Source organism: Chryseobacterium ginsenosidimutans (genome assembly GCF_024807225.1).
GTDB classification, from domain to species: domain Bacteria; phylum Bacteroidota; class Bacteroidia; order Flavobacteriales; family Weeksellaceae; genus Chryseobacterium; species Chryseobacterium ginsenosidimutans.
Window position 1 is genome coordinate 2,941,250 of record NZ_JANUCO010000001.1, and the last position, 115,343, is coordinate 3,056,592.

106 protein-coding genes, 1 other RNA gene and 7 pseudogenes (2 of these 114 running past the window's edge) are annotated in these 115,343 nt (G+C 34.4%); 30 read left to right on the forward strand and 84 right to left on the reverse strand.

Annotation, left to right across the window (positions count from 1 at the left end; translation table 11 throughout):
• From J3D55_RS13850 to J3D55_RS13870, 5 genes are all read right to left on the reverse strand, one after another.
• Nucleotides 1-722: the start of a TonB-dependent receptor plug domain-containing protein gene (locus J3D55_RS13850; RefSeq protein ID WP_259131980.1), read on the reverse strand. 1,525 nt of this gene lie to the left of the window's left edge; only the first 722 of its 2,247 coding nucleotides appear in the window; its start codon is at nucleotides 720-722; its stop codon lies beyond the left edge, outside the window.
• Between the two features lie 213 nt (nucleotides 723-935).
• Entirely contained in the window at nucleotides 936-1,745 is an 810-nt protein-coding gene (kdsA, locus tag J3D55_RS13855) for a 3-deoxy-8-phosphooctulonate synthase (RefSeq protein ID WP_259131982.1), read from the reverse strand.
• 274 nt (nucleotides 1,746-2,019) lie between these two features.
• Entirely contained in the window at nucleotides 2,020-2,544 is a 525-nt protein-coding gene (locus J3D55_RS13860) for a DUF1697 domain-containing protein (protein WP_259131984.1), read from the reverse strand.
• Between the two features lie 105 nt (nucleotides 2,545-2,649).
• Complete coding sequence (locus J3D55_RS13865) at nucleotides 2,650-4,137, reverse strand: DUF8728 domain-containing protein (RefSeq protein WP_259131986.1); 1,488 nt, start codon at nucleotides 4,135-4,137, stop codon at nucleotides 2,650-2,652.
• 94 nt (nucleotides 4,138-4,231) lie between these two features.
• Entirely contained in the window at nucleotides 4,232-7,717 is a 3,486-nt protein-coding gene (locus J3D55_RS13870) for a glycosyltransferase family 117 protein (RefSeq protein ID WP_259131988.1), read from the reverse strand.
• A gap of 222 nt (nucleotides 7,718-7,939) precedes the next feature.
• On the opposite strand from J3D55_RS13870, the gene J3D55_RS13875 reads away from it, so the two are divergent.
• The 4 genes and pseudogenes from J3D55_RS13875 (at nucleotide 7,940) to J3D55_RS13890 (ending at nucleotide 13,345) form a co-directional block, all read left to right on the forward strand.
• Nucleotides 7,940-8,977, forward strand: coding sequence for a PLP-dependent cysteine synthase family protein (locus J3D55_RS13875; RefSeq protein ID WP_259131990.1), 1,038 nt, complete (start codon nucleotides 7,940-7,942; stop codon nucleotides 8,975-8,977).
• Nucleotides 8,978-9,043: 66 nt separating this feature from the next.
• On the forward strand, nucleotides 9,044-10,306 hold the full coding sequence (locus tag J3D55_RS13880; protein WP_259131992.1) for an aminotransferase class I/II-fold pyridoxal phosphate-dependent enzyme: 1,263 nt from the start codon (nucleotides 9,044-9,046) through the stop codon (nucleotides 10,304-10,306).
• Between the two features lie 327 nt (nucleotides 10,307-10,633).
• A pseudogene (locus J3D55_RS13885) lies at nucleotides 10,634-12,824 on the forward strand (B12-binding domain-containing radical SAM protein).
• Between the two features lie 26 nt (nucleotides 12,825-12,850).
• The gene (locus J3D55_RS13890; protein WP_259131993.1) at nucleotides 12,851-13,345 is read left to right on the forward strand and encodes a hypothetical protein; all 495 of its coding nucleotides are present in this window, start codon (nucleotides 12,851-12,853) and stop codon (nucleotides 13,343-13,345) included.
• Nucleotides 13,346-13,401: 56 nt separating this feature from the next.
• Here the strand turns inward: J3D55_RS13890 and J3D55_RS13895 are convergent, their stop codons facing one another.
• From J3D55_RS13895 to atpD, 3 genes are all read right to left on the reverse strand, one after another.
• The gene (locus J3D55_RS13895; RefSeq protein ID WP_259131995.1) at nucleotides 13,402-14,223 is read right to left on the reverse strand and encodes a hypothetical protein; all 822 of its coding nucleotides are present in this window, start codon (nucleotides 14,221-14,223) and stop codon (nucleotides 13,402-13,404) included.
• Nucleotides 14,224-14,302: 79 nt separating this feature from the next.
• Nucleotides 14,303-14,584, reverse strand: a complete 282-nt coding sequence (locus J3D55_RS13900; RefSeq protein ID WP_259131997.1) for a FoF1 ATP synthase subunit delta/epsilon — start codon at nucleotides 14,582-14,584, stop codon at nucleotides 14,303-14,305.
• A gap of 89 nt (nucleotides 14,585-14,673) precedes the next feature.
• Nucleotides 14,674-16,182 (reverse strand): F0F1 ATP synthase subunit beta, encoded by a 1,509-nt coding sequence (gene atpD, locus J3D55_RS13905; protein ID WP_259131998.1) that lies wholly within the window; start codon nucleotides 16,180-16,182, stop codon nucleotides 14,674-14,676.
• Nucleotides 16,183-16,387: 205 nt separating this feature from the next.
• Here atpD and J3D55_RS13910 point away from each other — a divergent pair, with 205 nt between their 5' ends.
• Nucleotides 16,388-17,308, forward strand: a complete 921-nt coding sequence (locus tag J3D55_RS13910; RefSeq protein ID WP_259131999.1) for a bifunctional riboflavin kinase/FAD synthetase — start codon at nucleotides 16,388-16,390, stop codon at nucleotides 17,306-17,308.
• A 107-nt stretch (nucleotides 17,309-17,415) separates the two neighbouring features.
• Here the strand turns inward: J3D55_RS13910 and J3D55_RS13915 are convergent, their stop codons facing one another.
• The 3 genes from J3D55_RS13915 to J3D55_RS13925 all read right to left on the reverse strand — a co-directional run bounded on the left by J3D55_RS13915 (nucleotide 17,416) and on the right by J3D55_RS13925 (nucleotide 19,309).
• A complete protein-coding gene (locus J3D55_RS13915; protein ID WP_259132000.1) occupies nucleotides 17,416-18,240 on the reverse strand; it encodes a GLPGLI family protein in 825 nt (274 codons plus the stop codon).
• A gap of 195 nt (nucleotides 18,241-18,435) precedes the next feature.
• Complete coding sequence (locus J3D55_RS13920; RefSeq protein ID WP_259132002.1) at nucleotides 18,436-18,732, reverse strand: hypothetical protein; 297 nt, start codon at nucleotides 18,730-18,732, stop codon at nucleotides 18,436-18,438.
• A gap of 223 nt (nucleotides 18,733-18,955) precedes the next feature.
• Nucleotides 18,956-19,309, reverse strand: a complete 354-nt coding sequence (locus tag J3D55_RS13925; protein ID WP_259132003.1) for an MmcQ/YjbR family DNA-binding protein — start codon at nucleotides 19,307-19,309, stop codon at nucleotides 18,956-18,958.
• A 101-nt stretch (nucleotides 19,310-19,410) separates the two neighbouring features.
• On the opposite strand from J3D55_RS13925, the gene J3D55_RS13930 reads away from it, so the two are divergent.
• Entirely contained in the window at nucleotides 19,411-20,067 is a 657-nt protein-coding gene (locus J3D55_RS13930; protein ID WP_259132004.1) for an NAD(P)H-binding protein, read from the forward strand.
• A gap of 87 nt (nucleotides 20,068-20,154) precedes the next feature.
• On the opposite strand, the gene J3D55_RS13935 is transcribed toward J3D55_RS13930, so the two are convergent.
• From J3D55_RS13935 to J3D55_RS13990, 12 genes are all read right to left on the reverse strand, one after another.
• The gene (locus J3D55_RS13935) at nucleotides 20,155-20,733 is read right to left on the reverse strand and encodes a glutathione peroxidase (protein ID WP_259132006.1); all 579 of its coding nucleotides are present in this window, start codon (nucleotides 20,731-20,733) and stop codon (nucleotides 20,155-20,157) included.
• Between the two features lie 21 nt (nucleotides 20,734-20,754).
• A complete protein-coding gene (locus J3D55_RS13940) occupies nucleotides 20,755-21,417 on the reverse strand; it encodes a LolA-like protein (RefSeq protein ID WP_259132008.1) in 663 nt (220 codons plus the stop codon).
• A gap of 71 nt (nucleotides 21,418-21,488) precedes the next feature.
• Nucleotides 21,489-22,217 (reverse strand): 3-deoxy-manno-octulosonate cytidylyltransferase, encoded by a 729-nt coding sequence (gene kdsB, locus J3D55_RS13945; RefSeq protein WP_259132009.1) that lies wholly within the window; start codon nucleotides 22,215-22,217, stop codon nucleotides 21,489-21,491.
• Nucleotides 22,218-22,302: 85 nt separating this feature from the next.
• A complete protein-coding gene (locus J3D55_RS13950; protein ID WP_259132012.1) occupies nucleotides 22,303-23,556 on the reverse strand; it encodes a pyridoxal phosphate-dependent aminotransferase in 1,254 nt (417 codons plus the stop codon).
• Between the two features lie 23 nt (nucleotides 23,557-23,579).
• Complete coding sequence (locus J3D55_RS13955) at nucleotides 23,580-24,395, reverse strand: hypothetical protein (protein ID WP_259132013.1); 816 nt, start codon at nucleotides 24,393-24,395, stop codon at nucleotides 23,580-23,582.
• Complete coding sequence (locus tag J3D55_RS13960; RefSeq protein ID WP_259132015.1) at nucleotides 24,343-24,489, reverse strand: hypothetical protein; 147 nt, start codon at nucleotides 24,487-24,489, stop codon at nucleotides 24,343-24,345. Before J3D55_RS13960 ends, J3D55_RS13955 begins: the two co-directional genes overlap by 53 nt.
• Before the next feature lie 9 nt (nucleotides 24,490-24,498).
• A complete protein-coding gene (locus J3D55_RS13965; RefSeq protein ID WP_259132017.1) occupies nucleotides 24,499-26,214 on the reverse strand; it encodes a phospho-sugar mutase in 1,716 nt (571 codons plus the stop codon).
• Nucleotides 26,215-26,302: 88 nt separating this feature from the next.
• Nucleotides 26,303-26,662, reverse strand: coding sequence for a four helix bundle protein (locus J3D55_RS13970; RefSeq protein ID WP_259132018.1), 360 nt, complete (start codon nucleotides 26,660-26,662; stop codon nucleotides 26,303-26,305).
• A 79-nt stretch (nucleotides 26,663-26,741) separates the two neighbouring features.
• A complete protein-coding gene (locus tag J3D55_RS13975; protein WP_259132020.1) occupies nucleotides 26,742-27,443 on the reverse strand; it encodes a GIN domain-containing protein in 702 nt (233 codons plus the stop codon).
• Between the two features lie 8 nt (nucleotides 27,444-27,451).
• Entirely contained in the window at nucleotides 27,452-28,180 is a 729-nt protein-coding gene (locus J3D55_RS13980) for a DUF3667 domain-containing protein (protein WP_259132021.1), read from the reverse strand.
• A 5-nt stretch (nucleotides 28,181-28,185) separates the two neighbouring features.
• A complete protein-coding gene (locus tag J3D55_RS13985) occupies nucleotides 28,186-29,136 on the reverse strand; it encodes a glycosyltransferase family 2 protein (protein WP_259132023.1) in 951 nt (316 codons plus the stop codon).
• Nucleotides 29,137-29,152: 16 nt separating this feature from the next.
• Nucleotides 29,153-29,752, reverse strand: a complete 600-nt coding sequence (locus J3D55_RS13990; protein ID WP_259132025.1) for a DUF4199 domain-containing protein — start codon at nucleotides 29,750-29,752, stop codon at nucleotides 29,153-29,155.
• A gap of 131 nt (nucleotides 29,753-29,883) precedes the next feature.
• Here J3D55_RS13990 and ffs point away from each other — a divergent pair.
• An RNA gene (gene ffs / locus J3D55_RS13995) (signal recognition particle sRNA small type) lies at nucleotides 29,884-29,980 on the forward strand.
• A gap of 105 nt (nucleotides 29,981-30,085) precedes the next feature.
• Here ffs and J3D55_RS14000 read toward each other — a convergent pair.
• From J3D55_RS14000 to gyrA, 5 genes and pseudogenes are all read right to left on the reverse strand, one after another.
• Entirely contained in the window at nucleotides 30,086-30,772 is a 687-nt protein-coding gene (locus J3D55_RS14000; RefSeq protein WP_259132027.1) for a metal-dependent hydrolase, read from the reverse strand.
• A gap of 287 nt (nucleotides 30,773-31,059) precedes the next feature.
• Entirely contained in the window at nucleotides 31,060-31,989 is a 930-nt protein-coding gene (gene menA, locus J3D55_RS14005) for a 1,4-dihydroxy-2-naphthoate octaprenyltransferase (RefSeq protein ID WP_259132029.1), read from the reverse strand.
• Nucleotides 31,990-32,067: 78 nt separating this feature from the next.
• Nucleotides 32,068-32,905, reverse strand: a pseudogene (locus J3D55_RS14010) (1,4-dihydroxy-2-naphthoyl-CoA synthase).
• A gap of 490 nt (nucleotides 32,906-33,395) precedes the next feature.
• A complete protein-coding gene (locus J3D55_RS14015; protein ID WP_259132031.1) occupies nucleotides 33,396-34,421 on the reverse strand; it encodes a tetratricopeptide repeat protein in 1,026 nt (341 codons plus the stop codon).
• Nucleotides 34,422-34,450: 29 nt separating this feature from the next.
• On the reverse strand, nucleotides 34,451-37,045 hold the full coding sequence (gene gyrA, locus J3D55_RS14020) for a DNA gyrase subunit A (RefSeq protein ID WP_259132032.1): 2,595 nt from the start codon (nucleotides 37,043-37,045) through the stop codon (nucleotides 34,451-34,453).
• A 148-nt stretch (nucleotides 37,046-37,193) separates the two neighbouring features.
• Here gyrA and J3D55_RS14025 point away from each other — a divergent pair, with 148 nt between their 5' ends.
• The gene (locus J3D55_RS14025; RefSeq protein ID WP_259132034.1) at nucleotides 37,194-37,508 is read left to right on the forward strand and encodes a DUF4286 family protein; all 315 of its coding nucleotides are present in this window, start codon (nucleotides 37,194-37,196) and stop codon (nucleotides 37,506-37,508) included.
• Between the two features lie 173 nt (nucleotides 37,509-37,681).
• On the opposite strand, the gene J3D55_RS14030 is transcribed toward J3D55_RS14025, so the two are convergent.
• The 6 genes from J3D55_RS14030 to uvrA all read right to left on the reverse strand — a co-directional run bounded on the left by J3D55_RS14030 (nucleotide 37,682) and on the right by uvrA (nucleotide 43,415).
• Nucleotides 37,682-37,966: a hypothetical protein gene (locus J3D55_RS14030; RefSeq protein ID WP_259132035.1), complete on the reverse strand. Its 285-nt coding sequence runs from the start codon at nucleotides 37,964-37,966 to the stop codon at nucleotides 37,682-37,684.
• Nucleotides 37,967-38,066: 100 nt separating this feature from the next.
• The gene (locus J3D55_RS14035; protein ID WP_259132037.1) at nucleotides 38,067-38,561 is read right to left on the reverse strand and encodes a GNAT family N-acetyltransferase; all 495 of its coding nucleotides are present in this window, start codon (nucleotides 38,559-38,561) and stop codon (nucleotides 38,067-38,069) included.
• 1 nt (nucleotide 38,562) lies between these two features.
• Nucleotides 38,563-39,078: a DUF421 domain-containing protein gene (locus tag J3D55_RS14040; protein ID WP_259132039.1), complete on the reverse strand. Its 516-nt coding sequence runs from the start codon at nucleotides 39,076-39,078 to the stop codon at nucleotides 38,563-38,565.
• A gap of 329 nt (nucleotides 39,079-39,407) precedes the next feature.
• The gene (locus J3D55_RS14045) at nucleotides 39,408-39,542 is read right to left on the reverse strand and encodes a bacteriocin-like protein (RefSeq protein ID WP_081986875.1); all 135 of its coding nucleotides are present in this window, start codon (nucleotides 39,540-39,542) and stop codon (nucleotides 39,408-39,410) included.
• Nucleotides 39,543-39,687: 145 nt separating this feature from the next.
• On the reverse strand, nucleotides 39,688-40,089 hold the full coding sequence (locus J3D55_RS14050; RefSeq protein WP_259132042.1) for a hypothetical protein: 402 nt from the start codon (nucleotides 40,087-40,089) through the stop codon (nucleotides 39,688-39,690).
• A gap of 497 nt (nucleotides 40,090-40,586) precedes the next feature.
• The gene (gene uvrA, locus J3D55_RS14055) at nucleotides 40,587-43,415 is read right to left on the reverse strand and encodes an excinuclease ABC subunit UvrA (RefSeq protein ID WP_259132044.1); all 2,829 of its coding nucleotides are present in this window, start codon (nucleotides 43,413-43,415) and stop codon (nucleotides 40,587-40,589) included.
• 246 nt (nucleotides 43,416-43,661) lie between these two features.
• Between uvrA and J3D55_RS14060 the strand changes: the two genes are divergently transcribed.
• From J3D55_RS14060 to J3D55_RS14070, 3 genes are all read left to right on the forward strand, one after another.
• Nucleotides 43,662-44,231, forward strand: coding sequence for a Crp/Fnr family transcriptional regulator (locus J3D55_RS14060; protein ID WP_259132047.1), 570 nt, complete (start codon nucleotides 43,662-43,664; stop codon nucleotides 44,229-44,231).
• 364 nt (nucleotides 44,232-44,595) lie between these two features.
• Entirely contained in the window at nucleotides 44,596-45,276 is a 681-nt protein-coding gene (locus J3D55_RS14065; protein WP_259132050.1) for a type 1 glutamine amidotransferase domain-containing protein, read from the forward strand.
• A 21-nt stretch (nucleotides 45,277-45,297) separates the two neighbouring features.
• Complete coding sequence (locus J3D55_RS14070; protein ID WP_259132052.1) at nucleotides 45,298-45,597, forward strand: putative quinol monooxygenase; 300 nt, start codon at nucleotides 45,298-45,300, stop codon at nucleotides 45,595-45,597.
• Nucleotides 45,598-45,733: 136 nt separating this feature from the next.
• Here J3D55_RS14070 and J3D55_RS14075 read toward each other — a convergent pair whose 3' ends face one another.
• The 3 genes and pseudogenes from J3D55_RS14075 to J3D55_RS14085 all read right to left on the reverse strand — a co-directional run bounded on the left by J3D55_RS14075 (nucleotide 45,734) and on the right by J3D55_RS14085 (nucleotide 50,007).
• Nucleotides 45,734-47,617, reverse strand: a complete 1,884-nt coding sequence (locus J3D55_RS14075) for a type VI secretion system baseplate subunit TssF (protein ID WP_259132054.1) — start codon at nucleotides 47,615-47,617, stop codon at nucleotides 45,734-45,736.
• A 25-nt stretch (nucleotides 47,618-47,642) separates the two neighbouring features.
• The gene (locus J3D55_RS14080) at nucleotides 47,643-48,083 is read right to left on the reverse strand and encodes a GPW/gp25 family protein (protein WP_259132056.1); all 441 of its coding nucleotides are present in this window, start codon (nucleotides 48,081-48,083) and stop codon (nucleotides 47,643-47,645) included.
• Nucleotides 48,084-48,590: 507 nt separating this feature from the next.
• Nucleotides 48,591-50,007 (reverse strand): annotated as a pseudogene (locus tag J3D55_RS14085) (APC family permease).
• Nucleotides 50,008-50,388: 381 nt separating this feature from the next.
• On the opposite strand from J3D55_RS14085, the gene J3D55_RS14090 reads away from it, so the two are divergent.
• Nucleotides 50,389-50,898: a DUF4920 domain-containing protein gene (locus J3D55_RS14090; protein ID WP_259132058.1), complete on the forward strand. Its 510-nt coding sequence runs from the start codon at nucleotides 50,389-50,391 to the stop codon at nucleotides 50,896-50,898.
• Between the two features lie 113 nt (nucleotides 50,899-51,011).
• Here J3D55_RS14090 and J3D55_RS14095 read toward each other — a convergent pair whose 3' ends face one another.
• Nucleotides 51,012-52,121 carry a M14 family zinc carboxypeptidase gene (locus tag J3D55_RS14095; RefSeq protein ID WP_259132060.1) on the reverse strand — a complete coding sequence of 370 codons (1,110 nt, stop codon included), beginning with the start codon at nucleotides 52,119-52,121 and terminating at the stop codon, nucleotides 51,012-51,014.
• Nucleotides 52,122-52,956: 835 nt separating this feature from the next.
• Here J3D55_RS14095 and J3D55_RS14100 point away from each other — a divergent pair.
• Nucleotides 52,957-53,505, forward strand: coding sequence for a helix-turn-helix transcriptional regulator (locus J3D55_RS14100; protein WP_259132061.1), 549 nt, complete (start codon nucleotides 52,957-52,959; stop codon nucleotides 53,503-53,505).
• Nucleotides 53,506-53,565: 60 nt separating this feature from the next.
• Here the strand turns inward: J3D55_RS14100 and J3D55_RS14105 are convergent, their stop codons facing one another.
• The 35 genes and pseudogenes from J3D55_RS14105 to J3D55_RS14275 all read right to left on the reverse strand — a co-directional run bounded on the left by J3D55_RS14105 (nucleotide 53,566) and on the right by J3D55_RS14275 (nucleotide 88,160).
• Nucleotides 53,566-54,585, reverse strand: a complete 1,020-nt coding sequence (locus J3D55_RS14105) for a T9SS type A sorting domain-containing protein (protein ID WP_259132063.1) — start codon at nucleotides 54,583-54,585, stop codon at nucleotides 53,566-53,568.
• Nucleotides 54,586-54,774: 189 nt separating this feature from the next.
• The gene (locus tag J3D55_RS14110) at nucleotides 54,775-55,947 is read right to left on the reverse strand and encodes a proline dehydrogenase family protein (RefSeq protein WP_259132064.1); all 1,173 of its coding nucleotides are present in this window, start codon (nucleotides 55,945-55,947) and stop codon (nucleotides 54,775-54,777) included.
• Nucleotides 55,948-56,012: 65 nt separating this feature from the next.
• Nucleotides 56,013-56,942 carry a UbiA family prenyltransferase gene (locus J3D55_RS14115; protein ID WP_259132066.1) on the reverse strand — a complete coding sequence of 310 codons (930 nt, stop codon included), beginning with the start codon at nucleotides 56,940-56,942 and terminating at the stop codon, nucleotides 56,013-56,015.
• Between the two features lie 12 nt (nucleotides 56,943-56,954).
• Nucleotides 56,955-57,882: pseudogene (locus J3D55_RS14120) on the reverse strand (mevalonate kinase family protein).
• Between the two features lie 191 nt (nucleotides 57,883-58,073).
• A complete protein-coding gene (locus J3D55_RS14125; RefSeq protein ID WP_259132068.1) occupies nucleotides 58,074-60,245 on the reverse strand; it encodes a T9SS type A sorting domain-containing protein in 2,172 nt (723 codons plus the stop codon).
• A 190-nt stretch (nucleotides 60,246-60,435) separates the two neighbouring features.
• On the reverse strand, nucleotides 60,436-61,908 hold the full coding sequence (locus J3D55_RS14130) for an MFS transporter (protein ID WP_259132070.1): 1,473 nt from the start codon (nucleotides 61,906-61,908) through the stop codon (nucleotides 60,436-60,438).
• A 527-nt stretch (nucleotides 61,909-62,435) separates the two neighbouring features.
• A pseudogene (locus tag J3D55_RS14135) lies at nucleotides 62,436-63,615 on the reverse strand (acetyl-CoA C-acyltransferase).
• Between the two features lie 17 nt (nucleotides 63,616-63,632).
• On the reverse strand, nucleotides 63,633-64,097 hold the full coding sequence (locus J3D55_RS14140; protein WP_259132072.1) for a hypothetical protein: 465 nt from the start codon (nucleotides 64,095-64,097) through the stop codon (nucleotides 63,633-63,635).
• Nucleotides 64,098-64,111: 14 nt separating this feature from the next.
• Nucleotides 64,112-64,495, reverse strand: coding sequence for a hypothetical protein (locus tag J3D55_RS14145; RefSeq protein WP_259132074.1), 384 nt, complete (start codon nucleotides 64,493-64,495; stop codon nucleotides 64,112-64,114).
• A gap of 149 nt (nucleotides 64,496-64,644) precedes the next feature.
• The gene (locus J3D55_RS14150; protein WP_259132076.1) at nucleotides 64,645-65,739 is read right to left on the reverse strand and encodes a hypothetical protein; all 1,095 of its coding nucleotides are present in this window, start codon (nucleotides 65,737-65,739) and stop codon (nucleotides 64,645-64,647) included.
• Nucleotides 65,740-65,821: 82 nt separating this feature from the next.
• Complete coding sequence (locus J3D55_RS14155) at nucleotides 65,822-66,511, reverse strand: hypothetical protein (protein WP_259132078.1); 690 nt, start codon at nucleotides 66,509-66,511, stop codon at nucleotides 65,822-65,824.
• Complete coding sequence (locus J3D55_RS14160; protein ID WP_259132080.1) at nucleotides 66,492-67,049, reverse strand: RNA polymerase sigma factor; 558 nt, start codon at nucleotides 67,047-67,049, stop codon at nucleotides 66,492-66,494. The genes J3D55_RS14155 and J3D55_RS14160 overlap by 20 nt, the downstream gene beginning before the upstream one ends.
• A 116-nt stretch (nucleotides 67,050-67,165) precedes the next feature.
• On the reverse strand, nucleotides 67,166-68,548 hold the full coding sequence (locus J3D55_RS14165) for a nucleoside permease (protein ID WP_259132082.1): 1,383 nt from the start codon (nucleotides 68,546-68,548) through the stop codon (nucleotides 67,166-67,168).
• 24 nt (nucleotides 68,549-68,572) lie between these two features.
• A complete protein-coding gene (locus tag J3D55_RS14170; protein ID WP_259132084.1) occupies nucleotides 68,573-69,172 on the reverse strand; it encodes a bifunctional nuclease family protein in 600 nt (199 codons plus the stop codon).
• Between the two features lie 176 nt (nucleotides 69,173-69,348).
• Complete coding sequence (locus J3D55_RS14175; protein WP_259132086.1) at nucleotides 69,349-70,302, reverse strand: electron transfer flavoprotein subunit alpha/FixB family protein; 954 nt, start codon at nucleotides 70,300-70,302, stop codon at nucleotides 69,349-69,351.
• Nucleotides 70,303-70,439: 137 nt separating this feature from the next.
• Nucleotides 70,440-71,186 carry an electron transfer flavoprotein subunit beta/FixA family protein gene (locus J3D55_RS14180; RefSeq protein ID WP_047401879.1) on the reverse strand — a complete coding sequence of 249 codons (747 nt, stop codon included), beginning with the start codon at nucleotides 71,184-71,186 and terminating at the stop codon, nucleotides 70,440-70,442.
• A gap of 150 nt (nucleotides 71,187-71,336) precedes the next feature.
• Nucleotides 71,337-72,044 (reverse strand): SDR family oxidoreductase, encoded by a 708-nt coding sequence (locus J3D55_RS14185; protein WP_259132089.1) that lies wholly within the window; start codon nucleotides 72,042-72,044, stop codon nucleotides 71,337-71,339.
• Between the two features lie 155 nt (nucleotides 72,045-72,199).
• Nucleotides 72,200-73,579 carry a dipeptidase gene (locus J3D55_RS14190; RefSeq protein WP_259132091.1) on the reverse strand — a complete coding sequence of 460 codons (1,380 nt, stop codon included), beginning with the start codon at nucleotides 73,577-73,579 and terminating at the stop codon, nucleotides 72,200-72,202.
• A gap of 408 nt (nucleotides 73,580-73,987) precedes the next feature.
• Nucleotides 73,988-74,266: a hypothetical protein gene (locus J3D55_RS14195; RefSeq protein WP_259132092.1), complete on the reverse strand. Its 279-nt coding sequence runs from the start codon at nucleotides 74,264-74,266 to the stop codon at nucleotides 73,988-73,990.
• A 123-nt stretch (nucleotides 74,267-74,389) separates the two neighbouring features.
• Nucleotides 74,390-75,598 carry a class I SAM-dependent methyltransferase gene (locus tag J3D55_RS14200; protein ID WP_259132094.1) on the reverse strand — a complete coding sequence of 403 codons (1,209 nt, stop codon included), beginning with the start codon at nucleotides 75,596-75,598 and terminating at the stop codon, nucleotides 74,390-74,392.
• Between the two features lie 162 nt (nucleotides 75,599-75,760).
• On the reverse strand, nucleotides 75,761-76,201 hold the full coding sequence (locus tag J3D55_RS14205; RefSeq protein WP_259132096.1) for a DinB family protein: 441 nt from the start codon (nucleotides 76,199-76,201) through the stop codon (nucleotides 75,761-75,763).
• Complete coding sequence (locus tag J3D55_RS14210) at nucleotides 76,201-77,352, reverse strand: methylmalonyl-CoA mutase family protein (RefSeq protein WP_259132098.1); 1,152 nt, start codon at nucleotides 77,350-77,352, stop codon at nucleotides 76,201-76,203. The genes J3D55_RS14205 and J3D55_RS14210 overlap by 1 nt, the downstream gene beginning before the upstream one ends.
• A gap of 100 nt (nucleotides 77,353-77,452) precedes the next feature.
• On the reverse strand, nucleotides 77,453-77,809 hold the full coding sequence (locus tag J3D55_RS14215) for an FtsB family cell division protein (protein WP_259132100.1): 357 nt from the start codon (nucleotides 77,807-77,809) through the stop codon (nucleotides 77,453-77,455).
• Nucleotides 77,810-77,814: 5 nt separating this feature from the next.
• On the reverse strand, nucleotides 77,815-78,426 hold the full coding sequence (udk, locus tag J3D55_RS14220; RefSeq protein ID WP_259132102.1) for a uridine kinase: 612 nt from the start codon (nucleotides 78,424-78,426) through the stop codon (nucleotides 77,815-77,817).
• 131 nt (nucleotides 78,427-78,557) lie between these two features.
• A complete protein-coding gene (locus tag J3D55_RS14225) occupies nucleotides 78,558-80,405 on the reverse strand; it encodes a T9SS type A sorting domain-containing protein (RefSeq protein WP_259132104.1) in 1,848 nt (615 codons plus the stop codon).
• 136 nt (nucleotides 80,406-80,541) lie between these two features.
• Nucleotides 80,542-80,847 (reverse strand): ATP-dependent Clp protease adaptor ClpS, encoded by a 306-nt coding sequence (locus J3D55_RS14230; RefSeq protein WP_259132106.1) that lies wholly within the window; start codon nucleotides 80,845-80,847, stop codon nucleotides 80,542-80,544.
• Between the two features lie 22 nt (nucleotides 80,848-80,869).
• A pseudogene (locus tag J3D55_RS14235) lies at nucleotides 80,870-82,229 on the reverse strand (hemolysin family protein).
• 101 nt (nucleotides 82,230-82,330) lie between these two features.
• Nucleotides 82,331-83,200 (reverse strand): ATP synthase F1 subunit gamma, encoded by an 870-nt coding sequence (atpG, locus tag J3D55_RS14240; RefSeq protein WP_259132108.1) that lies wholly within the window; start codon nucleotides 83,198-83,200, stop codon nucleotides 82,331-82,333.
• Between the two features lie 85 nt (nucleotides 83,201-83,285).
• A complete protein-coding gene (gene atpA / locus J3D55_RS14245) occupies nucleotides 83,286-84,863 on the reverse strand; it encodes a F0F1 ATP synthase subunit alpha (RefSeq protein WP_259132110.1) in 1,578 nt (525 codons plus the stop codon).
• Between the two features lie 49 nt (nucleotides 84,864-84,912).
• Nucleotides 84,913-85,350 carry a hypothetical protein gene (locus J3D55_RS14250; protein WP_259132112.1) on the reverse strand — a complete coding sequence of 146 codons (438 nt, stop codon included), beginning with the start codon at nucleotides 85,348-85,350 and terminating at the stop codon, nucleotides 84,913-84,915.
• Nucleotides 85,351-85,363: 13 nt separating this feature from the next.
• A complete protein-coding gene (atpH, locus tag J3D55_RS14255) occupies nucleotides 85,364-85,903 on the reverse strand; it encodes an ATP synthase F1 subunit delta (protein WP_259132114.1) in 540 nt (179 codons plus the stop codon).
• A 1-nt stretch (nucleotide 85,904) separates the two neighbouring features.
• Nucleotides 85,905-86,402: a F0F1 ATP synthase subunit B gene (gene atpF, locus J3D55_RS14260; RefSeq protein WP_259132116.1), complete on the reverse strand. Its 498-nt coding sequence runs from the start codon at nucleotides 86,400-86,402 to the stop codon at nucleotides 85,905-85,907.
• Between the two features lie 87 nt (nucleotides 86,403-86,489).
• Entirely contained in the window at nucleotides 86,490-86,684 is a 195-nt protein-coding gene (atpE, locus tag J3D55_RS14265; RefSeq protein ID WP_259132118.1) for an ATP synthase F0 subunit C, read from the reverse strand.
• 46 nt (nucleotides 86,685-86,730) lie between these two features.
• Nucleotides 86,731-87,834, reverse strand: a complete 1,104-nt coding sequence (atpB, locus tag J3D55_RS14270; RefSeq protein WP_259132120.1) for a F0F1 ATP synthase subunit A — start codon at nucleotides 87,832-87,834, stop codon at nucleotides 86,731-86,733.
• Between the two features lie 53 nt (nucleotides 87,835-87,887).
• Nucleotides 87,888-88,160 carry a hypothetical protein gene (locus J3D55_RS14275; RefSeq protein WP_259132122.1) on the reverse strand — a complete coding sequence of 91 codons (273 nt, stop codon included), beginning with the start codon at nucleotides 88,158-88,160 and terminating at the stop codon, nucleotides 87,888-87,890.
• Nucleotides 88,161-88,462: 302 nt separating this feature from the next.
• Between J3D55_RS14275 and ffh the strand changes: the two genes are divergently transcribed.
• Both ffh and J3D55_RS14285 read left to right on the forward strand, forming a co-directional pair.
• Complete coding sequence (ffh, locus tag J3D55_RS14280) at nucleotides 88,463-89,824, forward strand: signal recognition particle protein (RefSeq protein ID WP_259132124.1); 1,362 nt, start codon at nucleotides 88,463-88,465, stop codon at nucleotides 89,822-89,824.
• A gap of 38 nt (nucleotides 89,825-89,862) precedes the next feature.
• On the forward strand, nucleotides 89,863-90,135 hold the full coding sequence (locus J3D55_RS14285) for a TM2 domain-containing protein (RefSeq protein ID WP_259132126.1): 273 nt from the start codon (nucleotides 89,863-89,865) through the stop codon (nucleotides 90,133-90,135).
• Between the two features lie 83 nt (nucleotides 90,136-90,218).
• Here the strand turns inward: J3D55_RS14285 and J3D55_RS14290 are convergent, their stop codons facing one another.
• The 5 genes from J3D55_RS14290 to J3D55_RS14310 form a co-directional block, all read right to left on the reverse strand.
• Nucleotides 90,219-90,863 carry an OmpW family outer membrane protein gene (locus tag J3D55_RS14290; RefSeq protein WP_259132128.1) on the reverse strand — a complete coding sequence of 215 codons (645 nt, stop codon included), beginning with the start codon at nucleotides 90,861-90,863 and terminating at the stop codon, nucleotides 90,219-90,221.
• 92 nt (nucleotides 90,864-90,955) lie between these two features.
• A complete protein-coding gene (locus J3D55_RS14295; protein WP_259132130.1) occupies nucleotides 90,956-91,612 on the reverse strand; it encodes an outer membrane beta-barrel protein in 657 nt (218 codons plus the stop codon).
• Nucleotides 91,613-91,824: 212 nt separating this feature from the next.
• The gene (locus J3D55_RS14300) at nucleotides 91,825-92,340 is read right to left on the reverse strand and encodes a hypothetical protein (RefSeq protein WP_259132132.1); all 516 of its coding nucleotides are present in this window, start codon (nucleotides 92,338-92,340) and stop codon (nucleotides 91,825-91,827) included.
• 117 nt (nucleotides 92,341-92,457) lie between these two features.
• On the reverse strand, nucleotides 92,458-93,120 hold the full coding sequence (locus tag J3D55_RS14305; protein ID WP_259132133.1) for a porin family protein: 663 nt from the start codon (nucleotides 93,118-93,120) through the stop codon (nucleotides 92,458-92,460).
• Nucleotides 93,121-93,268: 148 nt separating this feature from the next.
• Nucleotides 93,269-94,228 (reverse strand): PhoH family protein, encoded by a 960-nt coding sequence (locus J3D55_RS14310; RefSeq protein ID WP_259132134.1) that lies wholly within the window; start codon nucleotides 94,226-94,228, stop codon nucleotides 93,269-93,271.
• Nucleotides 94,229-94,363: 135 nt separating this feature from the next.
• On the opposite strand from J3D55_RS14310, the gene J3D55_RS14315 reads away from it, so the two are divergent.
• The 6 genes from J3D55_RS14315 to rplI all read left to right on the forward strand — a co-directional run bounded on the left by J3D55_RS14315 (nucleotide 94,364) and on the right by rplI (nucleotide 99,902).
• On the forward strand, nucleotides 94,364-95,191 hold the full coding sequence (locus J3D55_RS14315) for an SAM hydrolase/SAM-dependent halogenase family protein (RefSeq protein WP_259132136.1): 828 nt from the start codon (nucleotides 94,364-94,366) through the stop codon (nucleotides 95,189-95,191).
• A 63-nt stretch (nucleotides 95,192-95,254) separates the two neighbouring features.
• Nucleotides 95,255-96,571, forward strand: a complete 1,317-nt coding sequence (locus tag J3D55_RS14320) for a dihydrolipoamide acetyltransferase family protein (RefSeq protein WP_259132139.1) — start codon at nucleotides 95,255-95,257, stop codon at nucleotides 96,569-96,571.
• A 380-nt stretch (nucleotides 96,572-96,951) separates the two neighbouring features.
• Nucleotides 96,952-98,382: a serine hydrolase domain-containing protein gene (locus J3D55_RS14325; RefSeq protein WP_259132141.1), complete on the forward strand. Its 1,431-nt coding sequence runs from the start codon at nucleotides 96,952-96,954 to the stop codon at nucleotides 98,380-98,382.
• Between the two features lie 217 nt (nucleotides 98,383-98,599).
• Nucleotides 98,600-98,941: a 30S ribosomal protein S6 gene (rpsF, locus tag J3D55_RS14330; protein ID WP_259132143.1), complete on the forward strand. Its 342-nt coding sequence runs from the start codon at nucleotides 98,600-98,602 to the stop codon at nucleotides 98,939-98,941.
• A 29-nt stretch (nucleotides 98,942-98,970) separates the two neighbouring features.
• Nucleotides 98,971-99,273: a 30S ribosomal protein S18 gene (gene rpsR, locus J3D55_RS14335; RefSeq protein ID WP_259132145.1), complete on the forward strand. Its 303-nt coding sequence runs from the start codon at nucleotides 98,971-98,973 to the stop codon at nucleotides 99,271-99,273.
• 110 nt (nucleotides 99,274-99,383) lie between these two features.
• Nucleotides 99,384-99,902 carry a 50S ribosomal protein L9 gene (rplI, locus tag J3D55_RS14340; RefSeq protein ID WP_259132146.1) on the forward strand — a complete coding sequence of 173 codons (519 nt, stop codon included), beginning with the start codon at nucleotides 99,384-99,386 and terminating at the stop codon, nucleotides 99,900-99,902.
• Nucleotides 99,903-100,451: 549 nt separating this feature from the next.
• Here the strand turns inward: rplI and J3D55_RS14345 are convergent.
• A complete protein-coding gene (locus J3D55_RS14345; protein WP_259132148.1) occupies nucleotides 100,452-101,318 on the reverse strand; it encodes a helix-turn-helix domain-containing protein in 867 nt (288 codons plus the stop codon).
• Between the two features lie 80 nt (nucleotides 101,319-101,398).
• Here J3D55_RS14345 and J3D55_RS14350 point away from each other — a divergent pair, with 80 nt between their 5' ends.
• From J3D55_RS14350 to J3D55_RS14370, 5 genes are all read left to right on the forward strand, one after another.
• The gene (locus tag J3D55_RS14350) at nucleotides 101,399-102,043 is read left to right on the forward strand and encodes a TolC family protein (RefSeq protein ID WP_259132149.1); all 645 of its coding nucleotides are present in this window, start codon (nucleotides 101,399-101,401) and stop codon (nucleotides 102,041-102,043) included.
• Nucleotides 102,044-102,104: 61 nt separating this feature from the next.
• Nucleotides 102,105-102,731, forward strand: coding sequence for a TolC family protein (locus tag J3D55_RS14355; protein WP_259132151.1), 627 nt, complete (start codon nucleotides 102,105-102,107; stop codon nucleotides 102,729-102,731).
• Between the two features lie 5 nt (nucleotides 102,732-102,736).
• Complete coding sequence (locus J3D55_RS14360) at nucleotides 102,737-103,783, forward strand: HlyD family secretion protein (RefSeq protein WP_259132152.1); 1,047 nt, start codon at nucleotides 102,737-102,739, stop codon at nucleotides 103,781-103,783.
• Nucleotides 103,784-103,977: 194 nt separating this feature from the next.
• A complete protein-coding gene (locus J3D55_RS14365) occupies nucleotides 103,978-105,540 on the forward strand; it encodes an MFS transporter (RefSeq protein ID WP_259132153.1) in 1,563 nt (520 codons plus the stop codon).
• 42 nt (nucleotides 105,541-105,582) lie between these two features.
• On the forward strand, nucleotides 105,583-106,944 hold the full coding sequence (locus J3D55_RS14370; protein WP_259132155.1) for an aldehyde dehydrogenase: 1,362 nt from the start codon (nucleotides 105,583-105,585) through the stop codon (nucleotides 106,942-106,944).
• A gap of 32 nt (nucleotides 106,945-106,976) precedes the next feature.
• On the opposite strand, the gene J3D55_RS14375 is transcribed toward J3D55_RS14370, so the two are convergent.
• Nucleotides 106,977-107,549 carry a thioredoxin family protein gene (locus tag J3D55_RS14375; protein ID WP_259132157.1) on the reverse strand — a complete coding sequence of 191 codons (573 nt, stop codon included), beginning with the start codon at nucleotides 107,547-107,549 and terminating at the stop codon, nucleotides 106,977-106,979.
• A 79-nt stretch (nucleotides 107,550-107,628) separates the two neighbouring features.
• On the opposite strand from J3D55_RS14375, the gene J3D55_RS14380 reads away from it, so the two are divergent.
• The 4 genes from J3D55_RS14380 to J3D55_RS14390 are packed head-to-tail and all read left to right on the forward strand — an operon-like array spanning nucleotide 107,629 to nucleotide 110,112.
• Entirely contained in the window at nucleotides 107,629-108,264 is a 636-nt protein-coding gene (locus tag J3D55_RS14380) for a lysophospholipid acyltransferase family protein (RefSeq protein WP_445432967.1), read from the forward strand.
• A 43-nt stretch (nucleotides 108,265-108,307) separates the two neighbouring features.
• On the forward strand, nucleotides 108,308-108,511 hold the full coding sequence (locus J3D55_RS22685; protein ID WP_445432968.1) for an LpxL/LpxP family acyltransferase: 204 nt from the start codon (nucleotides 108,308-108,310) through the stop codon (nucleotides 108,509-108,511).
• Nucleotides 108,512-109,498, forward strand: a complete 987-nt coding sequence (locus J3D55_RS14385; RefSeq protein WP_259132158.1) for a glycosyltransferase family 2 protein — start codon at nucleotides 108,512-108,514, stop codon at nucleotides 109,496-109,498. It abuts the gene before it with no gap.
• A 59-nt stretch (nucleotides 109,499-109,557) separates the two neighbouring features.
• Nucleotides 109,558-110,112 (forward strand): 3'-5' exonuclease, encoded by a 555-nt coding sequence (locus J3D55_RS14390; RefSeq protein ID WP_259132159.1) that lies wholly within the window; start codon nucleotides 109,558-109,560, stop codon nucleotides 110,110-110,112.
• Between the two features lie 189 nt (nucleotides 110,113-110,301).
• On the opposite strand, the gene apaG is transcribed toward J3D55_RS14390, so the two are convergent.
• From apaG to J3D55_RS14410, 4 genes and pseudogenes are all read right to left on the reverse strand, one after another.
• Entirely contained in the window at nucleotides 110,302-110,691 is a 390-nt protein-coding gene (apaG, locus tag J3D55_RS14395) for a Co2+/Mg2+ efflux facilitator ApaG/CorD (RefSeq protein WP_259132160.1), read from the reverse strand.
• Between the two features lie 81 nt (nucleotides 110,692-110,772).
• Nucleotides 110,773-112,033 (reverse strand): annotated as a pseudogene (gene odhB, locus J3D55_RS14400) (2-oxoglutarate dehydrogenase complex dihydrolipoyllysine-residue succinyltransferase).
• Between the two features lie 37 nt (nucleotides 112,034-112,070).
• The gene (locus J3D55_RS14405) at nucleotides 112,071-114,884 is read right to left on the reverse strand and encodes a 2-oxoglutarate dehydrogenase E1 component (protein ID WP_259132161.1); all 2,814 of its coding nucleotides are present in this window, start codon (nucleotides 114,882-114,884) and stop codon (nucleotides 112,071-112,073) included.
• A 124-nt stretch (nucleotides 114,885-115,008) separates the two neighbouring features.
• Nucleotides 115,009-115,343, reverse strand: partial view of an SRPBCC family protein gene (locus J3D55_RS14410; RefSeq protein ID WP_259132163.1) — the end only. It continues 706 nt past the right edge of the window; the window shows 335 of its 1,041 coding nt (coding positions 707-1,041); the start codon falls outside the window, past its right edge; the stop codon is at nucleotides 115,009-115,011.

A 115,343-nucleotide genomic window follows, 5' to 3' on the forward strand; every position in this document is an offset into this window, starting at 1 on the left:
TAATATCCGATGAAAGAAACCGTAAACTTCGGACTGAAATGATAATTCAGATACGTCTGGAAATCCATATATTTAGGATTAAAGTCCGTATCTTCTTTTAACGTATTAAGAACAAGGTTTGTATTTCTGTATCTTCCTGAAAATAAAGCGGTAAACTTTTTATTACCATCCTTATCTTTTCCTGCAGCAAAACCGGTCGTTAATCTTCCTCCAATTAAACTACCTTCTCCTGAAACTTCAAATTTTTCAGGTTCACGATAATAAATATTTAAAGCGGAAGACATTTTATCACCGTATCTCGGTTCAAAACCTCCTGCAGAAAAATTCACTGTTGAAACCATGTCCGGATTAATGATACTCAACCCTTCCTGTTGAGAATTTCTAATCAAGAAAGGTCTGTAAATCTCAATATCATTAATGTAGATAAGGTTTTCGTCATAGTTTCCACCACGAACCATATATTGTGAAGACAGCTCGGTATTTGAGTTTACATAAGGCAAAGTTTTAAGAATCCCTTCAATTCCCCCGGAAATACTCGCCACATTCTGAGCATCTTTTGCTGAAATTTTCACAGCAGTCATGTCATTCGTTTTTCCGGTTACTTTTTTCTGGAAAACGACTTCCTCAATATTGGTGGTTTTCAGAGTATCCTTTTTCTTCCTAACCTGAGAGAATACTAATACGGGAACCATAAGGCTCAATGGTAAAACTAGTTTTTTCAAAAGAAATGCTTTAAAATTTCAAACGTGAATATATAAATTTTATTTTAACTTATTTAAACTTTATTTAACAGTACAAAAACTGAAAACTAAATAATCAATATACTCTACTTCAGACTTTCGTCTCTTATCAGAGGAGTATGGAAAACAATTTCGAATTTTCTAAAAAGTGTTTTTAGTGTTAATTTTTAATTTAAATAAATTAACTGAAGAGAATTATAAAATCGCTTCTCTTACTCTTGTCAATTTCTGTAACAAATCTTCTAAAAGGTCTAATCTTAGCATGTTTGCACCATCAGATAAAGCGGTTTCGGGAGTCGGATGAGTTTCGATGAAAATTCCATCCGCACCTACTGCGATTCCTGCTTTGGCAACTGTTTCAATAAGATCCGGTCTTCCTCCAGTTACTCCGGAACTTTGGTTTGGCTGTTGTAAAGAATGCGTAACATCCAGAATTACAGGCGCATAATTTCTCATTGTAGGAATTCCTCTGTAATCAACAATTAAATCGGTGTAACCAAAAGAATTTCCTCTTTCTATAATCGCAACTCTCGGATTATCAGAATCTGTAACCTTCTGAACAGCGAATTTCATGGATTCAGGAGAAAGAAATTGTCCTTTTTTTAATGAAACACATTTTCCTGTTTTTGCAGCGGCAATCAAAAGATCTGTCTGACGCACCAAAAATGCCGGAATCTGCAGAACATCAACATATTGAGCAGCCAAAGCAGCATGGTCATTTTCGTGAATATCTGTCGTGGTCGGAATATTGAAAGTTTCACCAACTTTTTTAAGGATTTCCAAAGATTTTTCTTCACCAATCGTCGTAAAAGAATCTACTCTGCTTCTGTTGGCTTTTTTGAAACTTCCTTTGAAAATATAGGGAATATTATATTTATTGGTTAATTCTACCACTTTTTCAGCGATTCTTAGCGCCATATCTTCGCCTTCAATAATACACGGTCCGGCAATTAAGAAAAAGTTTTTTGAATCTTTGTGATGAATATTATCTAAATATTGAATCATTTTTATTTTAATTATAAAGTTCAGTAAAAATACTGAGAAAGTTCGGAAATCCGAAATTATTTGAAAGCTTTAACAGACTATGGTTGCAATAGTTTTATTCTTTTGGATTTTTATTTTAGGGATGCTTCGACTGCTTCGTGCTCCTTTAGATTTGTCTAAGCATCTTTTTTATTCTCGCAGATTTGGCAGATGACGCAGATTTTTTTTAATTTTTTGTCGTTAAGTTTAACGCAAACTTCTGCGTAATCTCCTAAATCTGCGAGAGAATATCAAATCAAAACTTCTTTAAAATCTTCTCAAAAGTATTAATATTTCTGCTTGTAAATTGATCTTTCAAGCTTTTCTTGCCTAAAATTTTACCAAAAGTAGAATCCAGTGTATTTCCCTTTGGAATTTGCCAATAGAAAATAGTATTGACAATTTTTGCGCCTTCATTTTCTGTTTTTGAGGCGCTTTCGAATTCTCTCATTAAAATATTCTCAATTCCGTCAGTTCCGACGAAGGTATAGGAATGAAGATCTTCATTTTTTTCAAAAGGATTCCCGTTCCAGAAATTTTCTATTTCTTCCTGAGATTTTACGAATAAAAATGCTTCATAAGAAAAATGATCAGACATTGCTTTTTCAAGGATTTTTTTTAATTCATCGGCTTTTTTATCCGACGAAAAAACAATATTTCCGGAAGCTAAAATCGAAATCACCTCTTCCATTCCCGCATCTTTGAAAACCTGACAGACTTCCGCCATTTTCATGTTGGTTCCTTTTACGTTGACGCCGCGGAGAAAAGCACAGTATTTCATAGTTGTTGGAGAATTTTAGAGTATTAGAGTTTGAGTGTTTTGGAGTTGGTGAGTCTTGAAAATAAAGTAAACTTCAAACATCCAACTTCTGTCTTCCAGCCCAATTTAATCAACTCTTTCGTACAAATTATAATCTGTTCCGGAAGGTTTTAAAATATAAATTTTTTCTAAGATTTTATTATCACTTTTCAGATGATCTTTTACCCGGAATTCTTTTAATAATTTATAATGAATTTTAAAATATTCCGCATCTTTTTTTGAATATAAATCGTCGTAAGAAAGCAGATATTTCGGTTTCCTTTTTTTGACAGTATTGATCCAGAAATTGGGTTTATCTTTTTTAATTTCTTCCTGAACTCCTTTATCGACCAAACCAACTTCATCAATCGTTTTTAAGCCCGAAAAATAAGGAACATAACCTGCAGGCTCTAATAAAATCCATTGTTTTTTATCTTTTTCATATTGATTTAAAAATACTCCGATGGTTCTTCGGTAATTCCATTCTCCGTTTCCGGTTGCGATAGAATGTATTGTTTGAAAAGCCAACATTGGAATAATGTAAACCACGATTAATAAAGATAACCATAAGTTTTTTTTAACCTTTTGCTCTAAAACAAAAATTAAAATCGGGACAAAAAGTAAGATCTGCGGAACCCAATAATACCAATCGAAAAGGCTTTTCTGAGAAAGGAAAATCAACTGTTTTACCCATCCGAAAATGAAGATCATCCAAAGGAAGTAGTTTCTTTTTTCTCTTTGTCTTACCAAATAAATGAAACATAATATTTCGAAAATCAATAATAAAATGGTCAGTGGATTGAAGTCTCCCGGAAGTTTCAGCATTCCCCAAAAGTTTCCGAAATTTAATCTGAAATACTCTACATTTTGTTCCAATGTAAAATGTTTATCATAAGCCAGTTTTTTAGCAACAATCGTATTATTAACGATCTCGCCAAAATAAAACCAGTTGAAAGCCAAAGCCGTCGAAACTCCTAAAATTCCACCTAAAATATAGCTCCATTTTATTTTTTTAGTCCAGAATACATCAACCAAAAAGATAATTCCTAAGAAAATAACGGTATCAATTCTCGTGAATAGAATTAAGATCGGCAAGATGATAAAAGCCCATTTTTTACCTTTATTAAAGCCATAATACAACAAAGCCATTTCTAAAAAGAAAAGAATTCCGTATTCCATTCCGAGGATTGAAATTTTTATGGCGGGAGGTAAAATTCCAACTAAAAATATAAAGATTGCTTTATGCCAGACATTTTTTAAAACCAAATGCGAAAGCAGCAAAGTACCTATTGTAAAAAGTATCGAATTAAAGATAAGAATCGGCTCAATAAAGTTCTCTTTTCCGAAAATTACATTAAAAAACCAGGAAACAAAAACGTATAAATGAGTGGTAGATGCAGAGATTTTCGTCGCCCCGTTGAACCCGATTACTCCGTAATCCAAAAGGTTTTGGGCGACTCTCCATGTGATGAAGGCATCTTCCTGAATGTAGTGTGTTAATAAAAATAATAGTTTAAAAACGACTGTAACAGCTACAGCATAAATTGGGATTTTGGTGTTTTTTTTCTCTGCCATTGTGCTTCTTTGATTAGGCAAATATAATCTTAAAATTTTTGAATCCAAATACATAAAAAAAAACGGAACCGAAGTCCCGTTTTAAATTTTGTTATTATTGCGTTGCTTTAATAATCGAATTGGTGATTTGATTTTCCTTTTCTTTCGAATAAGTAGAATCAAAAGGTTCCATTATATCAAATAAATATTGGTAGAATGGCGTTATCTTTTGCACCTGTTCAGACTCGGTCATTGCTTTTTCCTTGCCCATTTCTTTAAGATTTTCAATGAATGTATTGAATTTCTTATCGATCGGTTCTATTGATTTTACAAGGTAATCGTACGCTTTATCTTTCTGTCCGATTCTTGTGTATCCGTCGGTAACAGCAGAGATTACTAATGAATATTCCATTGGTTTTGTTCTGATCTGTTTTCTCAGATAACTTTGATCAGACTTGCTTAAACTCATGTAATAATCATATTCTTCAAAGATTCCTTTCTTAAGAACTTCTGCCAATTGCAATCCTTTTTTCTCCTGTCCTGAAACGATATATCCGTAAACCATTGAGCTTAAAGAACGTGGATCGTTGTATTTCTGTGCAGGAATTTCTTTGGAAGCTAGATCCAATAATTCCAGTGCCTTTCCTTTTTGTCCCATTGTTGCTAAAGCTGCTGCTGCTCTGCTTGCAGATGCTCTGTAGCTCATAATGTTTGATGTTGCAGTTTCATCGAAGTGAGCATTCAGATCTTTGAAATTACCCCATCTGTAATTTTTAACAATATTATATAAAGAATTAGCGTCTACTCTTCCCATTTCACCATCCGGAGTTTGCGGTGTATGAATCGGGATCAATCTGTAACTGAATCCGTCAAACTGAAGATATTCGTCTAGATAGAAAATATTTTCGCTGTCGTAGATACCTCCTGAAGAGAAGTTGATTGGTCTTTTCCAGTCGAAATTTGCCAATACATCAAGCAAGATCAGGTTATTCTTGTAAAGCGTATTTCCTTTATACGTAATCATGATTTGATTCACTGTATTTGGAAGATCTGCCTGATTGATGATTCCTGCCTGTAGAGCATTTACTTTATTTACTGGTAAAATGAATTTATTTACGGGTAAAATATTGTATTTCTCATACTTTTCTTCTCCGAAATACATTTTTAGCAATTCATTTTTCGCAGGAGACGAATGTTTAAGGAAATTAATCGCTTCCTTCATGGTCATAGAATCCTGAGTAAGATATTTTTTGAATTCTGCAAATTCTGTTTCCGGAGCTCCCTGTTGTTTCAACATAGAGAAAACTCCTTGCCAGTCGTCTTTTTTCATCATGTAGATCTGGTCGTTAACACCATCTCTGTAGTCATCATGAGTCAATACGCCTGGAACTGCAGCTGCATTATACGTTCTTCTTTTGATCTGATCGATATTCCAAGGCGTTGAAGCTAATGTGAAGTTCACCACTTTTACATCGTCTCTCAATTGTTGAGTTTCCTGAATTGCCCAAACCGGATACGTATCATTATCACCGTAAACAAACATAATATCGTTTTTCGGTAAAGATTTTAATACAGAATATCCGTAGTCGTAAGAAGTATATCTGTTGTGTCTGTTGTGTACATTATAATTCTGGAAGCCCATCATAAAAGGAACTCCTAATAAAATTACCCCTGCAGCGACGTTTGCTACATTAGATTTTACTTTTGATTGAAGTAACCAGAGAAGTCCTCCCGCTCCAAGTCCGATCCAGATGGAAAAGGCGTAGAACGAACCCACCATTGCGTAATCTCTCTCTCTCGGCTCAAAAGGTTTTACCCCTGTATAGAAAACAATTCCGACACTCGTTATCACAAATAATGATAAGATAGCGTAGAATCTGCCAAAGTCTTTATTTAATTGGAAGAAGAATCCAATTAATCCTAATAATAAAGGTAAAAAGAAGAATTTTACTGTACTTTCATTTTTAAATTTCGCAGGCATTTTCTCCTGATTTCCCCACAAAGCATCATCAATAAAAGAAATCCCTGAAACCCAGTTTCCTCTTGTGCTTTCCATGTTTCCTTCAAGGTCATTCTGGCGTCCTACGAAGTTCCACATGAGATATCTCACAAAATAATATCCGTTTTGGAATGTAATGAAATAATCTAAATTCTGAGCCAGAGAAGGCTTTTGAACATTAATTAAGTTATATTGCTTTACCTTTAAATAATCAGCAGCCGTAATCGACTTATCTTCATATTTTTGTCTTAGTTCCTCAAAGATCTGTTTAGCTTCAGGACTGTCGGCAACATCTTCATTTGAATAATTAAATGTAAAATCCGGCGCTCCGTACATAGAAATGTAATTTGCCATTACATCTTTATCTTCATTAAACATTCTCGGCATGAAGCCTACATGAGCTTTATTGAAAACATAATTAAATCTGTCTCCTGTTTTTCTATAAGTTCCTGATTTCTCATCTTTTTCGTAGATTTCTCCCGTTTTCTGAGTTTTGAAACTTCCGTCTTCATTTTTATCAATTCCGTTTGCATCAAGGAAAGCGGTGTAATTTTGACCGTAAATTGTAGGCCAGTCACCGTATTGCTCTCTGTTATAATAATCCAACATACCGATCGCGTTATCCGGATCATTAAGGTTCATCGGAGGATTTGCATTGGCTCTGATGGGAATTACCATCCAGCAAGAGAAACCAATCATCATAAAAACTACGGATAAAGCAATCGTCTGATAAAGATTTTTCTTCATCTTTTTTGAATATGTAATCAGGAAATAACAGATCGCAATCATTAAAATAAACGCTACAATCGTTCCTGAATGGAAAGGTAATCCTAATCCGTTGACAAAGAAAATTTCAAGTTTCCCGAACAAGGTCATAATCAAAGGGAAAATTCCTTTAAATACAATCGCTAAAATAAGCAATGTAATAAGATTCGCCCAGATGAAATTTTTCCAGGTGAATTTGTATTTTCTGGCATAATACACAAAACAAACCGCAGGAATCGCCAACATACACATCATGTGAACCCCTACAGAAAGTCCTAAAATGAAGAAAATAAGAATAATCCATCGTTCATTGTCTGAAGACAGATATTCGTTTTCCCATTTTGTAATCAACCAGACTAAAAGTGCGATGAACATAGACGCCATCGAATACACTTCCCCTTCTACCGCAGAAAACCAGAACGTATCTGAAAAGGTGAAGCACAAAGCTCCCACCATACCTGCAAAAAGAATAGAAATCTCCTGATGTTTGGTGATCTCTTCAAAGTCTTTGTTGAGAAGTCTTCTCACGAAATGTGTAATTGTCCAGAACAAAAACAAAATCGTAAATGCACTAAACAATGCAGACATCGCGTTGATCACGATAGAATAATTTTCGCCGTTCCCTAAAGCAAAAATGGCTGCCACAGCACCCACAATCTGGAATAATGCAGCTCCAGGAGCGTGCGTTACTTCAAGCTTTACAGCCGAGGAAATGTACTCGCCACAATCCCAAAAACTGAAATTCGGTTCTATGGTGGACAAGTACGTGAAAAATGCAATGACGAAAACAGCCCATCCGAGGACGGTGTTCCATTGCCTAAAAGCCCAATTTTTCATAGTAATAAATCAATTATGCGAAAATAACGCTTTTATATGATTTTAGGCGGTTTTTAACAAAATTTAAAGATTTTGGCTCGCTTTTTGAAAACTTTCGGGTTGACATAGTAATAGAAAATAAAATTTTATCTATTTTAGAGGTTAGAAATCAAACAAAAGTTTAGAAATAAATTTATTTTTTTGTATTTTTGCCGACAGATTTTTATTGAAAAATAACAAATAATGAGTAATGTTTACGATAATATACTTGGCCTTATAGGAAATACTCCTATGGTGAAGCTTAACACTGTGACGAAAGATATTCCTGCAACCGTGTATGCCAAGTTAGAATCATATAATCCTGGACATTCCACTAAAGACAGAATCGCACTTCATATTATAGACAACGCTGAGAAAAAAGGTTTATTAAAAGAGGATTCCGTAGTTGTAGAAACTACATCAGGAAACACAGGATTTTCAATTGCAATGGTTTGCATCATTAAAGGATACAAATGTATCCTTGCGGTAAGTGATAAAACCAAACCTGAGAAAATTGCCTATCTTAAAGCACTTGGAGCTATCGTTTATATTTGTCCTGCAAATGTACCTGCCGATGATCCAAGATCTTATTATGAGGTGGCTAAGAGAATTGCTGCAGAAACCCCAAATTCAGTTTATATCAATCAGTATTTCAACGAATTGAATATTGATGCGCATTATCAAACTACAGGTCCTGAAATTTGGGAACAGACACAAGGTAAAATCACACACCTTTTTGCATGTACAGGAACAGGGGGAACTTTATCCGGTTCAGCAAAGTTCTTAAAAGAAAAAAATCCTGACATCAAGATTATCGGTGTTGATGCAGATGGTTCTATTTTAAAAAGTTACCACGAGACAGGAGAAATTCACAAAGAAGATGTTCATCCTTATCAAATTGAAGGAATGGGGAAAAATTTAATCCCTTCTGCCCTTCTTTTCGACAAAGTAGACGAATTTATAAGGGTAAATGATGAAATGTCGGCTTACAGAACCCGCGAAATCGCTTTAAAAGAAGCTATTATGGGAGGTTACACAACTGGAGCTGTTACACAGGCTTTAATTCAGTACGCACAATCTCACGAATTGTCTGAAAATGATCTGATTGTTTTAATTTATCCGGATCATGGATCTAGATACATCACAAAAGTATACAGTGACAAATGGATGGCTGAACAAGGTTTCGTTAATAACTGTGTACACAACTATGATGAAGTTTTCAAAACAGAATTCATCAAATAAAAATAAATTTATACAAATCAAGCCTTTGCTAGATCACAAAAGGCTGTTTACTCAAATATTAATAAAATGTTAGATATTTTTGATCGTATTAAACAAAATCCTGGTCCATTAGGACAATTTGCAGATTATGCCGAAGGATATTTTGTTTTCCCAAAACTGGAAGGTCCGATTGGTCCAAGAATGAAATTTCAGGGTAAGGATGTAATTTTCTGGAGTGCCAATGACTATTTAGGTCTTTGCAACCACCCGGAAGTGTTGGAAGCTGATGCAAAAGCTGCTGCAGAATTCGGAATGTTTTATCCGATGGGCGCAAGAGCAATGTCGGGTGAAACCCAACAACACCAACAATTGGAAAAAGAATTGGCAGAATTTACTCAAAAAGAGTCTGCTTATCTTTTAAATTTCGGTTATCAGGGAATGGTTTCGGCTATTGATGCATTGGTTACAAGACACGATGTAATCGTTTATGATGCAGATTCTCACGCTTGTATCGTAGACGGAGTTCGTCTTCATATGGGGAAAAGTTTTACGTTCAAACATAACGATATTGCAAGTTTAGAAAAAAACTTAGCTAGAGCAACTAAAGTAGCAGAAGAAAACGGAGGCGGAATTTTGGTGATTACTGAAGGAGTTTTCGGAATGAGAGGAATGCAAGGGAAATTGAAAGAGATTTGTGATTTAAAATCAAAATTTAATTTCAGATTGTTGGTAGATGATGCGCATGGTTTCGGAACTTTGGGTAAAACCGGAGCTGGAGCGGGTGAAGAGCAAGGTTGCCAAGATCAGATTGATGTTTATTTCTCTACTTTTGCTAAATCTATGGCAGGTTTCGGAGCATTTCTTTCGGGAGATGAAACGATCATCAGATTTTTAAAATACAATCTTCGTTCTCAGATTTTTGCTAAATCTTTAACAATGCCAATGGTAATCGGAGGGTTGAAAAGATTAGAACTTCTAAGAACGCGCCCGGAAATTAAAGATAAATTGTGGGAAAACGTAAATAAACTTCAAAACGGATTAAAGGAAAGAGGTTTCAACCTTGGAAACACAAACACTTGTGTAACTCCTGTTTTCATTGAAGGAACTACGATTGAAGCTACTCTTTTGGCTAAAGATTTAAGAGAAAACTATGGAGTTTTCACATCAGTTGTGGTATATCCCGTAATTCCAAAAGGAATGATCTTGTTAAGATTAATCCCTACAGCTTCACATACAGATTCTGAAATTAATGAAACTTTGGCTGCTTTTGAAGGCATCAAAGAAAAATTAGTTTCAGGTGCATATGCTGAAATGGAAAAACAAATGAATATCGAGTACAAACAAATGTAATTGATTTTCAATTTAAAATAAATGAAAACCGTTAGATTCTTCTAACGGTTTTTTTAAAAACAAATCATTAGAGAAATCTAAGAGCCTGTTTAAATTTTCTTCCAAACAATTTTAACATTAAGAAGTTAAGATTTTAAGGGTTTAATACTTAAAAAACTTAACAAAAATCAATGTATTGATTTCTCAATTCTTAGTAAGAATCAGATTTCTTAAATTCTTAATGTTCAAATAAAGAATAAACTTTGTTTATTTAAGATTAAGAAAATTAGAGTGTAAAATTTAAACAGGTTCTAAAAGATTTAAAATAACTTTGCAAAAAATTTACTGTTGAAAGATCTGCTTCTTATCACTCCGCCTTTTACCCAACTTAATACTCCTTATCCTGCAACTGCCTATATTAAAGGTTTTTTGAATACCAAAAATATTTCAAGCTATCAGATGGATTTGGGTATTGAAGTTATTTTGGCGTTATTTTCCAAAGACGGAATTCAGAAGATTTTCAGCACAGAAATTGATCTTCACAATATTTCAGAAAACTCTCAAAGAATTTTTACCTTGAGAGACGAATATATAAAGACCATCGATCAGGTTATTTGCTTTCTGCAAGGTAAAACTCCCACGTTGGCAAGACAAATCTGCTCCATGAATTTTCTTCCGGAAGCTTCCCGATTCAACCAATTGGATGATATGGAATTTGCTTTCGGAAATATGGGTCTGCAGGATAAGGCTAAACATTTGGCTACCTTATATTTAGAAGATTTATCCGATTATATTGTAGAAAATGTTGATGCCGATTTCGGTTTCAGCAGATATGCCGAAAGATTAGGAAAAAGTGCCAATTCTTTTGATGAATTATATTTAAAACTATCAGGAGATCAAACATTTATCGATCATTTTACCTTGAAGCTTATTCAGGAAAAATTAGATATTGTACAGCCAAAATTGGTCTGTTTTTCTATTCCTTTTCCCGGAAATTTATATTCGGCTTTTCGATGTGCAAAGTTTATTAAAGAAAATTATCCTCACATCAAAATTGCAATGGGTGGCGGTTTTCCTAATACAGAATTAAGGGAAATAAAAGATCAGCGGGTTTTTGAATTTTTCGATTTCATTACTTTAGATGATGGCGAAACTCCCGATTGAATTACTTTGCGAAAATTTAAATAAAAATCAAGAAGACTCTGAGTTTAAAAGAACCTTTTTACTTGAAAATCAGAAAGTTGTTTATAAAAATAATTCTAAACGACACGATTATAAACAAGTTGACATCGGAACTCCCGATTATCTTGATTTACAATTAGATAAATATATTTCTGTCATTGAAATTGCCAATCCGATGCACAGTTTATGGAGCGACGGAAGATGGAATAAATTAACAATGGCACACGGTTGCTATTGGGGAAAATGTACTTTTTGCGATATTTCTTTAGATTACATTAAAATTTACGAACCCATTTCTGCTAAAATTCTGGTCGACAGAATGGAAGAATTGATTCAAACAACCGGAGAAACAGGATTTCATTTTGTGGATGAAGCTGCTCCACCCGCTTTGATGCGTGAAGTTGCGCTGGAGATTTTACGAAGAAATCTTGTCGTAACTTGGTGGACAAACATTAGATTTGAAAAAAGTTTTACCAGAGATTTATGTTTCTTACTAAAGCTTTCCGGTTGCGTTGCCGTTTCCGGAGGATTGGAAGTAGCGAGTGACCGATTATTGAAATTAATAGACAAAGGAATCTCTGTAGAACAGGTTGCAAAAGTTACACGCAATTTCACAGAAGCCGGAATCATGATCCATGCGTATTTAATGTACGGTTATCCTACTCAGACGATTCAGGAAACGATTGATTCTTTGGAAATGGTTCGTCAGTTGTTTGAAATGGGAATTCTACAGAGCGGATTTTGGCATCAGTTTGCGATGACCGCTCATTCACCTGTCGGTTTGAATCCTGAAGAATTTGGAGTCACTCCAATAAAACAGGAAATTCTGTTTGCTAATAATGATATTGATTTTACCGACAAAACAGGAATCGATCATGGTAAATTTAGTGTAGGATTGAAGAAATCTCTTTTCAATTATATGCACGGAATTAATTTTGAACTTTCGCTTCAGGAATGGTTTGATTTTAAAATTCCACGAACTACAATTGATCCGGATTACATTCATGACTGTTTGCTCGAAGAAGAAGATTTTAAGTTTAAAGGAAATTCAAAAGTGATTTTTTTAACTAAAAACGTAATCGCTGAGAATCGTATAAAAACAAAAAAGAAACATAATTATCCGTATACAAAAATTACGATTCACCTAAAAACGAACGTTATAAACATAGATTTGGAGCAGGAACAGGCAGAATGGCTGATGAAAATGTTTGAAGAAAATTCTACAGATCAATCGAAAAAGATTACGCTTCAACAGCTAAAAATAAATTTCGAAGAAAATTTTGAAGATTTTGAGTTGTTTTGGTTCTCAAAATCCATACAGCAATTGAAAGAAAACGGGGTGATTTTGAGTCTGTAATTTTCATATATTTTAATTTTATATCAATGTTACAACTCAAGAAAAGTATTGAATCTCATTATATTACATCTTACGGAGCAGAAATAAGTGAAGTCATTTGCTATATTTTTGAACGAAACTTAAAAGGTGATCCTCTTCAGGATTTTATTTTTTCTGCCAGAGATTATAGTTATTTTTTTAAATCAGAAAAGCTACAAAAAGATATTTTTACATCATTATCAATATCTGATGCCGAAAATATAATAATTTCTGCTATAATTAAAGAAGTAAAATATAATGAACATTTTATGTCTTGGGAAAAAGGAAAAGAATACCTTGATCTTTTTTTTAAAGAGCTTCCCGGATCCAAAGAAATATATACAAATTCATATTGGGAAAAATCTGTATTTAATAATATAGACAAAAAGGAATTTGAACTTAATGCATGGTCCGGAATAAGCCATAATTATTGGTACGATTACGGTTTCATTATTGTTACAACAGAAAAGATTGGAGTTTTATGGTTTGGTGATGATAGTTAAAAAAATCAATAATAATAAAATCCCAAAACTAATTTTTCGGGATTTTTATTATTTTTTTACTTCTCAACTCCGTCTTTCGTAACCTGACCAACAATTACTTTTTCCTGAATTTTAATAAAATTAGGATCCATAATCGCCATTCTTTCGGCAATAGCTTTATAGGTTGGGAATTTTAAAATCGATGCACGACCCGACATTTCCCTATAAATAGTAAAGCTTTTTCCGCCTGCAGATTTCAATTGCTTGGTTGTCGTGATGTATTTTCCTATAAATTTGCTGTTGGCATCATAAATTTCGATATCAACGAATGTTTTATCGGTAATCGTATCTTCCGAGCCAAAACTTACGGGTAAATTGGTGAAATATCCTACAGGTTTTCCGTTACTAAGGATTTCTCCAACGTTATTTACGGTGATATTTAATTTATCAATTTTAGTTCTTATGGTATAAGCTTCCTTAGTTTTGGTATCTAATTTTCTTTTAGGATTATTCTTAAAAAGTTCATCCAGATTCTTAATATTAATACCTCTTTCATCAATGATTTTAAAGCCTTTTATACAAGTATAGACCGCAGATTTCTCTTCACCGGAGAATGCAGACGGAGAAATATAATCAAGATCAAGAACTTTTTCCTGATTATAAATTCTTTTTAACTTGATATAACTATCTCTTACAGAATCGACTACGCTTTTGTCAACAAATTCGATGGTATAAATTGGAGTCTCTTTTAGATCCATAAAAGTGTAAATATTCGACTTATCCGAAATTTTTGCCACATGAATTCCGTCAAGACTTACAATACCTCTTTTGGTTTTGATATCCTGAGCATTGAATAGAACTCCTAAAATAGTAAATAAAATGATTAAACTTCTGTTCATGAAATCAGATTCTTACATAAAATAAAAAAGTGTAACCAAAGTTACACTTTCTTGAAAATATATTTAGCTTTTCATTTAATTATTCACAAAGGATAATTCCTTTATTATGATTAAATTCTACAACACCGCTTTTGATAGGATAAGAAAAAACAGCGTCTTTCTCATTTTCCTGAGTTAAGTTTTTAGCATAAGCTTCATCAATAGATTTAGCAAAAAGCTTCACTTTACCACCGATCAAAGAAGAAACGATTCCTGCGTGGTTTGTCATGATGTGAAATTCACCATTTTTTCCAGGCAACAATACTGAGTCTACTTCACCTTCAAAAACTACGTATTCTGGTGTTAAAATTTTTATATTCATTTTAATTTAGATTTAAAGATTTCAGAATTCAGATTTCAGACATAAAAGTCTCATGTCTAGAATCTGACATCTTGTGTCTAATTAATTTATTAAGCGTTATCAGCTAACATTTTTTGTCCAGCCGCGATAGCTTCCTCGATTGTTCCTTTCAAGTTGAAAGCAGCTTCTGGTAAGTGATCTAATTCACCGTCCATAATCATAGTAAATCCTTTGATCGTATCTTTGATATCTACCAATGAACCTTTAAGACCTGTAAACTGTTCAGCAACGTGGAAAGGCTGAGAAAGGAATCTCTGAACTTTTCTAGCTCTGTAAACAACAGATTTATCTTCTTCAGAAAGTTCTTCCATACCTAAGATTGCGATAATATCTTGCAATGCTTTGTATCTCTGAAGAATTTCTTTTACTCTCTGAGCACAGTTATAATGCTCTTCACCGATAATTTCCGGAGCCAAGATTCTTGACGTAGAAGCCAATGGATCTACCGCTGGATAAATACCCAATGAAGCGATTTTTCTATCTAGTACCGTAGTTGCATCCAAGTGAGCAAATGTTGTTGCAGGAGCCGGGTCAGTTAAGTCATCCGCAGGTACGTAAACCGCCTGTACTGAAGTAATTGAACCATTTTTAGTAGAAGTAATTCTTTCCTGCATCGCACCCATTTCAGATGCCAAAGTTGGTTGGTAACCTACCGCAGAAGGCATACGACCAAGAAGTGCAGATACCTCAGAACCAGCCTGTGTAAAACGGAAGATGTTGTCTACGAAGAAAAGTACGTCTCTACCTTGTCCGCTTTCACCACCGTCTCTGTAGTACTCAGCTAATGTAAGACCAGAAAGTGCTACTCTAGCTCTTGCTCCTGGTGGCTCGTTCATTTGTCCGAAAACGAATGCCGCTTTAGATTCTTTCATAACCTCAAGGTCAACTTTAGAAAGATCCCAACCACCGTGTTCCATAGACTCCATGAATTCGTCACCATACTTGATGATTCCAGATTCTAGCATCTCTCTCAAAAGGTCATTTCCTTCTCTCGTTCTTTCACCTACTCCGGCAAAAACAGAAAGACCACCGTGTCCTTTTGCAATATTGTTAATCAACTCCTGGATCAATACAGTTTTACCTACACCTGCACCACCGAACAAACCAATTTTACCCCCTTTTGCGTAAGGCTCAACTAGGTCGATTACTTTAATACCTGTGAATAAAACTTCTGCAGAAGTTGAAAGTTGATCAAATTTCGGAGCTGGTCTGTGAATAGGAAGACCACCTTCCTTAGAAATATTTTGAAGTCCGTCGATAGCATCCCCAACAACGTTGAAAAGTCTTCCGTTTACAGCTTCACCGATTGGCATCATAATAGGATTTCCGTATCCGATTACTTCCTGCCCTCTTTGAAGACCATCTGTAGCATCCATTGCGATACATCTTACTGTATCTTCACCAATATGTTGTTCTACTTCTAAGACTACTTTTTCACCGTTTCCTTTTGTAATTTCCAACGCATCATAAATACTTGGAATTGCTTCCACATTTGAGAAGACTACGTCGATTACAGGACCAATAATTTGAGAAATTTTTCCTTTAATTTGGTTTGCCATTGCTAAATTTTTTCTTGGTGCAAATATAATGATTCTTGATAAACCTGCAATTGTTAAAAAACAGATTTTTATCATGCTTTTTTACTCATGCCAGAATGTATCAATTTCGGAATGTACCAATAATTATTGCTTACAATATTGGTAAACTGTTATATTGATACATTGCTACATTATGTCTATATTTGCAGTCAAATTTTTTTCCGTTTTGAAAGTTTTCAAGAATTTTAAAGATTATACCTCTCAAAAGCCTTTAGCATTGTCTTTAGGAATGTTTGACGGGGTACATCTTGGTCATAAAAGTATTATTAATGAATTAAATAAAATTGGTTCAGAAAGCAATTTAGAAACTGCTGTGCTTACTTTTTGGCCGCATCCAAGGTTTGTTTTTAATCCAAATGAAAATTTAAAACTCTTGAATACCCTCGATGAGAAGAAATTTTTGATGGAAAAATACAGCATCGAAAATTTATTCCTTAAAGAATTCGATGAAGAGTTTAGAAATTTAACGGGAGAAGAATTTGTTCGTCAGATTTTGATTGATAAGCTTAATGTAAAATATTTAATCATAGGTTACGACCATTCATTCGGAAAAAATAAAAGCGGAAACTTCGAATTACTTCAAAAATTATCAAAAGAACTTGATTTTGAGGTCGAACAAATGGAAGCCATCAACATTCACGAAAATAATATCAGCTCTACCAAAGTCCGCAACGCTCTTTTAGCAGGAAATATTAAGGAAGCCAATGAAATGTTGGGTTACTCCTACTCTGTTTCCGGTACGGTGGTTCATGGGAAGAAAATAGGAAGAACAATCGGTTATCCTACAGCCAATATCGATACCGAATCTATTAAGTTGCTTCCCAAAAAAGGCGCCTATATTGTTGAAGTTCTAATCCATGGAAAACAATATAAAGGAATGTTGAGCGTCGGTACAAACCCTACTGTAAACGGAGAAAAATTAACCGTAGAAGTTTATATTCTTGATTTTGAAGGAGATATCTACGACGAAAAAATCACTGTAAAATTCAGAGATTTTCTTCATGATGAGATTAAGTTTGAAGGACTGGAGAAACTAATTGAAAGATTGGATGAGGATAAGAGATTGACGGAAGAGTTTCATTTTTAAAAAATAAAAAACCGCAAGAAACTATGCGGTTAATTTTTAAAGAAAAATTGAATTTCTTTTTGTTTATTCAATCTTGCATTTTGCTGTTACTTTATTGCATGATGTTTTTAATCTTCTAATTCAATGGGATTATGTCCTTTTTTTTCTGTTTCACTTATTTTCTGCTTTTCTTTTTGGTCTTGAAAAAATACTGTACCCATGCTTTCCAATTGGTATTTGGCATTGTCTCTAAAATTTGTCCTTGCTTGAGACAAGTCTTTTTTTGTAACCAGTTTTGCATTCTGATAATACCTTTCACTTACTGTTGTCATCTTTCCTTTTAACTTGGAGCTCGATATTGATTTTACCAATTCAAAATCATAATCTCCTGTTTTATCCGTTATTTTCACAATTAAACCTGGAAGACCGCTAAATTTGTATGGACCATAAGAAAAAGGAATTTTAGTTGCGTACCAAGCAGTCCAACCTCTTCCTTTATACTGTAGCTCTGCTTTCTTACAAGCAATAGAATTAATCATCTTAGTTTCATCAATGAGCTTCCAATTATCAATTACAGGACTATTATAAGATAGCAAAGTCATTCCTATTGATTCGTAAAATTGTGAATTATCATTTGTTTGGATAATTAGAAAGTTAGATCTTGACACTGGTATATTACTCAAATCAATCTGATTCTTATTCTTATTATATTTCACCATAAAAAGAGAATCAAATTTCAATCTATTTTCACTAATAAAAAAAGAACGGCTATCACTTATTTGTAATGAATATAATTCTTTAATAATATAGTCCCGATTTAAAGTATTGGGTTTGTATTGAAGTAAATAAGTAAATTCTCCCCGTAACGAATCCTTTTTAGCTGTTTGAGAAAACGATACAGAGAAAACTAATAGAAATATAATTGTTAAAATTTGTTTTTTTGTAAAATTCATACTCCTTTATTTATGAAGAACCGCCCAAAAAATCTTATGTTTACTTTAGTATTGGCCATTTGGTAAATGAACAGAGAATCTTTTGTTTAAAAATTCAAAAAGTAGCCAAAAGTAATTCTTTGAACGGTTTGTATTATTACTTTAGATTAATACAATTAATCAAGGTTTGTTCCTTCGTTGGGTTGCAAGCAATCGCTAAGGAGTAAATGGACTGTTATACATACAATAATTATTTTGAATTTGCTGTGCCCAATCTATCCATTGATTAGCAGTCCAATCTTGACAAGTATATGCAGAAGTACAAGTTACTGTTACAGTTGCACATTCCCGTTTTTTTGCAGCTTTAGTTTTTAAAGTCGTTTTGTATTTATTCTTTGAGACAACTTCTTTTTTCTCTTCTGATTTCTTACCATTCTCATATTTTGGAATGATCGTATTTGCACTTATGGTTCCTATTACCAAAATTCCTGCTAATAAAATTATTTTTTTCATGTAATCATTTTTAACTGTTAATAATAATTAATTTGTATTTAACCTTTTTTGTGCACTTGGTTTTAACACTTCAAATAAAAAAATAAAAAGTGATATTTACAATAGTAATTATCACTTTTTATTGACAATTTATTATGTTAATCAACTAATTATATGATAGTTATATTTAAATACACATCATAACTAAATAAAAATAATTGAATTATTTTAACTAAAATGATTATTAAGAATTTTCTATCTCTTCTTTCGCTTTTTTCGTCATCGAATTAAACACCAATTCATAAGACTGGTTGATAAGCTGTAAGATAAGATCTCTTTTCAATCCATCTACCATTACAGAATTCCAATGGGTTTTATTCATATGAAATGCTCCTGTAATTTGTGGATGTTGCTCACGAAGTTCTGCGCTCCATTCCGGATCGGTTTTTACGTTAATGCTTAAAGGTTGCTTTTCCAAAGACATCAATAAAAACATTTTTGTTCCTACTTTCAGAACAAGGGTTACATTATCAAAAGGAAAAGTTTCGGTAACCCCTTTTTTAGCAAGACAGTAATCTAAAATTTCGTTGGCATCCATATTTTTATGAGTAATAAATAATTGGTAATGAGTAATATTTTTTACTTTGCTTCAAATTTAGTAAATTTAAGAAAGAAACATCACCACAGCAAACTACAATTATGAAAGCTTTAATAATCGGTGCAACGGGCGCTACAGGAAAAGATTTGGTTAATCAGTTACTCAATGATAAAGATTTTGAAGAAGTCGATATTTTTGTAAGAAAACCTATTGATATTCAAAATGATAAGCTAAAAACTCATGTTGTAAATTTTGAAAATCCTGAAGAATGGAAAAATCTGGTGAAAGGTGACGTTGTTTTTTCCTGTCTTGGTACGACTTTAAAAACTGCAGGAAGTAAGGAAGCTCAAAGGAAAGTCGATTATGATTATCAATACCAGTTTGCAAAAGCTGCCAAAGAAAATAATGTTGACGATTATATTTTGGTTTCCGCTTACGGAGCCGATCCAAAATCGAGAATTTTTTATTCTAAAATGAAAGGTGAACTGGAAGAAGCTGTAAAACAGTTACATTTCAATAAAATAACCATTTTCAACCCCGGAATGCTGGAGAGAAAAGATTCTGACAGAACCGGAGAAGTTTTAGGAAGCAGAATTATAAAATTTGCTAATAAAATCGGGTTATTGGAAAGCCAAAAACCCTTACCAACAGATATTTTAGCCAAAGCAATGATTAATTCTTCGAAGATCAAAAGCAATGGGTATTCTAATATAAAACTGGGAAATATTTTTTGTTTTGCGAAGAAAACGAATGAATAACTCAATGTAACAATCTAATAATGTATCAGTTTAACAATAACCAAATTCAACATTGGTACATTGCTAAACTGATATATTGGTAAACTATTACTTCAAATACTTTGTAATCGCTTCATCCGTAGGTTTTGTAGTACTTACGAAAGAGTCAACTAATTTTCCGTTTTCGTCGATTAAGAATTTTGTGAAATTCCAAAGGATGGTTGTATTTTTTACTCCGTTTAAGTCTTTTTCGGTTAAATATTTAAAGATAGGAGCGGTATCATCCCCTTTTACAGAAACTTTAGAAGCTAAAGGAAATGTTACGCCATAATTTTTCTGACAAAAAGCACCAATTTCGTGGTTTGTTCCTGGTTCTTGTCCTCCAAAATTGTTTGCAGGAAAACCTACAATTACCAATTTATCTTTATATTCCTCATAAACTTTCTCAAGATCAGCATATTGCGGAGTAAATCCACATTCTGAAGCTGTATTTACGATAAGGATTTTCTTTCCTTTAAAATCTGCAAAGTTGATTTGTTTTCCCTCTTCAAGAGCATCAACTTTGAAATCGTATATTGATTTTCCCATAAGTTCTTTGGTTTTGGCTTTAGACGCATCGCTCTTTTTCTGAGCGCAACTATTGAAAAATGCCACAAAAGAAAGCAGCACTAAAAACAATTTTTTCATAACTAAATTTTATTTTATTAATTAAAATTTAAACGTATTGGCAGGAAATACTTTATTCACATCAATCCTGTTGAGCAGCATGACGTAATCTCCGTCTTTCTTTGCGCTTGAAGATTCAATTCTGAAGGGCATTGAAAAATTTCCTATTTTTTTGTAATCAGAGTATATTAAAGCTTCATCTTTTTTCACTTCTTTTAAAAGCATATAGCTTTTTGTATCGAAATAATAGATGTTTTTATTTACGTTTTTCGTTAATTCAACTTTATGACAATAAATCTCTCCTATTTTTTCTTTACCTAAATATTTTGCTTCAAAACCTTTATTTTCCCAATCTATAAAGTCATTGTCGAAGCTTTCCGGCACGTATTCTGCGTATTCCTGAACTTTATTGGTTGCATAGTTCATTGCATAGCCTTTCGTTCCGTCGTAGCCTTCAATGGCTGTATCTTTTCCGTTAATGGTAATAACGGTTTTTGTAAGATTCGGGCGTTGTTGGTATATTTTAATAGGATATTCATCTTTGATTCCCAAGATTACTTTCCCCTGAAGCAATACTGAATTCAATAATTTCCAATTGGTTAATCCTCCGGATAATTCAATATTTTTATCTATAATTTCCTTTGCAGTCTGAGCAAAAGACAATTGCGAAAATATCAGGACGAATACTAAAAGTAATTTCTTCATTAATTCAATTTTATCAATTCAAATATAGCGTTTTAAAGCTTTACCAATGTATCAATCTGGCAATTTACCGATTATTCTGAGATTATTTTTCTGGCTTTCTCAAGATCTTCCGGCGTATCGATTCCCACTCCGATGAAATTGGTTTCTATCAGCTTGATTTTCATGCCATATTCAAGATAACGGATGCATTCTATTTTTTCTGAAATTTCCAAAGGTTTCATTTCTAATTTTGAAAACTGAATCAAAGCGTGTTTTCTGAAAGCATAAACACCGATGTGTTTAAAATAATTGACGTCATAAGAAACTTCCCTGTGAAAAGGAATCACAGAACGGCTGAAATACAATGCAAAACCATTATTATCGGTAATTACTTTTACATTATTTGGGTTTTCAATTTCCTCTTTTTCAGTCAGTTGTATTTTTAATGAAGCTAAAGAAATTTCCTGATTTTCATCATTATGGAAAACTTCAATTAACTGTTGTAAAGGTTCTAATTTAAGAAAAGGCTCATCACCCTGAACGTTGATAACAATATCACAATCAATATTTTGTACAGCTTCTGCGATTCGGTCGCTTCCCGTTTCGTGTTGACCGGTCATGACTGCTTTTCCGCCGTTTTTTACAATTTCATCAAAAATAATTTCCGAATCTGTCGCTACAAAAACTTCATCAAATAAACCTGTTTCCACAACATTCTGATAGGTTGTTGTGATAACCGTTTTTTCGCCCAACATCTGCATGAGTTTTGCCGGAAAACGGCTTGCTTCGTAACGCGCGGGAATGACTGCGATGATTTTCATGATTCTAATGTAACAATTTAAAAATCTAACCGTGTAACAATTTACCAATTAATTGTTACACGGTTAGATTGGTATATTATATTTTTTATTTTAAAGCGTTTAAAGCTGTTTCCAATTTCGGCATCATTGCAGAAATCTCTTCAGTAGCCAAACCTCCAACAGAAGCTCTGAACCAAGGCTCAGACTTTGCTTCTCCGAAAGCAGAGAAAGGAACCAAAGCAACTCCTGCTTCATTGATTAAATAGAATACCAAATCAGAAGAATTTCCGATAACGGTACCGTCCGGTTTTGTTTTCCCGATATAATCTAATTTAATTGTCAAGTAAAGAGCGCCCATCGGTTCAATACTGTCAACAGCAAGACCTTTTCCTTTTAAATCCTGAATTCCACCGTGAAGAACTTTTAAGCTAGCTTCTAGTTTCCCTTTGAAATCTTCAACGAAAGCATTTACATCGTCCGGATTTTCAAAATATTTTGCAGTAGCTTCTTGTTCCGGTTTTGGCGCCCAAGCTCCAACGTGCGTTAAAAGCGCTTTCATTTTATCTAAAATATGAGCCGGACCGAATCCCCAACCAACACGAACTCCCGTTGCAGCAAGGCATTTTGAGATCCCATCGATATAAATTGTATATTCTCTCATTTCAGGGAAAAGAGACACAGGATCCACGTGTTCTGCACCAAAAGTAAGGTTAGAATAAATCTGGTCATACATTAAATACAACGGTTTTTCGTCTTCCCCTCTTTTTTTGTTTTCCGCTAAAATCAATTCGCAGATTTCTGAAAGCTGATCTTTTGTAAACATCGTTCCAGTCGGGTTTAAAGGCGAACAAAGCGCTACCAGAACTGCTCCCTCCAAATGAGGTCTTAAATCATCCGCAGTCGGAAGGAAATTATTTTCCTGAGTGGTTTTCACTTCTACTGCATCCGCTGAAGTAAGATAAGCATAATGATTGTTGTTCCAAGATGGTGTAGGATAAACTACTTTATCTCCTTCGTCTACAATCGTTTTGTAAACCGCATAGATCAAAGGTCTTGAACCAGCCGTGATCAAGATGTCATTTGGAGAATAATCTAAATTCCATCTTGTTTTCAGGTCTTTAGAAACTTCTTTTCTTAAAGATAAAAGTCCATTTGCAGGCGGATAATTTGTCAGATTATTCTGATAAGCTTTCTGAATTTCCTCCTTCAATTTTGCCGGAATCGGATAAATATTAGAATTTAAATCACCAATCGTAAGATTAGCAATCTCCGCTCCTTTCGCCTTTAAATCATTTACTTCATTACCAATTTTTACAATTTCAGAACCGATCAGGTTCGCCGCTAATTTTGAAACTTTCACTTTATTATTATTTATAAATTTATTTAATATTGTCTTTCAATATCGATCTTTTTATGAATTTCTTCATCAGAAAGATGTGCATCATAAAGGTTCATTAATTCTTTTGCTTTTTTAGCAGCATTAGAATTGGGATATTTTTTAATTATTCTGTTAAATTCCTGTCTGTTTTCATCATACAAAGTTCCGTCAGAATGTTCGTGAGTCGGTGTATTATCCATTCCGAATAAATAATCGTACAAATAACTGTTGTACATTTCTTTTACTCTGGAAATTAAATGACTTTTAGGATATCTTTTCATGAAATTCTCCCAAAATATCGTTCTGTCTCCCAATTCTTTCCAGGAAATCACCAATCCTGCATCCGCAGAATAAAGACCTTCACTTTCTTTTGATAACTGCTGAATATAATCATTATAATCGGGAGTCACTTTATCCTTAAATACAGAAAAATAATGATCGGGCAACGACCAGATTTCGGTGTACCCTTCTCCTATTTCCATAAATTCAAGACCTCCTTTCTTAAGTTCTGCGCTTAGTTTCTTTATATTTTCCGGAAACTTGTAGCCCTTACTTTCAGCATCATAATAATTGATATATTCATCTAAAATATTTCCCAAAGTTCCACTTAAACAAGCTGTATATTTATCACGAATTTTTACATAATCTTCGTATAATTTATCATTCTGTTCAGGCGTATTCTGAGCAATTTCTTTTTCGGTTTTACTTTTATACCATTGAAGAGCTGTAATATAATCTTCTGTTTTATTTTTAGAAGAACATGCAGTATCAATAGGTTTTAGCAGATCTTCCGTAGGTTTCTGCCTTTGAAACCGTATCATTCACAGTTTTCTTTTCAATAGTTTTTGCTTCTTCTTTTTTACAGGAAAAAACAAAAACCAACAGAATAAAAGCTGCAAAAATATTCTTAATCATTTTTTGAAATTAATCTAATTTCAAATCTTTTTTTACGTCTTCAATCTTAGCTTCCAACGATTTTAATTTATCTTTAAAATCTGATTCAGAAGCAATCGAATCTTTTACGGAGATATAAAATTTAATCTTCGGTTCTGTTCCTGAAGGTCTTACGCAAACTTTTGTTCCGTCCTGAGTATAATAAATCAATACATTCGATTTTGGAATGTCGTTCATTACTTTTTTCTGATTTTCTGAAACCACAAAATTAGTCTGCTCCTTAAAATCCTTCACTTCTTCTACCAACGAACCCGCCAATTCTTTCGGCGGATTTTCACGGAAATTCTTCATCATATTCTGAATTTCTTCCGCTCCGTCTCTTCCTTTTCTCACCAAATTCACCAAACCTTCGTAGTACATTCCGGTTTCCTCGTAAATTTCGATAAGATATTGATACATCGTTCTTCCGTTTGCTTTACACCAAGCTGCAATTTCGCAAGCCAGAACGATACTTCCGCAAGAATCTTTATCACGAACGAAATCTCCCGTCATAAATCCGAAACTTTCTTCGCCACCGCAAATAAATTTCTCTCTTCCTTCAACATCGCGAATCATTTTTCCGATCCATTTGAACCCTGTTAATCCAGCTTTACATTGAACACCGAATTTCTGAGCAATATCAAAGAAAATATCAGAAGTCACGATTGTAGAACCGATAAATTCTTTTCCTGTGATTTTTCCCTGCTTTCTCCATTCATTCAAAATATAATACGTTAAGATCGTATTACATTGATTTCCATTTAGTAACTGAATTTCACCCTCCAAATTTCTAACAGCAATTCCCAATCTGTCGCCATCCGGATCTGTTCCGATAACGATGTCTGCATTGGTTATTTTTGCAAGATCCATCGCCATTTCCAACGCTGCAGGTTCTTCAGGGTTGGGAGAATCTACCGTCGGGAAATTTCCACTAGGAATCATTTGCTCTTTAACCAAATCGATTTTCTTGAAACCTGCTTTTCTCAACGCTTGAGGAACTGTCGTATACGTCGTACCGTGGATTGATGTGAAAACAATATTTAAATTTTCTTTCCCAACATTCTGATACGTAGAGTTTTCGATACAAGCATCGATATAAACTTCATCCTGCTCTTCTCCGATCCATTCGATCAGATCATCGTTTCCGTCAAATTTAATCTCATCAAATTTCACCGAATATACTTCATTAATGATCGCTTCATCATGTGGCGGAACGATTTGCGCGCCGTCATTCCAATATACTTTATACCCGTTGTATTCAGGCGGATTGTGAGAAGCCGTCAATACAATTCCTCCGTTACATTTTTTATCACGAACCGTGAAAGACAATTCCGGAGTCGGTCTGTGATCCTTGAAAAGCAATACTTTAATTCCGTTTGCCGTTAAAACATCAGCCACCAATTTTCCGAATTCTCTCGAATTATGTCTTACGTCATAAGCAATCGCCACACTGATTTCTTCTCCTCTAAATTGCTTTAACATGTAATTCGCAAGTCCCTGTGTAGCTTGACCTAACGTATATTTATTTAAACGATTAGTTCCGACACCCATAATTCCACGCATTCCTCCTGTTCCGAACTCAAGTTCTCTGTAAAAAGAGTCTTCCAAATCAGGCGAATTGCTGTCAATTAATAATTGAACAGCATCTCTCGTTTCTTTATCGAATGTATCACTTAACCAAAGTTTTGCTTTTTCTAATGTTGACATATTATATTTTGTGTATTTTTTGGCTGGAAGTTGGGAGATTGAGGATGGAAGTTTTCCAACTTCAAACTTCAAACTTCCAGCTAATATTTTATAATTCTTTTATTTGGTTTCTAAATGCTATAATCTGATTCATAAGACTATAACTGTCATTATATAATTTATTAAAATCTTCTTCTGAGATGTATTTTCTGTTTTTTGCTTTGTACAGACATGTTACAACTTCAGCCAAAGAACGGATTGAGTATCCTAAAAACTTTCTAAACTCTAATCTTGACTGTAAAATACTTCCTTCAGAAATATTAAGTGCTATAGAATCAGAGGCTCTTCTAATTTGTGAGGTTAAATTAAAGGATTCATCTTTTGGAAAATTTTGAGATAATTTAAAAATATGCTCTCCAAAATCCATAGATTTTTGCCAAATAATCAGTTTCTCAAATTTGAAACTCATCAGTTACTATTTTTTTCATCATAATGTTTGTGTGTTTTAGTTTCTTCCATCCTCCAACTCCCCTCTTCCAGCCTTTTATTTAATCTAATTTCTTGTTTTCTACTCTTGTTGTTTTATCAATCTTAAATGCACGAATCGGATCGTTATAATAAATAAATTTCGCTGTATTCTGTACATTTCCTTTCAATGAATCTTTTACATTTACTTCTGCGTAATTTCCATTTTTAGAATCAATATTCAGGTTTTCTATTTTCCAGTAAGGAGCGATCAAACTTGCTGTGTCAGAGATCTTTATCACTGCATTTTTTGTTTGTCCTAAAAAGTTGGCTCTGCTTCGATTCAGCATTTCAACTTCTGCTCTTCTTGTGTTTACCGAACCCATAAAAGTAGCGTAATTTTTTAAATTAAGCTTAAAATTATCGGTCTTAATTTCACTCGAAATATTCATTTCCACAGAATCGGAAATTGAAACTTTCTCCAAATTATATTTAGAATAAATCGTTACGTTGTAGAAATCTACACCTTTTGTTCCTCTTTTTTCTTTGATAGAAAGCGTTTTATCGTTTACGTCAACATCAAGATTATCAGCAACATTCGGATATGTTTCTATTTCTACAAAGTTTTTTGTTCCTCTTGCATAAAACACTCGAAATTTCCCATCCAGATCAAGATTCACAAATTCTGAAACATCCACGTCCTTTCTTTCAATCGTTCCTTTTGGAGAAACTTTTCCACAGGAAACCACGGCTACCAAAATGAATGTGTAAAATATATTTTTCATTATTTAATTTAAAATATTCTATATAAAGCTATAATTATGGCAAGACTTTCCACTCCCATCAAAACATAAAGAATCAATACTCTCCAGAGTAAACCTGGTTTTGAGTACGAATTTTTAAAAGCATTCCAATAAGTGACTGCGGGGAAGAGAATAGAAAGACCGAAGATAATTTTGTCAAAAATATTGAAAATCTTTGAAACAGGCTTCCATAAACCTATTAAACTTGCAATATCACTGAGCAAAAATATGATTAAAATTCCTAAAAGACTCACTGTTCCGATGATAAAATGCTCGGCGATATTCAATTTTATTCTTTTAAAAAGAAAATAAGCGTTACCCGCCAACATCGGAATAATGACAAACAATATCATTTTGGAATATTTTGAGAAAAAATCTCTGATTTCAGAATCATTCGCCAATGTTTCCGGACCTGCAAATTTTTCGTAAAAATGCAATCCCAACACATTAAAACCAAAAAGAATCAGTAACAACGATATAAAATTGTTGTATCTGATTCTTTTTCCTGAAATATAATCCGTCGCCGTTGTTCCGGGTCTGAACAAAATATCTTTTAATGTCTGAAAAAATCTGGTTTCAACATGCCAAATCGATCCCAGAATATCGTTTTTAATAAGTGAATGTGGAGTTATTCTTGCTGTGTCCGCTTTCTGTCCGCAATGAGGACAAAACTCATCGGAGATTGAATGACCGCAGTTCAAACAACTTTTTTTATTCATTTTTATTAAATCACTTCGTCAATATTATAATTCTTATGTTCTCGGTTTGTTCTGATAATCATTTCTCCCAAAAACCCTGCTACGAAAAGCAAAGTTCCCATAATCATCATCGTTAAAGCAATGAAAAACCAAGGATTATTGGTAATTAAATGACCGTAGATTCCTCTCGCAACATCAATTAATTTTGAAATTCCCAGCCAAAGTGCAGAAAGGAAACCTAAAATAAACATGATTGTTCCTACAGCTCCGAAAAAGTGCATTGGTCTTCCTCCGAAACGACTTACAAACCAAAGCGTTACCAAATCCAGAAAACCTCTGATGAATCTTTCGGTTCCGAATTTTGAAGTTCCGTAAGGTCTCGCCTGATGTTTCACTTCTTTTTCGGTAATTCTTCTGAAACCTGCATTAGCAGCCAAAACCGGAATATAACGGTGCATATCTCCATATACATCGATCGTTTTTACTACCTGTTTTTTGTAAGCTTTCAAGCCACAGTTGAAATCGTGAAGCTCCACTCCCGAAACTTTTCTTGCCGCCGCATTGAATAATTTTGACGGAACATTTTTCGTCATTACATTATCAAAACGTTTCTTTTTCCAGCCTGAAACAATGTCGTAATTATCATTGATTACCATATTGTACAGTTCAGGAATTTCTTCCGGAAAATCCTGTAAATCAGCATCCATGGTGATAATCACCTCTCCGTTTGTTCTTTCAAAAGCAGCGTGAAGCGCCTGAGATTTTCCGTAATTTTTGGAAAATTTAATACCGTGAATCTGAGGATTCTGAACTTTCAAATTCTCAATAATACTCCACGACAAATCTGTACTTCCGTCATCCACAAACCAGATTTCGTATGATAAACTGCTTGATTTACAAACATTATCAATCCTTGAAAAAAGTTCTTCCAAAGAGTCTTCTTCGTTTAATAACGGAATAACTATAGATAAATTCATTTAATTTTAATAAAAATTATTCTTGATTTTCTGTTTCATGATACATCGTTTTCGTTCTGAAAAACGCTCCGAAAAACACCGACAAAATTACGTAAAATATAAGAATTGCCGCAAAATATCCTGAAAAATGACTTACGGTAAGCATATCTTTTCCTTTCACAGCCTCCGGAGAAAAGCTTGGAAGCCTTTCATTGTATTTTTTATCGAGCTCGTCAATATCTTTTTGGTGCTTTAAAATCTTTCTTGCAGAGACATATTCTTTATCCATTTCTGCTTTTTGTCTCGTTACATATTGGTAATTCAACAGTTTTTTTGCATCTGTATCACCAAAGTTTAAAAATGCGTAAATACTCAAGACCGAAAGGATTCCTCCGATAAACATCGGAACGAAAGCTCTGTTGAACGCCTGCTTGAAACTTACCTCTTTATGGTGGTTCCAAAATGTTTTTACCGACCAGAATGCTGCTCCGGCGTAGAGTAACGGAAGCACAAAAGCATTGGCTTTCAGCGAAATATCAAAATAATTGATCCCCGAAAAAAATGTGTACACTACAAAGAAAATGATCATTGTAGCGATAAAAAGTATAATTCCTAGTGTTGATGGACTTTTAGTCATATTTAAATTTTTTGAAAAAAGTTGAAAAATTATTCCGTTACATTTCAGCTATTTAGCTTTATCATTGGATTTTTTCTTCTAATTTTCTTTAATAATATTTTGAAGTTTATAAATTATTCCTACCTTTGCAACGGCAAGTCCTAAACAACCAGCTCCTGAGAATCCTCCAGGGTGGGAACGCAGCAAAGGTAATTGGTTGAGCGGTGTGATTTAGGTAGCTTGCCATTTTTTTTGGTTTAAGTTGAAGTAAGGTAATTTGAAGATTATCTTTTTTTATGTCTAAACTTTCCAACATTTCTATTTAAATTTTCAAATTACCTTTCCAAATTTTATTTAAAATTCGAACTCCTCTCCCAATTTCGGTAAAACAAGTTCTACATTTTTATCAGCAAAATGCTTTAATGCACTTTCATGATTAATTTCAATTGCAGGGAAAGTATCAAAATGACATCCGATAACTTTCGGCGTTTTCAATAATTCTGCTGCTGCAAAAGCCGCTTTTCTAGGACACATCGTATAATGACTACCAATCGGAAGGATGGAAAGGTCTAAATTCCCGTATAATCTTGGAAATAGCTCCATATCTGCCATTACGCCTGTATCACCTGCCAAATAAACGTTTTTACCTTCAGGAAGTCTGAAAATATATCCTACGGGAACGCCACCATAGCTTCCGTCTGGAAAAGAACTGGTGTGGTTAGCCGGAACCATGGAAATTTTAAGATCGTCGATTTTTGCAGACCCGCCTAAGTTCACATCGTCTTTATTTTTTGCCGTTTTGAAGTAGGCACAAATTTCAGGAACGGCTATAATGGTAGCTTCCGGATGAAATTGCAACACTTCTTCTACATCTGCAATGTGGTCTCCGTGAGCGTGAGTCAATAAAATATAATCTATTTTCTGAGCCGAAATATCAAATCCTGATTCTGCTTTTTTGTAGTTGTAGAAAGGATCACATAAAATCGTTTTGTCTTTATACGTGAACAAAAAACAATTTTGTCCTAAGTATTGTATTTTCATTTTTAATTTATTTTTGAATATTTTTTAACACTAATAACACGAATTTTTTCACGAATGGCACGATTGAAATTCAATAAAAAATTGTGAACAGATGCTTCGACTTTGATCAGCATGACATCGCTAATACTATCTGTTTATACATTAAGCTTTAACAGTGTCATATTGAGCGTAATCGAAGCATATTTTATTCTTATTTTTAAACACTAACAACACTAATTTTTCACGAATGGCACTATCAAAATAGTAGTGAAAATTTGTGTAAAAATTCGTGTTATTAGTGTTTTATTTTAATGAAAAAAGTTAAGTCCAAAAGCGGTAAGAACTGCCATTATGAAAGTCATGATTCCCACTTGTTTTAAAAACGGATCAAGTTCTTTCGGGTTTTTTACAGCCATGATCTGTCTTCTCAATTTCATTAATGGCAATAATAAAATCATTACGATAAAAACATAATAATTTTGAGTCTGGAAGAATCCGTTTACTCCTAAAAACACTAAGATCAAGATTAACGGAAGCTGTAATAAAACCATTTCGTAGATCATCGCATTTTTGAAGCCTATTCTCAATGCAAAGCTATTTTTACCTGATAATTTGTCGCTTTCGATATCTCTCATGTTATTAAGATTCAAAACCGCCATACTCATCATTCCGATTGCTGTTCCGGGCAAAAGCATGTCCCAGCTGAAAGATTTAGTAAATAAAAAATAACTTCCGCAAACCGAAACCAAACCGAAAAAGATAAATACGAAAAGGTCTCCCAATCCCATATATCCATAAGGTTTTTTACCAACCGTATAGCCAATTGCCGCTAAAATACAAGCTACTCCCAAACCTATGAAAATGTAAAATTCATTCATATATTTCGGGATGAAAGCAATATAAAGAAGTGCAATCGTCGCAACAAAAGATAAAACAGAGAAAAGAATCACGGCATTTCTCATTTGCTTTGCCGTAATTTTTCCGGATGCAACTGCCCTTGTTTCGGCTTCTGAAGCTCTTTTTGCGTCTGTTCCTTTTACACCATCTCCATAATCATTCGCGTAATTTGAAAGAACCTGATACAACAACGTAACGACCAATGCCAATGCAAAGATCTTCCAGTCCCAAATTCCGCCTTCACCATAAAGCCTCCATTTTGCAATGAAAGCTCCCATTATAATTCCGCTTAAAGAAAGCGGCAATGTTCGTAGCCTTGCGGCTTGTATCCAATCCTTCATAAATATTTAGTTGATTGTTGATTGTTTATAGTTGTTAGTGAAAAATCCATCAACTAACAACCATAAACCGACAACATTTTATGATATCCATTTATCTTTTCCGAAATCGGGTTTTCTTTTTTCTAAGAAAGCATTTCTTCCTTCCTGAGCTTCTTCCGTCATATACGCCAAACGTGTTGCTTCACCCGCAAAAACCTGCTGACCAACCATTCCGTCGTCGGTTAAGTTCATTGCGAATTTCAACATTCTGATAGACATCGGAGATTTTGCTAAAATTTCCTGCGCCCATTCGTAAGCGGTATCTTCCAACTCAGCGTGAGGAATAACGGCATTTACCATTCCCATATCCAACGCTTCCTGAGCAGAATAATTTCTACCTAAAAAGAAAATTTCACGAGCTTTTTTCTGTCCGACCATTTTTGCCAGATACGCAGAAACCATAACCACCGTCGAAACTTGTAACATCGGCATCGGTTTGCTTGAAAATTGCATGCTCTTTACTTGCCAACGTAAGGTCGCAAACCACATGAAGAGAGTGACCTCCACCAACTGCCCAACCCGGAACAACCGCTATCACTACTTTCGGCATAAAACGGATCAAACGCTGAACTTCTAAAATATTCAAACGATGTCTTCCATCTTCCCCTACATATCCTTGATGTCCTCTTGCTTTTTGGTCACCTCCACTGCAGAAAGCCCAACCTCCATCTTTAGGACTCGGTCCTTCACCTGAAAGCAAAACAACACCTATCGAAGGATCTTCTGAGGCATCATAAAAAGCATCGTATAATTCGGAAGTAGTTTTAGGTCTGAAAGCGTTACGAATTTCGGGTCTGTTGAAAGCAATTCTCGCTACACCATTACATTTTTTGTATGTAATATCTTCGTATTCTTTGGCGGTTTTCCACTCAATCATTTTTGTAAAAATTTTTCCCAAAGATACGGAATTACAAAGAATTTTAACATTGATTTTTGATGATAATGATGGGAAATCTTGTTGAATTTTTTAGGTTAAAATTTGTTTTATTTGATATTTTTTGATTATTCTTTTTAATGCCTGAAATTAATTTAAACGCAAGGTTCGTAAATATTTTTTACTACTAACTATTTTTAAGGTATACAAAGGCATTCTACTTTAAAAAGATAACAAAGGTGTTTAAATTATTGAGGATATTTTTGTTCGCAATGTTTATTATACTGATGAATGTTTTTTCTCCCACAGATTTCTCGGATTTACACAGATGATTGGGGATGTTCTTTTATGTTTTAACTAAAGCTAAATTGTATACTTAAATTTTGAAAACGGATTTCCTTCGACAAGCTTAGGATCATATATCGCTTTTATTGAATAAAAAAACCGGAACAGAAATGTTCCGGTTTTATATAGTAGCTTTTTAAATGAAATATTATTTAGCTTTAAGCTCAGCTTCTTTAGCTTTCATTTCATTATATTTTGCTGTATTTTTAGTTGTATTGTAGATGTCTTTCAACGTCTGAATAGCATTGATATCTGTTGGCATTGCCTGATACCATTTTTCTGCATAAGGTGTAGATTTGTTGAATCTTTCCTTTCTTGCTTCAATTAATTTTGTAGCATCGTCCGGCTTAGTTTTTCTTAATGCGTTGATATCAGCAACAGCTTTTTCATCATCTCCGATTACTACGTAAACCAAGTTTTGATAAGCATTTGCGAAATCAGGCTTTAATTCTATCGCTTTCTGAAGTGAAACAATTGCATCAGCTTCCGTTGCAGGATTTTTAGACTGAAGAACTCCTAAATTATACCAGTTTGTAGCATCTGTAGGGTTTTTAGCCAATTGTTCTTTCAAATTCGCCATGAACTTGTCCGTATTTCCTGTTGCGTATAATGCGCTTCCCTGATACTCTTTTAATTTAGTACTATTAGGGAATTTTGCCAATCCTTTTTCGATAATTGCTAACGCTTCGTCATTTTTCTTAGCATTCAACAATAAAGTCGATAAAGTTTCATACAAATCTGACTCTACACTTGGAGACTGCTCAGTTTTGAAATCTGAATAATCTTTTGATGAAGATTTTTTCAATAATTCCCAAGTTGCTTTATCATAACTTACAACCTGACCAGATTTGCTCTCTTTCGCAGTATAGGTTGTTTCAACACCAGTATAACCAGCATTGATTAAATCTGTATATATTTTTGTAGCCTGAGGAATGTCATTTGCCAAAGCATAATTAAGACCAGAGTAATACATATATACTTTATTGTCCTGTCCGCTTGTTTTCAGTAAGTTGTAAACTTCCATAAACTTAGGAGCTGCAGCTGCATAATTTTTCGCATTATATGCATCCATTGCAACTTTGTTAGCTTCTTGTAGCTTAGCGTTTGCATCTTCTTTCTGTCCGAAAACAAAAGCCGAAGCAACGATAGCTATACCCAAAATTAGCTTTTTCATAATCACTATTTTATATTAATTGTACAATATTATTCTTCCGAATCAGCATTCTCATTTTCCTCTGCAGGATCTTGGTTTTCTGTCTGAGGTGTTGCTTCTGTATTGTTTTCCTGGTTATCGGCTACACTTTCTCCTTCTTCCAAATTCTCTTCAGCGTCTTCGTCTACCACATCCTTATCCATTTCTACTTTTGCAATGGCTGCAATTTCGTCATTTTTCTTAAGGTTGATCATTCTTACCCCTTGCGTATTTCTACCCATTACTCTCATCTCATCCATATTCATACGGATTGCAACACCTGATTTATTGATGATCATCAATCCATCTTCGTCTGTAACGTTTTGAATAGCAATTAGATTTCCTGTTTTTTCGGTAATATTCAGGGTGATAACTCCTTTTCCTCCTCTGTTGGTTTCTCTGTAGTCTAAAACGGCAGTTCTCTTACCATATCCTTTTTCAGATACCACAAGAACTGTATCATTTTCCAGATCATTGACAACAATCATACCAATTGCTTCGTCATTATCTTCCATACTGATCCCACGAACCCCGATCGAACCTCTACCAACTTCTCTTACCTTTTCTTCAGGGAAACGGATACATTTACCATTTTTAGTAGCGATCATGATCTGAGAAGTTCCGTTTGTTAAATAAGCACCTAACAATTGGTCATTATCTCTGATTTCGATAGCATTTACCCCATTTACTCTTGGTCTTGAATATGCTTCCAATGATGTTTTCTTGATCGTACCGTTTTTTGTAACCATCACAACGCTCATTTGATTTACATATTCAGAATCTTTTAAGTTATTGGTTCTGATGTATGCTTTAATTTTATCATCCGGTTCGATGTTGATTAAGTTTTGTACCGCTCTTCCTTTTGCCGTTTTAGAACCTTCAGGAATTTCGAATACTCTTAACCAGTAACATCTACCTTTTTCTGTGAAGAATAACATGTATTGATGATTGGTTGCAGAAACGATATACTCCAAGAAATCTGAATCTCTTGTTGTTGCCGCTTTGTTTCCTACACCACCTCTACTTTGAATTTTATATTCTGAAAGTAACGTTCTTTTTACATATCCTGCGTGAGAAATCGTAAGAACTACCGATTCATTTGGAATGATGTCTTCAATAGACATTTCTCCTCCTGAATAATCGATTTCCGTTCTTCTTTCGTCACCGTATTTTTCTCTTACTTCAATTAATTCATCCTTAATGATCTGGAATCTTCTTGGTTCGTTTGCCAAGATGTCTTCTAAATCTGCAATTTCTTTCATGATTGCATCATATTCATCACGGATTTTATCAAGCTCCATTCCTGTCAAACGAGCAAGACGAAGATCCAGAATTGCCTGAGCCTGAATATCAGACAAATCAAATTCTTGAATAATTCCTTCTTTTGCAGCTTGTGGATTGGCACTGTGACGAATAATCGCAATAGCTTTATCTAAAGAATCCTGCGTACCGATCACCTTCATGAAACCTTCTAAGATATGAGCTCTTTCCTTCGCTTTTTTAAGCTCGTATTGAGTTCTTCTTACAATGACTTCATGTCTGTGTTCTACGAAATGGTGAATGATATCTTTTAAGTTCAACTGTTCTGGTCTACCATGTACCAAAGCAATATTATTAACACTAAAAGATGTCTGAAGTGAAGTATATTTATATAATAAATTTAAAACAACATTAGGAATCGCATCATTTTTTAATTCATAAACAATACGAAGACCTCTTCTGTCTGACTCGTCTCTGATCTCGTAAATTCCCGGAATTTTTTCATCCTTTACAAGCTCAGCTGTTCTTGCAATCATCTCGGCTTTATTAACCTGATAAGGAATTTCGTTGACGATAATTGCATTTCGGTTTCCGATCTCTTCAAAGGCAACTTTAGCTCTCAGAACTACTCTACCTCTTCCTGTATGGAAAGCGTCTCTTACGCCGTCATACCCATAGATAATCCCACCTGTAGGGAAATCCGGAGCAATGATGTGCTGCATTAATTCATCAATCGTGATCTCTCTGTTGTCAATATAAGCACAAATAGCGTTGATAGCTTCCGTAAGATTGTGAGGAGCCATGTTTGTTGCCATCCCTACTGCAATCCCTGAAGTTCCGTTTACCAAAAGGTTTGGAATCTTTGAAGGCATTACTGTAGGTTCAGTCATACTATCATCGAAGTTATTCTGGAAATCTACCGTTTCTTTGTCTAAGTCTGAAAGAATCTCATCCGAGATTTTCTTCAATCTTGCTTCGGTATAACGCATTGCTGCAGGCGGATCACCGTCCATAGAACCGAAGTTTCCTTGTCCGTCTACCTGTGGATAACGTAAGCTCCAATCCTGAGCCATTCTCACCATCGCATCATATACGGAGGAGTCTCCATGTGGGTGATATTTACCCAAAACATCCCCAACGATTCTCGCAGATTTTAAATATTTTCTATTAGAAAAAACCCCTAATCCATACATACCGTAAAGCACTCTTCTATGAACGGGTTTCAAGCCATCTCTTACATCCGGTAATGCTCTAGAAACAATAACGGACATCGAATAATCGATATAAGATGATTTCATTTCATCAACAATGTTGATAGGAATCAATCTTTCTCCTTCTTTTTGCATAAACAAATTTTATTATAATGATTGTCAGACCCTTAGCTGTATGTCTGAAAATTATGTATTTCGTTTTTTTATTAACGTGCTAATTTACGAAAAATTTGTCGATTTTTGTGGTAGAATTTATCCAAAAAATCTTAAAAATTCATAAAATATGAGCGTATTAAGTATAACTTTCCACTGTACGAAAGATAATCTAGAAGAATGGGAAAATTATATGGACGAAACATTGGTTTTAATGACCGAAAACCTAATGGACGTAGATAAATATATTCTTTCTGAGGTTCACAGTGATTATATCGAAGACGGGAAAAACTACAATCTTCTTTTAATTTTTGATAATGAAGAGGTTCGTGAAGACTTCATTAAAAGCGAAATGTTAAACATTGCCGAAATAGTCGAGAAAAAATTTGGTCAGGAAGTGATGATTTTTAATACTTTCCTGAATCCTAAGAAAACGAGGTTGTAGATTAAGGTTAAAATTTAAGCTTTGGCTAAAGCCAATTTTGATTTAATTTTTTATTAAACGGGCTAAACTCCGCTTCTATTGATGTGATTTATGAAAATATTTGTGTCAATATTATTTAAAAACAAAACTTCTACATAAAAGCAAAAGCACTGAAATGATCAGTGCTTTTTTGTTTATAATCTTACGACAACTACCGGTCTACTGTGATAAACGCGGTGAGGTCTGTGAGAATAATATCTGTGTCTTACAGGTCTGTAATAGTCCCTTCTATAGTAATGTCTTGGAGGTCTGTGATAAACAACCTTTCTGTAGTGCGGTCTGCGCGGACCACCATAATAATGTTTCGACGGACCATGACCGCGACCGTGACCATGCCCTCTCTGTAGCGGTGCCGCATCGTAATACGCAAAGGATAAAACGATTAAGAAAAATCCTATTATTTTCGTTACAATCTTCATAAGTAAATTATTTTCAAATTACATTACGAAAACTTACAAGTCCAGTGCCAATAATGTTTTATTATTAGATTATATAGAATTTTTAAGAAAATTTTATGATTTAAATAACGATCTCACTTCTTTTTTCGAACATGATAAGATCTTTCCATTCTCCGTTCAGCCTTCCGATTTTCTTTCTTGTGCCGACTATTCGGAAACCGTTTTTCTGGTGAAATTTTATGGAAGCTTCATTTTCGGGGAAGATGTTCGCCTGTAAAGTCCAGAATCCGTGGCTTTCGCTATCCAAAATCATCTTTTTAAGCAAAACTGAACCCAACCCTTTCCCCTGATAATTATTCTCAAAATAAATGCTGACTTCTGCAACGCCTTTGAAACATTCTTTCTTGCTTACCGATCTCAAAGCACACCAACCGACCACTTCATTGGTTTCGTTTTCCAAAACCCATCGGCAATCGTTCAAAAATTCCATATTCCAGGCTTCGGCTGTAGGAATTAATGTTTCAAAAGTTGCCGTTCCTCCGTCAACGCCCTGTTTGAATATTTCTAACACCTTAGCTTCGTCACGGGGAAGCATTTCTCTAAGCTCGTAGTTCATTTTATCTGAGATATTTTCGTTTATTTTTTCTTTTGATTCTGGAATAATTAGTCTGTTTGCTGTTTTCGTCCTCAGAAATTACACTTATATTTCCGTCAACTTCGAGAATCGATAATTTTACATTTTTAATTCCGTCTACACCGTGTTCTCTGATGGCTTCCTGAAGTTCGTCTTTAGTGATTTTAACCTCATCTAAAGACTTCTCATCGATTACTCCGTCTCTGATTAAAATGACGGGATCATCCTCCAAAAAACTTTCGAATTTTCGATTGGAAAACATTAATCTTTTAACGATAAAATTTGCAACAAAAAGAACCAAAGCCGCGATCAATCCACCCTGAAGAGACGTATCTTGCCCTACCATTGCGTTCTGAACCGCATTTGAAATCAATAACAACAAAACCACATCTCCCGCATTGAGCTGAGAAAGCTGATTTTTACCAAACAAACGGATGGCAACGACCATAAAAAGGTAGACGCAAAGCGAGCGTACAACGACATCAAGAATGGGATTCACAATAGTTTTATTATACTATCAAATGTATTAATTTTTGTGATGATTCCGGAAATTAGATGGTAGAAATTGGAATTTAGTTTTATTAACTGTTTTAAGTCTAGAGGAATTGATGCTATTGCTTTTAATGCAATGTCTGCAAGTTTTATTGATGTTGAATTTTTCTCCCACAGATTTCTCAGATCTGCACAGATGATTGTTGTTTTGGTTGAGTGAAAAATCTTTTATTTTTTAAGCTTAAATTAAAAAGAATTGAAATCATACATTTTCTGATTCCGAACTGAGATTAATTATAAATAAAAAACCGCCTTATAAAAAAGCGGTTTGAATCATTAAGGACATTGTGCAATCGGAACGGTGCTGCAAACTGTTTTGTTTAGCCTTTCGCAGTAAACGCAGTATTGTTTTGGTTGTCCGCCGTACACTGATTTTAACTCTGTTTTGTTTAGTTTCTTTAAATTTTTCATATCGTTTTAATTTTTGTGACTTAAATTTAAAACGAAAATTATTCTCAATTATTACAAATTTATCTTTAAAATTTTCACGATTTACACCTAAAAAAAGAAAACCACACAGAATCTGCATGGCTTTATATAAAAGATTTTATGAATATTATCTGTTGTTAATTTCCACCGTTACAGGCATTACATAGGTATAAGCAACCATATTATCATTTACTTTTTTGCGGTCTACTCTATAATCGAGCTCGCTTAAAACAGTTTCAATTTCTTTGCTTACGCTTTTGCAGTCTCCGTTGGAATGAACATTTACAATTTTTCCGTTTTTTGCAATATCAAATTTCACTACCGAATTCACCGTTCCTTGTTTATAATCAACGTTGGTAAGGTCGAAATTCTCCATCAGTCGGCTTCTTATATCATTAAAGGTATCATTTTTAGTCAACTGAATTTCCTCAATCGTATTATTTGTAGTTTGCGCTTTCGCAGTATTCATTACAGAAGCAAATCCAAAAACGAAAAGTGAAGCAACTAATATTTGAATTTTATTTTTCATAACTCTTTGGTTTTAAATGTTATATTAAACTTATTTTGTATCTCTTAACCAAAGATATATAAAATTATTTACATTAATTTCATATACAGTTAACATTGGGTTAACATTGAATATTAAAACATTGATTATCAACGAAGTAAAATTTTAAAGTTTTTGAAAATTTAATATTGGGATTTATATTTGAGCAAAAAAAAGGCTAAACTTTGTCGGTTTAGCCATATATTCTAAAATTATAATCCTTCTATAATTCTTTTACTTTCTATTTCTTCAATAATAAAAATTATTTGTTTTGTCCTGGAGCAAAAGGTCTGGCAGATTTTGTACCATAAATCTTTTTAGCTTGTCCTGGTGGAATCGATTTCGAATTCGAACTTCTTACACTAGTTGCTGATCTCACTTCGCAAGAAATAAAATTAAGTGAAAAAATAACAATTGCTAAATAAATCTTAAGTGATTTCATATAATTTTTTATTAAAGCATCACAAATATGGTACCAATTACAATTCCCTCTTCAAAAACTTCCCAGTCAAACTCTTCTTAGACTTCACAATTTCCTCAGGCGTTCCCTGCGCAATAATTTGTCCGCCGTGTTTTCCGCCTTCCGGACCAACATCGATAACATGATCTGCAAGTTTAATCACATCCATATTATGTTCAATGATGATGAATGAATTTCCTAATTCCACCAATTTATTAATCGCTTCCATCAGGATTTTTACGTCTTCAAAATGAAGTCCCGTTGTTGGTTCATCAAGAATGTATAATGTGTTTCCGGTTTGTCTTTTTGCTAATTCTGTTGCTAACTTGATACGTTGCGCTTCCCCACCGGAAAGCGTTGTCGACTGTTGTCCCATCGTAATATATCCCAAACCGACATCCTGCAAAGTTTTCACTCTAGCAAAAATCTTAGGAATCGGCTGGAAGAAATCTACCGCTTCATCAATCGTCATCTCCAATACATCGGAAATCGATTTTCCTTTGTAGCGAACTTCCAGTGTTTCTCTGTTGAAACGTTTTCCGTTACAAGTCTCACAATGAACGTAAACATCCGGTAAAAAGTTCATTTCAATAACTTTCAAACCGCCTCCCTGACAAGTTTCGCATCTTCCGCCTTTTACATTGAAAGAGAATCTTCCGGGTTTGTAACCACGGATTTTACTTTCCGGCAATTCTGCAAAAAGGTTTCTGATATCTGTAAACATTCCTGTGTATGTTGCAGGATTCGAACGAGGTGTTCTCCCGATCGGCGTTTGATCTACGTCTACAATTTTATCAATATTATCAAGACCTTCGATTTTTTTGTAAGGTAAAGGCTCCTGAACCGCTCTGTAAAAATGTTTATTAAGAATCGGATACAACGTTCCGTTAATCAGAGAAGATTTTCCGCTTCCTGAAATTCCTGAAACGACCACCAATTTTCCAAGTGGAATATCTAATGTTACATTCTTAAGATTGTTTCCTGTAGCGCCTTTTAACAATATATTTTTACCATTTCCGGCTCTTCTTACTTCCGGAATGGCGATTTTTCTTTTTCCATTAATGTATTGAGCGGTAATTGTATCAGCTTTCAACAAGTCTTTCGGTTTTCCCTGCCAAAGAATTTCTCCACCGAATTTCCCGGCTCTCGGACCAATATCCAACACCTCATCGGCTTCAAGAATCATGTCTTTGTCGTGTTCTACAACGATAACAGAGTTTCCGATGTCACGAAGATTTTTTAATGATTTGATTAATCTTTCATTATCTCTTTGGTGAAGTCCGATACTTGGTTCATCCAAAATATACAATACATTTACCAGTTGAGAACCGATCTGTGTCGCCAGACGAATTCTTTGAGACTCCCCTCCTGAAAGCGTTCTCGAACTTCTGCTCAAACTTAAATAATCCAACCCTACATCCAGTAAAAACTGAAGACGGGTTTCGATTTCCTTTAAAATTTCGTGAGCGATGATTTTATTTTTCTCAGAGAATTTATCTTTAATATCGGCTAACCATTCTTTTAAATCTGATAAACTCAAACCATTAACCTCAGCAATATTTTTACCGTCTATTTTAAAACTTAAACTTGAAGGCTGCAAACGCGTTCCTTTACATTCCGGACAAGTTTCTTCTGTCGTGAAATGTCTTTCCAGCAAAATCGCTTCATAAGATTCTCTTTCCTCGATCAATTCTTCCATAAAAGGAATCAAACCATCAAAACTGATTTTAATTTTTTTGGTAATTCCTGCGTATTTCAGATCTTTATTAAATTCTTTGTTACAGCCGTTGTACATGTAATCCAACGCTTCTTCCGGAATATCTTTAAATGGAGTTGCCAATCCTAATCCGAAAATTTCAAGAATATTTTTAATCTGAGCTAAAATCCATTTGTTAGATTTAAGATCTTCCAAAGGCAACAAACCTCCCTGATTGATCGACAATTTCGGATTTTCAACAAAATAATCAGTATTGATTTTCTTTATTGTTCCTAAACCTTTACAGCTCGGGCAGCTTCCTTTCGGAGAGTTAAACGAAAAAGTATTCGGTTCAGGTAACGCCAATGAATGACCAGTTTCTGCATCCATCAAATTTTTAGAAAAATATTCAATCTCCTTACTTCCCAGTTTTTGAATTCCGATCAGTCCTTCTCCCATGTCCGTTGCTGTACGCAACGATTTTTCCATTCTGCCTTCAGAGGCACTTTCCCCGATGATCCAACGGTCGATTACGATATCGATGTCGTGGGTTTTGTAACGGTCAAGCTTTAAATCATATTCAATATCCTGCAATTCACCATCAATTCTTGCCTGTCCATACCCTTTCTTCGCCATTTGCACAAAAAGCTCGTGGTAATGCCCTTTTCTGGAACGTACAACAGGCGCCATCAACATGATCTTTTCGCCTTTATAATTTTCTTTGATCGTATTAAGGATCTGATCTTCCGTGTAGCTTACCAATTTCTGCCCTGTCGTCTGAGAATACGCATCTGAAACTCTGGCAAACAAAAGACGCAGATAATCGTACAGTTCCGTCACCGTTCCTACGGTTGAACGAGGGTTTTTATTGGTTGTTTTCTGTTCGATGGCAATTACAGGAGACAATCCTTCAATTTTATCGACATCAGGACGTTCCAGACCACCCAAAAACTGCCTTGCATACGCAGAAAACGTTTCGATATAACGACGCTGTCCTTCCGCAAAAATAGTATCAAAAGCCAATGACGATTTCCCGCTTCCCGAAAGACCGGTAATTACGACCAATTCGTTGCGCGGAATTTTGACATTAATGTTTTTAAGATTATGTTCTCTCGCTCCGTAAACTTCTATATATTCTGTTGACTTACTCATAATTTGGTGTGATTCTACCTGAAAATCACGATGTGCAAAATTACGGAATTTTATGGAATTTTTCGTGTTAAAAAGTGATAGACATTTTGGATCTATTTAATCATGAAAGACATAAAGTTTTTATTTTAAATTGAATTTTTAAACTTAATAAATCTTTACATGGTTTTATTTAATCAGATCCTTCGACATCTCCTATTTACGTTTAATCAAAATTTAATTAAATTTACACTTCATAAAACCACAACCATGAACAGACTGCGGGAACATATCGAGGCAATAACTCCAATTACGGATGAAGAATTTGAGTACATTCAAACGTTCTTTACTCTTAAAAAAGTTCGTAAAAATCAGTTTCTGATTCATGAAGGAGATGAAGTGAAACACGAATTCCTAGCTTTGGACGGAATTTATAAGGTTTTTTATATCGATGAAAGCGGTAAAGAGCACATCTTGCAGTTCGCAAAAAAGAATTGGTGGATGTCCGATTATATAGGATTTTTTAAACAAACCAATTCTAAAATGTTTGTAGAATGCCTGAAAGACGGTGAAGTAGTAAGTCTTACATTACAGGGAAGAGAAAAACTGGCTTCGGAGTTTCATAAGATGGATCATTTCTTTAGAGTGAAACTTACTAATGGTTATATTGCCTTACAACAAAGAATAATCCTTTTATTATCGAGTACTCCTCAACAACGATATGAAGAGTTTTCAAAATTATATCCTGACCTCATCTCACAAATTCCTAAAAAATACGTCGCAGAATATCTTGGAGTAAGCAGAGAAACGCTAAGCAGACTATACTCAAATAATAAATAATCTAAATTCAGACTGAAAATATTTTTGTCAATATATATTATTTTAAACGCAATGCCCGCAAGGTTTTATTAATCATTAATTTTTATTTTTCCGCTCGCAAAGGCTGATTGCGATTATAGCTGAGTGAAACGCCCTTGCGAACGAAAATATTTTCAAGTTTAATTAAAAAAACTTTTGCGATCATAGCGTTTAAGATTTTCTTATCCTAAATTGAAGTTAAATAGAATGTGTGATTCAGATCACACTTTTTTTGTGACTTCACTCCTTCTGTTGAGACATGGATTCGACATACATTTGCTATAGAAATTAAAAACAATTTCAAAAGATCAAACAAAATATTTAATTAACTAAAAAATTTAATGTCATGAATCCAAAAGTATTAATCATTGTATCCAATGCCAATTCAATCGGACCAAACCACAGAAGAACAGGAACTTTTTTATCTGAAGTAGCGCATCCTTACGCAGAATTTGAAAAAGCAGGTTATGATGTAACATTTACAAGTTTAACAGGTGAATCGCCATTTTTAGATGCTTTAAACTTAGCCGATGATCCGGATAATTTGAAATTCTTAACAGGAAAAGGTTGGGAAGGAATGCATAATGCAGGAAAGCTATCTGATGTAAATATTGATGATTACGACGCGGTTTTCGTTCCCGGAGGAATTGCTCCGATGGCGGATATGCCGGAAGCTCCCGAACTTAAAAAAGTTCTTGCAAGATTTTATGACACGGGTCGCGTTGTCGGTGCGGTTTGTCACGGTCCTGTTTCTCTTTTAAATGTAAAACTGAGCGACGGAACTTATATCGTGAATGGTAAAAATATTACGTCTTTCACGACTGAAGAAGAAGATAACTACGCAAGACCGGATGTTCCTTTCGATTTGCAGACGGCTTTGACTGAGCAAGGCGCTATTTTTCATGCAGCGGAACCTTGGTCTGCAAACAGCATTGCGGACGGAAATCTTGTAACAGGTCAGAATCCGGCTTCTGCAAAAGGTGTGGGTGAAAAAATCGTAGCTCTTTTGGAAGCTAAAAAGGCTTAATTTAATTTTAAAATTTAAAAAATGGATCAAAACGCTGTATTTGTTCACGCCAAATGGCAGGTGAAAGAAGGAAAACTGGATGCTGTTCTTCAATTAATGAAAGAAGCCGGAGAAAAAAGCACTCAGGAAGAGGGAAATTTGTTTTATAAGCTGCATCAAAGTCAACAAGACCAGAACACTATTGTTTTATATGAAGGCTATGTAAATGCAGATGCCGTGGAAACGCACCGGAATTCTGAACATTTCAAAAGTATCGTTTTGGAACAGGTTGTTCCGTTACTGGAAGATAGAGAAGTGATTCTTATGAATCGGTTATTTTAATAGATGTTTTTAATGAATTTCGGGCAAACCTTTGGTTTGCCCGAAATTTTTATATTTGTCTAAACTGAAATATGCAAGAGCTTTTCACAGTGTCATCTTGAGCAAAGTCGAAGGATTTTTAAAATTTAAAATCATTTTAATTATCCGGGAAATCCGAATCTTCATTCGTGATTTTCACAAGATATTCGATTCCGTCGATGGCTTTTAAAATAATCTGATTTCTGAGAATATTTGCCATATTTTCCCAATAAACCCTTCCGTAGAAAGAATAATTCTGCGGAATAATCTCCACCTCAACGGTTCTGATGAAACCTTCTTTCGGTTTATTGCTAATCATCGTTCCTCGCGTGACTCTTACGTCTTTCAATTCGTCTTTCAATACCATTCTGCAATAGTTTTTCACATCTTCCAGAGAAATAATTTTATCTCTCGTCGTCAAAGCGTATTTGTAAGCCTGAATGCTGTCGGTTCCTTTTTGTTCTTCCGCGCCGCCAATTGTTTCTGTCAAAAGAATCAGCATCTGTGATTTTAATTGGTTTGAAAGTTCTGTTCCGGGGCGCATATGATTTGCCAGCGTAGAATGCGTGATCCAAAATGAAGCGTAGGTATGATCTGTTTTCTCGACAGGTTCCATGATGACGTAGTTCAGCTCTTGTTTAATGCTTCTTTTCGCATTATTCACTTTCTGAACCATCGATTTCATTTTATCGGACATTTCGCTTAGAACGCCTTTCACATTATCTCGGTTTAATAAAGAAAATGCAGCAATTTCATCTCTCGTTAATTCCAGAACATTCGCGATCATATCGACTGCATTTCTGTTGGTGAAACGCTCCATTCCGCCTTTTCTTACGGTGTACAATCCTTTTCGTAAATCATCATTTGGCGTAAAAGGAATTTCGGTGTATCGTCTTCCGTCTCCGTCCTGAACCTCATCAACGTATAAAAAATGTTCGCCTTCATCGGTTACGAGAGGAATATTATTTCCCATAATGTCTAAACTGTATTCCGTTTTCTTCCAACCTCGGTTATAAATCGGAAAAGCATTTAATACAAAAGAAAAATTATCTAAAATCTCAGCCGAAAACTGTGGTGGAAACTCGAAAGTCAGCCATAAATAACGCTTTCCGTCGATATATTTTGTAATTTCTTCTTTATAATCAACAAAATCCAGATTTTCGGGAAGCTTTCCGTGTTCTGAAAATAAGGAATTTGAAATCCCGCTTACTTCGATAAATTTATGATTATAAATACTTTTTACATCTTCAATCAGTTTATTTTGAATGGATTGTTCACGGAACATCTGTTCGTATCCATCGGCTTGTGTATTTTTATAATAGGTTAAACCTTCTTTTATAAATAACGGATTTCCATTGCTTGAAACCGTGATGTAAGGCAACAATTTATAGGTAAAATCCAAATGTTCAAACGCCGGATTTGAGCAATAAATACTTAAATTTTTAGGAAAAGTTTCATTTGAATATTTTGTAACATCAATTCCGATCGTTACTTTTCTGTAATCTTCCGGTTTTCCCTGAAATCTTGCAATAGGAATTTTATTAAGCCTGTCATCAACGCTGTAGCAAGTATTTCCTACAAACATAATGGAAGTCTGAACTTTATTAATTCTGACATTCCCAATCGGCGTAAAAGGAATATTGATTTGTTTATCCGACTCCGATTTTATCGTGGAAGTCATCTGTTTTCTGAAAAAGAATTCTGTGTGCTCCAGTAAAATTTCAGATGATTCGTAAGGCTGCGTAAATGCGATTGCGTGAGACGGAATCGGGTGTGTATAAATGGAAGGCGTCAATAATTTTGCCAGCTTTTCTAAAATTCTGGCGTTGACGGTTTGTATTTCGTTATTCGCTTTGAAAACTTCTGTGCTGAATGCATCGATCAATAATTTAACGAAAGGATCAAGCGATTGCGGACTTTTCAATCCCCAAACTTTGGTCGCATTCTGAAGCATTCTTGCTTTTACGGATTCTTTGGAATATATATTTTGGTCTAAGTTCATAAGTTTTGGTTACAGTTTAAAGGAATTAATCGATCGACATCGGGCTCAGAAACAGCTCTGTAGAAAAGCTGAAACGTTCTCCCGAATCTTCCATTTTGGCATTGATTCCGATTCTTACTTTCTTTTTGATTTCGGTATGTTCTTTTGTGTCGTAGTTGTGCTCTACAATCTGGATGTATGCTTCAATCTGCGGCTGAACAATTCGGGGTTCGTATTCCTGTATCTGTCTTTTTAAACTTTTTATGAAAACATTTTCCCAAACGGCGCTTGTAACTCCGTTATCGAATTCGAGATTCCAAACGTCGTTTCCGTAATTTTCATCATATCTGTTTTCGCCTTTTTTTGTTGTGATCAGCAACATAATGTTGTGGGCAATACTTTCACCCATGTCGCAGGTGTCTATACTTCCACCCTCCGTCATTAATGTTGATGGTACAAAAGGCATTCTGTAATTTGGTGTGTCCATGATTCAGCTTCTTTATTTTTACTTCATAGTATGGTTTGTGTAAACGAAATACCAAATTAAGCATTTTCAAATAATAAAATGTTATATGAAATTAAATTATGCGAAAGTATTGTGTAAATGTTTTGAGAACTTACATTTCTAATACTATTTATTTTTTATTGACGTTTAATTTTTAGCGATGTCCTGCTAAGGCTCTCGAAGCATCTTTAAGTTTCCATAAAGTTTGTCGTTCCGTAGCAATTCAGGCGCGAATCTTTTCTTATTACTTTCTAAATACTGTGCTTAGATTCCTATGGGAATGACAAACTCTGTGTTATTTCCCAGTGTTGAAATGAATGACAACTTTCTAGCCCCGATTGTAGCGACATCCTTTTTTTGCGCTGGATAAAAGCGTTGGCAAAAAAGATACAGTGGAAAGCGGGAAACAGCTCCAAAAAAAATGAATAATAAATAATTGGTAATGAGTAATAAAAAAGCTGCCCGACTCAGTCAGACAGCTTTTGAAATTTATTCTTCTATTTTCTTGTTTCGATTGATAAAATAATAGACCGGAAGTCCGAGCAGAAACCATTACGAATCCTGGCCAAGTGTACTGTTGTTTGTAAATTAAAAGTAAAATACAGAAACCTGTTCCGATTAATAAATAAATGATGGGTGTAACCGGATATAACCAGGTTTTGTAAGGTCTTTCTAAATTCGGTTGTTTTATCCTTAAATAAATAACTCCGAAAACCGTAATCATGTAAAATAATACGATTACGAATGAGATCATATCTAAAAGATTGCCGTATTGACCGCTTAAACATAGGATAGAAGCCCAAAGTCCCTGCATCCATAGTGCATTGGCGGGAACTTCGTTTTTGTTGTTTTTTTCGGCTTGTTTGAAGAACATTCCGTCTTTTGCCATGGTTTGGAAAACCCTTGCTCCTGCTAAAATTAATCCGTTGTTACATCCGAAAGTAGAAACCATTACCAAAACAGCGATAATCACCGTTCCTGCGCTTCCGAAAATAAAGTGCGAAGCTGCAACCGCTACCCGATCATTTTCTGCAAAGGCGATCGAGTCTCTGTCTAAAGCATTTAAATACACATAATTCACGGCGATATATAAAATCATTACGGCTGTAGTTCCGTAGATCATTGATTTTACAACGTTTTTCTTTGGGTTTTCAATTTCACCCGACACGAAAGTTACACTTTCCCAAGCTACAGAACTGAAAACAGAACCAACCATTGCTGCAGCAATTCCACCAAGCAAAGTCATTCCACCGATGGGTTCCCAACCTTCTTTCAGGAAATTCCCAAGATCATCTTTTTTAAGGTTATTAAAAGAATCATATCCTAAACTGAAATTTTCAGCCAAATGAGAAAAATCAACCAAAATAAATCCGGCAGCAATTAAGCCTATTATGGCGATGATTTTAGAACCCGTAAAAACATTCTGTAATATTTTACCGCTTTCTACTCCTCTTGTGTTAAGTTGCGTCAATAAAATGATAGTACCGATCGCTAAAATCTGAATCCATGTAATTTTAAATTCTCCACTCTGGAAAATGGGAGCTGCATCATTTAAAGCAGGAACCAAATAGGCTGTAAATTTTCCGAAAGCCATGGCAACTGCTGCAATTGTTCCTGTCTGGATCACCGTAAACAATCCCCATCCGTAAAGGAAGCCCATCTTTTTACCGAAGATTTCTTTAAGATAAGTGTATTGTCCGCCCGCTTTTGGAAACAATGCTGAAAGCTCGCCATAACTGATTGCCGCAGCAACGGTCATAATTCCTGTGATTATCCAAACGACGATCAACCAGTATCCTGAACCGAGATTTCGCATCATATCGGCGCTTACAATGAAAATTCCACTACCGATCATTGACCCCATTACGAGCATAATGGCGTCCCAAAGTTTTAATTTTTTTTGCATAGTTGAGTATAGGCCTCAAATATAAATAAATATAAGATTGATTTTTTATTTTGTTGAAATTAAGGAAGAGAATTCTTTGTTGGAAATCGCAAAGATGCAAAGGTTTTTAATATTCAGATTGTTTTTAAGGCGCAAGAAAATCAAGATTTTCAGCAAATATTTACTACAAAAAAGCTTTACAAATTTTATCACCGAAAAATCTTTGCGCATTTAAAACAGTTTATTTTATGATAATTTGCGCCTTTGCGATTTACCAAGAAGAAAAAATTCAATATTTATTTAAAATGAATGTAAGCACGATAAAACCTCACCTGTTTTTTATCAAGTTTTTACCTATTTCTGATTCAATAATTATTAGTAATTTTGGAAAAAATAGTAATAATGAAATTCAAGGCGATATTATTTGCAGTAGCGGTAAGTGCATCCACTTTAGCTTTTGCCCAGGAAACTAAAAAATTCGGACCTCCTGCAGGAAATGCATTGGTAGGTGATACATACGGAAGTGCTGTAGCTTCAGGAACAGAATCTAAAGCGATCTCAGTAGATAAATTAAGCAAAAAGCTTAAAAAAGACAATAAAAAAGTAGAAAACGTAGCGGTAAAAGGAAAAGTAACAGACGTTTGCGATAAAAAAGGATGTTGGTTGACGATCCAAACTGAAGACAATTCTCAGTTTTTCGTGAAAATGAAAGATTATGCTTTCTTCGTTCCGACGGCTTTGAAAGGTAAAACTGTTGTTTTAGACGGAACCGCTGAAAGAAAAGTAACTTCTATCGACGAGCAAAAACATTATGCTGAAGATGCTAAAAAACCTCAAGCTGAAATCGATGCGATCACGACTCCGAAAGAAGAAATCAGATTTGTAGCGAACGGAATTAAAGTAGTGAACTAATTTTTTTGTCATTATGAATAAAGGGAAGAATCTTTTTAAATTTCTCCTTTCTTCGCAATAACATTTATACAAAACAAAAGCGGAACATTTCAATTGGTTCCGCTTTTTTATTTTTAGTCTTCTATTTTGAAATTTACTTCTGCATCAAGTTTCGGATATTTATTTGCCGAAACAAATTTCTTTCCGGTACAGTCGATTTCCAGCCAGCCTTTCTTTTGCTTTACATCTCCTACTTCCATTACAAAAGGAACAAAAGATATTTCGTCTTTTCCTTCTTCCCTCATTTCTCTGTATTGAACGGCGACATCCAAAATACATTCGTGATCGGTATTTAATTTTACATTTCTATAAACGATATCGTAATGCGTTTCTCTGTTTTCAGGAATATCGAGATATGTTTCCCAACCTTCAATATCAGAATTTAATTTGCGGATTGCTTTCAATGCATAATACAATGCGATCGTATAATATTTTCTCGTTCCTTTTCTCGTATAGTCGTCTACAAAATGTCCGCCTTCAAAAAGAATCGTCGGCATTCCGGCTTTGATGAAATTATCGCCAGTAGAAGTCGGATAAAATTCATCAGAATATCTCCCGATCTGATTGGGGATTAATTCCTTCAAATGATTATACACTTCCGCAATTACCGCCATACATTTTTTGCGGTTATCCGTAACTGTTCTTTCGTAATCTTCGGACGGCGCCAAAAAAGAAAGTGTCGCCGGATGAATTCCGTCTGTTGTAAAAATTGTTCTCTGCTCGTGAAGATTTAGAGCATAATCATATTTTTTTGAAGCGGCCGCACTTTTCAGGAATTTTATCTCCTTACTCGATTCGTTGTGGAAGTCTCTGTTCAAATCGATATCGACTGCGTTCAGTCTTGTCCATCTTTCCGAACCGTCGGGATTTAACATAAAAATAAAATCGAGCTTTATCTTAGTCAATAATTCTTCCTTCAATTCCGGAGCTTTATCTAGAGTCATCAGCAAATCGAGCATCGCATGCGTTGCGTTCGATTCGTTTCCGTGCATTTGCGACCACGCAAGAATATTTATGTCTCCGGTTCCGACTGTCAATTTAAAAATAGGTTTTTCTAAATACGATTTTCCGATCTCCTGAATATGATCGCTGAGATTTGTCTGTAAGTAAGAAAATAATTTTTCAGGAGAAATATAACGATTTGGGAAATCGAGGTTCTGCTGATAAAGCTGTTCAAAGTTCATTGTTTGCTAGTTTACAAGAGTCAAATTTAATGATTTTTTGAGGAAAAATAAAATTTACATTTGTAATTGTATTAAACATTGTCAACTGCCAAAATGTCTGTGGATAAAATTGTGGATTGATAATAATTAAATGCAATGTATTTAAATATATAATAGTCAATAACTTATAAAATTTATCTAAACACATATTGTAACATTACTTTAAGTGGAAAACTACCTGTTTATTGGTATTTAGGAGTAATTTTATTAAACATTCCGAATGTGGAAAACTATGCAGATAATTACCGTATACAAATGTAAATTAGTCTAATTTTTAATTCTATTTGTAAAATTATTTACATTTTCAAGCTGAATTTAATAATGTAAACTGCTATAATTAGTACTTTATCTAAAACAACTGAAGTATACAAAATAGCACCAAAAAGTAGCTTAGAAGTCGTTTTATTATTGTTTTTTACAATCTTAAACGCCCTATTTATGCGTATTTAAGAGGCTTATCAGACATTTAAGTGATCTTCTACTCCATATTGTACTATCAGTAAGATAAACCTCTGCAAAAATAACTTTATTAGACAAATCTGGACATTTATTCAGAATAACTTATCCATAAGTTATCGACGTTATGATCTATTCAATACAGAATTTTAATGGTTGATTGTGGATAAACTTTTGTAAAATATTAGTCATTTATTTAGTTTAATATATAAATACTTGTATTTTAGCTGTTTATATAGTTTACATTTGTATTACACTTCTATTTACATTTGTTTATTAATGTAATTTGCATTTGTAAATTAATTTATTTACATTTGTAACATCATTAAGAACTACTTTTATGAGTTTAAACGAGAGAATTTCCAAAGTTATAGAGTATTCCCATCTTACCTCTTCTGAATTTGCAGACGAGATAGATGTTCAAAGGTCTTCTATTTCCCACATCACTTCGGGAAGGAATAAACCGTCTCTTGAATTTATCATAAAAATAAAATCGCGTTTCCCGGAGATTCTTTGGGATTGGTTGGTAACCGGTGAAGGTGAAATGCTGAAGTCTGCTCTTCCGGAAACGAAAATATCCGAAGAGAAAACGGAGGAGATTTTCGAAGACGAAAAATCGAAGACGACTTCTCTACCCGATCTTTTTACGATGATAAATAACGATGAAGATTTTGGAACGGAAGAAACTGAAATTGAACCGCCAAAAACGCCTTCTCCAGAATCATTTATATCCAATCAAAGTACAGCGCAGCCAAAAATATCCGATTCTCAGCGATTAGAAAATTCTAATGAACAAATCGTAAGCCAAGCTATTGGAAATCAACAAAGTAAAATAAAACGTATCGTCATTTTCTACGAAAACGGGAAATTCGAAAGTTTTGAGCCATAAAAAAACCTGATCAAAGAAAAATGATCAGGTTAAAAATATTTGAAGAAAAAAACTAAAAGCTTATTGCTTTATAAGTTTTGCAATTTTTGTAAGCTCGCTGCTTTTTATTTTTAAAATATAATTTCCTTTTACTAAATCTGAAACATTATATTCTTCGGAACCTTTTAAAGTTTTTACAATTTTACCGGACATATCCAGAATTTCAACTTCAGTAATTTTAATTTTTTCAGGATTATTAATCTTGAAAACATCTTTTACAGGATTAGGATATACCTGCATCCTGTTATCATACTGCATCACTTCTTTTGTACCCAAACCTGTATTGGTAAACGTAATAATGAAAGGCATATCCATCGGATAATCTTGTGCAGTTGCCGGGTTTCCATCATCAATTAACGGGATCCAAGTTCCTCCAATAGCATCATTTTGTTTAGCATTCCATCCCGCTAATCCTCTTGTTCCTGGGATTGTTACAGCTGGAAGGAAACCTGCATTTGCTGCCGTTACATTTTGTAATTGATATTTAACCCAATATGTTCCGCCTGTTAAAGTAACTGGTGTAGACGCTGTAGTTTTCCAAATTCTTCGTGTTGTTCCGGGAAGTGAAGAGGCTGTTGGTACCTGACTGTTAAAAATTCTATACATATTAGCATCTACACTTGCACTGAATCTGTTGGTAGTATCATTTCCAAAGACGCTCACAGCTCCTGTTACCGAAGGATCTGAGCTAAAAATATTGACTCTTACCGTATTAAACGGAGAAGTAAGTCCTGTATATCCCGTTTGATAAGCAAAAAAATCAATCGCTGTTATATTCCAGATCTGACCTGTCGGAATGGTGAAGTCATCGGCAATAAAAAAACTTGCCGCTGCAGAGCTGAAAGTTCCTCCATATCCTGCGCTTGTGTTTGATTCTGTGGTATTTCCTGTATTATTCTGAACTTCAGACCATGTATATCCAGCTGGTGCGGCTGTACCACTTTTAGCAGTGGCTCCTGTACTTAAACCTCCATTGTTAAAGGTTTGTGCAAATGTAGAGTTTGCTATTAATAGTATAGCAATGAATAAAGTTTTTCTCATATCTAAATTTTTCTTGGTTTTAATCAAAAGTAATAAATTAACATGAAATTAACAATATAAAATGTATTTATTTAAACATTAATTAATATAATAGATATAAAATAATTATTATCAATATATGATATAGAGATTTATTACAAAAAAAGCCTCACAAAAAATTTGTAAGGCTGTTCTATTTAAATAAAAAAATTACTTATTATTTTTTCTTCTTTTCAGTTCTTTACCAATGAGACCAAGCTCTCTTCCGGTCTGTCCCGCAACAGAAGTATTTTCCTGAGCTCTTCTTGTAAGATACGGAACCACATCTTTTACAGGTCCGTATGGAAGATATTTTGCTGCGTTATAGCCTTTATCAGACAAATAGAATGTGATATTATCGCTCATTCCGTACAATTGCCCAAAATAGACATGAGGATTGCCGTTTTCAAGACCTGCAGATTTCATTTTATCCATTACCAATTCCGAAGAAATCTCGTTGTGAGTCCCGAAAAATGCCGAAACTTTATCCAGATGATTCATTACAAAATCAATTCCTGCATCGTAGTTTTTGTCTGAAGATTCTTTGTTCGGCTGAATCGGATCTGCATAACCTTTTTCCGCTGCTCTGGCTCTTTCTTTTTCCATATAAGCGCCACGAACGATTTTATAACCGATAAAATATCCTTTCTCTCTGGCTCTTTGAAGATGCCCTTCCATATATTCCAATCTTCCGGTTCTGTACATTTGAATGGTATTCCAAACGATAGGTTTTTCACGATTGTATTTCTCCATCATTTCTTCGCAAAGGTGATCTGCTGCATCCTGCATCCAGGTTTCTTCTGCATCTACCATTACTTTTTTGTCATTTTCATGGCATAATTTACACACTTCATCAAACCTTTTTACCACTCTTTCCCATTCTTCTTTCTGGCTTGAAGTAAGTTCTGTGTTTTTTCCGACCGCTTCATACAGATCAATTCTACCAAAAGCAGTAGGTTTAAAAACGATAAAAGGAATCGCAGGATTTCCCACAGAAAATCTCACAATATCTTTGATCTCTTTGCAAACGGCGTCAAAAGTTGCTTCATCTTCCTTACCTTCAATAGAATAGTCGAAAATACTTCCAACTCCTCTTTTGAAAAGCTGCTTCACTACTTTCATACTTTCTTCACGCGTTTCACCACCGCAAAACTGCGCAAACAAAGTGTTCTTTACAATTCCGGTAACGAATGGGAAATTATTATGAATAGAAAAATTAAGAACAGAAGTTCCTACTTTTGTAAGTGAAGGCTGCTCGATCATCTTGAACATCCAATACGCTTTTCTTAACTGTGCATCAGATTTGTCTGCAAATGCGACTTTAGTATCGTTAAAAATGGGCATTACTATTATATAAATTTAAGGTTTGGCAAAGGTAAGAAAATGTAAGGTTTTTTTGAGAAATTTTTCTACAATTTACCTTCCAATCCGTTTAAAAGCATGGCAATAATTCCTACGAAAACCCAAAATCTTAAAATATTAAGGGTCATAAATTTACTTCTCCTCGAATGATTTAGAAGAAGATAAATGCAAAGAATAAAAACAAATAATCCGCCTGCAAAGTAATAAGCCATGAATCCTGAAATCCCTGTTTTAAGGATCAGTTTCATGGAAACAGCCATTGTGATTATTAATAAAGAAATGATAATTCCTTTGGTTGTTTTATTTTTAAAATAATTCGGAATTGTAATATATCCGAAAGCTTTATCAACACTTTTCGTCAATGTATCTTTCACAATATCAATACATAAAAGAATTAAAAAAAGGAAAATTGCCATCAATAAAACCTTTTTGGAAAAAGTTTCGTAATAGACCATCATTCCGAAAAACGGGTATAAAGTAAGGCTGACAAAAGTGAGATTATTTAAAATTAAAATCCGGCTTAATTTATGGCTGTAAAACCACATAAAGAATTGATAAACAACAAAGAAAGCAAATACATTATGTGAAATCATCCATGCAACTCCTAAAGAAATCACACTTAAAATCAAATAAACGTATAAAAAATATTTTTGCTTAATGAAGCTTTGAAGTCTCGTTCTGAAAGGTTTTACAACATGATCTTTCTCAAAATCATAAAACTGATTGATAATTCCTCCTGCCAAAATCGTCAAAACGGTACAGAAAATAATGCCGTGAACTTTAAAATCGAAGACAAATTTCCTGAAATTTTCATCCTGATTGAACAGGAAAAATGTGGAAACATACAACGCAAAAGTAAGCAGAACGGCAATAAAAAAGCGAGCTCCCAAAAGAAAGCCCACAAATTGTGAAAATCTATAAAAAAAAGATTTTTGTATATAATTTTTCTGTTGGAAGGTTTCTTTTTCAGAATTCATTCACAACAACTTTTAGAATCTGTAAATCACTTCTTTATGGAAACCGTCAAGCATTTTTTCTGCTTTTTCGTAATCTTTGGTGAAACCTAAAATATAACCGCCACCGCCGCTTCCGCAGAGTTTTAAGTAATACGCATTAGAATCCAGTCCTTTTTTCCAGATATTGAAAATACTTTCCGGAATCATCGGACGGAAATGTTCGTACGCCCAGTGTGAAAGTTTTTTAAGATTTCTGAAGAAAGGATTCATATCTTTTTTCAGGAAAGACTCAATACAAGCATTATTATAGCGAATAAACTCTTCTTTCAGCGTTTTTCTGAAACCTTCGGTCTTCATTTTTTCAAAGAAAATCTGAATCATTGGTCCTGTTTCGCCTGTAATTCCTGAATCGATCAAGAAAATAGCGCCTTTTCCTTCTTCACCATCCGGAATAGAAACTCTGTCTAAATTCTCTTTATTTTCAATTAAAATAGGAAGATTCATGTAGCAGATCAACGGATCCATTCCTGAGCTTTTTCCGTGGAAATAGCTTTCCATTTCTCCAAAAACAGCCTTCAGATTTTTTAAATTATCTTTAGAAATATTTTCAGGATCATGTTTTTTTAAAGAATATTTTTCGAAAATTGCAGCTACCAAAGCTCCAGAAACTTCCCACTCCATATCCTTGCGGAATATTAGAATCAAAGAAAAGTCCGTTTGAAATATCTTGTTTGAATTTTTTTACGTCTAGCCTAAAATCATCGGAAAGATTGAGATCTGCAAGATAATCAGAATATTTCTGCAGGTGTCCGTTTGATTTTTTTTCGAATTCGGACTCCGACTCAGAGAACTTTAAAGTTCCTTTGTAAAAGCTGTATGGAACTACAAGACCTTGTGAGTCTTCGATCATTCCATATTCTCCGAAAAGAATTATTTTAGCATAAAATAGAGGGTTCGTCATGTTGACAATAAATTTTTTGCAAATTTAAAAATTATTCCGCTCAATATAAGCAAAATTCGCGCCGAATTCTACCTATTTTAATAATTGAATAGTTTTTAAATTTTAATTACATCTTAAAAATTGTGTTTCTTGTATTAAAGATAACAAAAAAGCCTGACATAATCAGGCTTTTTATTAAATATTTTTTAAAACTATTGTTTTATTAATTTCTTGGTTACTTTTTGTTTTTCTGTTTCTACCGTTACGACATAGTTTCCGGTTTGCATTGAGGAAATATTAACCTCAAATTTAGTTCCTTTTAAAGAAGAATCTGACTTGATTAATCTTCCTGCTTCATCATAAATTTTAAATGATTTTAAAGCATCTTTTGAAGAAATGGTAATCATATTTTTAGCCGGATTCGGATAAATATTTACTGAATTATCTTTTGTATTTACATCTTCTACCGCTAAAACTGCACAAGAGAAATTCGCTTTCCAACCGATACCCGTTTCGGCAGGATCAGAAACAAATTTTACCGTAATCGCTCCGGAAGAATGCGTAGAAGTAAATGATCCCGGAACTGTAGTTCCCGTTAAAGCATTTCCTGTAGCAAACATCGGTGAGCTTGTAGACGGACCGTTATAAATATACATATAATCATAATCCTGCTCCAGACCAAATTCTGTGAATGACATCGTTAAAGCTCCTGAACTTGGATAGAAAGTTTTTGTGATCGTTTGATTATCACCATAATTTCCTGTTGTTCCTCCGGTATCTGTAAACTGAAATCCACCACACCAGTCTGCATCTGTCAAGAACAATTGGGTTCTTTGGTACGCTGCAGAACATTCCGTACCTACAGATAAAAGATAATACGTTGCAGGCTGAAGATTAGAAAAACTGAATGACTGCGTCGTGGTTGTTCCGTTTGTAACTGGAGTTCCATCAAATTTTGTTAGTTTATATTTCCATGAAGTTGAAGTGGCATCTGTAAAGGTTGCACTTGCAGAAGTTTGGGTAATATTTGAAACAGACATTGCTGTAACTGTTGTTGTACAAGCTGTTGTACAATTTGTTCCAAGACAAGCTTTAGAATCAACCGTACTTCTGATTAAAGCTCCGGGTTGAAGACCAAAACCGTTTGCAAAATTAATTCCAACTCCTGAAACCAAGTGACAGTAACTCATGATGGTTCCTTTTACCGTAGATGAAGGAATCGGTCCTGTTGGACAAGACCCTTCCGGATAACCAGCTACAGCACCACAACCGTCGATTGCTGTAGAATTTCCGTTCCATGCACAAGCGTGAGTGTGAGGAGAACCTAAACTGTGTCCCATTTCGTGCGTCATCGCTTCGATCGTCCAAGAATAAACAGGAACGTTGTTATACGTCTGAGAAGCTCCTGAATAAGCGTGTCTGCTTGTTGTACAAAGAGAATTTACATACGCCACACTCGTCGTAGAAGGCTGGTTTACCAAATGCGCCAAATCTCCGTTAAAAGTCTGTCTGTTCGCTCTGAAGCTCGCCAAATTCGCGTTTGGAGTTCCTGTATAAGGATCTGCGGTTGTCCAGATATAAATCTCATTTAAAGCAACTCTGATATCATCATTATTATAAAGGGTTGAGATATTATTGTGAATTGCCGTTAACCAATTTGATGTAGTCGTTGTGTTTGAACCGTTATTTACATACGGTGCGTAGCAAATTTCGTAATAGATTCTTACACAGTTTTGTGTTAATACTTTTCCTGTATTTTTCTGAGCATTCGGATCGAAAGATACTTTTTGCTTCTGATTTTCTGCTAATTCATCAACACCGCAAATGAAAGGATTTAAACCCGTTAGTTTTGAATCTGAATAACTTACAAAATCTGTAGAGTTTTTAACTTTTCCTAAAACAACATTTCCCAATTCCATTGTAGAAGCAACTCCTACGACATCATTATCGAAGAAACTGAATGCTACAATAGATTGATTATCCCCTTTTACAATTCCCTGATAATAAGCTCCGGGAGTATAATTTACGATTTCGCCTTTGTTGGTAGTAACCTTAAAATCATTCGTAAAAATCTGATTTTTATATAATTCCAAAGTAATTTGTTTTCCATCGAAAGGAAAAGAAATTTCAAGAAATTCCGGTTTTTCGTAAACCAGTTTTTTTAATTGTTTAGCATCAACATTGATGACCGAAATGTCTGTTGCCGCTCTTTTGTATTCGGCTAATTTTTCTGAATTTTTGTTGACTGTGAATACATCATACTTTTCAAAGTTTTTCTTTTGAGCATGATATTCTGAGACTTTTTGAGCCACAGGTTTCATGTTCTGAGAAAAACCAAAGACTGCACACTGTAAAATGCAGAGAGTTAGGAGTTTTTTTATCATTATTACTATTTATTACAATTTGCAAATAAACAAAAAAAATCCAAAAACAATGGGAACATTTTAAAATTTTCACATAATTTAAAATTTAATAACAAATTAAATCTAAAAAATAGCTCAATTTATTTAAAAGAAAAAGGCATTAAATTAACTAATGCCTTTTTGCTTAAAATTTAAGATAAATCTTTTATGATTATTTTTTTACGAATCTGATAAGGATTGCGCCCACTGCAAAAAACGCAGACATTGATATGAATGCATACTGCATATTATGAAACTTTTGGATGAATACACTGAAAATAAGCATTCCGCAGATAATTGCTATTTTTTCAAGCACATCATAGAAACTGAAGTAGGTTGTATTTTCCATAGAATTTTCCGGTAATAACTTCGAGTATGTCGATCTGGACATCGCCTGAAGCCCCCCCATCACCAAACCTATAAGACCTGCCAAACCATAAAACTGTAGTTGAAGATTAGGATTTTCTTTATTCAAAGAATACGCAGATAAACAGCAGATAATCCAAATAATAACAGCAATGGTGATCACGTTTTTGTTTCCGATCTTTTTAGATAATTTTGAGAACAGGAAAGCTCCGAAAATCGCGATGATCTGAATTACTAAAATTGTAATAATAAGTTTATATTTATCTACTTCTTTCGGGAAGATAACGGTGCTTCCAAAAGGAACAGCCATCAAAAATATAGTCTGCATCCCTACACTGTAAAAGAAGAAACTTGATAAGAAAAATTTCAGCTTTTTATCTGAAAAAAGCTTGCTTCCAACACGGAATAATTCTCGAAAGCTTTCTTTCGCAATATCTTTATAGAAACTGATGTTATCTTTTAATACTTCAAAGAAACCACCTTGTTCTTCGTGCTTTTTAAAAATGTTTTTATAATTTAAAAGAACCAAATCTTTAGGAAGTTTCTCCTTCACATCTCCGAACTGCGGCAAATGTTTAAAAGTATATTGCGAGAATCCAAACCACCAAGCTCCCGTCAGTAAGAAGCTTATTCTGATATAAATCTTAGCCTGTTCCGGACCTTTCGCTACTACCTGGATTAATACCAAACATATAATCAATAAAATTACGGATCCTATATAACCGTAGATATATCCTTTTGCAGAAAGCGAATCCTGCTTTTCGGGAGTGGCAATATCGGGTAAGAACGAATTATAAAACACCAAACTTCCCCAAAACCCTACACTCGCCGTAATACTGAACAGCAAACCTAAAAAGAAATTAGACATCCCCGTAAACATCGCCAATCCCATACATGATGTTGCTCCCAGATAACAGAAAAACTGTAAAAAAGATTTCTTGTTCCCAATAGTATCTGCTAAAGATGACAAAAACGGTGATAAAAGTACAACGAGGAAAAATGACAATGCGTAAGAAAAGCTGAGAACAGCATCCGGCTCATAACTTTCTCCAAACACTCTTATCATGTGTCTCACAGGAACTTCCTGAATTTCTTTGGCAGCACTCACAAACTCTTTCTTGTTGTAAGCTGTCGTAAGAATCGTGTAATAGATAGGAAATATGGCAGACGTAATAACCAGTGAATAAACAGAATTTGCCCAGTCATAAACTGCCCAAGCTTTCATAATCTTCGGATTATTCTTTATATTCTGAGGTTGTTGATTCTCAATTTCAGACATTATAATTAAATATTAAGTAGCACAAAAATATAAAAACCATTGAACATTCGGTGCTTTTTTTTATTAATTACAACTTAACAGAAGATATAATTTCTTTTTTATGAAAATCTCAATATTCTTATCAATAAAAAAGTGATCCATTTCTGCATCACTTCTTGTTTTTATAAATGTTTACTCAAATGGAATCCTTTATTTTTAACGCAAAGATTATATTTACATTCCGCATTATTTTTAGAAGGCAAAGACAAATAAAATTTGCTTTCGCGAAGCGTGAAAACAACACTTCATTAAATCAACTTGTTGATTCATCTTTACTCACTTCAACTAAATTACTATTGAATTAAATCTTTGCGTTAAAAAATTAGTATTGCTTTTTATTAAATTTAAACAGACTCTAAATAAATGAATTTTTAATATCAATAATAGCTTTTGTATTTTTTGCGGTTAATTTTAAAATCAACCTCTATAAAAACAAAAAATTGGAGCCGAATGACTCCAATTTTTATATTTACATCTTAAAAATTTAATTACAAATTCTCAATAACAATAGCCGAAGCTCCACCGCCACCATTACAGATCGCTGCAGCACCGTATTTTGCATTGTTTTGCTTTAAAACATTGATCAAAGTAACGATAATTCTAGAACCTGAACTTCCAAGTGGGTGACCGATAGCAACCGCTCCACCGTTTACGTTTACTTTAGAAGCATCTAATCCTAAGATCTTGTTATTTGCTAAACCAACTACAGAAAACGCTTCGTTGAATTCGAAGAAATCGATGTCTGTAAGCTCTAAACCTGCTTTTTTAAGAGCGATAGGCAAAGCTTTTGAAGGTGAAGTTGTAAAATCTTCAGGCGCTTGAGCAGCATCAGCGTAAGAAACGATTCTTGCTAATGGCTTAAGTCCCAATTCTTCCATTTTCTCTTTAGAAACAAGAATCAACGCAGAAGCTCCGTCATTAAGAGTAGAAGCATTTGCAGCTGTTACCGTACCTTCTTCTTTTTTGAAAACTGTAGGAAGTGTAGGAATTCTGTCGAAATTTACCGCTTTATATTCTTCATCTTCAGCGAAAACGATAGGATCTCCTTTTCTCTGAGGAATCGATACAGGAACAACTTCTTCAGCAAATTTCCCTTCGCTCCAAGCTTTTGCAGCTCTTTTGTAAGATTCAATCGCAAAATTATCCTGCTCTTCTCTTGAAATACTATAATCTGTAGCACATTTCTCTGCACAAACTCCCATGTGAACCTTATTGTAAACGTCTGTAAGACCGTCTAAAACCATTCCGTCCTGCATTTTAACGTCACCTAATTTCGTAGCGTTTCTTGCATTATAATAGTGAGGAACTGAAGACATGTTTTCCATACCTCCTGCAACGATTACCTCTGCATCACCCGCTTTAATTGCCTGTGCAGCCATCGTAACAGCCTTCATTCCTGAAGCACAAACTTTATTGATTGTCGTAGCAATAGTCTCGTTTGAAAGTCCCGCTCCTAAAGCAACCTGACGAGCCGGAGCCTGTCCTTCTCCAGCCTGTAAAACGTTCCCCATGTAAATTTCCTGAACCGATTTCGGATCAAGACCGATTTTGTCTAATGCTCCTTTTACCGCAACAGATCCTAACTTAGTAGCCGGAAACCGTTGATAAACTTCCCAAAAAACTTCCCATCGGAGTTCTTACTGCGGAAACGATGAATACTTCTTTCATGTGTATATACTTTATTTCTATTTTTTATTTTCTATTACTTTTTCTAAAGGCAAATCATATTTATCACCATTCAATACGCTTTCAATTCTTAAAAAATTATCCTGGCTTGCAAATATTTTATTAGAATAAACATCTCCTATTTTTACAGGATTGTCCTTCTCTGATTTTTCCAGCACAATCGCCTTATAATTGCAGTCATCAATAAAAACCATGGTGGATTTTATAAAATCTTTTCCGTCGTTATAATATTCTGTCTGCACATTATCTTTCACCGTCATATACCAAAGGTTTTTGGGATAATTGATACGTAAAAAAGTTCCTTCTTTGATATTGCTGCATTTTACAGGGTTATCTAAAGGCTTTTGTTTTACAGTTTCAGTTTTTGGCTTTGGCTTTGACTTTGCTGTTTCTTTTTTCTGTGCGTCGATTTGGGAAACACATAAAAATAATGCCGCGACTGAAAGTACTTTAAAAAAATTCATATCTGTGTTTGTTTTTATTTATTCTTATTTTTTGCTAAAAGGATGATAAAAGCTCCTACAAATTCTACGATCCAACCCCATCTTAATTTTACGATACCCGCCAGTTTTTCCTGCCAAGATTTGAAAGGCATAAAGCTAAAGTATTCTAAAGACTGCATCTTTACAGCAAACAAAGTGAAGGTGAATAAAAGGATTAAAAGAATCGCAAAAATTCTTGCCATTTTCCCACTATTGTTCACAATCCCAAAAAGTGCTCCTGCGGAGAAAATCCAGCATGCTATTGCCAAATAATGATCTACCTTCCAATAGTTCCAGTTTCCTACAATAGGCACATGAACTAATGGCAGAAAGCTTCCTGCGACAACTAATAACAATCCTAATAATTGAATATTTTTCATATCTATTAAAGTGCCAAAATACAAAAAAAAACACACTTAGAATAAGTGTATTTTAAATATAGTAATTTACAATTAACTATTTATTAATAATAAAAATTTCAAAATAATATTTAATAATTCGTAAAAAAATAATACACATTATTGATAATTTAAAAATTAACACTCATTATTTCTATTCCGATCTGAAGTCCATATTTGTGTGTCAGATTAGCATTATTATTAAATGTCGGTGTAAAATCCTTCTGAACGTATATATTGAATCCCGCATATCCTATTCCCAATTTTCCTCCCACCACAAAATCATTCACGCCATGTGTCAGTCTTTCTCTTTCTACTATCCTGTTACTGAATTCATTAGAATATTTATTGTAAATATTGCTTGTAATTCTTGCTCCTCCGTAAACTCCTGCAATAATATTAAACTGGCTTTTTCTGTTGTCCAGATATTTTACGCCGTCATACTCGATATATTTAGGATTTAAAACAAATCTGAAATCCACCGGAACAAAAATATAATGATTATCAAGATGCGTTTCCTTCAAATCCCCTTTAGCAAAATCTTTAATTCCTAGCATATTATTGTCCTGAGAAAATACTCTGCCGTATTTCGGTTTCGACTGATCCCATCGATAACCAACTCCAATTCGATAAAACAAAGGACTTCTGAATCCTCCAAGCTGATTTTCATATCTCACCACAAAACTTGTAGAATTAAAAACCGTATTTTTCACATCAGAATCTTTATCAAAAAATTTGAAAGGCTTATCTTTTGAAGTATATCCGGTTCCAACAAGCGCAATTGCATATTCAAAGGATTGAAGATAGTCTTTTGGCGTTTTCTTATCTCCATCCATACGCATTTTTACGCCACCCAATCCGAGCATCATTTGGTTTTTCCCGCTTCTTAAAGAATCATTCGGTCTCAAAACAGCATCTTTTACCATTTCTCTCGTTGCTTCTTCGAGTTCAGATTTTCGGGCATCTACTTTTTCATTAATGCTCTGTTCGTATTTTGAAGCAATTTCGGCTCTTTGTTTTTGCTTCTCATCGGTATTGATTTTATTATTCTTGAAATTGTTGTCGACGCCATCAAGCTCTTTATTCATTTTTACTTTTTCTGAAACTACGATGCTGTCGATCTTTCTCGAATAGCTTTTTAATTGTGAATTTGTGTGCGGATTTTCTTGTGCAAAACTGTAAGAAAATGCCATGACAGCAGTCATTAAAGCAATTTTTGTTTTCATGTATTTTTATATTATTTTAGACACTACTATAGCGCTGTTCGTTTTTAATGAACAGGAATTTCTATTTAAAAAGTTTAAAAATTTACTTGGAATCGATATAAACCGTCACGCCTAGAACCGTCACATTATCTACTTTCGGAACGGCTTTATCAAGATTAAAAACACCTAATTTCACTTCGTTTTTATACGGATTTTCACGGGTTTTATCAAATTCTCTTCCTAAAAGAAGCTCATTTGCATTGATGTAACTTGATTTTGTTTTTTTCACTTCTGCAATTACAGGAAGGTTTGGATTTTTATTTTCAATTTTCACTAGCTTAATCTCAATATTTTCAGGCTGTTTGATTGCAATTTGAGATGTTTTAAATTCTGAGATTTCAGGTTGAATAAATTGCTGTTCTTTTTTTGGAATAAAATTTTCTTCAGCATTGATCTTTTTATTTTCAGCAACAATTTTCACTTCATTTTCCTTAATTGCTTCATCATTTGAAATAACAGGTTGAGTCTTGAATTCCGGATTTATCGTGTTTTTCAATCCTTTTTTAACAAGATAATCTGTTTTCTTAGAATCAAAATTATTTTTATCGGTAGTAAAATAAATAACAGTTCCTACCGAAATCAACAACAAAACAACGGCTGCATATTTCCACCAATGGAATGATGTTTTTGAAACCATTTCAGGCGTTTCCTCCAGCTTTTGATCCAGTTTATCCCAAAGATCTGCAGAAGGCTTTATTTCAAGCTTTTCGTAATCAGATCTTAACTGTTTCATTATTTTTCTTTCCATTTTCTTTTGCTTTTAAATAATCGGCGATCCATTTCTTCGATTTGCTCAACTGGCTTTTGCTTGTGCCTTCAGAAATATTGAGGATTTCTGCAATTTCTTGATGCTTTTTCTCTTCAAAAACATAAAGATTAAAAACAAGTCTGTATCCATCGGGCATTTTAGAAAAAATTTCATCCATATTAATTTCTTCTATTTCATCTTCCCAGTTGTCTTCTAAATCTCCGATTTCATTTACCTCAACATCTTTATAAAGAATATTTTTACTTTTCCTGATGAAATTAATCGAATTATTGACCACAATTTTCCTCAGCCAAAACGGGAAACTTTTCCATTCTTTGCATTCGTCAATTTTCGAAAAACAGGTGAAAAAAGAATTCATCAAAATATCTTCTGCATCATGGAGATTATTAACGTAAGAATTTGCAATGGCAAGCATTTTCGCCGAAAACATGTCGTACAGAGCTTTCTGCCCTCTCCGGTCCTGTTTTTTTGCCAGTTTAAAATTCTCTTCTAAGTTCTTCATTTATCAGTTTCTATTTATAAGACGGAATATTGCTGAAAAGGTTGCCTTAAAAACAAAAAAAATTGCACTTTTTTTGAAAATGCAATTTAATATATTAAAAATCAATGAGATAAAAATTAATGTTTTATCTCTGAAATTTCTGCGGGATTGTGTTTATGTCTGAATAAAACTGCAAATAAGACAGCTAAAATTAAGGCATAAGCTGCAAAAGCCAACCAGATATTTTGCCAGTCTCTTAGCATTACGGCAGATGATAAAGTACCATCTGTATTTATTGCTGAATTGAACGTATTTTTAAGAATCTCAATAAAAGTAGGATTATTAGGTGTTGTTTCCAAATAAGATGATAATTCTGTAGCATTTGTGAATTTGTGCGTGAAGAATTTATCAATTGCCCAACCTGCAATATTGCTTCCGAAAAAAGCTCCGAAACCATTCGTCATCATCATGAATAATCCTTGTGCAGAAGAGCGAATCTTTTTATCTGTAGTAGTTTCCACGAAAAGTGATCCCGAAATATTGAAGAAATCGAAAGCCATCCCGTAAACAACACAAGATAAAATAATTAATGATACTCCATATCCTTCCGGAGTTCCGTAAGCAAAGAAGGCAAATCTCAGTACCCAAGCAAACATTGAAATCAACATTACTTTTTTAATTCCGTATCGTTTTAAAAAGAAAGGAATCGCCAAAATAAATAATGTTTCAGAAACCTGAGAAATAGACATCACAATCGTTGATCTCTGAACTACAAAAGAATCTGCATATTTAGGAAAATGAGAAAATTCACTTAAAAAAACGTCTCCATAAGCGTTTGTTAACTGTAATGCAGCTCCCAAAAGCATAGAAAAACCAAAGAACAAAGCAATTTTATAATTAGCGAATAGCTTAAACGCATTCAGACCCAATTGTTCAAATAAAGGGGCCTCTTTATCTATAAGTTTTTGTGGCGGACATTTAGGTAAAGTCAACGCATAAATTCCCAAAATAATTGCAGCTACTCCTCCAATATAAAACTGTCCTTCTGTCGCTTTATTACCTGTAAGATTGGTAACCCACATTGCCACAATAAAACCAATTGTTCCCCAAACACGAATCGGAGGAAAATCTTTAACAACATCCAAATTACTATTCTTTAAAACAGTATAAGAAATAGAGTTTGCCAATGCGATTGTCGGCATGTAAAAGCACATCGCAACCAGCATTACATAATAAAAAGAATCAGGATTTTCTGTATGCGGTAAAAAGAAAAGAACCAAACCATACAGGATTTGCAAGACCGAAAAAATCTTTTCTGCGTTTACCCAACGGTCGGCAATAATTCCGGTAATGGTCGGCATAAAAATGGATGCAATCCCCATTGTTCCGAAAACAGCTCCAAACTGCGCTCCATCCCAATGTTTTGTACCAAACCAAAAATTAGCCATCGTAATCAGCCAAGCTCCCCAAACGAAGAACTGCAGAAAACTTAGGATGGTAAGTCGTAATTTTAAATTCATAATTATTAATGTAGAATATCTCTTTTAATCAATTTTCTTTTTCCTCCTCTTGATTTCTTCCTGAATTTCCAAGGCAGTATCAAAATCTTCTTCTTTTACGGCTTCTTCCAATAGTTTCTGAAGCTCTTCCATAGAAACAGATTTCAAACTATCTTCCGCCTGAATCGTTTCAGAAAACGGTTGGTCTTCTTTGGCCACATCTTCTAGCTCGAGAAGAATCCCGGCTTCATTTAAGACTTGCTGAGTGGTAAAAATAGGAGCATCAAATCTCACTGCCATTGCCACAGCATCAGAAGTTCTTGCATCAAGGATCAATTCTTCCTCGTTGGCTTTATTTTTAAAGTTGATATTTGAGAAGAAAACGCCGTCTACAATCTGATAAATGATCACAGAGACCAACTCATAATTAGCAGAAACGATAAATTTTGTAAATAAATCGTGCGTAAGAGGACGAGGCGGATGAATGTCTTTCTCCAGACCTAGAGAAATGGATTGAGCCTCGAAATTTCCTATAACAACAGGTAATTTTATGTGTGTTTCTTCATGTTCCAATAGCAACGCGTACGCCCCGGATTGTGTCTGGCTGTACGATATTCCGCGAATAATTAACTGTTTATAATCCATGACTACAAATATAAATTAATTTTTTTATTGTAGGATTTACTTTTAGACAAAAATAAAAGCCCGAAAAGGGGCTTTTATGTATGAATTGTGAATCAACTTCGTCGTTAGTTTTGCTTCTCAATTGAATTTTAAATTCAAACAAACAAAGCAAATTGACGAGTACAAATTCACTTTTTTTATCCTTTAAGAGCTTTAATTTTCTCTGTTAATGCAGGGATAATTTGAAAAGCATCTCCTACTACTCCATAATCAGCTGATTTGAAGAACGGAGCTTCAGCATCACTGTTGATTACAACAATCGTTTTCGAAGAGTTCACTCCCGCCAAATGCTGAATTGCACCAGAAATACCGATCGCAATATAAAGATTTGGAGAAATCGCTTTACCAGTCTGTCCTACGTGTTCTGTGTGAGGTCTCCAACCGATGTCTGAAACCGGCTTAGAACAAGCTGTAGCAGCACCTAAAACACCTGCCAATTCTTCTACCATTCCCCAGTTTTCAGGACCTTTCAATCCTCTACCTGCAGAAACTACGATTTCAGCTTCTTTAAGATCTAATTTTCCTGAGCTTTGTTCGTGAGAAATTACTTTAGTATCTTCATTAGCAACAGATAAGTTTTTCACTTCTTCAGAACCAGCTACTGCATTTTCTTTAACACCGAAAGCATTCTGAGAAACCGTAACGATTACTCCTGCTCCTTCCGCTTTTGCATGCATAAAACCTTTTCCTGAGAAAGATCTTCTTTTCACCTGGAATGGAGAAAGGCTTTCCGGAGCAGCAATAGCATTGGTAATTAAAGAATGTCCGTTCATAATAGACAACATCGGAGCGATAGATGAAGCGTCTGTTGTGTGAGGGAAAACGATAACACCGCCACCGCCATTCGTCACTTCACTTACAGCCTGAGCATAAGCTTTAGCTGAGAAGCTTTTAAGACCTTCGTCTTTGATATTGATTACATTTGATGCTCCATATTTATACAATAAATCTGAAGAATCTGTAGGGTTTACAGAGATCGCAATCACTGTTTCACCAGCTTGATCTGCAATAGCTTTAGCATAAGCAACTGCCTCGAAAGCCGCTTTTTTGTAAACTCCGTTTATATTTTCTGCGTATACGAATACTGCCATTTTTTTGATTTTTAAATATTAAAGATAATAGACGGATAGATGATAGACTTTAATAAAAAAGATTTGAGATATGAGACTTACTCTCTTTGCACCTCGTTTCTATTACTATTTTTCTATTATCTCGTTGTCTGTGTTTATTAGATAACTTTAGCTTCTTCGTGAAGTAATCTTACCAATTCATCCAAATTATCCGGAGAAACCAATTTCACAGCAGCTCTTGGTGGAACGCTGTCATAAGAAACTCCCTGCACTTTCACCTCAGAAGAAGTAGGCTCTACAACCTGCAAAGGTTTTGTTCTTGCAGACATAATCCCTCTCATGTTTGGAATAATTAAATCTTTTTCGTCTACCAATCCTTTCTGACCAGCAATTACAGCCGGTAATTTTACAGAAATAGTTTCTTTACCACCTTCAATTTCTCTTACAGCAGTCGCTTCGTTTCCGTTTACATCTAAACCTACAGACGCATTTACGAAAGGCTGATTCAACAACTGAGCCACCATTCCCGGAACAGAACCACCATTGTAATCGATAGATTCTTTACCACAAAGAATTAAGTCGTAACCACCGTTTTGAGCAACAGCAGCGATTTCTTTTGCTGTAGAATAACTGTCTTTAGGATCCAAATTTACTCTTACCGCATCATTTGCACCGATTGCCAATGCTTTTCTTACAACAGGCTCAGTAACAGCATCACCTACGTTGATTACCGTTACAGTAGCACCTTGAGACTCCTGAAGTTTAATCGCTTTTGTCAACGCAAATTCATCTAACGGGTTGATTACCCACTGAATTCCGTTTTTGTCGAAAGCAGATTTGTCTGCCGTAAAGTTAATTTTGGAAGTAGTATCCGGAACACTACTTATACAAACTAATATTTTCATGTGTACTATATTTATTGTTTCTCTATTCGTATAAAAATTAGGGGATTTTATACAGAGATTTAGTTTTAATTAATTTTCGCTAATATAAATAAAAAATATATTATGCATGCATAATACTTATTAATTTACTATTCAACGCATTAGATGTATTTAACGTGCTGGTTTTGTTGCCCTAAATTCAATCTTACTGGGTAAAACTCTCGGATTCATTTTTAAAATATCCAAAACCAGATTTCCCATATCTTCCGGCTGAATCTTCCAGTCATCCTTTTCCGAAGGCGTATTTCCGTTAAAGTTTGTCGCTACAGAACCGGGCATAATTACCGTTGCTTTAATATTATATTTCCTTAAATCGATCATCGCAGCCTGCGTGAAACCAACAACACCGAATTTTGAGGCGTTATAACCTGTTCCGTTTTCGAAGAAATTCGCACCTGCCAAACTTGAAATGGTAATATAATATCCTTCCGTTTTTTTCAATTCTTCTACTGATGCTTTTAAAGTATAGAAAACTCCCGTTAAATTGGTCTCGATCATATCATTCCATTCTTCTGCAGACAATTGGTCTACCGGTTTGAAAATCCCCAAACCTGCATTGGCAATAACAAAATCTAGCCTTCCGAATTTCTCTTTGATATATTTTACGGCTTCTTCTTCGCTTTCAAGACTTTTTACATCAGACACAATTCCTAAAACATTTTCAGAATATCGTTTTAATTCTTGTTCGGTTTTTTCCACATCATCTCTTTTTCTCCCTGAAAATGCAACCGAAACCCCATTTTCAAGCAAAATTTTAGCAATCCCGAAACCGACACCTTTCGTTCCGCCTGTTATATATGCCACTTTACTTTCTAACATAAGATTAATTTTAATTCTCTAAAATAAATAAAACCTATCAATAAAAATGGTTTGTTCATACTAAGATTTATCACTTATCAGTCATTTATATTAAGATGGAAAACATTCATATAACAAAAAAATGCCCTAAAATAAGGGCATTTTATAATTTCAAATTATTTCGAGTAATTCTCAAAAAACAAAGGAATACTCTCAATTCCCTTATAGAAATTGAATAATCCGTAATGTTCATTAGGAGAGTGAATCGCATCAGAATCTAATCCGAAGCCCATTAAAACGGATTTAGCTCCTAAAACCTGCTCAAACATCGCGGTAATAGGAATACTTCCGCCTCCTCTGTAAGGAAGAACTTCTTTTCCGAAAGCTGTTTCCATCGCTTGTTTTGCTGCTAAGAACTCTTTTGTATCTGTTGGTAAAACATAAGGCATTCCTCCGTGATGTGGTGTAACCTTCACTTTTACATTATCCGGAGCGATTTTCTCAAAATATTTTGTAAATTTTTCTGTAATTTCTTCCGGAGTCTGATAAGGAACCAAACGCATAGAGATTTTAGCAGAAGCCTTAGAAGGAATCACTGTTTTTGCCCCTTCTCCTGTGTAACCGCCCCAAATTCCGTTGCAGTCCAATGTTGGGCGAATAGATGTTCTTTCAAGGGTTGTGTAGCCTTTTTCACCTTCTACTCCGCTTAATCCGATCGATTTTTTGAACTCTTCAGGATTGTCTTTCAACTTATTCATATCTGCTCTGTCGGCATCAGAAACAGCTTCTACATTGTCGTAGAACCCGTCGATTGTGATATGTCCGTCTTCATCGATCAATTTAGCAATCATTCTTGAAAGCACATGAATCGGGTTTGGAACTGCTCCACCGTAAAGTCCGGAGTGTAAATCTCTGTTTGGACCTTCAATTTCAACTTCTACATAGCTTAAACCTCTTAAACCTGTTGTAACAGTCGGTTGTTCGTTGCTATAAATATGAGTATCGGAAATTAAAATACAGTCGCAAGATAATTTCTCTTTATTTTCATTAACAAAATCTCCTAAGCTTACAGAACCAACTTCCTCTTCTCCTTCCAAAATAAATTTAACATTACAAGGAAGAGAGTTTGTCTTCATCATTGCTTCAAAAGCCTTTAAATGCATGAAAAACTGTCCTTTATCATCTGCTGAACCTCTTGCGAAAATGGCTCCTTCAGGATGAAGCTCGGTTTTCTCAATATAAGGTTCGAAAGGAGGTTTTGTCCATAATTCTAATGGATCTGCAGGCTGAACATCGTAATGCCCATAAACCAAAACCGTTGGTAAGCTTTTATCTAAAATTTTATCCCCATAAACGATAGGATATCCCTTTGTCTGACAAATTTCTACATGATCGGCACCTGCATTTTTAAGGTATTCTGCTACAACATCCGCACATTTCAATACGTCATTTTTATAGGCAGGATCTGCAGAAATAGAAGGAATTCTCAATAATTCAAATAATTCATCTACGAAACGTTGTTTGTTTTCGTTGATGTAATTTAATGTCTCTTGCATTGTAAAATTTTATTTTGTTAAAAGTAAAAAAATTGCCCCGCAGGAACAAACAAAATCATATAATTTTCCTCAGGTTTATCATTATGTAGATTTTAAGCTGATTGTATCGGTAATCACATCCTTTGATTTGATGAAGGTGTTAATTTTTGCTTTGGTTATTTTGTATTTTTTCTAATATTGTAAACCTTCAAGGTTTTAAAAACCTTGAAGGTTTGATTTTTTGTAACAGTCGCAAATTCCTAGCCCCGATTGGAGCATTTGTTTGAGCTCATTTTGTGGATGTATCGGCGCGGCGGCAAAGCCGCCGCGCCGATACATCCACAAAATAGCGAGTGCGGAAAGCGGGATAAAGCTCCAAAAAAAATGTCTCACATTACTGCGAGACATTTTTTATATTGTACTAATTAATTAGTGTTCAGCTTTTGGAGTATGCTCTTCCGCCGGTTTTGCAGCAGCTTTCGCGCTATCTGCTTTTGGAGCTTCTTCCCCGTGCTTTTCGGCAGTTGCTTCCTCTTTATGTTCTGCCGCAGCTTCGTGACCGTGAGCTTCTGCTCCGCCTTGTGGATCATCAGAATATCTTTCGATTCCTTCTTCAAGTTTCAAAGTATTCTTATTTCCTCCAGCCTGAATTTTTTTACAGCTTACAGCAACAGTCGCAAGGGCTAAACATATAACTAATTTTTTCATATGTAGAATTTATTTTTTAAGGTCATATGGAATCGCATGATCGTTATTTTAACAGCAAGCGATTTCACGTTTCAATTTTTGATTGCCCAAAATTAAGGATTCCTATTTTTTTCAGCAACATTTTTATACTGATTTTAATATTATTTTACCTTTTTTGGATTGTGTAAAAATAAGATAGCTTTCTCCACCATCTTTTAAACCATATTTTTTCTTGATTTCTTCCGGTTTTAAAGGATAGTTTTTTGAAATAATATTAAACTGACTTTTCTTTTTAATCTGCTTAGCATCAATCGTTTCCATTTCAAAAATCCTTCCGGGGAAATCGTTGAGTTTTTCATTTGAAGTATAAAAATGGGAATTCGGATGAAGTTTTTTTAATTGAAATTTTTCTGAAATTAAATTAAAAATTCCCGCCTTTAAAATCGGATTATTGGGAATATAAATGAATTTTTCAGGTTCAGCATATTCTGCATGAGCATTTTCTTCTTCTCCAAACGTAAAATTAAAATTCGATTCTCCACTTTCAAGGTTCACGCAATGGCAAATAATATCCTTCGAATTTTCATTTGATAGGAAAACGACAACTTCTTTTACATCATTTTTAACAGCAATAATTTCAATTCTTACCACATTCTGCAACACTGAAATCAGATATTTTAAATCGATTAAAGGTGACAGTTTTATCACCACTTCGTTTGAAATAGAAAGTAGTTTTTCCTGTATTTCGATAATATTGGGTGATAAATCTTCCAGCAAAAAGACTTTATTTTTATTATTGTCTCTTCGGGCGGGATCAAGGTAAATGACATCAAAAGTCTCTTGATTTTCATTTAAAAAATCTTCCAGTTTCTGATTGATGAATTTTGCTTTTTTATCAAGAGTATTCCAATTATGTTCAACAATTTCTAAAAGATCAGAATTTTGTTCTACAAGTGTTACATCCTCAAAATTTTGAGATAAGTAGTAAGCGTCAATCCCGAAACCGCTCGTTAAATCAATAAACTTTTTTCCTTTTAAAATTTCTGATTTGTAAATTGCCGTTTTTTCGGATGAAGATTGTTCTAAATTCAATTGCGGTGGAAAAATGATTCCTTCCTTCAATAAAAACGGAAACTTTTTTTGTGCTACTTGCTTTCCTTTAATTTGTTGAACAATTTCCTGTATGGAAACTTCTGGAAATGGAGATTTTTTTAATAGAAGTGAGTGCAGATCTGCGTTTAGATTTGCGTTGATGTATTTTTGAATTTCTTCTTTTAAAACTTCTTTAACCACAGATTTTTCTTGAATTACAAGTAGTGTTTGCTCATGGAAATGCTTCGAGAGCCTCAGCATGACAACGCTACAAATTTACTGTAAATAAAACCACTTACTATTAGAAATACTACGATGATTCTCGAAGGATGTTTTCAGCATGATTACACTACAAATAGAAACAGTTAGTATTAGAAATGTCATGCTGAGGCTCTCGAAGCATCTTTACAAATTTATTAGAAACTATCTTTTATAAAAAATATAATCCGTCAATACAGGATCAATGCCGTTTTGTTTCAGGAGAGAATTGATTTGTCCGCGGTGATAGGTTGAATGATTGATCGCCTGAAAAAGCATTTCAAAAACACTGTTTTCGAACTTTGTTCCTCTCGAATTTTGATATTCAATTCTTTGATCCAAATCAGAGTTTTCGATAATCTCAATACTTTTCTGGAAATTTTGATGATTGATTTCGTTTAGATTCTCAAAAGGATTAATCTGCCAAACTTCGAAAGATTTTTCGCCTAAAACTCTTGAATTCCAGACTTGCTGAGCATTCAACGTATGATTGATTAAGCTGATTGTTTTCTCATTAACTTTTTCAAGGTTTTCAGAAATAACCTTAATCATTTCTTTGTTGAAATGATAGGTGTATTCAAATAAATCAACCATTTTGTCTTTCATTATTCAAACATTTCAGCCCAACGAACGGCTTTTAATTCCTTTTCGTTATACAATTCTTCAACAGACTTTTTAACGTCTAACTTTGGATATAAATTAACGCCGATCAGCTTTATTTTTCCTTCTTCTACCCATTTTTGTTCTTCAACAGCCTGATCGTAGATTTTTTTCTGGATTATTCCTTGCTTTAAAAGTTCAAGATAACCTCCTGCTTCTTCGATTTCAACGAACAAAGCCCAAGATTTTTCTGCAATCTGCTGTGTAATATCTTCCACGTAATAACTTCCGTTTGATGCATCTTCAAAGACATTGATGATACTTTCGTAGGCTAAAACGATTTGTTGTTTAAAAGAAATTTCTTCCGAAATATCCGTCGTTCCGTTAACAATATAATTGTTACTGAAAACCGCATCAGCTCCGCCAATCATTGCAGAAGCCAATTCCAAGGTCGAGCGGATCAGGTTATTTTCACTATCAGAAACTGCCTTATTTCTCAAAGAAGTTTCAGCAAAAATATATGGAATTTCGTCTAAATTATATTCTTTTGAAAGTTGATTGAAAACGATTTTAAAAGCTCTCAGTTTTGCTGTTTCAAAGAAATAATTTCCTCCGATGGCAATTTTAAAAATCAGTTTATTTACAATTTCAGAGCCGTAAACTTCTACTAATTCTTTCGTTTTTGCCAACGCAATTCCTAATTGCTGGTAAATCGCAGCTCCGGCATTTTGGTGAAGAGAAATATCTACACAAATGTTTCTTTTAAACTCTTTTGCTAATAATTCTTTAACCAATTGGTCATTAATTGTAGCATCTTTTTCATCAAAAACATCAATTAACGAAAAATACTGGTCTTCTTCTTTCGGGCTGATGTGTCCTGCCAAATCTACATTATTAATGAAAATGGTTTTCTGTTCCAGATGTTCTACATTATGATCCACAATAAACGCAAATACATCCTCTTCCAAACTTTCGTGATATCTTGCCACCAAATGAGTACTTTCCTCGATTTTCGGCAGGTTTACCAAAGGTTTCTGAACCGAATCATAAAAAGGTTTTACATCAATTCCTTCTAAATTTTCTTTCTTCAGAATCGAATAAATATCTTCGGTTTTAAGTTGTTTTTTTACTAAAGTTTCCCAGGTTGTATTTGACATGGATGATAGATTATTTGTAAGTGTAAATCGAAAATTTAACTTCGCAAGTGAATCTTTCAGAAAAATTGACAGCAAAGCAAATTGACAATTAACTTTTTAATTATTTTTTGGCAACATTTGTACTATCTACGACCAAAATGAAGATCTCTTCATCCGGTTTTTTCATAAAATAGTTTTCTCTTGCGTATTTTTCTTTTTCAGATTTGCTGTTCATCAATTTTTTATAAAACGTGTCATTTTTTTCGTATTCCGTTTTATAATATTGAAGTTGTTCTTCGTATTTGCTAATTTCACCATTCAGTTCATTAATTACCAAAAACGAAGTTTTATCAAAGAAAATCATCCAGATCAGAAACATACAGATCGTAATTGTGTATTTATTCAAAACATAGGTTTGAATAACTTTCAAGGTTTCAGACTTTGGCTGGATGTCTTTAATAAGTTTGTTTTCTTTCATTTTTACTATTTTCTCAACGAATTTTTAATAACGGTAGTTAAAAAATCAATCGCTACGGAATTCTGCCTCATATTGGGGATAATAAGATCCGCTTCATTTTTTGAAGGCTCAATAAATTCCTGATGCATTGGCTTCAAAGTCGTCTGATAACGGTGCAAAACTTCTCCCAAATCTCTTCCTCTGTCCTGAGTATCTCTCCGGATTCTTCGGATCAATCTTTCGTCGGAATCTGCATGTACAAACACTTTCAGATCAAACTCCTTTAGTAATTCTTTGTTGGTAAGAACCAAAATTCCTTCTACCACCAATACATTTCTAGGCTCTACAGTTACGTGATCTCCGGTTCTGGAATGGGTAACAAAGCTGTAAATCGGCTGCTCTATCGGCTCATTATTTTTTAACGCTTTTACATGTTTTATCAATAAATCAAAATCGATAGACTTTGGGTGATCGTAGTTTAAAGCTTCTCTTTCCGTCAACGTAAGATTATGATTATCATGATAATAATTATCCTGAGAAAGGATATTCATTCCTTCTACATCAAGCTGTTGAATGATCTTATCAACAACCGTAGTTTTGCCAGATCCTGTACCTCCTGCAATTCCTATTACAAGCATTCTTTTTGTTTCTTTATAGTTTTTACAAATATACTATTTTAGTTCAATGCAAGTAAAATAATGAAAGCTGAATTTCTTCCAATAAAAAAAATCCGATGCCTAAACACCGGATTTATATTTTGAGTTACATTTTATTTTTTAATAAATTTTGTAGAAAATTCTAAGCCTTTTATTCTTAAAATATAATCTCCAAGCTGTAAATGTGAGACATTAATTGTATTTCTTCCGTTTCCAACCGTTGTTTCCATTACTCTTCTTCCTTCCATATTGTAGATTTCTACTTTTTCTTCTTTATTGATTTTCATGGAGATATTTAAAATATCAGAAACAGGATTCGGATAAATAGCGATAAGATCTTTTTTCACCGCTTCATCAACAGCCAAAACACAGCTATAAGCCGGTAAAACGTAACCTGCCGCTGTAAATTCCTGTGTCATCTGAGTAATATCAGCACAAGTAAACCCGAATGTTCCCAACATATCGATTGCAGCCTGTCTTACGGCAATAGCTGCACTTTGTTGATTTGTAGTTGAACTGGTCATGCTCAATCCTTCCAAAAATGCTCTGTCGGTCTTTGCTTTACCTATTTTATCATAGATTCTCATCAAAGCCGATGCCCAAATCTGCCCTCTTGTATGGATTGCTCCGGAACCCGGATATAAAACCGTATAATTGGTAATTCTACCCGACCAATATTCATTATGCCCATCCCAACTGAACATCCAGTTGTAAGCCGGTGCAGATGTAGGCCACTGATTCAGGCTTCTGCTGTACGATTGCGCCCAATAATCTCCACAACCTTCGCTTAATCCCTGAACTTGAGATAAACTTCCGTTGGTAAGCCAATCATGAACTCCGTGTCCCAATTCATGCAAAACAACATCGGCATCTTCGGCATCATCTACTCCTCCTTCTCCGAAAACCAGCTGTCCGTTGGTATAATAAGAATTATCATCACCGTCCAAACCATGTGGATCAAACCACAAAATCCCTGAATTGGTTAATGGTCTGCAATCGATACCTAATGTTTCGTTAATATAACGTAAGTTGTTATCGACATGCCAATACGCATTTACAGCTTCAAATGCCTGATCATTTCTATTAAATAAAAACTGATCGGTAGCTTGTGTGAAAAGACCTGTAGAAGGTGTTTCAAGATCTTTGATTTCTGCGTAAGAGCCTTTTAATTTGTAAACTCCTGCCGTTAAATCCAGCTCAGGAATCGTAACCAATGTTCTGGCTGCATCTAAACTTGCATTGGTGGCGTCATTATTATCCACATATTGTCCTGCATAGGCAACCTGCATTTTAGAAAGCGGATCCGGATTGAAAATATATCCTGAACCTGAAACTAAACCTTTTTTAGCTTTAGTATTATTTTTATTTGACTTCTTTTTAGGATTTGCAGGATTTTTTTCTTTTTCTTTATAGTAATATGCCACATCTTTAACGCTTATTACTTCTCCTGTCTGTGCATCTATAATCGTTTCCCAGCTTCCCGGATTTTCGAAAGAGCTTGTTAAAACTCGATATACCAATTTTGTATCTCCGGATTCTGTAAGATATACATACAGTTTATTTTCTTCACGGGTGATTCTTCCTTTCGTGTGTGACGCTTGGTGCGCTTTTGCAAGGGCATTAGAAGCCGCAAACGAAGGAGCTACACTAATTTCTTTTATATCCTTTTTAAAGCTTTCTGTAGATGTATAAGAAATCCCTCCATTTTTATTAAAATGAATTACCAGTTCGGACTGGAAAACAGGAATGTCTTTCATCATCTGCTGAAAACGTAATGTTTCTCCAGAACCTCCTTTTCTTACAAAGTTGAGTTTAAATTGGCTAAAATTCTGAACACCCAGATTGATTGAATTTTCTGTGATCCATTTTCTGGCGGGTGTTTCTAAAGAAGATTCCTGACCCATCAATGCAGAGCACGATAATACACAGCCAAGAATTAAAGAATTAATTTTTAATTTCATATTAATTGGTTTTTTTGATATTAATCTTGCTAATATAACAAACATTTATGAAATATTAACTTAATTTTAAAAAACATTAAAAAAAACTTAAAATCAATTATCAATAAAAAAGCTCCAACTATTGTCGGAGCTTCAATTATACTATTTCGCTTGTTAATTGCCTTGAAATTAATTTATCATGCATCGGTTTCAGAATATCTATCGAGCCTGTTTTTACGGTGCATTTGCCTTTGTAATGTACCAACATGGTGCATTGTTCGGCTTGTTCTAAGGTATGTTTACAAACCTCGATTAAAGAATCAATTACATAATCGAAGGTATGAATATCATCATTATGTAAGACCAATTTGTAAATTTCGTCCGTATCGTCTAAAACAAGAACTTCTTCTTCGTACTGACGTTTCGGATCTTCGTAATCTTTTATACTGTTATAAAAAATCATTTTAAATATTGTTTAAGACTTATTAAACTTCTCCTATTTTGTCTGCAAGATCATTGATCATATTGGGTTCGTCATAAACCAGCTCTACCAATTCTACACTCTTATTATTCATTTTTAAAATCTTAAAATGATAATTTTCAAGGTCGAATTCCTGATTTTCTTCCGGAATATCTTCCAAAGCATGAAGAATGAAACCTGCCAGTGAATTGTACTCGCTTTCTTCTGAAAGAGATAATTTTTTAGGTAAAAATTCATTAATCTCATCCAAAGGCTGCGTTGCCTGAACCCAATAAGTATTATGACCTATTTTATCAACGATTTTTTCTTCATCATCCTCTTCATCCTGAATTTCGCCTACCAATTCTTCTAAAATATCTTCAAGAGTGATAATACCTTCCGTACCGCCAAATTCGTCAATTACAATCGCCAAATGCTGCTTTTTCTGCTGGAAAGTCTTCAGCAAATCTGAAATTTTCTTACTTCCGACAACAAAAAATGCATCACGCATTAATTCTTTTAAATCGTCATGATAAAGTTCTCCTTTTCTTCTGACGAATTCTCTGATAATTTCTTTCGTATATAAAATACCGATTACATTATCAATAGAATCAATATAAACGGGAATACGCGAATAACCGCTATCCATAATTTTATTGATAATTACAGTGATATCTTCCTCAAAATCAATCGATGTGATGTTTTGACGGGGAACCATGATCTGTTTTGCGGAGTGATCTGTAAAATCAAACGCATTTTTAATGATTTCGTAATTTTCTTCTTCAATTTCTCCGCTGTCCGCACTTTGTTTTACCAACAACTGAAGCTCTTCTGTAGAGTGAATCTCCTGCTCGGAAGCGGGATGAATTTTTATTAATCTTAAAAAAGTATTCGACATTAGATTCATCAACCAGATAAATGGCTTGAAGACCGTATAAAAAACTCTCAACGGAAACTGCCGTCGCCATTGTCGTTGCTTCCGATTTTCTGATGGCTATCGATTTAGGAATAAGCTCACCAAATACAATATGCATAACAGTAATTAATACAAAACTTGTAACCACCGAAATTGTGGTAATCGTTGTCTGAGCCATTTCCACATTCAAAGAATGGAAAATACTTTCAACTACGTGATGAAGAGCGCTTTCTCCGACCCAACCAAGGGCAAGAGATGCTAAAGTAATCCCAAGTTGCGTTGCAGAAAGATACTCATCAAGATGTTTGATGATGTGTTCTGCCTGCTTTGCCATAGAGTTACCTTCGGCTGCTTTTAACTGGATTTGTGAATAACGAACTTTAACAATTGAAAATTCTGCGGCTACGAAAAAGCCATTTAATAATACAAGAAATACGGCTAGTAAAAGCCTGACTATGTCCGAGTCCATTTAGAAGTTATAAATTTATTGATACAAAGATATATAAAATAAAAATAACAAAAAAAGCATCGAGTAGATCGATGCTTTAATATTATGTTAAAAATAATTCTTTACGAATTTTTCAAGGCTTCTGCACCTGAAACGATTTCTAAGATTTCGTTTGTAATAGCCGCCTGTCTTGCTTTGTTGTAGAAGATAACTAGGTCATTCTTCAATTCCTGTGCATTGTCGGTTGCTTTGTGCATTGCTGTCATTCTCGCACCGTGCTCAGACGCTACAGAATCTAAAACAGCTTTGAAAACCTGAGTTTTAATAGATTTAGGGATCAAATTATCTAAGATTTCCGCTCTATTTGGTTCAAAAATATAATCTGTTTCTACCTGAGGTTGTGTAGAATCTACTTCAGCCATGGTAATAGGAAGAAGTTGTTCTGTGGTAACTTCCTGAGTAGCAGCATTAACGAATTTGTTGTAAATAACATATACTTCGTCAAATTTACCTTCTTTAAAGCTTGCCATTACCGCTTCCGTAAGATTAGCAACTGCATCAAAATTCAGATTATCAAAAACGGCGCTTTCATTTGAATATACTGTACGAGTTCTTCTTACAGCATCATATGCTTTTTTACCGATTGAAAGAACTTCAACCTCGTATTGAGCATTATTTTGAAACTGAATATTAAGCTCTTTTACGATATTCGAGTTAAATGCACCCGCCAAACCTCTGTTTGAAGTTACAGCAATGAAAAGTACTCTTTTAACTTCTCTTTTTTGAGCATAAATAGAAACCTGATCAGGATCTGAACTAGAATTTACATTCTGGATGATCTCCTGTAGTTTTTCAGAATAAGGTCTTAACATTACGATGGCATCTTGTGCTTTTTTTAGTTTCGCTGCCGAAACCATTTTCATAGCACGTGTAATCTGCATCGTAGATGAAATTGAACTGATTCTTCCTCGTATTTCTTTTAAGTTTGCCATATTTGGTTAGTTGTTGGTTGTCGGTTGTTGGTTGCTAGTTTTAGAAAATTCTGTCAACTATCAACCAAAAACCATCAACTAATTTTTAGTTATATTTAGAAGCTAAATCATTAGCAGCCTGCTTAAGAACACTTGTGATAGAATCATCGATTTTCCCAGCTTTAAGAGCAGCCATCGTTTCAGGGTGCTTAGATCTTAAGAATGCGATGTATTCGATTTGGAATTCTTTTACTTTCTTGATAGGAACGTTTCTCATTAAGTTCTCTGTACCTGCATAGATCATAGCAACTTGGCTATCAACAGGAAGTGGAGAATTTACTGGTTGCTTCAACAATTCTACGTTTCTTTCACCTTTAGAGATCACTGCTAAAGTAGAAGCATCAAGGTCTGAACCGAATTTAGCAAACGCTTCCAATTCTTTATATTGAGCCTGGTCTAACTTAAGCGTACCAGAAACTTTTTTCATTGATTTGATCTGAGCGTTACCTCCTACTCTCGATACAGAGATACCAACGTTGATCGCAGGACGAACCCCTGAGTTGAACAAATCAGACTCCAAGAAGATCTGTCCGTCTGTAATAGAGATTACGTTTGTCGGGATATACGCAGAAACGTCACCTGCCTGAGTTTCGATAATCGGAAGTGCCGTTAACGAACCTCCTCCTTTTACAAGAGGTCTTAAAGACTCAGGTAAATCGTTCATCTGGCTAGCAATTTTATCATCAGCGATAACTTTTGCAGCTCTTTCCAATAATCTTGAGTGAAGATAGAAAACGTCTCCAGGATAAGCCTCACGACCCGGTGGTCTTCTCAATAGTAGAGAAAGCTCACGGTAAGCAACCGCTTGTTTGGATAAATCATCATAAATGATCAATGCCGGTCTACCAGTGTCTCTGAAGAACTCACCGATAGATGCACCTGCCATTGCAGAATATACCTGCATTGGAACTGGATCTGATGCGTTAGCTGCAACGATTACAGTATATGCTAAAGCTCCTTTATCAGAAAGAGTTTTAACGATTTGTGCTACTGTAGACGCTTTTTGCCCGATAGCAACATATATACAATATACAGGATTTCCTGCATCAAAAAATTCTTTTTGGTTGATGATCGTATCGATCGCAACAGTAGTTTTACCTGTCTGTCTGTCACCAATGATAAGCTCTCTCTGTCCTCTTCCTACAGGGATCATAGAGTCAATCGCAACGATACCTGTCTGTAAAGGCTCAGTTACGGGTTGTCTGAAGATAACTCCAGGAGCTTTTCTTTCCAATGGCATTTCGTATAAATCCCCAGTAATAGGACCTTTACCATCGATAGGATTACCAAGAGTATCAACTACTCTACCCAACATACCTTCTCCTACTTTGATAGAAGAGATTCTATTTGTTCTTTTTACGGTATCTCCTTCTCTTACTAATTTACTTTCCCCAAGTAGAGCAACACCTACGTTGTCTTCTTCAAGGTTTAGTACAATACCTTCTACATCACTAGAAAATTTCACCAACTCTCCGTATTGTACGTTTTCTAACCCGTATACACGAGCAATACCATCACCGATGGTTAAAACTGTACCTACTTCCTCAACGTTTGATTGAGTATCGAAGTTGGCCAATTGCTGTTTTAAGATCGCAGATACTTCTGCCGGATTTATTTCTGCCATTGTATGGTTGTTTTTTCTTTTTTAATTTGTAATAAAATTGAAATAGTTATTAATAACTATTCTCTCTTCTTCTTGAAAATTCAAATCCTATTTTCTTTGAAAGAGCTTCAAGTTCAGTTGAATTTATATTTGAATCTTTATCTAAGATATCAGAATTATATAATATTTTAACAACTTCTTTTATGCTACTAAAAGTTTCAAAATAGCTTGTATTTAAATCACTAGAAACCACTTCAAAATAACTTACATATCCCTCTGGGTTAGTTTTTTCTACAGCTTTAGAATCTTGATAGTATGTATATTTTACATATCCAATATTCTTTCCTTCTAAAGTCATTAATTTAAAGTTGTGTTTTACTGCTTTATCTTCGACAACCTTTATATATTCTTTTCCGTCAACTAAAGCTATATCATCTTTAAGTTTAACTTTTTGTCCAAAAGTTAAAGATGCAATTATCAATGCAAAACCAAATAAAACTTTTTTCATCCTTGTGTGTTTTTTAGTTTAATTGAAAATCTTTTTTAATACTATTAAGCTTAGACTTTACAGATGCATCTACTTGCTGGTCTCCAACTCTTAAAATGTAACCCCCTAAAATTTCAGGTTTTACAATTACATTGATATCAAAGTTTGAGTTTGTATTTACCAGGTTTGTAGATCTTAAAATCTGATCAAGATTTTCTTTCGAAAGCTGAGTCGCTGTGGTAAGAGTAATTCTCTGTACTCCATTGATGTCTTCAACTTTGTTGATAAATTCCTGAGCGATATTTTTTAATTGATTTTCACGACCGTGTTTGATAACCAAAGTAATCAAATTCTGAGAAGATTGTGACAACCCTTTAAAAATCTCACTTGCTACTTCTACTTTCTTTTTAGAATCGATGTATGGTGTAAGGAAAAATTTGTTTAAATCCTGAGATTCAATCATAATCTTTACTACATCTTTCATTTCAGAAAATACAGTAGCCGTTTGCCCTGATTCATTAGTAAAATCAAGTAAACCTTGTGCGTATCTTTTAGCTACTTTAGATGTAAGCATTCTAGTTAAGGTTTGATTTATTTAAATAATTTTGAACTAATTCGTTTTGAGCTTCGCTGTTATCAAGCTTTTGTTTCAAGATAGATTCTGCAATGTTTACAGATAAAGCACCAATTTGAGTTTTGATCTCTGACATTGCAGCATTTTTCTCAGCATTGATAGTCTGCTTAGCAGCTTCGATCAATTTATCTCCTTCAGATTTAGCAACATCTTTAGCTTCACCTACGATTCTATCTTTAATTTCTCTAGCTTCTTTAAGGATAGCATCTCTTTCGATTTTCGCTTCACGAATGATTCTTTCGTTATCCTCTTTTAAAGTTTCCATCTCTTTTCTAGCTAATGTAGCCTGGTTAAGAGCATCAACAATAGAAGTTTCTCTATCATTAATAGATTTTAAAATAGGTTTCCAAGCAAATTTACCTAGCAAAAATAACAGGGCTAGAAAAATAACAGACTGGATAATAAATAATCCTGATGAAAACTGATGAATTAATTCCATTATATTAATGTATAAATAATTATTACTTTTTTTCTTAAATAACCACTATCTGTAACCAACCGTTACGGATAGTGGCTTTTGTTTTAATTACTTTACTGCGAATAGAGCAGCAAACGCAACACCTTCAACAAGTGCAGCAGCGATAAGCATAGCTGTTTGGATTTTTCCAGATTGCTCAGGTTGTCTAGCGATAGCTTCAAGAGCAGCAGCTCCGATTTTACCAAGACCGATACCTACACCTAGTACTACGATACCAGCACCTACAATTTTAGGGATTTCCATAATATATAATTTTAAAAAATTTGTTTCTTATTAATTTAATTTTCAATTAGTGAGCAGCATGATGTTCATGCTCGTGCTCTTGTACCGCCATTCCAATGAACAAAGCTGATAACATTGTAAAGATATAAGCTTGCAGAAGAGCAACCAATACTTCCAATAAATAAATCACTAACGTTAAGAATGGGAATGCAACACCTGCAACAACATTCTTAAATACGTAGATCAATCCGATCAAACTCATTACTACGATGTGTCCTGCTGTCATGTTTGCAAAAAGACGGATCATCAATGCGAAAGGCTTAGTGATCGTTCCTAATAATTCGATTGGCAACATGATTATTTTCATTGGTACAGGAACTCCCGGCATCCAGAAGATGTGTTTCCAATAATCTTTGTTTGCAGAAAATGTAGTGATTAAATAGGTAAGGATAGCCAAGAAGAATGTCAGCGTAATATTACCTGTTACATTGATTCCGAAAGGCATTAATCCTAATACGTTTAAGAATAAGATGAAGAAGAATACCGTTAAAAGATACCCCATAAATCTTTTATATTTATGTCCGATATTCGGGATAGCAATCTCGTCTCTTACAAAAATTACTAAAGGCTCTAAAAATTTCGTAGCACCTGTAGGAATCTGAGATTTTTTATAAGATTTTGCTACTCCTATAAATAACACCAACATAAAGATTGCAGTCAACAACATAATAAATACACTTTTCGTGATCGAAAGATCTAAAGGCATTTCATTCGTTGGGAAATCATCTTCACCGTGCTTCAATTCTCCAGAAGCATCAGTTTTGAAAATTTTCTCATGGTGCAATTTGTAGTAAGAACCATCAACTTCAGTAACTTCTCCGTGCATAAAACCTTCTTTGCTATCACTCATGAAAGCGTGAATACCGTTATCATAAAAAATAACCGGAAGAGGAAAACCAATATGATGACCCTCTTTATCCACCATCAATGTAAAATCGTGTGCATCTAAAATATGGTGATCGATGTACTCTTTGTTTTCATTACTTATTTTATCTTCCTCTGAAAGCACCGTTGTAGCAGGACCTGCCTCGGCAGTAGCTTCAGCGTGCTGTGCAGACACTAGGTTTAATACAAAAATACTGTAGAATAAAACTGCGAATTTCTTAAACATTGATAGGTTTTTTTCGTTGTGCAAAAATATAATTTTTTTTCTAGTTTCAATAATTAATTTTCCTGTTTTTTGTCATGATTAATCAGCTTAATCGCATAGTATGTAAGCAGCGTTGTCAGGACAAAATAAGGTATTACAAAGTGAAATTTGTACCCTGGAATAGCTTCAAAGTTTAATTTTTCTTTAATTAAATACATTAAACCGAATTTTAAAAGAATTAAACCAATTACAGCCAATCCTAAAAACGCTGGGGCTACTCTATTAATTAAAATGATCATAGTAATCATCATCATAAACATGACGCTTAAGAATAAATAAAATTTCACGATCACAATTTCATCCAAATGAAAAACAAATTTCCACAAAGAGAAATGAATCAGAAATGTTAAAAAAAACAATATTGTAACCAGAATATTGGGATTTGCCTTCATTATTAAATTTATTTTTACCTAACATTAATTAGGCTTATTTTAATTTATCGCAAAAATAGACTTTTTCTATCGTATTTTTACACGATTTGATTTTTATCATCTCAAAGAATTTATACCTTATATATAATATTACGTGTTGAAGTCTTTAATTATACCAAAAAATCACTATTTTTGCAAACCTATAATTTACAATACATATGTTTAATAGTTTACAGGATAAATTAGACAAAGCACTTCATAATATTTCCGGAAGAGGAAAAATCACGGAAATCAATGTTGCGGAAACCGTAAAAGAGATTCGTAGAGCGTTGGTAGATGCCGATGTTAATTATAAAGTTGCAAAAGATCTTACGAAAAGAGTTCAGGATAAAGCTTTGGGAGAAAACGTTCTTACCTCGCTTACTCCGGGACAATTGATGACGAAAATTGTTCATGATGAATTAGTAGGTTTAATGGGAGGTTCTCAGGAAGGAATTAACCTTTCAGGGAAACCCTCTGTGATTCTTATTGCAGGTCTTCAAGGTTCTGGTAAGACTACTTTCTCTGGAAAACTGGCTAATTATTTAAAGACAAAAAGAAATAAAAAACCTCTTTTGGTAGCGTGTGACATTTATCGTCCTGCTGCGATCGATCAGCTTAAGGTTTTAGGCGGACAAATCGGGGTTCCCGTTTTCACGGAAGAAGGTTCTACAAACCCTTCTACGATTGCTGCAAACGCCATTGCTTTTGCAAAATCAAACGGTCATGATGTCGTGATTGTGGATACGGCAGGTCGTTTGGCGATTGATGAGCACATGATGAACGAGATTAAAACCGTTCATACCACCATTAAACCAGACGAAACACTATTCGTAGTAGACTCAATGACTGGTCAGGATGCGGTAAATACGGCAAAAGCCTTCAACGATACTTTGAATTTTGACGGAGTTGTTCTTACGAAATTAGATGGTGATACCCGTGGTGGAGCAGCTTTAACGATTCGTTCGGTTGTAGAAAAACCAATCAAATTTATTTCTACAGGAGAGAAAATGGAAGCTTTGGATCTTTTCTACCCAGAAAGGATGGCAGACAGAATCTTGGGAATGGGAGACGTTGTTTCTTTAGTAGAAAGAGCTCAAGAGCAGTTTGACGAAGAAGAAGCGAAAAAACTTCACAAGAAAATCGCCAAAAACGAGTTTGGTTTTGATGATTTCTTAAAACAGATCAATCAAATCAAAAAAATGGGTAACATGAAAGATTTGATGGGGATGATTCCGGGAGTTGGAAAAGCGATCAAAGATGTTGAGATCAGCGATGATGCCTTTAAACATATTGAAGCGATTATCTATTCTATGACTCCGGATGAAAGAAGAAGACCTTCTATTATCAATACGCAGAGAAAAAGCAGAATTGCAAAAGGCGCAGGTAGAAAAGTGGAAGATGTAAACCAATTGATGAAGCAATTCGACCAAATGGGTAAAATGATGAAGATGATGCAGGGACCTCAAGGAAAACAAATGATGCAGATGATGAGCAAAATGCCAAATATGCCTGGAATGGGCGGAATGATGGGCAAATAACACACCAAAAAAAAAACGATTACAAAAAAAATATTATCATGGAAATTAACGAAAAACAAGAAAACTACAATCAACCTTATAGGTCTGAAAAGAAAGTAACAGCAGGTATTCTGGCAATTTTAATTGGAACATTTGGAGTTCACAAATTTTATTTAGGGTATACTAAAGCCGGAATCATCCAATTAGTTTTAGGAATAGTAACATGCGGACTTGTAGGTATTATTGGTTTAATTGAAGGCATTATTTACCTTACAAAATCAGATGAAGAATTTGACAGAACGTATGTTCAAAACCAAAAAGAATGGTTCTAAGACAGAATTTTTGCTAAATTTAAAATATAAAATCCGACTCAATTTGAGTCGGATTTTTTGCTTTTTATGCTAAATAAATTGAATTATTTATCTCCTTTCTGAGCTTTAGCTTTGATGAAATAAGAGAAACCTACGTTTACACCGAAGTTATTTCTTGTTGTTTTAACCTCTATGTTATTATAAGTATCTTTTGTATAATACTGATCAAACCCAACGCCTAAATTAATCCCTAAAGATTGAGTAGCCATAAAAGTTACCCCAGCTTTAGCTTTCCATGCTAAACCATCTTCTGTTGCATCCCCAGAGAAAAGCAAAGAATCATAGACGGAGCTAGAAAAACTATATTTTGTTTTAGTTGACGCATAACCAACACCAGCTCCTACAAATGGGAAGAATTTACCTCCTGTGTTGAAGTAATAAGTTCCAGTTGGCATTACAGAAAATGTAGAATAAGTCATCTTATCTCCATCTTGCTTTGTTGTAGTACTGTTAAATCCTAAATCGATTCCTACAGCCAACCCATTGATTACGAAATAACCTACAGAAGGAGTAACAGAAAAGCTGCTGATTTTTGGTCCGTCTTCAGACTGTCCGTTGGCTTTAATTTTAGAACTTGTCGCATTGAAACCAAGACCTGTGTTTCCACTGATTACCCAGTCACCTTTAGTCATTTGAGCATTAGATAAACCGAAAAGTGCAACTGCACCGGCTAATAATAATTTTTTCATAGTTATTTATTTAAAAATTTGAAATTGTTTTTATAAGCATAAAAAGCCCTAAGTAAACTTAGGACTTTTTTAAACATAATATTGTATGTTTATTATTTTGCAAATACATACTTAACTCCGAAAGTTACAGAAGATAAGTTTAAACCAAAGTTATAGTTGTTTGTAGCTTCACCATCTTTTGGTTTGAAGTTGTTATAACCAAACTCACCGATTGTAGCTTCGATAGACCAGTTTTTGTTTAAGAAATAATCTAAACCTGGCTTCACAGTAACACCAATTTGAGTGTATTTAGCTTCAGTAGAAACAGAGTTTGTAGTTGTTGTAGTTCCTGAAGTAAGTACAGAAGAACCTTCAACTTCAGTTTTTCCAAACTGCATTGGAACTGCCAATTGTCCGAAGATGTACAATTTATCACCTAAAGTCCAATATTTTCTTACGAAAGGAGCAACAACGAAAGCTGGCTTCTTAGTAATACTAGACTGAACAAGTGTTGCACCTGGCAAAGCTGTAGTTGTGATATCCGTAATTTTTTCAGTTTGGTATCCAACACCTACACCTACTGCTAAGTTTGGAGCTACGAAATATCCAACAGTTGGTAATACGTTGAATTTTTCTGTTTTATTGTCACCGCTGTTAGTTTCTTTTTGAGAATATTCAGCAGATCCTGATAAATATACAGTTCCTTTAGCAATCTGTGCATTCGATAAACCGAAAAGTGCAATAGCACCAGTTAATAATACTTTTTTCATTTTTTTAAAATTTTAATACTTTCTGAGGGCAAATTTACAGTGGTACCGCCTAATATTAAAATTTGTTAACGTGATTAATATCATTGATGAATATTAGCAATTTCCGACAATAAAACGTATTAATTAAGAGCCTTTGACTTTTTCACAAATTTTTGAATAAAAAAACTCCAATTCTGCAATTGGAGTTAAATATACTTGATTTTTAAAAATTTTTATTTCAGGAAAAAATTTACCCCAAAATTAACAGCTCCGAAATTAAAACTGTCATCACCATACCAATAATAGTCATGATCATGATTCTTATATCTGCTGCTGATATTCTGGAATCCTAAATACAATTCTACATTTTTCATCTGATATCCTACTCTTGGCGCAACATACAAACCACTGTTGATATAATCTTTAGTTGAAATAGCTGCTCCCAAATCCAATCCTACAAAAAGCGGAATTTTAGAGAATTTATATTTCCCTGAAGCCGCGATAGGCACAAAACCGAAATCATCTACATGATCTTTCCCAAAAAAATGAGAATATCCTGTAGTAGCACCGATATCCAAACCTTTAGTAATATGCCACATATAAGCAGCATCTATCCCTAATGTTACACTTGCCGCATCTGCAGCATCACCTAGAGGCGCACCAACATGAGCTCCTAATCTAAAACCCTCCTGAGCTTGTGCACCAACTCCTAAAAGCGCAAAAGCACCTACTAATAATAGTTTTTTCATTTTAATAAGTTTAAATATTGAATTATTTTTTTTGTACGAATAAAATTGTGGTAGTATCTAACACAAAAAAAAGCGATACAAATTTTGTACCGCTTTCATTTTTTTATGCAAAAACTCTTAGTTTCCTCCGAATTTAAATCCTACACCGATTTGTGCAAAACTATTGGTTACTTTTCCTCCGCTATTGTCGTTAGAAAGGTTTGATACTCCTAAACTGTATCTCGCATCAAAGAAAAGTCCATTTTCAAGCATATATTCTACGCCTACGAATGGAGCGATATTTAATTTTTTGATATCATCTTTAATATCCACTTCACCTTCTTCTCCATCCACATCTACGCTAAGAAAATCTGATCCAAATACAGTTTTTTGTTTAGCCGTTAAGATAACTCCAAAGTTAGCACCCGCAGCAACCGAAAAACCTTCTGTGATAAAATATTTGGCTGAAATCGGAACCAAAAGAGTGCCTAAATTCACCTTAGTTTGCTCACCCACAAAAACAACTCCTGCATCTACTCCGTCAATTTTTTCTTTTGCCCCAAGTGGAGAGTATAAAACTTCCGCCTGAAAACCAAAATTATCATTGATTTTGTATTCTGCCATACCTCCTACATAGAAAGTATATTTAGGATCCATATTTCTTTTACCAAGATCATCCTGTTTTTCGTCAATTTTAAGGGTAGACATTGCGAAACCTACTTTAGGTCCAAATCGAAATTCCTGAGCGTGTACACTCATTCCCATTACAGCGACTGCTGCAAAAAGTACAATTTTCTTCATGTTTAAATTAGTTTTTTTTAATTAAATCTAGATCGCAAAAGTAATAATTTATTTTTAATATCAAAATTTCATGATTCTTTGTTTTTTTCACAAAAAAAGCAGAACAATTTTCATTATTCTGCCCTTATAATATTTTTATCTGATTAAATCACTCGTTTCTCTGTCTTTTATCTTCGTCATTGTAAGCAATAATAATTTTTCTTACAACAGGGTGTCTTACAACGTCTTCTTCCGTAAGATGCACAAACCCGATTTCTTTCACATCACTTAAAATCCTCATTGCCTCTTTCAACCCGGATTGTTGTTTCGGCGGCAAATCTACCTGCGTCGGATCTCCTGTAATAATGAATTTTGCATTCATCCCCATTCTCGTTAAAAACATTTTCATCTGAGAATGAGTGGTGTTTTGCGCTTCATCTAGAATCACGAAAGCATCATCCAGCGTTCTCCCTCTCATGAAAGCCAATGGCGCTACCTCAATAATCTTTTTTTCTATAAAACCTTCCAGTTTTTCATGCGGAATCATATCTCGAAGAGCATCATACAAAGGCTGTAAATACGGATCAAGCTTTTCTTTAAGATCTCCCGGTAAAAAACCCAGACTCTCCCCTGCTTCCACGGCAGGTCTTGTCAAAACGATTCTTTTAACCTGTTTATCTTTTAAAGCTCTCGCTGCCAAAGCAACACTCGTATACGTTTTTCCCGTTCCTGCAGGTCCGATGGCAAAAACCATATCTTTCTTCTCGCTTTCTTTTACTAATTTTTTAAGATTAGTCGTTTTTGCTTTTATTATTTTTCCGTTTACTCCTTTTACGATGATATCTTGGTCGAAAACAAGTTGTTTTTCGTTTTCGTCTTTAATATTCAGAAGATTTTCAACGTCTTTCAGGTCGATAGAATTGTTTTTAGAAATAAAATTCACAATATCATCAAGCTTTTGCTTAAAAATATCCAGCGCTTCCTGGTTACCCATCGCAAAAATATAGTGGTCTCTTCCTGTGATTTTAAGAGTCGGAAAAGTAGATTTTATCAGATTGAAATATTGGTTATTAACTCCATAGAAGATTTTCGCATCGATATCTTCCAAATCATATGTTAATTCAAACATGCAGTATTTTTAATTAAGTTTAGATTTTAAATTTAAAGCTTTTTTTGAAATTTATATCAAATTCTTTTCCACAATCTTTCGGGCTTTCTTTTTATTTTAAATAAATTTGCAATTCTATTATTCTATAAACAACCAATGTCAATTATTACCCTTACTTCAGATTTCGGAAATTTGGATTACAGAGTCGCCGCTGTGAAAGGGAGCATTCTTTCTCTGAATCAGAAAGTTAACATTATTGATATTACCCACGATATCCAGTCCTTCAACCTTGTACAGACCTCTTATATCGTAAGAAATGCTTACAAATACTTCCCGAAAGGCACAATTCATATCGTTTCTGTAGACAGTTTTCACAACAGATCCAGAAAAAATATTCTGTATAAAGCAAACGGACATTACTTTTTGGCAGCCGATAACGGACTTTTAAGTTTAATCTTTTTTGATATTAAACCTGAAGCAATTTATGAAATCACACTAAACAATCGATTTGATGATATTGTAAACTTCACTTCTACCGATGTTTTTGTTCCTGCAGCAGTACATTTGGCGAATGGCGGACTTCCGGAGGTTATCGGGCGAAAAATTGAAGCTGCCAAACAGCTTTTATTCCCGAAACCGGTTTATAATGAGCCTGAAAAGATGATTATCGGTGAAGTAAATTACATTGATAATTTCGGAAATATAATATCAAATATCAGCAAAGATTTTTTTGAAAGTACAGGCAACGGATACGAGAATTTCACTATAAAATTCAGAAATTTAAGTCTTTCAAGAGTCTTTTCGAGCCATACGGAAGTGGTATCGGATTGGGAAAGAGAGACGGAATATCATGGGCAGTCTGCAGCAATTTTCAATGACAGTCAGCTTTTGGAGTTAACGATCTACAAAGGAAGCAAAAAAAACGGCGCAAAATCTTTGTTCGGACTCAATGTGGGAGAAAATATTTACATTGAATTTTTCTAAAATTTAATATTTCATAAAAAAATCGTTTTTTTTTATATATTTGTCAAAATCTAAAAAATAAAAATGGCAGAGTACAAATTATTGCTTCCTTCCATGGGAGAAGGTGTTATGGAAGCGACAATTATCACTTGGTTGTTCAACGAAGGTGATAGTGTTAAAGAAGATGATTCCGTAGTAGAAATTGCAACAGACAAGGTAGATTCAGATGTTCCGACACCAGTTTCGGGGAAAATCGTAAAGATTCTGAAACAAAAAGACGAGGTTGCAAAAGTAGGTGAAGCTATTGCTATTTTAGAAATTGAAGGAGAAGGAGGAAACACGGCTTCTGAAGAAGTAAAAACTGAAACTTCGGCTGCAGCTCCGGATTCTGACACTTTAAAAACGATTGAACAGCCTCTACAAGCAGCTGCTTCAACAGAATTTTCGGGAGATCTTTATTTATCTCCACTTGTAAAATCAATTGCACAACAAGAAAATATTTCTGAAACTGAACTTAAATCTATCCAAGGAAGTGGTTTAGAAGGAAGAATTACCAAAGAAGATATTTTAGCTTACGTTAAAAACAGAGGAAACCAGCCCGCTCAGCAAGCTGCTCCTGTAGCACAGCAAGTGGTTTCTACACCACAACCTGTTGCGACTTCAGCTCCGGCTTCTACAATTTCTGTAGCGGCAGGTGACGAGATCATTCCTATGGACAGAATGAGAAAGATCATCGCTGAAAACATGGTGAAAGCAAAACATATTGCTCCACACGTGACTTCTTTCATCGAAACAGACGTTACCAACGTTGTAAAATGGAGAGCTAAAAACAAAGATATGTTCGAAAAACGTGAAGGTGAGAAACTGACTTTCATGCCGATTTTCGTAAAAGCGATCGTAAAAGCGATTCAGGATTTCCCGATGATTAACGTTTCTATCAACGGTGACAATATCATCAAAAAGAAAAATATCAACATCGGTATGGCAACCGCTTTACCAGACGGAAACCTTATTGTTCCTGTTATCAAAAATGCAGATCAATTGTCACTTTCAGGATTGGCAAAAGCGATCAACGATTTGGCTTACAGAGCAAGAAACAAAAAATTAAGACCTGAAGATACTCAAGGGGCGACATACACGATTTCTAACGTAGGAAGCTTCGGAAACCTTATGGGAACTCCAATTATCCCTCAACCTCAAGTTGCAATCATGGCAATTGGAGCGATCGTGAAAAAACCTGCAGTTCTTGAAACGAAGGATGGTGATGTAATTGCAATCCGTCAGTTGATGTTCATGTCTCACTCTTACGATCACCGTGTTGTAGATGGTTCTTTAGGTGGAATGATGTTGAAACATGTTCACGATTACCTTCAAAACTGGGATCTGAACACGGAAATATAAGTAATGAATAATTGGTAATGAGTAATTTTACCAATATTAAATATAAACCTTCGAATTTTTTCGGAGGTTTTTTTCTTGTGGTCTATTTGTAACTTCTTTAAAATTTTTATTTGAAGCTTTTTCCCGCTTTCCGCACTCGCTATTCTATTGTCATTTTGTAAGGATATAGTTAAGAATTTTCTACAGCCAGACGAAGCCTTGTCAAGGTTTCAACCTTGACAAGGCTCTCAACCACCTATTTGTTATCCGGAAACCTTTAAGAATCCACTCGCGAATCTAATTTGTGGAAAATTATAATGTAAAATACAAGATTTATATGATAAACCATGTAACAGAATAACTTTCCCAATTGTCTTACTTACATAACTGATCACCAAAATATGAAACAAATCATTCTAACCGCATTCTTTTTAAACATTTCCGGTATGGCTTTTTCTCAACAAACCGAGCAATCAAAATTGATTGACAATTACGTAAAAGAAGCTATTACAACTAATAAAATTCCGGGTTTAGCCATTGGAATTATAAAAGACGACAAGATTATTTTTCAACAATATTACGGGACGGAAAATTTGGAAGATCCTAAAAAAGTGAGCTCCACTTCAATGTTTAGGGTTTATTCAACTTCAAAATTAATTTCAAGCGTTGGCGTTTTTCAATTGATTGAAAAAGGAAAATTATCTCTGGAAGATAAAGTTTCAAAGTATGTCGAAAATTTACCAAAAGAATGGCAAAATGTAAAAGTGAAAAATCTTTTAAGCCATTCTTCAGGCATTCCGAATGTTATTGATTTTAATGACATTTTACCCGGTGATTCTAATGCGAAAGTCATTGATCGATTATCCAAAGAAAAGATGGATTTTGAGACAGGAAATGAATTCAGATACAATCAAACGAATTATTTGCTGCTTACCATGATTATTGAGAAAATATCAGGACAGACTTTTGAAGATTTCATCATAAAAAATCAATTTCCCGATTCTAAAAACGAACTGGTATTTTCTTCTAATTCTATCGAAAAAATCCCTAACAGAATTGTAAAATATAATTATAATTCTACCACACAGAAATATGAAAAAAGCACAGCTATTGATGGCGTAAGAGCTCATTCCGGAAACGGATTGGCCATTACGCTTCCCGCATTTTTAAAATGGAGCAGCCATCTCAGCAAAAATGATTTATTACAGCAAAAAACTAGAGAAATGATGTGGAAACCGTTTGATTTTAGTAATAAAAAAAGTGATTTTGCGTACGGCTGGGAAATTACCAAAACTAATAATTCATTATCATACGGATTTTCTGGAGGAAATGTAAGTGCTTACAGAATCTTTCCGGATAAAAATATGTCTATTATTTTGATGTATAACGGCTATAATTTCTTTCCGCCTCAATATAATATCGTAAATCATATTGCAGGAATCATTGATCCGGATTTAATAAATCCTTATTCATTGGCGGAAGAATCCATCATTACCGAGTTTTCTAAAAAAGATAATCCGAATGCAGAAAAGAATTATTACAGCTTTAAAGCAAAAAATCCAACATGGGATTTTGAAAGTACATTGAACAATATCGGCTATATTTTAATGAGAAATTCAAGGATTGATGAAGCTGTTAAAGTTTTTGAATTAAACGTAAAAGAACATCCTCAATCCGGAGGTGCTTTTGATAGTTTAGGAGAAGGCTATTTATCTGCTAAAAACTATAAGTTGGCATTAGAAAACTATAAAAAATCTATTGAATTAGACCCGCAAAACACGAACGGAGTGAATATGATTAATAAAATACAAGATTTAATGAAAAAGAATTAATAATCATTATAAATTCAATCTCTAAAATACAAAGCCTTCGAATTTTTCGGAGGTTTTTTTACTATTTCAAATCTATTCATTATTATTTAAATTCAATATTATTGAAAATACATTAAAATCCACATTTTTTTCGTAAATATCTACATCATACATTGCGTATTAGAAATAAAATCCATAATTTTGCACCTCGAAATAATTAACAAATTCATTTAACATTATGAACAATTACGAAACTGTTTTCATTTTAACTCCCGTTCTATCTGATGCTCAGGTGGAGGAAGCAGTGAAAAAATTTGAAGATCTTATCAAAGAGAAGAACTGCGAAATCGTTGCCAAAGAAAACTGGGGACTAAAGAAATTAGCTTATCCAATTCAATTGAAAAAGAATGGATTCTATACTTTAATCGAGTTTAAAGGTGAAGGTACTGTAGTTGCTGATCTAGAATTAGCATTCAAACGTGACGAGAGAGTAATCCGTTACCTGACTACAAAACTAGACAAGCACGCTATCGACTACGCTATCACTAGAAGAACTAAAGTAAAAACAGCTAAGGCTTAATATTAACCCAATTTAAAAAAGACAAAGACATGGCAATAGATGATATGGCTAAACAAGCCTCAGCTGGAGGAGAATCAGAAGTAAAATTCCTTACTCCACTTGATATCAATACAAAAACTGATAAAAAGTACTGTAGATTCAAAAAATTCGGAATTAAGCACGTTGATTACAAAGATGCTGATTTCTTATTACAGTTCGTAAACGAGCAAGGTAAAATCTTACCAAGAAGATACACTGGAACTTCTTTAAAATACCAAAGAAAAGTTTCTGCTGCGATCAAAAGAGCAAGACACCTTTCTTTACTACCTTACGTAGCTGACTTATTGAAATAAGACAAAATAAATAAAAGAAGAGAGCAATCTCTTCTTTTGTTGCTGAATAAATAATTTTAATTCTAACTTGATTTCAGATATCCTCTGAAATCTAAAAAAGGACAACAACAATGGACATTATCCTAAAAAAAGACGTAGAAAACTTAGGTCTTGAATTCGACACAGTAAGTGTAAAGCCTGGTTACGCTAGAAACTTTTTACTTCCTCAAGGTATCGCACTTTTGGCTACACCTAAAAACAAAGCTGCTCTAGAAGCTACTTTGGAAGCTAGAAAAGAAGAAGAAGCTAAATTAATCGCTACAGCAAACGGTGTAGTAGATCAATTGAAGAAAACTTCTATCACGATCCCTGCAAAAGTAGGTTCTGGTGACAAATTATTCGGATCTATCAACAATGCAGATCTTGCTGCTGCTCTTGCTAAAGCTGGAGTTTCTGTTGACAAGAAATATATCAAAATTCCTGGGAACACGATTAAGAGAACAGGTAAAGTAACTGCAAACATCAGATTACACAGAAATGTTGAGTACAACTTTGAATTCGACATCGTATCTGACGCACCGGTAGAGGCTCCTAAACCAGCTGCTCCTAAGAAAGTTGCTGTAGAAGAAACTCCTTCTGAAGAAGCTTAATCGCAAATTCAAGAGAATTTCTCCAATATATAAACCACTTCGTTTGAAGTGGTTTTTTGTTTTTAATATAGTTTTTTTAGGAACTATAACATTCTTTGTATTCTTAATTATTTGAAGCTATTTCCCGCTATCCACTCCTACTCCTCATGCCAACAACGCTCCAACACCAATCCCTCTCACTCTCCAACTCGTATTGCGGGGTAACCGTTTCTATCGGGGCTAAGATATTTGTCTTTCATTCAATATTTGCCACTGCGAGGAACATAATCGCCTATTCTGAGTTTATAGAAGTAAAGCAATTTCAAAGTAAACTCACGCCGCGACTTCACCATCCACTTTGTCATTCCGCAGGAATCTAGACTATTTTGTAGGGACTGAATTGTAAAAACTATTGCTGAGATTCCTACGGAATAATAAACTTCATGGTAATCCAATCACTGAAATATTTTTCCTTGCAGTAAAAGATTGCCTTACTTAGACAAACTCAGTATAAACTTACTACTGTTCACACACCAACTCTAATACTCTAAAACCCTCAAACTCTCCCACCTAAACATCCCCTCTCAGTTTCTGCTGATATTCCGTCGGCGGAATCCCGATTACCTTTTTGAAAATATTACTGAAAGAAGAAAGGCTGTTGTAGCCTACCATCATGGCAATTTCATACATATTGTATTTTCCTTCCAACATTAATTCTAAAGATCGGGTGATTCGCAAGGCGCGAAGGAAACGGACGTAATTCATCCCTAAAATCTCTTTAAACTTCCTCGATAATGTTCTTGTACTCATTCCGAATTCTTTTGCGGTAGATTCGATGGTTAAAGGCTTTTCTAAGTTGGTATGAATGTACTGAGCGATCTTTAATAAAGTCTCATCATTAGGAAAAGGATGCTGAACAGGAAATGCTAAACTCTTATCTCTTTTTTCAGGAAGAATTCCTTTTAATGCTTTGATAAAATAATATTTAGATTCATCATTTTTTGTGATTTTCCCATCCCATTCTTTTGTGTATAAAATCATCTCTCTCAACAAATGACTGACCGAATAAATATTAATTTCATCAAAAAAGCCACTTTCATTTTCCTCTTTTTTTAAATAAAAATTATATAAATCCACTTTTGGGCTTGTCGAAAAAATATAATGTGGCGTTCCCGCCGGAATCCACATAAAACATCTTGCCGGTAAATACCAATGTTTCAAATCGGTAAAAATATGTACGATACCTCCTTCTGCATAGACTAACTGTGCAGAAGTATGATGATGAATTTCTGTTTTCACATTTCCTTTCAAGACGTGATATACATAAAACTCGGCATCTTTTTCTTCAATCGCTCCAAAATGACTGTCATTCATAAAATAAAGGTAGGAAGAAAATTTTAATTTGGCGTAAATGAACAAATCTTTTTCTGTTTTCACAAATCATGTCCTATACTTTGGCTCGTAACTTTGCACTATCAAAATCAATTTAGCAAAAAACCTTTAATAAAATTATGAAAATGATATTTAACGCAAAAAAGTATCACTGTATTGCGTTGTGCTTATTATTGATAAGCAGTTTTTTACACTCACAAATCACAGATTATCAACACCTCAGTTTACAAGAGGCTTTGGAATTAGGTCTTAAGAATAACAAAAGTATTCAGATCAGTCATTTGAAAAACGAAATGTCCGAAACCAAAGAGAAAGACCTCAAAATGGAAAAACTTCCGGACATTGAATTTCATACAAGCTACACGCAGGTTTCCAATCTTTTTCAACATGAAAATGGCGTATTCGGAAAAGCTACAAAATACGATGTCATCAACGGAATGTATGATTTCACTCTTTCCGCTTCCATTCCTGTTTACATGGGCGGAAGAATTAAAAATACCGAGAAAAAAGCAACTATTGACACTGAAATTTCTTCGTTAAAAACGAATTTAGACAAAAGACAATTAACCATGGAAATCATCACTGCTTTCCTTCAAATCCATCATTTAAAAGAACAGCAAGGTTTAATTAATGATAAAATGAAGGAGGATTCCATCAATATCAAACAAGTTAAAGCCTTAAAAGCAAACGGTGTTGTAACTGTGAATGAAGTACTGAGAACGTCTTTGCAGCTTTCCAACCACAAAATGAGCTGGACAGAAACTGGATAATGATATACAAATTGCAGAACATAAATTAAAAACCATTCTTTCACTTCCGGAAAACCAGGAAATGCACGTCGATACAGAAGATCTGATTTCAGAAAAAGCAGAAATTCCTTACGTTGATGATCTCACGGAAATTGCTTTACATAAAAATGAATCTGTTGAAATGGCAACCAAAAATCTTTCGCTTAAAGAATTAGACCAAAAAATTACAAAAGCGAATTATTTACCGAAAATTACCGCAGGTGGAGAATATTTTTTAAAATATCCGAACATGATGTTTTTCCCACCCGAACCTTATGCGTATCGATTGGGAATGATTGGAGTCAATCTTACGTATCCTATCGAAAGTCTGTATAAAAATAAATACAAAATGCAGGAAGCAAAGGAAAATATCGACTTGGCAAAGCTTCAGATTGAGGAAAATGAAGAAAACATCAGACACAATGTTTATGAAGCTTACAAAAAGTTTGAAGAAACCGATCAAAAGGTAAAAATAGCAGAAGAAGCCATTAATCAGGCTCAGGAAAACTATCGCATCGTAAGAACGAAATATGCGAATAAATTAAGCTTAATCACAGAATTAATTGATGCCGACAATGCTTATCTGGAAGCTCAGTCTAATTTAATCTCAGTAAAAATTAATCGTCAACTTAAATATTATCAACTCCAATATACAATTGGAAACCTATAAAAACCATGGCACAGAAGCAATTGACACGAAAGGAAAAAAGAATCAACAAAACGATCACTTTATTGGCGTGGATTCTCATTATCACGGGAATTACGGGAATGGTAAGTTTTTATCTTTTTTCGAGAAAAAATGTGACCACCAACGACGCGCAGATCGAACAATATATTACACCTGTTTCGAGTAAAGTTTCAGGTTTTATTAAAATTATTAAGTTTAACGAAAATCAGTTCGTTCACAAAGGCGATACTTTGATTGTGATTGATAATCGTGAATTCGTGAATCAGGTGAAAATGGCTGAAGCTAGTCTTCATGCCAATTCTGAAAACATTAATACCATTGAAAGTGGCGTAAATACAAAAGAAAGCGATACGAAAATCATCGATGCCAAAATCGCTTCCGCAAAAATCGATATCTGGAGAACAGAACAGGATTTTAAAAGATATAAAAACTTAGTTTCAGAAGATGCTGCAACCGAACAGCAATTTGAAAACGTAAAAGCTTCTTACGAACAGGCAAAAGCCAATCTTTTGGCGTTGGAACAACAGAAAAATGCCGTAAAAGCAAGCGTAAATGAACAACAAACGAAAATTGCTCCCGTAAAAAGCCAGATTCAGCAAAGTTCTGCCAGTTTGAATAATGCCAAGCTTTTCCTTTCCTACACCGTCGTTACAGCACCTTATGACGGTTGGGTCGGGAAGAAAACTATTCAGGAAGGTCAGTTAATCAAAGAAGGTCAGGCTTTGGTACAGATCGTGAGCAAAGAAAGATGGATTATTGCCAATTATAAAGAAACTCAGTTGGGACAAATTGACCAGAATAAAGCGGTTATCATCACAGCCGATGCGTATCCTGATGTAGAATTCAAAGGAAAAATAGTTTCTGTTTCTCCGGCTTCAGGTTCACAGTTTTCTTTGGTAAAACCGGACAATGCAACAGGAAATTTCGTAAAAATCGAACAAAGATTTCCCGTGAAAATTATTCTAGACAATAACCAAAACAACGAAAAACTACTCTCCGGAATGAATGTTCTGGTGAGCGCGAAGAAGATGTAGTTTTAGAGTTTTAGAGTTTTAGAGTTTTAGAGTTTTAGAGTACGAAATTATTCATTCTTTAATTTTCAAATGATCTCATTTTCAAATTTTCAAATTAAAATATTTTTAGCGAAAAGGCAGAATCGCAAGTTTGCCATCTTACCTTTTTTTACACCATTGCCTTTTGTCTTTTCGCATTTTTCTCAATAACAATCATGCAACACAATACAATTTATCACAAATGGGTACCACAATGGCTGAAGCTGCCGCTTTTGGTTTTAGCGCTGTTTCCCCACCTGATGTTGTTGTCGATATTACATTCTAATAGCGCCTTCACCTCTTCTTTTATGGATGTAGATTCAGACGACATCCAATATTTAATGATTTTGATGTATGGTACATTTGTGGTTACCCTTTTAGTGATACAGCGGTTTATGGCGTATTTCAGCGTAAAATATTATGTTTTGCTGATGTCTTCCATTTCTATAATTATCCTCTATCTTTTATCGATTACCAACGATTATCATGTCATTTTGGTAATTAGGGTTTTGGAGGGAATTTTCGGAGTTTTGGAAGGAGCTATTTTTTTACCTTTAATTATTGCTGAATTAAAAACCAGACACGCCAAAATCATCGCCTATCTTTTCATGTATTCCATCATGTTGACGGGCGGAACGATTACCACTTCTTTATTGAAATCTAGCATCGAAAATTACGATTTTAAGCATATGATTTTAATGATGGTTTATTTCCATATTTTTATTTTAATTATCGGATTTGCCATTTTCAACAGAAACAGATTTTTTCCGAAAAAACCTTTGTATCAATTGGATATTACGAGCTGGTTTTTACTTTGGACCTGTCTTCAATCGGGAGCTTATGCGATCATTTACGGAAAAAGATTGATGTGGTTTGAGTCTGACATCATCATTATCTGTCTCTTTGTTTTCATGATTTCGGGAGGATTATTTATGTTAAAACAGAGAAATTCCAGGCGTCCGTTTTTTCATTTTGAAGTGTTCAGTTCTAAAAATGTGATTGTCGGCATGTTATTGTTTTTTATATTTTATTTAATTCGTTCCGGCTTAAATAATGTCTATATCATCATGGCAACCGTTTGGAAATGGCCGTGGGATTATATCGTAGAAATCCAGTACTGGAATGTTTTCGGAACACTTTTAGGCGTTTTTTTATCCGGAATTTGTTTAACGAAAGGCGTGTCCTCAAGAATTGTTTTCTTCACAGGATTTCTATTATTGGCGGTTGATTGCGCTTGGTTTACTTACACTTTTTATCCCGACACTACTCTTTCAACGATTTGTCCGCCTTTATTTTTACAGGGAATTGCGCAGGGATTATTATTTACGCCTTTGGTTTTCTTTTTAATCTCAGGAATGTCCGAAGAATATGTTGCCAATGCAACAGCTTTAGGTACGACCACCCGTTTCTGGACGACCGCAATCGGATATGCTTTAATGCAGAATCTGATGTTATTTTTAACGTTAAAACACTCAGATGCATTAAGTTATAATTTAACAGATACCAATCCCGTTTTCTACTCACAATGGAATCAGATTTTCGGAGCAAATATTTCGAAATTACCTGTGAATGAGTCTTTATCAATGACGGCGGGAATTTTTAAAGCAAAGATTAATGCGCAGGCAATCTTACTTTCCAACATGGAGATTTTTACGGGTTTATTTTGGCTGGCTTTGATAACAGCTTTGCTTTTATTGCTATATCATCCTGTCAAAATCGCGATCAGAAATATTATGTAAAGTTTAGGCAGAAGATTTGCATTGATTTTTGAAATTCATTCTATGGAAATTCAGGAAATCGTATCAAAGCAAAAAGATTTTTTCAAGACACAGCAAACGAAAAATATAAAGTTTCGGAAAATGTATCTTGAAAAACTGAAAGAAGTCATTATTAAAAATGAAAACCTTCTCTATGAAGCGATTCACAAAGACTTTGGAAAATCGAAGTTTGATACTTTCACGACAGAAATTTCCTTTATTTTAAATGATATTAATTATTATCTAAAGAATTTAAAATCGCTTTCAAAACCTACAAAAGTACAAACCAATCTTATTAATCAAATCGGAAAAAGTAGGATTTATTCTGAACCTTTAGGAAATATTTTGGTAATCGGAGCCTGGAATTATCCTTATCAATTATCCATTTCTCCTATTGTTGCCGCTTTGGCAGCGGGAAATTGTTGTATTTTAAAACCAAGTGAAATTGCAGAAAATACGATGAAAATAATGGCAAAAATCATCAATGAAAATTTTCCACCGGAATATTTGTACGTCTATGAAGGTGGAATTGATGAAACAACAGAACTTTTAAAACTGAAATTCGATAAAATATTTTTTACAGGAAGTACAAAGGTTGGAAAAGTTGTTTACAAAGCTGCCGCAGAAAATTTAACTCCCGTTACTTTGGAATTAGGTGGGAAATCTCCTGCAATCGTTACAAAAGATGCCAATCTTGAAGTCGCTGCCAAAAGAATTGTCTGGGGAAAATTTATAAATGCCGGACAAACCTGTGTCGCTCCAGATTACTTATTGGTCGAAGAATCTATTCAGGAACAATTTTTGGAAACGCTTAGAAATTATATTAAAAAATTCAACTATCAACCTGATTCCACACATTACACCAAAATTATTAATCAAAAGAATTTTGAACGGTTAATTAAGTTGATTGATAAAGATAAAATTTACTTCGGCGGAGATTTCAATGAAGAAAAATTATACATCGAACCTACGGTTTTAACGAATATTAATTGGCAGGATGAAGTGATGCAGGAAGAAATTTTCGGACCGATTTTACCAGTGATTTCTTTCAAAAATTTTAATATTACTTTAAATGAAATTGTAGAATTAGAAAAACCGCTCGCTGCTTATTTATTCACCAATAATTCTGAAGAAAAGGAGAATTTCACCAATAAACTTTCTTTTGGAGGTGGTTGTATCAACGATGTCATGATGCATTTGGGAAATGAAAATCTTCCGTTTGGTGGCGTTGGAAATTCCGGAATAGGAAATTATCATGGGAAATTTGGCTTTGAAACTTTTTCGCATCAGAAAGCGATTTTAGAAAAAGCAACTTGGGGAGAACCAAATATTAAATATCCTCCATATGAGGAGAAAAAATTAAACTGGATCAGGAAATTTTTATAAAACAAAAAACCGGGAATAATTTCCCGGTTTTATTATGATTTCTTAGGAGTCCATTGATTAAAGAACTCTTTTACTTTTTCAAGGCTGTATCCTTTTCCTTCTTCCAAAACATCGCTTTGCTGAACATGGATCATTTTTCCGTTTTTATCCAACACAATGAAAACTGGATAACCGAATTTATCACCCGGATTACCATATTTTGCAAACGTTTTTTCATTTTTGTTATCCGGAGAATAATTTAAGTGATAATAAACATAATTTTTATCAACAATTTTCTTTAATTCCGGAGTCGTCTGAACATATTGATTGAATCTCAAACACCAGATACACCAGTTTCCACCTGCCTGAATCATGATATTTTTCTTTTCCTTTTTGGCTTTTGCGATCAGATTTTGAATATCTTTTTCTGCATCAGCTTTCGGATCATAAGGTTTTGGCAACTTAACTTTCTCTTCTGCAGCTTTTTTCTTTGCATCCAATTCGGCATGATCTGCTTTTACCAATAATGTTTTATCAGTATCCCGAGCTTCCGGTTTATCTTTTAGTTCCTGAGAAAAAGCAAAAAAACTTAATCCCAGAAATGCTACTAACAATGATTTTTTCATAACATAAAAATAAAAAAATAATAGTTATTATCAGCAAAAATAGAACCGTAATTTTATTATCCGTAAATTTGCCTGTTTTATGAATTTCCTTATCAAAATATTATATCTGATTTCTAAGCTCCCTCTGAAAATTTTATACATTTTTTCGGATGTGATCTTCTTTTTAAATTACTATATCGTTGGGTATAGAAAAAAGATAATTACCCAAAATCTTAAAAACTCTTTCCCTGAAAAATCAGACAAGGAAATAAATGAAATAAGAAAAAAATTCTATTTGAATTTTTCCGATTATTTGGCTGAGACTGTAAAATCATTTAGTATCTCTGAAACCGAAACGCGTGTCAGAATGCAATACATTAATCAGGATCTTTTTCATGAAGCTAAGGCTGAAGGTAAAAATATAATATTAATGGCGGGTCACGTTTTCAATTGGGAATGGATGAATGCCCTTGCTCCTATTACACCACAGAAACATTCTTACCCTGTATATAGAAGAGTAAACAGCAGTTTTTGGGAAGATCAGATGAAGAAGGTAAGAAGTAAATTCGGCAATGAACCTTTGGAAGCTAATGAAGTTATTTTAAATATTTTCAGAAAGCAGAATGATGGTGACTCGATTTATCTTTTTGTTGCAGATCAGACCCCACACGTTTCTCATGTGAACTACGGACTGAAATTTCTAAACCAGAGAAACTCCTGCATTTATCGGGTATGATAAGCTGGCTACGAGAATGGATCTTATTTTCATTTATTGTGAAATGAAGAAGGTAAAAAGAGGTTTTTATCAGGTAAATTATCACAAAATCTCTCCCGATGGTGAAAAATTTGTAAAGAATGAAGTGGCAAGAAAATTTCATCAGCTACTGGAAAATACGATTCGAAAAAATCCTGACAATTATCTTTGGTCACACAGAAAGTGGAAATATCAGGATTCTATTAAAACCTATGATGACGGCGAATAAATGACAGAAGAAAATAAAAATCTTGCAGTTGTAATTTTAAACTGGAATGGCAAAAACTGGCTTCAAAAATTCCTTCCCAGTGTAATCAGCTATTCCGGGTCGGCTGAAATATATGTAATTGATAATCAATCTACAGATGATTCGATTGAATATTTGAAAGATGAATTTTCTACCGTAAAAATCGTTGTTAATGATAAAAATTATGGCTTTGCAGGAGGTTATAATGAAGGTTTAAAAGAAATTAAAAACGAATATTACTGCCTTCTCAATTCTGATGTAGAAGTGACAGAAAACTGGATCGAACCAGTCTTGAATTTATTTAAAACGGATACTTCGATTTCTGCCATTCAACCAAAAATCTTATCTTTTAATAATAAAAATTATTTTGAATTTGCCGGAGCTGCAGGTGGTTTAATCGATAATCTCGGTTATCCTTATTGCAGAGGAAGAATTTTCGATGATCTGGAAGAAGATAAAGGGCAATATGATGACGAAACGGAGATCTTTTGGGCTTCAGGATGTTGTTTATTTATCCGTTCAAAAGATTTTTGGGAACAGAAAGGTTTTGATGAGAGATTTTTTGCGCATCAGGAAGAAATTGATCTTTGCTGGAGATTAATCAATTCGGGAAAGAAGATTTTTTATACAGGAAAATCTAAAGTTTATCACGTCGGAGGAGGAACTTTAAATAAACAAAGCGCTCAGAAAACGTATTTAAATATCAGAAATAATCTTTCTATGATGTTGAAGAATTTACCTTTTCCAAAGTTGATCGGGTTAATTTTTTTCAGATTATGTTTAGATGGAATTGCCGGAATCTATTTTGGATTAAAACAAGGATTTCCTCATCTTTGGGCAGTTGCAAGAGCACATTTCGGGTTTTATGCTCAAGCTGCAGGAACCTGGAAGCTGAGACAGAAACATCATAAAGATGAATTTTATCAGTCGAAATGGTTGATTTTTAAACATTTTCTAGGTGGAAAGTAAGTATAAATCAGTATCTTATTTAAAATAAAAACATAGCCTTAAATTAATTCCTTTAATAAATGGATTTTTGCGCATTAGATTTCGAAACCGCAACTCACGAGAAAAATTCTGCGTGTGAATTGGGAATTTGTATTGTACAGGATTCCAAAATTGTAGAGACCAAAACTTGGTTGATAAAACCTCCGAGTTTTCCTTATTTCAGTAGATTTAATGTTGACGTTCATGGAATTGTTCCCGATGACGTAAAAAATTCCCCTACTTTTGACGAAATTTGGCACGAAGTTGAAGAAATGATGTATGGCACTTTAATGATCGCTCACAACGCCAGTTTTGACGCCGGAGTTTTGCGTGGCTGTCTTGATTATTACGGAATGTTTACACCAAAATTGGACTATTTATGCAGCATTCAGTTAGCAAAAAAATCATGGAATTATTTGCCTAAATATGGATTAAAGCATTTGGCAGAACATCATCAAATTAAGTTTAACCATCACAGAGCGGGTGACGATGCAGAGGTTTGTGCCAAGATTTCTTTGCTTGCCTGTGAAAAGTTATTTCTCACCAGTACTGAAGAGGTGATGGATTATATGAAACTGAAGATTAAAAAGCTTTGATTTTTTTTAATTTTCCCGCTGATTTCACTGATTTTCACAGATGATTGCGTTTTGTTTTTTCTCTCGCTGATTTGCGGATTACGCAGATGTTTGAGAATATTCTTTAACTAAAAAAATGTCTTATTTTTCTTCCTTTTTTTAATCTGAAATCTTATTTCCTTCTTTGCTTTAATCGCTTTCTGCTTTATATTAATTACTTAAAACTTCGGATAAAAGATTGAACTTTGGAATATCTATTTCAAAAGTTTCCTGAGTTTCCATGTTTTTAACCAGGTATTTTCCGCTCATATTTCCTACTCCGGAACGAAGCATCACATTGGAGAAATAATCAAAATTTTCATTCGCAGGAATTTCAGGGGTTAAGCCAATCACTCCATCGCCAATAATTTCCGTATATCCAAAACCAACATCGAAGATCAGCCATTTTCTTTTAAGAACTTTTATAGGAAAATTTCCAACATTTTCAATCGTTATGTTATATTTAAAAACGTATCTGTTTTCAGATGGAAAACTGTTTTTGCTATCATATTCAGGTATTACTGAAACTTTGATATTTGAGGTAGTTTTTGAGAACATCATTTTTGTATTTATCGAATATATACAAAAATCTCGCCTTTTTGAGGCGAGATTTAAAATTTATATTATAATTTTCTTAAAAACTTATAATCCAAGACCTTTTCTTTCGTCTCCTCCCATTAAGATTGCAACAGGATTGTCGATAGCTTCTTTTACCGCAACAAGGAATCCTACAGACTCTTTACCATCGATAATTCTGTGGTCATAAGACATTGCAACGTACATCATTGGGCGAATTACCACTTGTCCGTCAACCGCTACAGGTCTTTGGATAATGTTGTGCATTCCCAAGATTGCAGATTGAGGAGGGTTGATAATTGGCGTAGACATCATAGATCCGAAAGTACCACCGTTTGTAATGGTGAAAGTACCGCCTGTCATTTCGTCAACAGTGATTTTTCCGTCTCTTACTTTGATAGCCAAATCTTTGATGTTTGCTTCAACGCTCTGGAAAGACATATTTTCAGCATTTCTCAATACAGGAACCATTAATCCTTTAGGACCAGAAACTGCAATTGAAATATCGCAGAAATCGTAGTTTGTTTTGAAATCTCCGTCGATAGATGCATTTACATCAGGATATAGCTGTAATGCTCTTGTAACCGCTTTTGTGAAGAAAGACATGAAACCAAGTCCTACTCCGTGTTTTTGAGCAAATTCTTCTTTATATTGTTTTCTCAGTCTAAAGATTTCAGACATGTCAACTTCATTGAAGGTAGTTAACATTGCCGTTTCATTCTTTACAGAAACTAATCTCTGAGCGATTTTTCTTCTAAGAACTGAAAGTTTAGTTGTCGTAGTAGATCTAGAAACCTGTAGCAGAAATAGGGTTTCCTCCGAATGCAGGAACAGCAGCTAATTCAGCATCAGATTTAGAAATTCTTCCATCTCTTCCAGATCCTGAAACCTGAGAAGCATCGATACCTTTTTCGTCTAGAATTTTCTTAGCTGCAGGAGACGGAGCACCTGTAGCATAAGTTTGAGTTGCAGCTACGGGTTGAGCAGCAGGTTTTGGAGCTTCTTGTTTAGCTGGTTCAGCCACTTTCGGAGCTTCCTCTTGTTTTGGAGCTTCTGCAGCAGGAGCAGCGCTACCCGCAGGTTTTGCAGCATCTCTATCAATTAAACAAACTACCTGACCTACCTGTACCACGTCACCTTCTTCTGCTTTCAAAGTAATAATTCCACTTTCTTCAGCTGGCAATTCAAGAGTCGCTTTGTCTGAATCTACTTCAGCGATTGGTTGATCTTTTTCTACGTAATCACCATCTTTCACAAGCCAAGTTGCAATTTCAACTTCTGTTATTGATTCGCCCGGTGAAGGAACTTTCATTTCTAAAACTGACATATCGTATTTTTTATTTTTTAATGATTATTATTTTAAATTAAGCTGTCACAGGTCTTTTTACAGGAGCGTCGTCTCTGTCGAATACTCTGTTGATCACTGCATTTTGGTTTTTCTCAAACATTTTGTGACTTCCCGGAGCCGGAGCACCACTTGGTACCGGAGAAATTACCTGAATTCCTGTATCTCTGAAGTTTCTTAAAATGTAAGACCAAGCTCCCATGTTTTCCGGTTCTTCCTGAGCCCAAACGATTGATTTTCTGTTTTCGTATTTGTTAAAGATCGCTTCGATTGCATCTGTTTGTAACGGATACAATTGCTCGAATCTTACCAATGCGATATTTTCAGCATTTAATTCTTCTTTTTTAGCTAATAATTCGAAGTATAATTTACCTGAACACAGCACTAATTTTTCTACTTTTTTAGGATCTGCAGTAGGATCGTCTAAGATTGGCTGGAACCCTTTGTTTGAGAAGTCTTCAAGCGGAGAAACCACTTTTGGATGTCTTAACAATGATTTCGGACTCATTACAATTAATGGTTTTCTGAACGCCCATTTTAATTGTCTTCTTAATAAATGGAAATAATTGGCAGGAGAAGTGATATTCGCCACTACCATATTTTCGTTTGCACAAAGCGTTAAGAATCTTTCCAGTCTAGCTGAAGAGTGTTCTGCACCCTGTCCTTCTGAACCGTGAGGCAACAACATCACCAAACCGTCCTGAATTTTCCATTTTTCTTCTGCAGCAGCCAAATATTGATCAACAATAATCTGCGCTCCGTTTACGAAATCTCCGAACTGCGCTTCCCAAATCGTCAATGTATTAGGAGAAGCCATCGCATACCCGTAATCGAAACCTAAAACTCCATATTCAGAAAGGTGAGAGTTGAATACATCAAATCTGCTGTCTGAAACTTCTTTTAAAGGAACATATTCTTCTTCCGTATCTTCAGTTTTTACAACCGCATGTCTGTGAGAGAAAGTCCCTCTTTCCACATCTTCACCAGAAATTCTGATGTTGTGACCTTCCACAAGAAGTGTAGCATAAGCCAACCATTCTCCAAGAGCCCAGTCTAAAGAGTTTCCTTCAATAGCCTTGATTCTGTTTTCGAAAAGTCTTGTAATTTTATTTAAGAACTTTTTATCAGCAGGAAGCGTTGACATTTTAATTGCCAATTCTTTTAGCTTTTCTAAGTCGTATTTTGTGTCAACAGGCAACTGAACTGCTCCTCTTTTTCCAAGCGGATAGTTTGTCCAGTCTTCTGCCATGAACAAGTCCATTACGTTTTTCTCGATCTCTTTAGAAGCATCAAAATCTTTATCTAAAAGACCTTTGAAATCTGCTTCCATTTTAGCAATAACATCGTTTGATGTAACGTTGTCCTTTAGTAATTTATCTTTATAAATTTCTCTCGGATTCGGGTGCTTAGAAATTAATTTATATAAATTAGGCTGTGTAAATCTTGGCTCATCACCTTCGTTGTGACCATATTTTCTGTATCCTAATAAATCTATATAAACATCTTTACCGAATTTAGCTCTGAAATCAGCCGCAAAATGAATGGCATGAACAACAGCTTCTGCATCATCTGCATTTACGTGCATTACAGGAGATTCTGTCACTTTAGCAACATCTGTACAATACGTAGAAGATCTTGCATCCATATAATTGGTTGTAAATGAAACCTGGTTATTTACAACAATATGAACCGTACCACCCGTTTTGTATCCTTCCAAAGTCATCATCTGAGCAACTTCGTAAGCAATACCTTGACCAGCAAGAGCTCCGTCACCGTGAATAATGATTGGTAAAACTTTAGAATAATCTTTGTATTTATCATCCACTTTTGCACGACAGATCCCTTCAACAAGAGCCGAAACGGTCTCAAGGTGAGATGGGTTCGGAGTCAAATTGATAGCCACTTCTTCTCCCGAAGCTGTTTTTATTTTTCTGGAAGAACCTAAGTGATATTTAACGTCACCTGAGAATACATCCTCTTCAAATTCTTTACCTTCAAATTCTGAGAAAATCTGCTTGTAAGATTTACCGAAAATATTTGTCAATACATTCAGTCTACCTCTGTGAGCCATTCCCAATACAACCTCATCAACACCCAATTGCGAAGATCTTGAGATCAACTGATCCAATGCAGGAATCAAAGTTTCACCTCCTTCTAATGAAAATCTTTTTTGTCCAACGAATTTTGTATGAAGATAATTTTCAAACGCTACCGCTTGATTTAATTTCAATAAAATTTCCGTTTTTTCGTTTGCAGAAAGGTTTGGATGGTTTTCGTTAACCTGAAGCCATTGCTTAATGAAATCTTTTTCTTCAACATTGTTGATGTGCATATACTCAACACCGATAGAATCACAATAAATGTTTTCTAAGTGCGTGATTAATTCCTGTAAAGTTGCAGGACCTTTCATCCCTGTTTCAACTGCACAATTGAATTTTGTATTTAAATCTGACTTATCCAGACCGAAGTTTTCGATGTCTAAAGTCGGAGTATAGTGTCTTCTTTCTCTTACAGGATTTGTTTTTGTAAACAAGTGCCCTCTCATTCTGTAAGCCTCAATAAGGTTTACAACTTTGAATTCTTTTTTGATATGCTCGGGAACCTCACCATTCGATGCTGCCTGAGTTGCTTGCTGCACTACCGGAGCCGAAGCTGCCGGAACCTGAATATATTGGATATTATCATCATCACCATAGTTTTCCAAGGCAAAATCGAAACCTTGAAAGAAGGCTTTCCATGATGGTTCTAAAGAGTCCGGGAATTTTAAGTACTGTTGGTATAAATCCTCAATTAACTGAGAATGAGCTGCGTTTAGGAATGAAAATCTGTCCATTATTACAGTTTATCTGTTATTAAAATTTGTTTGTAGAATTAATCCTCAAATTTAATAAAAAAAACCGACTTAGAACAGCCTTTAAACTATTAAAAAAACTATAAAATAAATAAATCCGGTCGATTTACTTAAATACTGATAATGAGAGCTTCATATTAACATCCTGATCGTCCATCGGGCGTTCGATGAAAGTCTGGCGAATATCACCAAAGCGCATTTCATCATTTTTCGCTTTCTGAACGAGCTGCTGAATTGCTTTTACTCTCCCTTCATAAGCTCCTTTGTAATACATTACATAATTTTGGGTAGGACTTTGGCTTCTGAAACTAAAATTGTTATCTGTAACTCCGAATTTTTTGGATAAAGGAATCCCAAGGAAATAAGACACTTCTTTGTCCTTATAATTATCTGCATCCGTAATTAACACCGGAAATCCGAATTCATCATCTTTTTTACCCA

Bases quoted from the DNA above. Each gene is read 5' to 3' on its own strand.
- kdsA (WP_259131982.1), bottom strand. From the start codon at position 1,745: ATGATTCAATATTTAGATAATATTCATCACAAAGATTCAAAAAACTTT.
- J3D55_RS13860 (WP_259131984.1), bottom strand. From the start codon at position 2,544: ATGAAATACTGTGCTTTTCTCCGCGGCGTCAACGTAAAAGGAACCAAC.
- J3D55_RS13865 (WP_259131986.1), bottom strand. From the start codon at position 4,137: ATGGCAGAGAAAAAAAACACCAAAATCCCAATTTATGCTGTAGCTGTT.
- J3D55_RS13870 (WP_259131988.1), bottom strand. From the start codon at position 7,717: ATGAAAAATTGGGCTTTTAGGCAATGGAACACCGTCCTCGGATGGGCT.
- J3D55_RS13875 (WP_259131990.1), top strand. From the start codon at position 7,940: ATGAGTAATGTTTACGATAATATACTTGGCCTTATAGGAAATACTCCT.
- J3D55_RS13880 (WP_259131992.1), top strand. From the start codon at position 9,044: ATGTTAGATATTTTTGATCGTATTAAACAAAATCCTGGTCCATTAGGA.
- J3D55_RS13890 (WP_259131993.1), top strand. From the start codon at position 12,851: ATGTTACAACTCAAGAAAAGTATTGAATCTCATTATATTACATCTTAC.
- J3D55_RS13895 (WP_259131995.1), bottom strand. From the start codon at position 14,223: ATGAACAGAAGTTTAATCATTTTATTTACTATTTTAGGAGTTCTATTC.
- J3D55_RS13900 (WP_259131997.1), bottom strand. From the start codon at position 14,584: ATGAATATAAAAATTTTAACACCAGAATACGTAGTTTTTGAAGGTGAA.
- atpD (WP_259131998.1), bottom strand. From the start codon at position 16,182: ATGGCAAACCAAATTAAAGGAAAAATTTCTCAAATTATTGGTCCTGTA.
- J3D55_RS13915 (WP_259132000.1), bottom strand. From the start codon at position 18,240: ATGAATTTTACAAAAAAACAAATTTTAACAATTATATTTCTATTAGTT.
- J3D55_RS13920 (WP_259132002.1), bottom strand. From the start codon at position 18,732: ATGAAAAAAATAATTTTATTAGCAGGAATTTTGGTAATAGGAACCATA.
- J3D55_RS13925 (WP_259132003.1), bottom strand. From the start codon at position 19,309: ATGGATGCCAACGAAATTTTAGATTACTGTCTTGCTAAAAAAGGGGTT.
- J3D55_RS13930 (WP_259132004.1), top strand. From the start codon at position 19,411: ATGAAAGCTTTAATAATCGGTGCAACGGGCGCTACAGGAAAAGATTTG.
- J3D55_RS13935 (WP_259132006.1), bottom strand. From the start codon at position 20,733: ATGAAAAAATTGTTTTTAGTGCTGCTTTCTTTTGTGGCATTTTTCAAT.
- J3D55_RS13940 (WP_259132008.1), bottom strand. From the start codon at position 21,417: ATGAAGAAATTACTTTTAGTATTCGTCCTGATATTTTCGCAATTGTCT.
- kdsB (WP_259132009.1), bottom strand. From the start codon at position 22,217: ATGAAAATCATCGCAGTCATTCCCGCGCGTTACGAAGCAAGCCGTTTT.
- J3D55_RS13955 (WP_259132013.1), bottom strand. From the start codon at position 24,395: ATGATACGGTTTCAAAGGCAGAAACCTACGGAAGATCTGCTAAAACCT.
- J3D55_RS13960 (WP_259132015.1), bottom strand. From the start codon at position 24,489: ATGATTAAGAATATTTTTGCAGCTTTTATTCTGTTGGTTTTTGTTTTT.
- J3D55_RS13965 (WP_259132017.1), bottom strand. From the start codon at position 26,214: ATGTCAACATTAGAAAAAGCAAAACTTTGGTTAAGTGATACATTCGAT.
- J3D55_RS13970 (WP_259132018.1), bottom strand. From the start codon at position 26,662: ATGAGTTTCAAATTTGAGAAACTGATTATTTGGCAAAAATCTATGGAT.
- J3D55_RS13975 (WP_259132020.1), bottom strand. From the start codon at position 27,443: ATGAAAAATATATTTTACACATTCATTTTGGTAGCCGTGGTTTCCTGT.
- J3D55_RS13980 (WP_259132021.1), bottom strand. From the start codon at position 28,180: ATGAATAAAAAAAGTTGTTTGAACTGCGGTCATTCAATCTCCGATGAG.
- J3D55_RS13985 (WP_259132023.1), bottom strand. From the start codon at position 29,136: ATGAATTTATCTATAGTTATTCCGTTATTAAACGAAGAAGACTCTTTG.
- J3D55_RS13990 (WP_259132025.1), bottom strand. From the start codon at position 29,752: ATGACTAAAAGTCCATCAACACTAGGAATTATACTTTTTATCGCTACA.
- J3D55_RS14000 (WP_259132027.1), bottom strand. From the start codon at position 30,772: ATGAAAATACAATACTTAGGACAAAATTGTTTTTTGTTCACGTATAAA.
- menA (WP_259132029.1), bottom strand. From the start codon at position 31,989: ATGAAGGATTGGATACAAGCCGCAAGGCTACGAACATTGCCGCTTTCT.
- J3D55_RS14015 (WP_259132031.1), bottom strand. From the start codon at position 34,421: ATGAAAAAGCTAATTTTGGGTATAGCTATCGTTGCTTCGGCTTTTGTT.
- gyrA (WP_259132032.1), bottom strand. From the start codon at position 37,045: ATGCAAAAAGAAGGAGAAAGATTGATTCCTATCAACATTGTTGATGAA.
- J3D55_RS14025 (WP_259132034.1), top strand. From the start codon at position 37,194: ATGAGCGTATTAAGTATAACTTTCCACTGTACGAAAGATAATCTAGAA.
- J3D55_RS14030 (WP_259132035.1), bottom strand. From the start codon at position 37,966: ATGAAGATTGTAACGAAAATAATAGGATTTTTCTTAATCGTTTTATCC.
- J3D55_RS14035 (WP_259132037.1), bottom strand. From the start codon at position 38,561: ATGAACTACGAGCTTAGAGAAATGCTTCCCCGTGACGAAGCTAAGGTG.
- J3D55_RS14045 (WP_081986875.1), bottom strand. From the start codon at position 39,542: ATGAAAAATTTAAAGAAACTAAACAAAACAGAGTTAAAATCAGTGTAC.
- J3D55_RS14050 (WP_259132042.1), bottom strand. From the start codon at position 40,089: ATGAAAAATAAAATTCAAATATTAGTTGCTTCACTTTTCGTTTTTGGA.
- uvrA (WP_259132044.1), bottom strand. From the start codon at position 43,415: ATGAGTAAGTCAACAGAATATATAGAAGTTTACGGAGCGAGAGAACAT.
- J3D55_RS14060 (WP_259132047.1), top strand. From the start codon at position 43,662: ATGAACAGACTGCGGGAACATATCGAGGCAATAACTCCAATTACGGAT.
- J3D55_RS14065 (WP_259132050.1), top strand. From the start codon at position 44,596: ATGAATCCAAAAGTATTAATCATTGTATCCAATGCCAATTCAATCGGA.
- J3D55_RS14070 (WP_259132052.1), top strand. From the start codon at position 45,298: ATGGATCAAAACGCTGTATTTGTTCACGCCAAATGGCAGGTGAAAGAA.
- J3D55_RS14075 (WP_259132054.1), bottom strand. From the start codon at position 47,617: ATGAACTTAGACCAAAATATATATTCCAAAGAATCCGTAAAAGCAAGA.
- J3D55_RS14080 (WP_259132056.1), bottom strand. From the start codon at position 48,083: ATGGACACACCAAATTACAGAATGCCTTTTGTACCATCAACATTAATG.
- J3D55_RS14090 (WP_259132058.1), top strand. From the start codon at position 50,389: ATGAAATTCAAGGCGATATTATTTGCAGTAGCGGTAAGTGCATCCACT.
- J3D55_RS14095 (WP_259132060.1), bottom strand. From the start codon at position 52,121: ATGAACTTTGAACAGCTTTATCAGCAGAACCTCGATTTCCCAAATCGT.
- J3D55_RS14100 (WP_259132061.1), top strand. From the start codon at position 52,957: ATGAGTTTAAACGAGAGAATTTCCAAAGTTATAGAGTATTCCCATCTT.
- J3D55_RS14105 (WP_259132063.1), bottom strand. From the start codon at position 54,585: ATGAGAAAAACTTTATTCATTGCTATACTATTAATAGCAAACTCTACA.
- J3D55_RS14110 (WP_259132064.1), bottom strand. From the start codon at position 55,947: ATGCCCATTTTTAACGATACTAAAGTCGCATTTGCAGACAAATCTGAT.
- J3D55_RS14115 (WP_259132066.1), bottom strand. From the start codon at position 56,942: ATGAATTCTGAAAAAGAAACCTTCCAACAGAAAAATTATATACAAAAA.
- J3D55_RS14125 (WP_259132068.1), bottom strand. From the start codon at position 60,245: ATGATAAAAAAACTCCTAACTCTCTGCATTTTACAGTGTGCAGTCTTT.
- J3D55_RS14130 (WP_259132070.1), bottom strand. From the start codon at position 61,908: ATGTCTGAAATTGAGAATCAACAACCTCAGAATATAAAGAATAATCCG.
- J3D55_RS14140 (WP_259132072.1), bottom strand. From the start codon at position 64,097: ATGAATTTTTTTAAAGTACTTTCAGTCGCGGCATTATTTTTATGTGTT.
- J3D55_RS14145 (WP_259132074.1), bottom strand. From the start codon at position 64,495: ATGAAAAATATTCAATTATTAGGATTGTTATTAGTTGTCGCAGGAAGC.
- J3D55_RS14150 (WP_259132076.1), bottom strand. From the start codon at position 65,739: ATGAAAACAAAAATTGCTTTAATGACTGCTGTCATGGCATTTTCTTAC.
- J3D55_RS14155 (WP_259132078.1), bottom strand. From the start codon at position 66,511: ATGAAACAGTTAAGATCTGATTACGAAAAGCTTGAAATAAAGCCTTCT.
- J3D55_RS14160 (WP_259132080.1), bottom strand. From the start codon at position 67,049: ATGAAGAACTTAGAAGAGAATTTTAAACTGGCAAAAAAACAGGACCGG.
- J3D55_RS14165 (WP_259132082.1), bottom strand. From the start codon at position 68,548: ATGAATTTAAAATTACGACTTACCATCCTAAGTTTTCTGCAGTTCTTC.
- J3D55_RS14170 (WP_259132084.1), bottom strand. From the start codon at position 69,172: ATGGATTATAAACAGTTAATTATTCGCGGAATATCGTACAGCCAGACA.
- J3D55_RS14175 (WP_259132086.1), bottom strand. From the start codon at position 70,302: ATGGCAGTATTCGTATACGCAGAAAATATAAACGGAGTTTACAAAAAA.
- J3D55_RS14180 (WP_047401879.1), bottom strand. From the start codon at position 71,186: ATGAAAATATTAGTTTGTATAAGTAGTGTTCCGGATACTACTTCCAAA.
- J3D55_RS14185 (WP_259132089.1), bottom strand. From the start codon at position 72,044: ATGTTAGAAAGTAAAGTGGCATATATAACAGGCGGAACGAAAGGTGTC.
- J3D55_RS14190 (WP_259132091.1), bottom strand. From the start codon at position 73,579: ATGCAAGAGACATTAAATTACATCAACGAAAACAAACAACGTTTCGTA.
- J3D55_RS14195 (WP_259132092.1), bottom strand. From the start codon at position 74,266: ATGAAAAAATTAGTTATATGTTTAGCCCTTGCGACTGTTGCTGTAAGC.
- J3D55_RS14200 (WP_259132094.1), bottom strand. From the start codon at position 75,598: ATGCTGAGGCTCTCGAAGCATTTCCATGAGCAAACACTACTTGTAATT.
- J3D55_RS14205 (WP_259132096.1), bottom strand. From the start codon at position 76,201: ATGAAAGACAAAATGGTTGATTTATTTGAATACACCTATCATTTCAAC.
- J3D55_RS14210 (WP_259132098.1), bottom strand. From the start codon at position 77,352: ATGTCAAATACAACCTGGGAAACTTTAGTAAAAAAACAACTTAAAACC.
- J3D55_RS14215 (WP_259132100.1), bottom strand. From the start codon at position 77,809: ATGAAAGAAAACAAACTTATTAAAGACATCCAGCCAAAGTCTGAAACC.
- udk (WP_259132102.1), bottom strand. From the start codon at position 78,426: ATGCTTGTAATAGGAATTGCAGGAGGTACAGGATCTGGCAAAACTACG.
- J3D55_RS14225 (WP_259132104.1), bottom strand. From the start codon at position 80,405: ATGAAATTAAAAATTAATTCTTTAATTCTTGGCTGTGTATTATCGTGC.
- J3D55_RS14230 (WP_259132106.1), bottom strand. From the start codon at position 80,847: ATGATTTTTTATAACAGTATAAAAGATTACGAAGATCCGAAACGTCAG.
- atpG (WP_259132108.1), bottom strand. From the start codon at position 83,200: ATGGCAAACTTAAAAGAAATACGAGGAAGAATCAGTTCAATTTCATCT.
- atpA (WP_259132110.1), bottom strand. From the start codon at position 84,863: ATGGCAGAAATAAATCCGGCAGAAGTATCTGCGATCTTAAAACAGCAA.
- J3D55_RS14250 (WP_259132112.1), bottom strand. From the start codon at position 85,350: ATGAAAAAAGTTTTATTTGGTTTTGCATTGATAATTGCATCTTTAACT.
- atpH (WP_259132114.1), bottom strand. From the start codon at position 85,903: ATGCTTACATCTAAAGTAGCTAAAAGATACGCACAAGGTTTACTTGAT.
- atpF (WP_259132116.1), bottom strand. From the start codon at position 86,402: ATGGAATTAATTCATCAGTTTTCATCAGGATTATTTATTATCCAGTCT.
- atpE (WP_259132118.1), bottom strand. From the start codon at position 86,684: ATGGAAATCCCTAAAATTGTAGGTGCTGGTATCGTAGTACTAGGTGTA.
- atpB (WP_259132120.1), bottom strand. From the start codon at position 87,834: ATGTTTAAGAAATTCGCAGTTTTATTCTACAGTATTTTTGTATTAAAC.
- ffh (WP_259132124.1), top strand. From the start codon at position 88,463: ATGTTTAATAGTTTACAGGATAAATTAGACAAAGCACTTCATAATATT.
- J3D55_RS14285 (WP_259132126.1), top strand. From the start codon at position 89,863: ATGGAAATTAACGAAAAACAAGAAAACTACAATCAACCTTATAGGTCT.
- J3D55_RS14290 (WP_259132128.1), bottom strand. From the start codon at position 90,863: ATGAAAAAATTATTATTAGCCGGTGCAGTTGCACTTTTCGGTTTATCT.
- J3D55_RS14295 (WP_259132130.1), bottom strand. From the start codon at position 91,612: ATGAAAAAAGTATTATTAACTGGTGCTATTGCACTTTTCGGTTTATCG.
- J3D55_RS14300 (WP_259132132.1), bottom strand. From the start codon at position 92,340: ATGAAAAAACTATTATTAGTAGGTGCTTTTGCGCTTTTAGGAGTTGGT.
- J3D55_RS14305 (WP_259132133.1), bottom strand. From the start codon at position 93,120: ATGAAGAAAATTGTACTTTTTGCAGCAGTCGCTGTAATGGGAATGAGT.
- J3D55_RS14310 (WP_259132134.1), bottom strand. From the start codon at position 94,228: ATGTTTGAATTAACATATGATTTGGAAGATATCGATGCGAAAATCTTC.
- J3D55_RS14315 (WP_259132136.1), top strand. From the start codon at position 94,364: ATGTCAATTATTACCCTTACTTCAGATTTCGGAAATTTGGATTACAGA.
- J3D55_RS14320 (WP_259132139.1), top strand. From the start codon at position 95,255: ATGGCAGAGTACAAATTATTGCTTCCTTCCATGGGAGAAGGTGTTATG.
- J3D55_RS14325 (WP_259132141.1), top strand. From the start codon at position 96,952: ATGAAACAAATCATTCTAACCGCATTCTTTTTAAACATTTCCGGTATG.
- rpsF (WP_259132143.1), top strand. From the start codon at position 98,600: ATGAACAATTACGAAACTGTTTTCATTTTAACTCCCGTTCTATCTGAT.
- rpsR (WP_259132145.1), top strand. From the start codon at position 98,971: ATGGCAATAGATGATATGGCTAAACAAGCCTCAGCTGGAGGAGAATCA.
- rplI (WP_259132146.1), top strand. From the start codon at position 99,384: ATGGACATTATCCTAAAAAAAGACGTAGAAAACTTAGGTCTTGAATTC.
- J3D55_RS14350 (WP_259132149.1), top strand. From the start codon at position 101,399: ATGATATTTAACGCAAAAAAGTATCACTGTATTGCGTTGTGCTTATTA.
- J3D55_RS14355 (WP_259132151.1), top strand. From the start codon at position 102,105: ATGCACGTCGATACAGAAGATCTGATTTCAGAAAAAGCAGAAATTCCT.
- J3D55_RS14360 (WP_259132152.1), top strand. From the start codon at position 102,737: ATGGCACAGAAGCAATTGACACGAAAGGAAAAAAGAATCAACAAAACG.
- J3D55_RS14365 (WP_259132153.1), top strand. From the start codon at position 103,978: ATGCAACACAATACAATTTATCACAAATGGGTACCACAATGGCTGAAG.
- J3D55_RS14370 (WP_259132155.1), top strand. From the start codon at position 105,583: ATGGAAATTCAGGAAATCGTATCAAAGCAAAAAGATTTTTTCAAGACA.
- J3D55_RS14375 (WP_259132157.1), bottom strand. From the start codon at position 107,549: ATGAAAAAATCATTGTTAGTAGCATTTCTGGGATTAAGTTTTTTTGCT.
- J3D55_RS14380 (WP_445432967.1), top strand. From the start codon at position 107,629: ATGAATTTCCTTATCAAAATATTATATCTGATTTCTAAGCTCCCTCTG.
- J3D55_RS22685 (WP_445432968.1), top strand. From the start codon at position 108,308: ATGAAGAAGGTAAAAAGAGGTTTTTATCAGGTAAATTATCACAAAATC.
- J3D55_RS14385 (WP_259132158.1), top strand. From the start codon at position 108,512: ATGACAGAAGAAAATAAAAATCTTGCAGTTGTAATTTTAAACTGGAAT.
- J3D55_RS14390 (WP_259132159.1), top strand. From the start codon at position 109,558: ATGGATTTTTGCGCATTAGATTTCGAAACCGCAACTCACGAGAAAAAT.
- apaG (WP_259132160.1), bottom strand. From the start codon at position 110,691: ATGATGTTCTCAAAAACTACCTCAAATATCAAAGTTTCAGTAATACCT.
- J3D55_RS14405 (WP_259132161.1), bottom strand. From the start codon at position 114,884: ATGGACAGATTTTCATTCCTAAACGCAGCTCATTCTCAGTTAATTGAG.